Genomic DNA, 83,327 nt, shown 5'->3' on the forward strand with positions numbered 1-83,327 from the left:
TCGAGCAGGTGCTTGAGCGCATGCCCTGGCCGGCCCGACCGGCGCGACGACGACCGCGACCAGCGAAGCGGCCTTACCTCACGCTTGTGGCGGCTTAGCAACAGTGGACCAAGGGATGATCAAGGCCAAGCGGTCTCCTGCAGCGCCCGGCTGCTGAAGAAATACCCCGACTCATAAAAATCGCGCAGGATGTTCCAATCCTCGTCGCGCACCACAGGCGGAAGCTGATGCAGGTCGCCAATCATCAGCAATTGCACGCCGCCGAAAGGACGCTCGGAGCCGCGTGTCTGGCGCAACACGAAATCGACTGCATCGAGCAGGTCAGCGCGGACCATGCTGATTTCATCGATCACCAGCAGGTCCAGACTGCGAATGATGTCGCGCTTGTGCCTGCCGAAGCGGTGCTCGGCGGCGCGGCGCTCGACCTCGCTACCAGGCACGAAGGGACCGAACGGGAGCTGGAAAAAGGAGTGCAAAGTCACGCCGCGGGCCTGGATCGCGGCCACCCCGGTCGGTGCGGTGACGACCATACGCTTCGGCGGACGCTCCTTCAGCCTGTGCAAGAAGGTGGTCTTGCCCGTCCCCGCCTTTCCGGTCAGGAAGACGCTGTTGTTGGTCGCGCGGATAAACTCCTGGGCCAGTTGCATCTGCGGATTTGTCATATCCAGCTCCGAGACGATTCGAGCGGCAAGACGGGTAATGGGGGGCTTAGATCAGAGTGTTCTCCAAACCAGCCGCTCCACGCCCAAGGCGACCACGGCAAAGGCACGCAGGTCGCTCAAACCATGACGCTGGGTCAAGGTGCCGCCATAATCGCGCGCTTGGGCTTCGGCCTCGTCAAGCTTGGCCGCCACCGCCGGCAACTTGGCTAGCGCTGCACGCGATTGCTCCCGCACCTGCGCGCCGCTCAGGCCGAGGTCCTGCAGGCTCAGGTATTTGAATTCCAGCAGCAGGTCCAACGCCTGGAAGCGGCGCATGTCCGGGCGCAGGATCAGCGCGAGATCGGCATAGCCGCGCCCGGTCTCTAGCTCAGAGACGGCCATGTAGAGCCGATCGTCGAACAGCAGGGTGAGAAAGGCGAATTTCACCAGCAGCTCGTTGCTCCAGCGATAGTCGCGATTGGAAAGCGCGCTGAAGTAGCTTTGTTCGATCAGCTCGCACAGCGGTGCGAGGTCGCCTTGCAGGTAGAGCGTCTCGCTGGCTTGCCGAGCCATCTCGCGGGTCTCCGGCGCCGGCAGCCAACGCTCGCGCAGTCGCTCGACATAGAGTCCGCGCGCGACCAGATTCGGGATGCGCAGAATCAACTTGGCCAATGCCCCTTCGCCGGCCAACGTCAGGATGCCGAAGAAGTACAACAGAGATGCCATGAACGGCTGGTCCTTGACCGCCGCGAGCACATCGGCGACGCCAAAGCGCTGCACCAGCTCGGGCACCACCACTCGGTCGTCGCCGCGCAGGGCCTCGATCAGGAGCGCTTCTCCGTGCGGTAACGAGGCGATGTAGACCAGCTTGTTGCGATCCATCGCCAGGTTCTCGTCCAGCATGCGGCGGGGATAATGGCCTTGCGTGGTCAGGGCCTTGAAGAAGTACAGGCTGAGCGTCGGATTGTAGAGGCTGGTCTCGGCGTCTTCGCTGAACCGATAGCCATTGTAGAAGGTGCGCATGGTCTCCAGCGCGCGATCGGCAGACCAGTCGCTGTCCGCTGGTGGCCCTTCCCTCGCCGCATCTGCGGTCTCCTGCGCCTCACCTTCCAGTTGGCTTAGAACGGCGGCGACTTCGGCCTCGGTAAAGCCGCAGAGATCGTTGAACTGAGAGAGCAGGTAGATGTCCTCGCCGACGTTGTAGCCGCTGGTCATGTCGCTCATCACCACCGGTGAAACGCCGGTGATGAACACCCGGTCTAGCCCCAGCCCGCCAGCAGCGGCCTTGATGGATTTGAACACCGTCTTCAGAAGACCTTCGCCCTGCAGCAGCGTCTGGTAGCGGTCCTGACTACCAGGGCGCGCGGCCATCAGCACTTCATTGGCGAAGTTGTCGTATTCGTCGATCAGCAGGTAGAGCTTGTGTGGGGTCGCGTGGACCGCACCGAGCACAGACTGGAAGGATGCCAGGGCGTCCTCAGGATGGAGCTGAATCGCGCGCGTCCAGTGGCATTGATAATCGGCGACGAATTGGGTGAGGCGGCCATTCAGATGCCGATGCAGCGCCGCTTCGATGTCCCCGATCTCCCCGTGCGCGGCGACTAGAGAAAAGTCCCACTTGAGTACGAAATACTGATTGTGCAGCGGCGTCGGCTCGCGACCGATGGCCAGGTTGCCAAACAACGCTTCGAATTGCTCAGCGCGATTGAGATCGTAGTAGTGCTCCAGCATCGAGAGCAGCAGGCTTTTGCCGAAGCGGCGTGGACGCAGAAAGACCAGCTGTCGCCCAGCCTGCTCGAGAGCGGGAAGACGGTCAGTTCGATCGAGATACCAATAGCCTTCTTGCCTCAGGGTGCCAAAATCGCTCAGACCATAGGGAAACTGCATGCGCGCTCGACTCCGTGGGGGCAACTAGATGGGGGCCAACTCAATGGCAGTTAACTCTAGTGCGGTTAACGCTACGGCGGCTAACTCAATGGGCGACAACTGATCATTCAGCATAGCATCGGTGACTGTGCCTGCCTTCCGGTCGGCTGTTCGGGTCATGGTTGAGCGTCGCTCACAGCCCCAGCTCGCGCCAGCGTCGCTCGAGGCGTTTGACCGAGACCGGATAGGCGGTACCGAGCTGCTGGGCGAAGAGTGAGACGCGCAGTTCTTCGAGCATCCAGCGGATCTCGTCGAGGCGCTCGTCTTGACGCTCGGCCTCGGCGGCTGCGGCGACTCGCTCGCGCCAGCGCTCGAGCAGTGGGGCCAGCTCTTGCATCCGCTCACGGTCGCGGGTGGCGGCTTGCGGCAGTTTTTCGGCGCGTTGCTCGAGCGCGCGCAGATAGCGCGGATAGTCTTGCAGGTGCTCGAATGGGATCTGGGCTAGGAAGCCACGGTAGACCAGGCTATCCAGGTGCGCGCGCATATCCAGCACTGAGGGTATCCATTGCACCTGTGTGATGCCATCAAGACGTTTCCGCACGGCCTGATAGATGCCGAGGATATTGCTGGCCAGGCTGCAGACCTCTTGCGCGACCGGGAACAGGCGCGGCTTGTTGGTCTTCAGGCGCTGCTCGAAGCTGGTCTGATCGCGGATCGGCGGCTGACCCTCGGTCAAGGTCAGGTCGAGGATCAAGGCCAGCAGTTCGTCGGCGAGATCAGAACCGGCCGCGGCTGTCGAGGTGGCTGAGCCAGCGCCGGCGGCGCCACTGCTGGTGCTCTTTCCCATGCCCTTCGCTGCACCCTTCTTTTTCTTCTTACTGCGCTTGCCACCTTTGCTGCTAGCGCTGGCCTCGGTGGTCGCGTTCTCGCCAGACGCTATCGCACCTTGCGCCCCTAGTCCGGCGAGCTGGCCGGACAGTGCAGGGGCACTCCGCACGGGCTCGGTCTGCGGCGCCTTGGCATACTGCAGACGCAGGCGACCGAGGCCACCTGCAGTATCACAGAGACCACGGCGCAGTGTGCGCAGATCGGCGCCGAGGGCGAGCATGAACAGCCGCCGCAGTCCGCCGCGCATCGCCTCGGCGGCGCTGTGCTGAGCGTCCAGCACTCGGATCGCGACGGCGTCGCCTTGATCCACCAGCGCCGGCCAGCCGCGCAGCTTGATCCCAGCACGGTCGAGGTCGACCGACTCCGGCAGCGTGCCAAAGTCCCAGCGTGTGAGGCCATCACGCTCGATCGCATGTCCCCAAGTCGCTGCGGGGTTGGCCGAGCCCAATGCGGTAGCTCCCGATGCGGCCATGGCAGCCCGCTGCCCCCGCTGTCCTCCAGACGCAGTGCCGCCGGACCAACGAGGTCCATTCGTATTGCCTTCTAGCCCGTCGCCTTTGGACCGACTCCCTCCACGCGCAGCGCCTCCCGCCAGGTGACTTCCGGGCACGCCAGCTCTGAGCGCCTGATCTCCAGGCGCAGGCCTTCCAGACAGGTCACTTCTCGATCCAACAACCCGGGAAGCGGAGCCAGGGTCTCCAGGCGAACGACCTCCGCGCGCACGGCTTCCAGACGGATCGCGTCCTGACGCTGCCGCAAGCGGCCCTGCCGACGCGCCCTGATCGTCACCAAAGGCACCCTCAGCCAACCGGCGCTTGAGCCGAAGCAGATCGTCGTCGAGCGCCAGGGTGCGCCCCTCCAGATCGACCAGCCGCAGCTTCATGCGCAGATACGGCGGCAGCGCGGCCTCATCCCAGGCGTCTTCCGGCACCTGTACCCCGGTCAGTGCCTTCAGCTCCTCGCCCAGGGCGCGCACCAGTGGCCGATCCGAGGGCGTCAGCCGCGCCGCCACCCGCGCCGCGGTATCCGGCATCGGCACGAACGAACGGCGTAGCGTCTTCGGCAGCCCGCGCAGCATGGCGGTGATGCGCTCTTCCAGCAGCCCCGGCACCAGCCATTGCAGGCGCTCGGGCGAGACCTGATTGATCAACATCGCCGGCAGCACCAAGGTCACGCCGTCGGCCTCATGGCCAGGCTCAAAGCGGTATTCGAGCGGCAGCTCGGTGGCGCCGATCTGTAATCGATCTGGAAACTGTTCTCCAGTGATCGCGCGCGCATCGTGCTGCATCACCTGCTCCAGGTCCATGTGCAGCAGCTTCGGCTGTTTTTGCGTCGCCTTGCGCAGCCAGCGCTCGAACTGGGGCTTGGAGTAGATGCCGGAGGGCACGCGCTGCTGATAGAAGGCGTAGAGGCCCTCCTCGTCGACCAGGATATCGCGCCGGCGCGACTTGGCCTCGAGCTGATGGACGTCGTCGATCAGCTCCTGATTGTGACGCCAAAACGGCGCGCGGGTCTCGAAGTCGCCCTCGACCAGCGCCGAGCGCAGGAAGACCTCGCGCGCCTCGGCTGGGTTGATCGGCCCGTAGTTGACCCGACGCCGGCTGAACAGGGTGATGCCGTAGAGTGTGACGGTCTCGAAGGCGGCGACCTGGCCCGAGCGCGACTGCCAGTGCGGCTCTGACCAGCTGCGCTTGACCAGATGCTGGCCCGCGGCCTCAATCCAGGCCGGCTGCACGCGGCCGCAGGTGCGGCCATATTGGCGTGTGGTCTCGACCCGCTCGGCGCAGATGATCCACTTTGGCGTCGTCGCAAATAGCGTCGAGCCGGGGTGGATGTAGAAGCGGCTGCCGCGCGCACCCTGATACTCGCGCTGCTCGTCCTTGAGGCCGATGTTGCTGAGCAGACCGGTGAGCAAGGCGCGATGGACCTCCTCGTAGGTGCCCTCGGCTTGATGGTTGACCGGGCGATGACTCGGAGGGTTGTCCGCGTGCTTGCCCTGATGCTCGCCGCTGGTCTTGCCCGCATCCTTGCCTGCGGTCTCCGCATGCTTGCTGGCGGCCTGCGTATGCTTGCCGGAGGCCTGTGCCTGCTTGCCGGCGACCTGTGCATGTTTCTCGGCCTGTTTGCCCAGGCCCTGCTCCCTGTTCTCGCGATAGCCAAGCTCGGCCATCAGCTCATGCAGCTGGATCTGGGTATCGCGCCATTCCTGCACTCGGTTCCAGGACAGGAAATGCTGCTTGCACAGGCGCTGGAACTTGCGTCGGGTCAGATGCCGACGCTCCTTCTCTAGGAACTCCCAAAGATTCAGAAAACCGAGGAAATCCGAGTCGGGATGGCGGAAGGTGGCGTGGATCTCGTCGGCGGCCTGCTGCTGGTCGATGGGCCGCTCGCGCGGGTCCTGCACCGCCAGCGCGGCGGCGATGATGCTCAGCTCGCGCAGGCAATGGTGCTCGGCACCGGCGAGCAGCATGCGGCCGATACGGGGGTCCACCGGCAGCCGCGCGAGCTGCTTGCCGATCGGCGTTAGGTCGCCGTTGGCATCGATCGCAGCCAGCTCCTCCAAGGCCCGATAGCCATCCGAGATCAGCTTGGCATCGGGCGGATCGATGAACGGAAAACGCTCGATCTCGCCGAAGCCGAGCTGCTTCATCTGTAGGATGACCGCGGCCAGGTTGGAGCGACGGATTTCGGGCTCGGTGTGCTCAGCGCGGGCGGCGAAGTTGTCCTCGTCATAGAGGCGGATGCAGACGCCCGAGGCGATGCGCCCGCAGCGGCCCTTGCGCTGATCGGCCGAGGCCTGGGAGATGCGCTCCACCGGCAGGCGCTGCACCTTGCTGCGATGGCTGTAGCGGCTGATACGGGCAAAGCCGGGGTCGATCACATAGTGGATACCGGGCACGGTCAGCGAGGTCTCGGCGACATTGGTGGCCAGCACCACGCGGCGCATGCCATGCGGCTGAAACACCCGCGCCTGCTCGGCCGGCCCTTGGCGCGCATAGAGCGGCAGCACTTCGGTCGACGGCGGATGATGCTTGCGCAGGGTCTCAGCGGTCTCGCGGATCTCACGCTCGCCGGAGAGGAACACCAGTACATCGCCGGGACCCTCGCGGGCGAGCTCGGCGACAGCATCCGAGATCGCCTGCTGCATCGCATCGTCACGCTCACCGGCGTGCTCCTCCTCCGGCGGGCGATAGCGGACCTCGACCGGATAGGTGCGTCCAGAGATCTCGATGATCGGCGCGGCGCTGCCCCTGCCAGCGTTCACAGCATGGCCTTTACCATTGGCATTGGCATTGGCATTGACGACGGCGGCAGCGAAATCGGTTCTAGCGCCAGCCGAATCGGCGGTGGCGGAATCGTTGTTTGAGCCAGCGCTAGTTAGGGCCGCGGCGCTGCCTGAGCCAAAAGCATCGACATCACCAACGGCAGATGCAGCAGCAGCACCGCCTGACGAAGAGGCATCGGCAGCTGCTTCACCAGCGGCAGGAGCATCGGCAGCAGTTTCGCCAACGGCAGCAACAGAGGCATCGGCAGCAACGCTCGAGGCGGCGCCAGAGGAAGCGCCAGCAGCAGCGCCGAAGTGCTTGGCAAAGCGCTGCGGGTCAATGGTGGCCGAGGTGATGATCAGCTTCAGATCAGGCCGCTTCGGCAGCAGCTGCTTCAGATAGCCGAGCAGGAAATCGATGTTGAGGCTGCGCTCATGGGCCTCGTCGATGATCAGGGTGTCGTATTCGTTCAGATAACGATCGCGCTGGATCTCGGCGAGCAAGATGCCGTCGGTCATCAGCTTGACCGAGGTCTCTGGGCGCACCCGGTCGTGGAAGCGGACCTTGTAGCCGACCGTACTGCCGAGCTCGGTGCCCAGTTCGGCCGCGACGCGGCTCGCCAGGCTGCGCGCAGCGATGCGGCGTGGCTGGGTGTGGCCGATGCGGCCGAAGACGCCGCGGCCCAGTTCTAGGCAGATCTTTGGCAGCTGGGTCGACTTGCCGGAACCGGTCTCGCCGCAAAGCACGATGACCTGATGCTGCTCGACCAGCTTGGCGATCTCGTCGCGGCGTTCACTGACCGGCAGCTCAGGCGGAAACGGGATCTGGCTCGGGATCGCGGCTCGACGGGCGTCGACGATCCCGCGCGACTGGTCGATCGCGCGCGCGAGATCGCGCCAGTAGTCATGGTCTTCTGTCGATGCGAAACCCGGCTGCGCCCCAGTGACCGACACTGACAGCCGTTTCAGCGCACGCTTGAGCCGGCGGCGATCCTTGAGGAGGCAGTGGGCAATGGCTGCCAGCGTATCTTGGCGGCGCGTAGACAAGGCAATCTCTTACAATCTCTTAGACAGAAGACAAGGACAGGACAGAACGAGAGCAGAACGAGAGCAGGACAAGAGCAGGCAGAATATGCACAAAGGAGGACAAGAAAAACAGCACGAGCCGCATCAGGGCAGCCCGACAACGGCGCTGTGCAAGCAGGGCTCAGTGGCAACGGTGCATGATGCGCCCGCGAGGCGCTCGAGCCTAATCTGCCTCCGCCTCGGCATCGAGCCGAACGGCGAGCACATCACAGACCTCATGCTTGAGCAGCGACTGCGGCGTCGACCCTAGCAGACGACCGAGCCAGTTCCGCTCATGGACACCGACGATCACCAGATCGGCGCCAATGTCGCGCGCGACATGTTGAATGCTTCGGGCCGTTGGACCTGACTCGATGATCCGATCCTGCGCCGTCACCGACAGGCGCTCACCGAGCACATCGATCTCTTTCTGCGCAAGCTCCAGCAGTTCCCTCTCCAGGCGACCATCGTCCGGCAGGATGGGCTCGGCGACGAAGGCACCACCAGCATACTCCGTGCCAGGCGCCACGTAATCGACCACGTTGACCAGCGAAAGCCGCGCGTCGAATCGATCCCGCATCATCACGGCACGCTCGAGCACCACCTCGGACTCGGGCGCAAAGTCGACACCGACGAGGATATGCGTGTAACCATTGCTCGACATCACTCTGCACCTGTAGACAACCTGATCCTGCCCAAAGTATAGAGGTTTCGACTGTCATTGCCTGAGAAGTAGCACAACCATGATTGATCTCGACGCCCTGCTCAGCCTCAACCGCCCTGAGGACTATGCGCGTTGGCGCGATCAGAAGCTCGCGCAGGCACCCCAGCGGCTCGAGGAGCTGATCGTCGAGGTGCGCGACCCCCGGCAGCTCAGTGACGCCGAGCGCCAGGCCCTCATCGACCGTTGTCGGCGCGCCAATATGGCCATCTATGTCTCCGCGCTCGGGAGCGACCCTGACAAGCGCATCCCGCACCGGCTCGGTGAGCAGCTCGGGCTTGGCGAGCTGGATCACAACCCCGGCGCTGATGAGGATGCCATCACTGCGCTGAGCGTGCAGCCTGATGCGCTGCATCGTCGTTACATCCCCTACACCGACCGGCCCATCGCCTGGCACACCGATGGTTACTACAATACCCCGGAGCGCCAGATCAACGCCTTCATCCTCCATTGTGTCCGGCCAGCCGCCGCTGGCGGCAGAAATGGACTCATCGACCCGGAGATGCTCTACATCCGCTTGCGCGAGCGGAGCCCAGCCCACATCGCCGCACTGACGCACCCGCGCGCGATGACCATTCCACCCAACAGCGTCGATGGTGTCGAGGCGAGACCGGCCAGCATCGGGCCGGTGTTCCGCCGCGGCGAGGCCGGCCATCTCGCGCTGCGCTATACCGATCGGCGACGCACTATCCAGTGGCGGCAAGACGCGTCAACTCAGGCCGCCGTCGAGGCCATTCGCAGCCAGCTCGATGACCCGCAAACACCGCGTTTCGAGGCCCGACTCGAGCCCGGCTGGGGCCTGATCTGCAACAATGTGCTGCATCGCCGCAGCCCGTTCGAAGACAACGCAGATCAGACTCGACTGCTCTACCGTGCCCGCTATTACCGACGCATTGCTGATACCTGAGCAGTTCCGCGCCCTGCTCAGGCCGCCAGGAACGAGCAATATCTCGGTCAGCCATCCAACCTGAAACGACAAAACGCCACGATCCTGACAGTAGGATCATGGCGTTTTCGGCCCGCCTAGACGGCGGACAGCAGCGGCCTAGCCTCAGCGCGGACTCGCGACCGGGCGCGGTGGCATCGGCGAGAACTGCGGTCCCCAGGTCGGAACCGGTCGGCTCGGCATGAATTTGCGTGGCTCAACCGGAGGCGTGAAGGTGCCAGGGATCGGCGGCGGCGGCAACTGGGCAATCGGCAACGGACGCTCTTCGGCCGGAGCACTCGCCTGCGCCTCGGTATCAACGGCAGGCTCAGTGCTTGCCGTTTCAGCTGCAGCCGGTTCGGTGGGCTGCGCTGCCGCTTCGGTTTCAGCCGCCTTTGCAGCCTCTTCAGCATCGCTCACTGCAGGCACTTCCGGGGCGGCAGCAGTTGGTTCCTCAGAAGCGGTCTCTGCCTCCGCGGTTTCTGTGGATGCCGGCTCAGCTGCTGGGGCCTCTTCTGAAGCCGCAACGGTTTCAGATGCCGTCGCCTCAGTCTCCGGCTCGGCATCGCTCGACGTCGTCTCCGCATCCGCCGCTGGCGCTTCTGCCGTCTCAGCTTCAGATGCCGCTGCTGGCTCAGCGGCTGCTGTCTCGGCTTCAGGTGCCGCCGATGGCTCAGCATCGCTGGCCTCGGCTGTCACCGCCTCTGCTGTTGGCGTTTCTGCCGCCGGCTCGTCCTCAGGGGCGGCCGCTGTCGCCTCTTCTGCCGCCGGGGCAGGCTCATCAGCCGCTGGGGCAGGGGCAGGCTCAGAAGCAGCGGCTTCCGCTGGCTGCTCTGGCGGCGGTTCTGGCGTCTTTACAGCAACCCGACCGACCGGCGCGAGGTTCGCGGCGACCGTCGAGGGTGGCAGCTGGGTATCGTCATCACCACCCGCCAGAAAGACGTAGCCGCCGCCGATCACCAACAAGACAGCAACGACCTTGACCGACAGCATGCCGATATCTTTCGGGTTCAGGGTCTCGAGCATAGAACCGAGACCGGACTTATTATCACTCACTGAAATCTTCCTCTTCGCGCAAGTTCGAGCCGCACATGGGGCAGGTCAAAACCCTGTGAAGACTGCCTGATTCTGCGGCGGTGTTCAAGGCGCAAGCACATTGACAGCGATAATATTGGGTGACTGACCAATGATTCTAGGTCCCAAACGGGAATGCTGAGCCAACGCGCCACTAATGTGCCACCCATTTCGCTGGGATGAATTGGTCGCCTAAGCAGCGGCCTAAGCAGCTGCCTCAGCCCCAGTCGCAGCCCCAGCAGTCGAACCGGCCGCAGCATGCGACCCGGTCAGCGACGGCTGCAACGCAGGCGCAGCCGTGCGCCGCGTCAGCCGGCGTTGATAAACCACCTCGACCGCGGCATCGTTACCCAACAACTGGCGCAGCCGCTTCAATAAGGCATCCGTCGGCTCGATCCTCCATCTCGCACCTAGCTGCATGGTCACCGCGGCCCCGGGACAGCGATACTCGAGCAACACCGGCAATCCCGTCTCGAGCCGGCTCGCCTCGAGCTCGGCTGCCAGCGCCTGCAACGCCTCCGTGCCGCATGCGTGTGCGGCCGGGTCGCTGAGATCGAGCCGCAGCGCCAGATGGTCGGCGAGTTTGACACGTGTCTCGGCGAGGGTGCGCACCTCGGTGGCGGTGAGGGTCCAGCCATTGGTGAAATTGTCCGGCCGCAGACTACCCGTGACCGCGATGATCGCATCCGGTACCAGCAGATGCCGCACCTGCTCGAACTGCTCGGGAAACAGGGTCACCTCGATGCGGCCGGTGCGATCATCCAGCGTCACCGTGGCCATCCGCCCCCGCGCCGTCTTGTTGGCGCGAATCGCCATGATCAGGCCAACCAGAGTGCGCTGCTCGCGATCCTGCCCGCGCGGCCCAAGGTTCGCTCCCAGCCCCTGTGCCGTCTCCAGCAGCCGACCGATGCGCTGCGAGACCATGGCATTCAGCTCGGCTTCATAGCGGTTGATCGGATGCCCGGTCAGATAGAGCCCAAGCGTCTCCTTCTCGCCCAGCAAGCGCTCGTCCTCATCCCAGTCTGGCCAGGTCTGGGCCGCGATCTGCGGGTCTGGCACCACCGCCGCAGCCTTGCTGGGCGCGGCATCCAGCGCACCAAACAGGTCGCCCTGCCCGGCTGCTTCCTGCGCGTGATGCTGCTCGGCAAGCTTGAGCGCCAATGGCAATCGATTGATCAGCGTCGCACGATTCTCGCCGAGCCCATCCAGCGCGCCGGCGCGGATCAGGGCCTCGAGCACGCGCTTGTTCGCCTTCTGCAGATCGATGCGGCGGCAAAAGGCCCAGAGGTCCTCGAACGCACCGCCTTGCGCACGGGCATCGAGCATCGACGCAATCGCCGACTCGCCGACCCCTTTGATCGCACCGAGCCCATAGACCACCGTATCGTCGCCATCGATGGTAAACATCAGCTCGGAGCGGTTGATCCGCGGCGGCTCCACCTTGAGCCCCATGCTGCGACATTCGTCGATCAGCGTGACAACCTTGTCGGTGTTGTCCATATCGGCCGAGAGCACCGCGGCCATGAAGGCGGCTGGATAGTGTGCCTTGAGCCAAAGTGTCTGATAGGACACCAGCGCATAGGCGGCAGAGTGACTCTTGTTGAATCCGTAACCGGCGAATTTCTCCATCAGATCGAAGATGTAGGTCGCGATCTTCGGGTCGACCCCACGCTCGGTCGCACCCTGCTCGAAGATGGCGCGCTGCTTCTCCATCTCCTCGGCCTTCTTCTTGCCCATGGCGCGGCGTAGTAGGTCGGCGCCGCCAAGCGAGTAGCCGGCCAGGACCTGTGCGATCTGCATCACCTGCTCTTGGTAGAGGATGACGCCGTAGGTGGGCTTGAGGATCGGCTCCAGGTCCGGGTGCGGATAGGCGACATCGGCACGGCCATGCTTGCGATCACAAAAGTCGTCGACCATACCCGACTGCAGCGGGCCGGGACGAAACAGCGCCACCAGCGCGGTCATGTCCTCGAAGCTGTCGGGCTGCAGCTTGCGGATCAGCTCCTTCATGCCGCGCGACTCGAGCTGGAACACCGCCGTGGTCTGGCAAGACTTCAGCAGCTTGAAGGCGTCGATATCATGGGCGTCGATCAGGTTGATATCGAGCGGCGCCTCACCCTTGGCCTGGCGCTCGGCATTGATGGTCTTCAGCGCCCAATCGATGATGGTCAGGGTGCGCAGACCGAGGAAGTCGAACTTGACCAAGCCGGCCTGTTCGACATCGTCCTTGTCGTACTGGGTGACCAGGTTGTGGCCACCGGGCTCGCAATAGAGCGGCGCGAAGTCGGTGAGCTTGGTCGGCGCGATGACTACCCCGCCGGCGTGCTTGCCGGCATTGCGCGCGATGCCTTCGAGCTTGCGCGCCATGTCGATGATGCCGGTGACGGCCTCGTCGTCCTTGTAGGCGGCAGCGAGGTCTGGGCTCTCCTCCAGCGCCTTATCGAGCGTCATCTTCAGCTCAAAGGGCACCATCTTGGCGATCTTGTCGACAAAGCCGTAGGGCTGTCCGAGCACCCGGCCGACATCGCGCACCACGGCCTTCGCCGCCATGGTGCCGAAGGTGATGATCTGCGAGACCGACTCGCGCCCGTACTTGCCGGCGACATAGTCGATGACCTCATCGCGCCGGTCCATGCAGAAGTCGACGTCGAAGTCTGGCATCGAGACGCGCTCGGGATTGAGGAAGCGCTCGAACAGCAGCTCGTGCTCAATCGGGTCCAGATCGGTGATCTTTAGCGCATAAGCCACCAACGAGCCGGCACCGGAGCCACGCCCAGGGCCGACCGGGATGCCGTTATCTTTCGCCCAACGGATAAAATCTGCCACGATCAGGAAGTAGCCCGGAAAGCCCATCTGGCAGATCACATCGAGCTCCAGCTGCAGGCGCTCGTCGTAGATACGACGCTGCTCAGCAAATGCGGGCGCATCGCGATCGAAGGTCCGGTCGAGCCGCCATTCGAGCCCGGCGCGCGATTCAGCCGCCAGGTGCTCATCAATGGTGAGGCCCTCGGGCACCGGTGAATCGGGCAAGAAGGTCTCGCCCAGACGCAGATTCAGGTTGCAGCGCTTGGCGATCTCGACGCTGTTCTCGAGTGCCTCGGGGATGTCCGCGAACAGCTCGGCCATCTCCTCAGGCGAGCGCAGATATTGTTGCGGGCTATGGCGGTGCGGGCGGCGCGGGTCATCGAGGGTATGGCCACCGTTGATGCAGACGCGCACCTCATGGGCGTCGAAATCCTCAGCAGCGAGGAAGGCGACATCATTGGTCGCCACCACGGGCACGCCCTTGGCGAGCGCTAGCTCCACACTCAGCTCGACGCAGCGCGCCTCGTCCTCGCGACCGGTACGGATCAGCTCAAGGTAATAGCGATCGCCAAAGGCGGCTTGCCACTCGTCGAGCAGGCGCTCGGCGTCGTCCTGATGACCACTTAGTAGGGCGCGCTGGACATCGCCGCCGGCGCCCCCGGAGAGCGCAATCAGCCCATCGGCGGCCTCAAGCACCCAAGCGCGCTCGACCTGGGCGGCCATGCCATCCTGCTGGCCCTGGGTATAGGCACGCGAGATCAGCCGTGTCAGGGCCGTGTAGCCACAATCCTCATGCACCAGCAGCACTAAGCGATGCGGCTTACACGGATCAGCCGGGTTGCGCACCGCCAGCTCGCTGCCGACGATCGGCTTGATGCCGGCGGCCAGTGCCGCCTTGTAAAAGCGCACCAGGCAGAAGAGGTTGGACTGGTCAGTGACTGCAACTGCGGGCATCCCGGCCGCAACCACCGCCTTCGCCAACGGCTTGATCCGTACCAAGCCGTCGACAAGCGAGTACTCGGTATGCAGATGAAGATGGACGAAACCAGGCTCCGACGACAAGAGGCACTCCGAGCGGTGACAAGACGAGAGGGCGCCCTAGTCTAGCGATTCGCTCCGGCGATGTCGCCGACGCATCGGGCGTGCAGGCCGATCACAGTCATCAAGCCGATATTCTCCTGCGGCTCGATCAGTTTTGGCCGACCGCAGCCTCAGTCGAGCATGCAGGCACCCTCGGCACAACGACGCCGAAAGCGGCGCTCAGCAAAACGCTGATAGCCCCATTCTAGTGGCCGCGTCAGTCGCAACCTGGTCACCAATCCTGCCAGTAGATGCCAGCGCGGCAACCGCTGCCAGATCGCGATGAAAGCCTCAACGCCGCTGAGCAAACGGCCATCAGGCTCCTGGACATGCAGCCGGCGCATCGCGCTCGGCAGATCAAGGCCTGCGGTTGCCAAGGTGTCTGCTGCTTGGGTGATATCGATCGATTGAATCCGACCATCCCGGTCGATCTTGCGATAATGGGCAATCTCACGGCTACAGAGCGGACAGCCGCCGTCGAAGAACGTTTTCAGCTCGGTCATGGTTAATCAGAAGAAGCTTGGCCTTGGGTGTCCATTAAGATTGCGGCCCCTGTGTCGAGATCAACGTTAACCGCATCCCAGACCAGTCCAGCCCGGCCCTACCCAGCACAACCCAGTACCACCCAGTACCACCCAGACCAGGCCAGTTGAATAGCCTGAGCTCTGCCGCCTCGTTACCCGTCCATCAGGATTTCCTGCCGATGCGCCGCCTCTTCATCGCCTTTCTCCTTATCTTACTCAGCACCGGCTGCTCAAGCGTGCAGCTGGCCTACAACAGCGCCGATTTTTTCATCGAGTGCTATGCCGATGAGTATCTGGGCCTCGACGGCACCCAGCGGCGTGACTGGTCGCCCCAGCTGAAGGCGGCACTCGAGCGCCATCGCGCCGAGGAGCTGCCCTATCTCGCGGCCTTTTTTGAACAGGCCGCACGGGATGCGCGTGCGGGGTTTACGCGCTCCAATGTCGACTGCCTAATGGATCAGTTCGAGACGCTCTATCAGCGCCATTTCCGCCTGGCCGCCGCCTCCGCCGCGCCGCTGCTCGCCAATCTGAGCCCGGCGCAGATCGACGCGCTGGCCAAGAACTTCGCCGAGGAGCATGAAGAAGATGAGGCTGAGGCCAATGCCGAGGATGCGGCGCGGCGCGCGCGCAAACGCGCCGAGCGCTATGTCGATAACCTGCGCTGGTGGTTCGGCGACCTGAGCTCCGAGCAGCGCGCGCTTGTGCGCGACATCACCCGCCGCGTCCCGGACACCGCACCAGCCTGGTATGACTATCGGCATGCTCAGCGCGAGGCGCTGATTGCGCTACTCCGGGCGGACGCATCGGCAACTGCCATCGAGCAGTTCTTAATACAGTGGCTGGTCGACTTTCAGGGGCTGCCACCCTCATTGGCCAACGCCCAACCGGCGCTGCGCGAGGTCTTCGCCGACTTGCTCCTGCGCCTGCAGCCAACTCTGAGCAACGACCAGCGCGAGCGCTTCATCGGTCGGCTCGAGGGGCTGCAGCGGGATTTCATGCGCCTGCAGCGCAATCCAACCGTCGAGCAAATGCGCTGTGCAACCGGCTAAGTCGCAATGAAGAGCCATTCTCTATTGCTCGCGACTTGTACTCGCGACTTGCCTAACCATGCCGTGCCAAATCAAGCCTCGGCTTTTCAGAGGATAAAGATGTGAACAATCTCACGGCAATAACCCTAATAATCTTGCTATAATCCACCGGCGGCGGCGCTGCAGCTCGGCAAACAAGCTTGTCAACACAACGCCTCAGACACCTGCCCCGATCACCCGTCTAGGAAACCGCTATGGCCCTCGTCAAAAAAAATCCCGATAGCTCTTCCGCGTCCGCAAGCACTCAGGACACCCGTGCCAGCAATGCCGCTGCCACCCGTGAGGCAGAAGCCCAGCGCAAGCGCGCCCGCACCCTGGCCAAGCAGCAGCAAGCCGCCGAACGCATCGCATCGGCGACGGCGCAGCTCGCCTCCGGTATCAATGAGGCCGCCTCCGCAGCCGAAGAATTGAAGCGTGCCTCTGACCAGATCGCCTCGGGTGCCGAGGAGGCATCAGGCGCCTCACAGCAGTCGCTCACTGCATTTAAGCAGGTGACGACCGCGCTGACCCATCAGCTGCAGAATGCCGAGGGCGCGCAAACCAAGGTCGAGTCGCTGAAGGCGCTGATCATCAATGTTGGTGGCGAGATCGAGACCTTTATCGCCAACGTCGGCACCAGCGCCGATCGCCAAGGCGAGTCGGTGAAGATGGTCTCCGAGCTCGAGCAGCAGGCCTCGAACATCGGCGATATCGTCAATGCCGTGGTGCGCATTGCCGATCAGACCAATCTACTGGCGCTGAATGCCGCCATCGAGGCCGCGCGCGCGGGCAATCATGGCAAGGGCTTTGCTGTGGTCGCCGATGAGGTGCGCACCCTAGCCGAGACCTCGGAGAAGAGCGCCAAGCAGATCCAGGATCTGGTTGCTCAGATTCAAAAGGAGGTCAAGCTGATCTCCGAGGGCATCAACAACTCCGCGACCAAGGTCCGAGCCGAGGTCGAAAACGGCAAGCTGATCAACGAGCAGCTCGCCCAAATCCAGAACGACTCCGCCGAGGTCACCGCCGCGATCCAAGAGATCGCCGCCGGTGCGCAGGAGTCTGAGATGGCGACCAAGCAAGCCCTGCAGGGCACCGAAGAGATCGCCACCGCCGCTGAGGAACAGTCGTCTGCCGCGGAGGAGACCGCAAAGACCGTCGCCGAGCAGACCCAGGCCCTGGCTCAATGCGAGCAAGCCGCACAGAATCTCTCGGATCTGGCCGAGGAGCTGCGAAGCTCAACCGACATCAGCAAGAGCGCGGAGGAAGTCGCCTCAGCGGCCGAGGAGCTCTCTTCGGCCGTGCAAGAGATCAACCGCTCCAGCGCGCAGGTCTCCGAGGCCATCGATCAGATTCGTAAGAGCGCACAGTTGCAGTCCTCGGCCACAGAGGAATCCGCCACCGCGGTTTCGCAGATCGAGAAAGGGATCGAGATCGCCCAGCAACGTGCCACGGGCGCCGACGAGAAGATTCGCAGCATCAGCGAACTGCTGAAGACCAATCAGACTAGCATCGATAGCCTGATCAACGGCGTCGCCGAATCGGCCGAGGCCTCTCGCGAGAGTCTGCGTCAGATCAAGAACCTGGAACTGGTGTCGCGTAATATCGACAAGATCGTCGATGCCATCTCGACGGTCTCGATCCAGACCAACATGCTCGCGGTCAATGGCTCCATCGAGGCGGCGCGGGCCGGCGAGTTCGGCAAGGGCTTCGTCGTCGTCGCCACCGACATCCGTAACCTGGCCCACGACTCGTCCGAGAACGCCGACCGCATCAAGGATCTGGTCAAGGCCGTGCAGGATCAGATCAATACCGTCTGGCGTGACCTGGAAGAAAACATCAACGCCGCCAATGCCGAGGCGCAAAAGGCGCGCGCGATCACCACCGGTTTGGCGACGGCCGAAACCGATGTTGCCGCGGTGCAGAAGAGCACTATCGACGTGCTCGAAGCCGCCACCGAGATTGCCGCTTCGATCAGCCAGGTGAAGACCGGCGTCGAGCAGATCTCCTCCGCTGCCGAAGAGGCCGACAAGGCCGCCACTGAGGCTGCCTCCGCTGCGACCGAGCAATCACAGGGCGCCGAAGAGTTAGCGGCTGCCATCGAAGAGATTGCCTCGCTCGCCGATGAGCTGCAAAGCGCCTGAGTGCACCCACCGTCTAGCCGGAGATCCTCATGACCAACGAAACGGTCGCTGCCTCCCCGCCCGCGGTGGGCAGTGAGACTCAGTCGTCGAGCCCGGACACCGAATCCGACGTTCGCCAATTCGTCATCTTCGTTTGTGGTAGCGAGGTGTTTGGGGTCGACATGGCCCCAGTCCAGGAAATTATTCGTGTGCCCGAGGTGGTGCGCGTGCCACTTGGGCCCGACACCCTGCTCGGCCTCGCCAACCTGCGCGGCAAGGTACTGCCGATCATCAGCCTGAGGCGCCTGTTCGGTTTCGACGAGCGCGATAATGATGACGCCTCGCGCGCCCTGGTCATCGACTTGGGGCAACCGCTGGGCTTCGTCGTCGACCGCGTCAGCAGCGTGGTCGCGGTGGAGCCGGATCAGATCGAGGACGTCTCTGGCCTGAGCACCACCGTCAACACCGAGATGCTCTCGGGCCTGCTGAAGAACGTCGGCGGCTTTGAGATGGTCATGGTGATGGACTTCCAGCGCCTGATCGGGCTCGAGCTGACCGAGATCGACCAGCTCGAGGTGGCCAGCGCGGCCAGTGCAGCGAGCCTGGGCCAAGAGTCTGGGTCCGCGACCGAGGATGACGATGCAACCCAGGATGAGCTGCAGCTGGTCAGCTTCCAGGTTGCCGAGCAGGAATACGCGATCCCGATCGAGCACACCCAAGAGATTGTTCAGCTGCCCGAGCATATCGTTAAGGTGCCGCGTGCCGAATCGCATGTACTGGGCCTGATGAACCTGCGCAATCGGCTGCTGCCCTTGGTCTCGCTACGCTGCCTGCTGGAACTGCCGCCACGCACCGCTGATGAGCATAGCCGCATCGTCGTGGTGCGCCTGGGCACCGTCACCGTCGGCCTGGTGATGGACAGCGTCAATGAGGTCCTGCGGGTGCCGACCTCGGCGGTCGAGCCGATGCCAACCCTGTTGGCCGCGAGCGGCAATCTGCAGGAGATCACCGAGATCTGTCGCCTCGGCGAGGGCGGCAAACGCCTGGTCTCAGTGATCTCGATTCGCAACCTGTTCCGCCACTCATCGATCCAAGAGGCCTTGGACAGCTTGAATACGATGCAAGAGTCCGATTCCACTGAGCGCAACGGCAAGGATGGGCAGCGCGATGACGAAGAACAGGTGGTGGTGTTCCGGCTCGACAAGGAGGAGTTCGGTGTGCCGATCGCCAGCGTGCAGGAGATCGTGCGCGTGCCTGATGAGCTCACTCATGTGCCCAAGGCACCGGCCTTCGTTGAAGGGGTGATCAATCTGCGCGGCTCGGTGCTGCCGGTGATCGATCAGCGCCGGCGCTTGGGTCTGCCCACGGTCGAGCGCAATGATCGGCAACGCATCATGGTCTTCCTGCTCGACGGCGTGCGGATTGGTTTCATCGTCGATGTCGTCGCCGAGGTGCTGAAGATCCCGCATGCCGCGATCGAGCCGGCGCCGCAGTTGTCCGCGGAGCAGGCACAATTGATCACCCGCGTGGCCAACATGCAGAAGCAAAAGCGCCTGATCCAGTTGCTCGACCCGACGCACCTGATCGCCCGCGAACAGCGCCAGGAGCTGGCCAGCTTAGCCGATCGGGCCGAGGCCGCACCGCCAACAGTATGAAGGCACGGCCGTGATCAAGCTGCTGATCGTCGATGACTCGGCGCTGATGCGCCGTCAGCTCAAGAACATCTTCCAGGCCGAGGGCGACTTCCAGATCGAAGCCGCCCGCAATGGCGAGGAAGCGGTCGAGCTGAACAGCCGCTTCGAGCCGGATGTCATCACGCTCGACATCAACATGCCGCAGATGGACGGACTCACGGCGCTGTCGCTGCTGATGGCCGAGCGTCCGGTGCCGGTGGTGATGGTCTCCTCGCTGACCGAGAAAGGCGCGCTCTCGACCTTTGAGGCGCTCAATCTCGGCGCCGTCGACTACATCCCCAAGCCCGACGGCACCATCTCGCTGTCGATCGCCGAGATCGAGCGCGAGATCATCGCCAAGGTGCGCGCCGCCGCCGGTGCGCACTTGAAGAAGTCGCGCGGGTTGGCGGCCCGCATCCGCGGCGATCTGAGCGTCTCCAAGGCGACTCAGCCGGCGCCCCCGAAACGGTCACCGCTGGCGATCGATCAGGCTGCGAGCCGCGATGGGCTCGTCATCATAGGCGTCTCGACCGGTGGCCCACGCACGCTTGAGGACATCCTACCGCGATTACCAGCCAACTTTCCCTGGCCGGTCTTGGTGGCCCAGCACATGCCGCCGAGCTTCACCCGCCCGTTCGCCGATCGTATGAATGGCCTGTGCGCGCTCGAGGTGTTCGAGTTGCAGCGGCCGCAGCTGCTGGAGGCCGGACAGATCTGCATCGGCCGGGGTGGCGCGGATATGGTCGTCGTGCGCCGGGCGAACCGGCTCATGGTCAGCTCGCGCCCGGAATCCGCCGAGCATCTTTGGCATCCGTCGGTGGAATTGCTCGGCGAATCGGTGCTCCAGCATTGCGATCCGCGGCGCGTCATTGGCGTGCTGCTCACCGGCATGGGCTACGATGGGGCCGAGTCCTTCGCCGAGCTCAACCGCCGTGGTGCCCGCACCATCGCCGAATCCAAGCAATCTGCCGTGGTCTTCGGCATGCCGGCAGAACTGATCAACCGCGGTGGTGCCACCAAGGTGCTCTCGATGGAGCACGTCGCCGAACAGATCATTCAGTGGGTCAACGCCGGCTAATCACAAGAGACCAGCCAACACAGACCATGGGACTCAAAAAAGGCAAACCGACGCCGGCGACCGATGTCCCCGGCGAGCGTCAACAGGCGCGCGATCTGGACGGACTCCTGCTCGCCTTGCAAGCGGAAGATCCACTGACGCGGCGCTGGGCGGCGCGCGACCTCGAAGCCTATCCGGAGGCCGCCGCCGCCCTGCTGACCCAACTCCGCAGCGAGCGCGAGAACAGCGTTCGCCAGGTGATCCTGACCGCACTGACCGGCATCGGCAACGAGACGGCGATCCGGGGCCTGATCGATTGTCTCTATCTCGAAGATGTGATGCTGCGCAATGCCGCGATCGAGGTGTTGAAGGAATTACCCGATCAGGTTGCACCTTTCATGGGCCAGCTGTTGAAGGACTCCGACCCGGATGTGCGCATCTTTGCCGTCGATGTGCTCGAATCTCTGCGGCATCCGCGCGTCGAGGAATGGTTGATCGAGGTCATCAGCGAGGACCCCCATGTGAACGTCTGCGCCACGGCGGTCGATCTACTCGGCGAGGTCGGCAGCGATCAGGCCAAGGTCGCACTGGCATCCCTGAAGCAGCGCTTCGCCGAGGAGCCTTACATTCAGTTTGCCGCTGATCTCGCCCTCAAGCGTATCGAGGCCGACGAAGCCTGATGCTGAATCACCCGAGGATCAGCGACGAAGATTTCCAGAAGTTCAGGGAATTCTTCTATCGCAAGACGGGCATGCTGTTTGAGGACGGCAAGCGTTACTTCGTCGACAAGCGCCTGCTCGAGCGCATGGCGGCAACCGACAACGAGACCTTTCGCGGTTATTTCACCCTGCTACGCTTCCAGGCCTCTGGGGCCGAATTACAGGCCCTGATCAACCTAATGACGGTCAACGAGACCTACTTCTTTCGCGAGGAGTATCAGTTTCAATGTCTGGTCGGTTCGATGCTCACCGAGATCGTCACGCGGCGCACCTCGAACAAGCCGATTCGGATCTGGTCGGTGCCCTCGTCCTCCGGCGAGGAGCCCTATGGCATCGCCATCTACCTGCTCGAGCACTGGCCGCTGCTGCGGCAATGGGATGTCGAGATCATCTCCTCGGATATCGACACCCAAATCCTGAAACAGGCCAAGCAAGGCCTCTATAGCGATCGCGCCCTGCAGCATGTGCCGGAGCCGCTGCTGAAGAAATACTTCCAGCGCGTTGGTACCCAGTACCAGGTACGGCAAACCTTGCGCGAAGCGGTGGAATTCACCCAGGTCAACGTCAGCGATAGCGCCGACATGCGTAGCCATCGGCACTTTGATGTGATCTTCTGTCGCAATCTGCTGATCTACTTCGATGACATCTCGCGCAAGAAGACGGCGGAGTCCTTCTTTGATGCCCTGAACCCCGGCGGCTTCATCTGCCTTGGGCATTCCGAGGCGATGAGCCGGATCTCGCCGCTGTTCGACATCCGGCGGTTTCCCGAAGCGATCGTCTATCAGAAACCCCTGGAGGCGCGATGAAACGCATTCTGGTCATTGATGACGCCGCCACAGTGCGCCTCTATCACCGTGAAATCCTCGAGAAAGCGGGGTTTGTGGTCGATGAGGCGATCAATGGGCTGGAAGCCCTGGAAAAGCTCGAACAGGCGCCCTTCGATCTGTACCTGGTTGATGTCAATATGCCGAAGCTCGATGGCTACGGCTTCTTGCGCGCACTGCGCCAGTTGGATGTACCTCAGGCCCCAGCGATCATGATCTCGACCGAATCCTCTGCCAGTGATCGCCACACCGCCCTGGTTGCCGGTGCCAATCTCTACATCCTCAAGCCGATCAAGCCTGAACAGCTGCTGGCCCATGTGCAAGGCCTGCTCGGGGAGTGGCAAGACTGATGACGCCATTACTGGAACAGTTCCTCAGTGAGTCGCGTGATGCCATCCAGTCCATTGGCGAAAAGCTCATGCAACTGGAGACCAGGCCCGATGACCAGGCGCTCATGGGCGAGCTGTTCCGGCTGGTGCATACGCTCAAGGGCAACAGCGGTCTATTCGATCTGCCGGAGATGATCCGGGTACTGCATGCGGCCGAGGACCTGATGGATACGGTCCGGGCCGGACGTGCGACCTACTCGCAGGCGCTCGCCGACCAGCTGCTCGAGGCGATGGACTTCGTCTTGGCCGTGCTCGATGAGATCCAGCAGGCCGATAGCGACAACCTGCCGGCTAATGCCGACCGCTCGGCTGCGGCCGTCGATCTGGCGCGCTCATTGCAGCAGCTCAAGCCCGATGATGACCCGCCAAAAGCCGCTGCTGCCAGCCAAGCCCCGTCGACGGGCGAGTCTGCTAATGCGTCGACCAGCGACTCGACCAGCCCGTCAGGAGCTGGGGCAGCAACCGATCGAGCCACTGCTTCGGCGGCAATCCCGTCGGCAAACTCGGATCTCAGCGCCGCGCTTGCCCGGGTGTCGGAAGCCCTGCGCATGCAGCTGTATCGGCAGACGCTCGCCGGCGAGACCTTCTTCTTGATCTGCTACGAGCCCGAGGAGGAGTGTTTCTTCAAGGGCGAGGACCCCTTCTTCCAGATCATCCAGGTCGACACACCGCTGTGGCGCGCATTGAGTGCGCGTGAGCCCTGGCCAGATCCTGAGACCCTGGATGCCTACCGCTGTCTGCTGCGCTTCGAGTGCATCACCGCGATGGATCGCGACAGCCTTGCCGAGCATTTTCGTTATGTGCCCGATCAGGTCCAGGTCCGACCGATCACCCTGGCAAGCTTGCCGATCCCGACCGGCGCTGCACACGACGGTGTGCCCGTCGCCGATTATCTGCAGACTGCCAGCGAGCAGCTCGCGCACGGCGACCTGCCGAGCCTGATCCAGAGCAGCCGTGTGCTGCTGGAGCTTGCGGCACCTGGCTTGCGCATCGCCTCAGCCATGCGCTGGCTACTGCTACTGCTGGAAACGCAGCCCGAGGATCAGGCGCTGCCTGAGGCCTTGTTGGCGCGCATCCGCCAGCTGGAGGACCCGATGGCGATGGCGGCACTGCCGTCGGATTCGACGGCAGGCGCTCCGCCAGTCCAAGCGGCAACCCAGGCTGAAGCGCAACCAGAAGCGCAACCAACAGCCGATCAGCAAGAGAGCCAGATCCCAGCAGAACAGCAAACCAGACGCTTGTCGATCGGCGAACCCCTGGCCGGCATCCTGCAAACCCAGGCCGAGATCCTGGCGTTGGAAGACCAGCCTGACTGGCTTCAGGGTCGCCTGCGCGCGGTCGCCGCTTGCCTGCGTGCGGCCTTCGGCAGCCTTGGCGATCAAGCCGCGTTGACGACCCTTGAGACGGCGTTGCAGCAGGCGCTGGAGCAGGACAGCCCGCGCCCCTTACGCAACTGGATTGAGGTACAGGGCGCGCCCTACCTGGCCGCCATCGCCGAGGCTCCGGCTGCTTTCGACGCTGCCGATGCCTCCGGCCTCTCCGCTGCTTCCGCGTCGCTCGCCGACGCCGCTGCGTTCGATACTTCAGCGACTCCCGCGTCCGCTGATGCCGCCGTGCGTGCGACCGGGGACAGCAGGGGCGCTGGCGCGGCCTCAAGCGCTCCTGTTGGCGCCCAGGCCAGCAACGCTGCAGGCGCTCAGGCTGCGCCGCGCAAGTTCGGCCGCCGGCTCGAGGACAACTACGCCACCCCCAGCGCGATCAAGGTCGACCAGACCAAGATCGACACCATGATGAACCTGATCGGCGAGATGATCGTCGCCAAGAATGCCCTGCCCTATCTCGCCGCCCGTGCCGAAAAGGTGTTTGGCGTGCGTGATCTGGCGCGCGAGATCAAGGGCCAGTACAGCACCATCCATCGCATCGCCGATGAGATGCAAGACGCAATCATGCAGATCCGTCTGCTCCCGGTGTCCTTCGTCTTCCAGCGCTTCCCCCGACTAGTCCGCGATACGGCGAAGAAGCTCGGCAAGGAGGTTCACCTGGTGATGGAGGGTGAATCGACTGAAGCCGATAAGAACGTCATCGAATCCCTGGCCGATCCGCTGGTGCACATCATCCGCAACAGCTTGGATCACGGCCTGGAGACCGCCGAGGAGCGCCGCGTCGCCGGTAAGCCGCCAGCCGGGCAGTTGAGCATCCGCGCGCGCTCGGAGTCGGACCGGGTAGTGATCGAGATTGCCGATGATGGTCGCGGCATCGATCCCGAGACCATGCGGCGCAAGGCCTACGAGAAAGGCATCATCGATGAGCAGACGCTGGAACGGCTCAGCGATCAGGAGGCTGTGAACCTGGTCTTCGCGGCGGGCTTCTCGACCGCCGCCAAGGTCTCCGACCTGTCCGGGCGCGGTGTCGGTATGGACGTGGTGCGCAATGCCGTGGCCCAGGTCAACGGCAGCATCGACCTCAAGAGCGAGCCCGGCAAGGGCACGCTCCTGCGCCTTTCGCTGCCGCTGTCGATGGCGGTAAGTAATGTGATGATCATCAAATCCGCCGGGCAGCGCTTCGGTGTCGCCATGGATGCCGTCGCCGAGACCGTACGCGTGCCCGATACCAGCATTCAGACGATCAAGCAGCAAAAAACGACCGTCTTGCGCGGACGGGTCATGCCGCTGATGGCGCTCAATGACCTCTTGGGCTTGGGTGAGCCGCAGGTCGCCAATGACGACCGCGAGTTGGCGGTGCTGGTGGTGCGGATCGAGAACGATTTTCTCGGCATCATCGTTGATGATTGCTTGGAGACGGTGGATATCATCCTCAAGCCCCTCGCCGGCTTTCTCGGCAACATCAAGGGTTATGCCGGCTCCGCCCTGTTGGGCGATGGCTCGGTGCTCTTGGTCATCAACCCCAGAGGTCTACTGTGATGGGCATGGATATCCATGGAAATACCGTGGTCATTAGCGATATCCTAGGCGTCGAGGAGGCCGAGCCCTTGCTGGAGTGGCTGCTCGAACATCGCGATGGGCAGCTCGACCTCAGCGCCTGTCACCATCTACACGCCGCCAATCTGCAGGTGCTGATGGCGCTGCGGCCAACCATCACATCCTGGCCGGATGACCCTGCACTCGCGGATTGGCTCAAAACCGCATTCGATGAAATGGAGTCCAACCATGCCTAAGACCATTCTCGTGGTCGATGATGCCGCCACCATGGTCATGAGCCTGAAGGCCAGCCTGGAGATTGCCGGCTTCAAGGTCGAGACCGCCAACGATGGCGTTCAGGCCGTCGACAAGCTCAAGAGCGGCGTCAAGCCCGACCTCATCATCACCGATATCAATATGCCGAACATGGGCGGCATCGAGTTCATCGGAAAGGCACGCGCCCTGCCCGGCATGCGCTTCGTGCCGATCCTGGCGCTGACCACCGAGAGCCAACAGGCCAAGCGCGACGAGGCCAAGAAGCTCGGCGCCACCGGCTGGCTGCTCAAGCCGACCAGCGGCGCCGATCTGGTCAAGGTCATCAAGCAGGTGCTGCCGGGTGCTTGAACGGCTGTTGCGCAGGCTGCGCGACGCCGCAGCCAGTCTCCAACTCCCCGAAGAGGCGACACGCGCGGAGCGCTTGCGCCGGTTGCAGCTCATCACTGCCGCGGCCATTGGGCTTGGCACCCTGCTACTCGCCCTGTTGGTCTCTATCGGCCATGGCTGGCTTCAGCACCTGGCACGGATGCTCCCGCTCAGTGAGCCCGCGGCCCTCGCGTTGGGCATTGCCGGGCTCTTGCTCGCCACCCATGCACTCGCCGCCCTGCTGTTGTTTCGCGCCAACGCCGCGATCCTCAACCGCGAGCATGGGATGCTCGACCACCAGCTCGAGAGCACTCAGCAAGCGCTCAGCGCCAGCGCCGGCATCGACCAGGCCTTGCAAGACCATCTCGCGTTATCGGTGCGCGACAGCGAATCCTCGACCCTGACCCTGATCACCCGGGTCGACCAGTTGAATACCTCCGCGCATAAGCTGCTCGACTACCTGCAGCACTCCGACAGCAATGCCAGTGACATGGCAACGGATATTAGCGAGGGGGTGGACGAGATGAACAAGATCGCCAGTTTCGTCGAGGAGTTGCCTGACAAGATTCGCCAAAATAACCAGGCGGTCGAAAACATCTTTTCGGAGATCCAGCATCTCGAGGGACTGGCGGGATCGATCAAGGCGATCAGTCGACAGACCAACATGCTGTCGATCAATGCCGCCATCGAGGCCGCGCGGGCCGGCGAGGCGGGGCGGGGTTTTGCCGTGGTCGCCGCCGAGGTGCGCTCGCTGGCCAACCGCTCTGCGGAGGCCGCAGACACCATCCAATCTGGCCTCGATCACGCCCTAAGCTCGGTGAAGAAGAGCCTCAACGAGAGCGATCTGGCCAATGCCAGTCATGAGCTAGAACAGGCCAACCAGGTGGCCGTGGCCTTCGAGCGGCTGCAGCACAGCTATGAGGACATGCGCCAGTTCTACAAGACGCTGTTCACCGTGGTGACGCGACACAATACCGAGCTCGCCGAGCAGATCGCCGACATCCTCGGGCTATTGCAGTATCAGGATGTCGAGAGTCAACGACTCAACCGCATCAAGGATGCGCTGATGGAACGCCAAGCGCTCTATCTGGCCTTCGCCCAGCTCGCGGCCTCTGATGGCGAGATTGACGATCGGCTAGATGATCGGCTAGACGATCGACCAGACGACGTCGCCGAGGAAAAACGGCCACAGTTGTCACAAGCCTTGCAGACGTTGCTGGAGCAATACCTGACGAAAGAGTCGATGCATAGCCATCCGGATCATGCCACCGAGGACAGCGAGACCGACACGGGCCCCCGCATTGAGCTGTTCTGATAGCGTATCTCATCGCGTATCTCATCGCCTCTCCCATCGCCTCTCTCATCGCGCACCAACCTTATTGCCGTTCAACCGCCGCCACAGGACCCTCTATCATGACGCTGTCTCTCTCCCAGGTCCTAAGCAGCCATCAGGATCAGCTGCTCAATCACTGGTTGCACGATCTCTCCCAAGCCGCTGCAGACTCGGGCTTAAACCCTGCGCATCCGGAGCTGATGGAGCCGCTCCGGGCGCTGTTCTGGGCCATCATCGCGCAACTCAACCAGGAGCCTGCCCAGCAACCTAACCAGACGCCATCTCAAGCATCAGCGCATGCGCCCGACCAGCCGGCACCGCTTGCGAGCGAACGCAGCGAACAGCAGGCAGCGCTGAAGACGGAGCTGCAACAACTGATCGCCAAGCAGGCGCGCCTGCAGCGCAACTTATCCGATACCCTTGGCTTCCTGCTGCATCTCAAGCATCTAGTGCTGAAGGCGCTGCTCGCCGCCGAGGCGCATGACCCAACGGATCGCAGCATCCTCTGGCTGGACCACTGCTTCGAGCAGATCGCGCGCCAGGCCTTCGACAGCGCCCTCGCCGAGCGCGATCGCTATATCTCCGAACAAAGCCTGTCGATCATGGAGCTGTCGACGCCGGTACTGCGGCTTTGGCATCAGATCCTGCTGCTGCCACTGGTCGGCGTCATCGATACCGGTCGCGCGCGCCAGGTCACCGATCATCTGCTCGAGGCGATCGCCAAGTACGAGGCGCGGGTCACCGTGATCGACCTCACCGGCGTGCCGATCATCGACACCAGCGTTGCCCAGCACATCATGAAGACCGTGGATGCTGCGCGTCTGCTCGGCAGCCGGGTGGTGCTCACCGGCATCAGCCCGGAGGGCGCGCAGACCCTGACCAAGCTCGGCATCCGCTTCGGCGATGTGATCTCGCGCGCCAGCCTACGTGCTGGGATCGCCGAGGCGCTGCTGATCACCGGTAAGCGCATCTCGGCGATGGACGGTGGCGCACGATGAAGATCCCAATCCTGCGCCTAGGCCGCCTCCTGCTGGTCTCGATCCAGGAAGATCTCACCGATAACGAGGCCATGCAGTTCCAATCGGATCTGGTCAACAAGGTCGCCGAGATCGAGGCGCTTGGCGTCGCCGTCGACATCACCGCGCTGGATGTGGTGGACTCCTACATGGCGCGCGTCATCAACGACACCGCCAGCATGGTGCGCCTGCTCGGCGCCGAGGTGGTGATCTGCGGGGTGCAGCCCTTCGTGGCCATGACCCTGATCGAGATGGGCCGCGACCTGATCGGCGCGGACTGCACCTTCAATCTCGATCAGGGGCTCGAACAGCTGAAAACACGCATCGCCAGTCGGGGTGACATTCGCTTCGCCGGTGACGAGGATGAATGAGCCAGCGTCCATCGAGCGTCTCCCCATCCGCACCCATAACGACATCGTCACCGCGCGCCATGCCGCACGCGAGCACAGTGCCCGACTTGGCTTCGGTCGCGCCTATCAGACTCGGCTCGCCACCGCGGTCTCCGAGCTCACCCGCAATGTCATCCAGTACGTCGGCGAGGGCAGCTGCCTGATCGAGGATCAGGTCGACGCGCAGGGCTGCAGCATCCGGGTCACCGTTGAGGATCACGGCCCCGGCATCCCCGACCTAGCGCTAGCGATGGCTGATGGCTTCAGCACCAGCGGCGGGCTCGGCGCCGGTCTCCCCGGTACCCGTCGGCTAGTCGACCAGTTTCAGATCAGCTCCGAGCCAGGGCTCACCCGTATTGTCATCAGCATCCACAAGGCGCCCTGAGATGACCGGCGCACCGGACTTGAACGGAGCCCTGAACGGTGACCTGAACGGTGACCTGAACAGGGACTTGAACGGGGCCTCCAGCCGTCTCTTCTCAATCCGCACCGAGGCCGATGTGATGGAGGTCGCGCGTGGTGCCCGCCAACTCGCCGAGCGTCTCGGCTTCAGCCAGGTACACGCCTACCATCTGGCGATCGCGACCTCAGAGCTGGCAACCAACTTGGCGGTGTACGCCGGCGGCGGCACCGTGCGTCTGTGTGTCCTCGACGACACCGAGCAAAGCGCCCGCATCGGCATCGAGCTCTCTGTCGAGGATCAAGGCCCTGGCATCCCCGACCTGGCGCTCGCGATGACCGAAGGCTATAGCACCGGCGCGCGTCTAGGCTGCGGCTTGCCCGGCGCCAGTCGGCTCATGGATGAGTTCAGCATCGACTCCTCGACGCAGCAGGGCACCCGGATTCGCGCGGTGAAATGGCGCCAGCCCGCGCCTGAACGGCGATCACCCCAGGGACCGCCTCATGAGTAGCCTTGCCGCCAATCTCGGCTTCGCCCTGCGGGCGATGCCTGGCGAATCCGTCTGCGGCGATCAGATCGGCGTCTGGCCACAGGGCGAGCACCGGCTCCAGCTCGCCTTGGCCGATGGCTTGGGACATGGCCAGGGCGCCCATCAAGCCGCCTGCAACGTCATGCGGCTGCTTGGCGACCTGCAACCTCTCGCGATCAGCGCCCGCTTCCAATACTGCGATGAGCACCTGCTGCACTCTCGCGGCGTGGCCTTGGCAATGGCCGATATCGATCTGCAAGCGCACTGCCTGACGCATGCTGCGGTCGGCAACATCCGCTCCCTGTTACTGCGCCAGGGCCAGGTCAGGCGACTCGGCGCGGCGCGCGGCATCGTCGGCGCCGGCTACCGCGATCTCTATCCCGAACAGCATGACTTTCAACCCGGTGATTGGCTGGTGATGTTCTCCGATGGGATCGGCGAGGACGCGCGGATCGCCGACGCCCTCAGCGCCGCCGAGCCCAGCCAGGTCGCTGGACGGACCACTGGGCATGTCGCTGGGCGGGCCAGCGCCAAGATCAACCGGAACGCCAGCGCCCAAATCGCCGGGCAGGACACCGACGAGATCGACCAGAAGGCCAGCGCCCAGGTCGCCGGGCAGATCGCCGGGCAGATCGCCGGGCAGGTCACTACTCAGGCCACCGCCCAGGCCATCGCCCAAGCCCTGCTCGAGCGCTGGGCCAGCGCGCAGGATGATGCCTCCCTGCTCCTCTATCAGCATGTCTGACGTCTTCGATCAAGCCCCCGGTGATGGCCGCCGTAAGGCCGCGTGCCGCCGCCTCGCCCCCGATGCCTGACACCACCGCTCAAGCCCCTGCTGTGCGAGACGCGACGGACAGCATCGCCGAGCGCTACGCACGCTTACTGCATCAGGCCGTGCTCGGCGATGATCCGCTGCTGGTCGAGACCGCCCTTGCCGAGGCCGCCGAACTCGGTCGTGAGATGATGCGCGCCGAGATCCCACTGGAAGAGGTCAGCGAGATCCATCACGATGCCCTGGTCGCCCTCGCCCAAGCGCATCCGCAGCTGCTCCTGGCGAAGGTCGCCAACCGGATCACGGCGCCGCTGATGGAGGCCTACATGGCCTACAGCCTGACCTTTCGCGAACAGCTCGAGCATCGCACCAACGCCATTCTCAACGCCCGCATCGATCAGCTGCGGCGCCTGGAATCGATCGGCACCCTGGCGGCCGGCGTGGCGCATGAATTCAATAACATCCTCGGCAGCATCATCGGCTTCAGCGAGCTCCTCACCGATGAGATCGAAGCGGACAAGCCCGGTAGCCAGTACCTCAAGCACATCCTGCAAGCGAGTTTTCGGGCGCGCGACCTCACCGCCCGCCTGCTGACCTTTGCCCGGGACATGCCGGAGGTGCGTGAACCGGTTGATGTGGTGTCGGTGGCCGCCGAGACGCTCGAGCTGCTGCGCGCGACCCTGCCGGTCAGCATCCGCCTGACGCTCGAGGCCTCGGTGCCACAGGCTTGGATCATGGCCGATGCGAGTCAGATCCAGCAGATCATCATGAATCTCTGCATCAATGCCGCTGATGCGATCCAGGTTCGCGATGGCCGCATCCGCATCGGCATCGAGCCCCGACTGCACGGCGCCGCGACCGAGCCGCGCAGCGATTCACCGCTCGAGCCCGCTCAGCCCCTGCTTCGCCTCAGCGTCAGCGACAACGGCGAAGGCATGACGGCGGAGACCAGAGCCCGCATCTTCGACCCCTTCTTCACCACCAAGGCGCCGGGCAAGGGCACCGGCCTCGGCCTCTCGGTCATCCATGGCCTGGTGACCAGCATGGGCGGTACCATCAGCCTGGAGAGCACGCCCGGCCTCGGCACCCGCTTCAGTATCGATCTGCCAGCCCTGAGCGGATCACTTCAGCCGGCGGCGCGAGAACCGGCGGCGCTTGATGAGAACGCGCCCGCAGTGCGCAATAAGAACGCGTCCGCAGCGCTCGATAAGAACGCATCTGCGGCACACGACGAGAACGCGCCACGGCGCTAGCACAGCGACGGAAACCCACCACCATGACGACGATCCTGATTGTTGATGATGACGAGCTCTTCCGCACCATGCTCGAGGCCATGCTGCGCAAGGAAGGCCATCAGGTGCTCAGCGCGGTCAATGGCAGCGAGGCCTTGGCTCTGCTGGAATCCCAGTCACCCGACCTGATCATGACCGACATCCTGATGCCCGATGGCGACGGCATCGAGCTGATCACCGCCCTCAATCAGCAGCAACGCGACATCCCGATCGTCGCCATGTCCGGTGGGCGGCGCACCATCAGCCTCGAATTTAACCTGGAATCGGCGGCGCTGATGGGCGTGAAGGCAACGCTGCCGAAGCCGTTCACGCGCGATAGCCTGCGCCAGGTGCTCGCCGACGCGCTGCAGGGATGACAGCCACCAAGACGGCCGGCAACGACATGCTGCTCAACACGCCTCCCAGCGTGCTGGCGGTGACCAACCGCAAGGGCGGCACCGGTAAGACCACCACGGCCGTCAACCTGGCCGCCGCCTTCGCTGCCGCCGGCAAACGCACCTTACTGATCGATCTGGACACCCAAGGCCATTGCGCCTTCGGGCTGGGTCTGCAGCCAACGCCGGGGCAGCTCAGCGCCCATCACCTGTTTGCCGACACGCCGCCGACGCTGACCGAGCTCTGCCGCAGCACAGCCTGGGATGGTCTGGACCTGGTTCCCGCCAGCACCGACTTTCGCCACGGCAACATCCGCGATGATGACCAAATCCTCGCCCGCGCCATCGCTGAGCCAACGATCACCGAGCGCTACGATCAGATCATTATCGATTCGCCACCCTCGCTCGACCACCTGCTGTTCAACGCACTCTCAGCCGCGCACTGGGCGATCATCCCGTTCGTCCCGCATCCCTTGGCCGGCGAAGGCGTCAAGCAGCTCTCACGGGTCTTCTTCCAAGTCGCCCTGCGCACCAACACCCAACTGCGCCTGCTCGGGGTGCTGCCGGTGATGCTCGATACACGGATCGGACAGCATCGGCTGATCCGCACCCAGGTCGCGGAGCAATTCGGCGAGCAGCGCGTCTTAGGTGGCATCCGCAACGACATCAAGCTCGCCGAGGCCTTCGCCGCCGGCCAGCCGGTGCGCGTCTACGCCCCGCGCAGCCGCGGCCAGCAGGATTATCAGCAGGCGTTTGAGACGATCGAGGCCTGTCTGCGGACAGCGGTTGGATAGTCCTGGATAGTCCGGCCCGAAGCCAACGCAGCAAAGGCAAGCCATGCGCCTGACGCCGATACAAATCGAAGCCATACTGCGCATCGTCTCCGAACATGCCGGCCAGTCGGCGCGCACCTATCTGTTTGGCTCGCGCCTCGATGACCGAGCGCGTGGCGGCGACCTCGACCTGCTCGTCGAAACCGCAACGCCCATGCCATTGCTCGAGCGTGCCCGCTTGCAGCTCGACCTGGAAACCCAACTCGGACTGCCGGTGGATCTGATCGTTGACGATCATGACAGGGCGGCCTCGCCATTTCAGCAACTCGCCCGCGCTCGCGCCCAGCCCTTGAGACTGCCGACATGACCATACCACCGCTTGTCGCCGAACAGCGCCACCTCGCCGGTCTGCTGGAAGCCATTCAGCGCTGCGTCTACTTCCTGCAAGCCTCGCGCGCCAAAGCCCCCTGGCCGCTCCAACCCGAAGAGCTTGCCGCGCGTTACAAAGAGATCGCGTTATTCGAGACGCTCGCCGCGATGAATGAGCGGTTCGCGAAATTGCAGGATACCCTCGGCGCCTATCGTGCGCTTGTTCAATCGAGCGTACAGGCACCCTCGGCGCAACGACGCCGAAAGCGGCGCTCAGCGAAACGCTGATAGCCCCATTCCAGCGGCTGTGTCAGTCGCAGCCTGTTCACCAATCCTGCCAGTAGATGCCAGCGCGGCAGCCGCTGCCAGATCGCGATGAAGGCCTCAACGCCGCTGAGCAAACGGCCATCAGACTCTTGGACATGCAGCCGACGCATCGCGCTTGGCAGATCCAGCCCCGCACCTGCCAAGGCATCGGCTTCTTGGGTGATATCGATCCACTGAATCCGACCGTCACGGTCGATCTTGCGATAATGGGCGATCTCACGGCTGCACAGCGGACAGCCGCCGTCAAAGAACGTTTTCAGCTCGGTCATGGTCAATCAGTAGAGGCTTGGCTTCGGATGTCCATTGAGATTGCGGTCCCTGCGTCGAGATCAACGTTCACCGTATCTAAACCGCGTCCAGTTTGGGATGTGCAATTTTGACCGCACCCACTGCGGAAAATTGACGTTTCTGTCTCTGGAAGCGGTTTAAGACCAGACCAGCTGAACAACCTGAGCTCTGCTGCCTCGTTACCCGTCTATCAGGATGTCCTGCCGATGCGCCCTATCCTCATCGCCATTCTGTTGAGCCTACTCACCGCCGGCTGCTCCAGCGTGCAGTTGGCCTACAACAGCGCTGACTTCTTCATCGAGCGCTATGCCGATGACTACCTGGGGCTCGATGGCGCCCAGATGCAGCACTGGTCGCCGGTGCTCGAGACAGCGCTTGAGCGTCACCGCGCCGAGGAGCTGCCCTATCTTGCGAGCTTCTTCGCCCAAGCGGCACAGGATGCTCACCAGGGCTTCACCAGAGCCAAGATCGACTGCCTGTTCGATCAGTTCGAGACGATCTATCAGCGCCATTTCCGCCTCGCTTCCGCGACTGCGGCGCCGCTTCTCGCGGGCCTGTCGGCGCAGCAGATTGATCGCCTAGCGGAGACCTTTGCCGAGGAAGACAAGGATGATGCCGCCAAAGCTGGCGCCGAGGAGGCCGCGCGTCGCGCACGGAAGCGAGCCGAGCGTTACGTCGATCAGATGCGCTGGTGGTTCGGCGATCTCAGCTCAGCACAACGCGGGCTGGTGACCGATGTGACACGCCGCATCCCAGACACCGCGCCCGCTTGGTACGCCTACCGCGCGGCCAAGCGCAATGCGCTGATCGAGCTGCTCAGGGGTGGGGCCTCGCAGGCGAGCATCGAGCAATTCATGATCGATTGGCTGGTCGACTACCGCGACCTGCCGAGCACCTTGGCCACGGCACAGCCGGCGCTCCGCAATGCGTTCGCAGATCTGCTGCTGCGCCTGCAGCCAACCCTGAGCGACGCGCAACGCGAGCGCTTCATCGGCCGACTCGAGGGACTCGAGCGCGATTTCATGCGCTTACAAAAAACGCCCAGGCTAGCGCCGCTGCACTGCGGTAGCGGCTACAACGCCACCGAAGCGCATGCGCTTGAACCGCGACCATCGGCATGATCAAGTCGCCATTAACAAGTCGCCGCAGAAGCAATCGACATCTGTCTGCGGGCGCGCTTTTGCATTCAAACAGCCATGTCCGCGTTGACGAAAAATGGCCTACGGCGATGTGATTAGCTAGACTAGACCAATATCGAGACTAGACCCGTCCCAACGCATTCTCCAACAACAGCTTAAGCGGAGGACGCGAGCGAGGTTCCTCGCGTACAACTGATGCAAGCCGTCAACATGCTGCAAGCCAAATCTTCTCTGTCCCGCTTAGTGGAAGCCATTGAGCAAGGGCGGGAGCGCGAGATTATCATCGCCCGTAATGGCCACCCTGCGGCCAAGTTGGTACCGGTGGAGACGGTGCCGATCAGCCAACGTCTCGGCGTCGCCAAGGGTAAATTCGAGGTGCCTGAGAGCATTGACACCCATAACGCGGAGGTGGCACGGCTGTTCCTGGGTGGAGACCAGGTTTGAACCTGCTGCTCGACACGCACGTCGCCCTGTGGGCGATTACCGATAGTCCCAAATTGCCGCCAAAAGCTCGGGCGTTGATTCAGTCGCCCACCTCCGTTGTTTGGGTGAGTGTCGCTAGTGTGTGGGAAATTGCGATCAAGTACGCGCTTGGCCGGGGCGACATGCCTGTATCGAGTCAAGAGGCCATCGACTACTTCCGCGCGTCCGGTTATCGCTTTCTAGCAATCGAGGCAGAACATGCGGCGGCGGTCGAGGCACTGCCCGCACACCATCAAGACCCGTTCGACCGTCTGCTCGTCGCTCAGGCGCTGGTTGAGCCGATGCGGCTGATGACTCGCGACCCATCGGTGTCTTGCTACAGCGACACCATCATCAAAATCTAGAATCGGGCTGAACGACTCGATCACTCGCGCGTCATGAATCTATCACTCGCGCGTCCGCGGGGCGGCAGTCTCACCCGCCCGCGGCAGGCGCCTGAGCAGCAGCACCGCGAGCGAGATCACCACTAGGATGAGCAGGCCGATAATCGCTTCGGCTAGTTGACATCCTGCTCCCCGCCCTGAGGGGCAAGGCTTGTCGCACGCTTGGTCAATCGAGCGTGCAGGCACCATCGGCGCAGCGGCTTCGAAAGCGGCGCTCAGCAAAACGCTGATAGCCCCATACAAGCGACCGCGTCAGTCGCAGCCTGGTCACCAATGCTGCGAGGGGCTGAGGGCAGGAGGCCAAAGACGGAGAACGCGGACAGTACACCTAAGGCGAGATACTATCGGTGAGTCGCTGCAAACGCTGCCCCTCGGCGCGAGCTTCGGCAACCAACTGGTTCCAGTCGTCTGGCGGATGGCCGCTTTCCAGCATCTTGCGGAACACACGATAGGCGTCATTGCTGCTCTTGTAAGCGCGTTTCGTCTTCTCGTCATTGACCCACGCGAAGACGATCACCTTGGCTTGAGCGTGGTAACGAAAAAAGAGCCGATACTGCTGGAAGAATTTGGCCCGGAACCAATGCTTGTGCTCGTCGCCAAGCGTGCCACCTTGGCGGTACTCCGGCCCAGTTGGATCTTTCGGTATCACATCGAAGGCCAGCTTGGTGATGGCGGCCAGTCGCTTGCTGGCATTTTTCTTGTTGTATCCGGCCGGGTCTTTCTGTTTGAGCGCCTCGACTTGCTGCGCCAAGGCTTCAATTTGTGCCAAAAACAGCGGATGCGCAAAGACCGTCCAGCCGTGGATGACCAAGATCGAGGGCTGGCCCGGACTCATTCATCATCGGCCGACAGGGCCGCATCGAGTTCGATGTCGACATCGCCGGCCAGCGCCTGGAGTCGTTCGACGAGCCCGGGATCAACAGCCTGCAGGCGTTCAGGATGGCGGGCGATATCGCGCGTTAGGAAACCGAGGAACGCTCCGAGCACTGGATCATCGCCCTCAGGGATCTCGGCGCGGGTCAGAACCACCTCGCCGCTGGGGCGTATGCTGTAGCGGATCTTGTCGCGCTTGCCGAGCCGCAGAGCACGACGCACCGTTTCCGGCACCGTGGTCTGGTAACGGGCGGTCAGCGTGGATTCGGCTTCAAGGCTGGCGGGCATGGCGCACTCCGGTCAACGCGGTTGATGCGCTGCAGGGTAATGCAGACGCATTGTCATTTCAATGCTGGACCGCTCCTTATGGCGGGCAGTATTCGGTTACGGATCAGTCTAGACTGCTAGAACTCGCGTGTCCGCGGGGCGGCAGTCTCACCCGCCCGCAGCAGGCGCCGGAGCAATAGCACCGCAAGCGAGATCACCACTAGGATGAGCAGGCCGATGATCGCTTCGACCAGATTGTGCTCAAGCATGGATTCCCCGAGCAGCACGAAGCCCGCGCCATAAGCACCTGTGAGCAGCATCGAGACCCAAAAATGCAGCTTCAGTGGGATGCCGGAAAAGCCGAGCAGGTAGTTCTTGATGAACAGCGGCACACCGGGCGTGATTCGCAGCAGCATCGTGAACTGCACATGGCCATCAACAGGAAGAATGAGAGCGGATCGGCCCCGCGTTTCCAGTCGAGGATCAACTCATAGTTCCAGAACAGCCAAAGCGCGAGCAAGAGCGCGACCACCAACCTGCCGGTCAGCAACACGACGCCGAGCAGGGCGCGATCGAGGCGCCAGGGCAGGCTGGACGGGCAGCCCAGTTTCATCTCGCCGCCCGAGGGCGAGTGATTCGATGGCCACAACCCAGGCTGGCCGTTGATGACGACATCGCTAGTTGGACTTACGTCGATAAACGGATTTATCGAGCCGTTTCATCAGGTAGTAGCCGCCAAGCAGGGTCGCGAGTAGCGCCGCCATACCGATCATGTACATAGCGGGGTCGCCCTTGCCTTCGAGATCGAGCACGACGACCTTGCGCGCTAGCGCAGTGATGGCAATCAATAGCATCATTTCGACATGGACGGACTTATCGACCATGTACATGTAGATACTGGCCATCAGCTCGACGGCGATCAGCACGATCAGGAACATGCCAAAGACCTCGAACAGTTCGTCGAGGCCAAGCAGAAAGCCGTCGTTTTTGACGATCATCACGTCTTTGTAGAGGATCACGCAGAGCTCGACCAGTGCGAGCACCGAGACGCCGGCAATCAGAAGCAGCAGCACAAAGGCGAGGCTACGCTCGAAGTGGTGGAAGGCTGCGTGCATGAAGGGGTGTTTCGGCTTCGGCTTAGCGGCGCCAAAGAGATCCAGCGGCGGCAGCTCGGCAGCCGGGCGACTGCTGCCCTGCTCGCCCGATGACCGTTCGGCGTCTGCACCCGAGCCTACGCTAGTACCACCACCCGCTGGAATGATGCGCACCAGCGCCCCTGCTTGGGCAAAGGCGGCGTGGAGCCGAGACGCCAGCGCGCTATCGATACCCCGTTTGACGGTCACCGGCGTGCCACTGAAGAGCTGGGCGACGGCCTCGTCAGAAAGCTTGAACAGATCCTTGATCTTTGCCCGGGCTTGGCCAGGTTTGGTTCCAGGCGTTAGCTCACCTGCAAATTCGAGGTCAAAGCGCGTGCTACTCATGATGAATGCTCATGATGGATACCCTGCAATTGGATGCTCAGTGTTCTTCCTGCGGACGCATGTGCGGGAACAACAGCACGTCGCGAATCGAGGGCGCGTCGGTGAACAACATCACCAGGCGGTCGATGCCAATGCCCTCGCCTGCGGTCGGCGGTAGACCGTGCTCGAGGGCACAGATGTAGTCGGCATCAAAGTGCATGGCCTCGAGGTCGCCAGCGTCTTTATCCGCAACCTGTCTGCGGAAGCGCTCGGCCTGGTCCTCGGGATCATTCAGCTCGGAAAAGCCATTGGCGATCTCGCGACCACCGACGAAGAATTCGAAGCGATCGGTCACGAACGGATCATCATCGCTCTGCCGAGCCAGTGGCGAGACCTCGGTCGGATAAGCGGTGATGAAGGTCGGCTGCATCAAGCGCGACTCGACGGTTTTCTCAAAGATCTCGATCTGCAGCTTGCCAAGGCCGTAGCTGTCCTTGAGATGGATGCCAAGGCGCTCGGCCACCGCGCGCGCGCGCTCCACTGAGTCCAGATCCTCGGCGCTCAGGTCCGGATTGAACTGCAGGATCGACTCGCGCACGGTCAAGCGCGCGAACGGCTGCGCGAAGTCGTAGGTCTCGCCCTGATAGCTGATTTGGGTGGTTCCAAGCACGCGCTCGGCGAGTTCGCGCAAGAGCGTCTCGGTGAGATCCATCAGATCGCGGTAATCCGCATAGGCCTGATAGAGCTCGAGCATCGTGAATTCGGGATTGTGGCGGGTCGAGAGGCCTTCATTGCGGAAATTGCGGTTGATCTCATAGACACGCTCGAAGCCGCCGACGACTAAACGCTTGAGATAAAGCTCGGGCGCGATGCGCAGGAATAGCTGCATATCGAGCGCATTGTGATGGGTGACAAAGGGCCGCGCGACCGCGCCGCCCGGAATCGCCTGCATCATGGGCGTCTCGACCTCGAAGAAGCTGCGCTGATTGAGGAAATCGCGGATCGCCTGAACCAGCTGCGTCCGCACACGAAAGGTCTCACGCGTCGCCTCGTTCATGATTAGATCGAGATAACGCTGGCGATAGCGGCTCTCGGTATCGGCCAGCCCATGCCATTTCTCGGGTAATGGCCGCAACGACTTGGTCAGCAGCCGCAACTGCTCGACCTTGATCGACAGCTCACCGGTCTTGGTCTTGAACAGCTGGCCAGAGACGCCAACGATATCACCGATATCCAGCTCCTTCTTGAACCAGGCATACTCATCGACGCCGATCAGGTCGCGCTGCACGAACAGCTGGATACGCCCACTCATATCCTGCAGATGCGCGAAGCTCGCCTTGCCCATCACGCGCCGACTCATTAGCCGACCTGCCACCTTGGCTCGCACATTGCGCGTCTCCAGCTCAGCGTCATCCATCTCGGCATAGTGGGCATGCAGCTCGCCAGCCACCACATTGCGCCGAAAATCATTCGGGAAGGCAGGACCCAGCTCGCGAATCGCATTCAGCTTCTCACGCCGTTGAGCGATCAGCTTATTCTCATCTCGCTCCAGCTCCGGTTGCGCGGAAGGATTCATGCGGTCATTCGGCTGCGTATCGTTCATAGCTCAAAAGGTCTCTCGATAGGCAGCCAAAGCAGCCCAATCAGCGTTGATGGCGAATGCACACGTCTGATCCGCCTCTAGTGTATTTCTGGCAGGGGCCACAAGCGCAGCCGCAACCGTTACCCCACCACAGCAATCGTAACCCCCAAACTCACCACTCACCACTCACCACGCAATCAAAGCCCACTCTTCAAACTCGCCTCAATAAAGGGATCAAGCCCACCATCGAGCACAGCCTGCGTATTGCCGGTCTCAACATTGGTACGCAGATCTTTGATCCGAGATTGATCCAGCACATAGGAGCGGATCTGGCTGCCCCAGCCGATATCGGACTTGCTCTCTTCCAGTGCCTGCTGCTCGGTGCGGCGCTTCTGCATCTCCAACTCATACAGCTTGGCCTTGAGCTGCTTCATCGCCTGATCTTTATTGGCATGCTGCGAGCGGCCATTCTGGCATTGGGTCACGGTATTGGTCGGCAGATGGGTGATGCGCACCGCCGATTCGGTTCGGTTGACGTGCTGACCGCCAGCACCGGACGCACGATAGACATCGATCCGTAGATCGGCCGGATTAAGCTCGATCTCGAAGGAATCGTCGATCTCAGGGGAGACGAACACCGCTGCAAATGAGGTATGGCGTCGATTGCCGGAATCGAACGGCGACTTGCGCACCAGCCGGTGCACGCCGGTCTCGGTGCGGAGCCAGCCGAAGGCATGGTCGCCCTGCACTGACACCGTTGCCGACTTGATCCCCGCTACATCGCCCGCCGAGACCTCAGTGAGCTCGGCCTTGAAGCCGTGGGCTTCAGCCCAGCGCAGATACATGCGCAGCAGCATCTCGGCCCAGTCCTGCGCCTCGGTGCCGCCAGAGCCGGCCTGGATGTCGATAAAGGCGTTCTTGGGGTCCATCTCGCCGGAGAACATACGCCGGAACTCAAGCTCAGCGACGCGCTTCTCGTAGCCTTGCAGGTCAGCGACCACCGCCGCGACCGTCTCGACATCGTCTTCATCGGCGGCCATGGCCAATAGGTCATCGGCGTCAGCGAGGCCGTCATCGAGCTCCCGGACGGTATCGACCACGGTCTCCAGCGAGGCGCGTTCGCGGCCGAGCGTTTGTGCTCGCTCGGGGTCGGACCAGACCTCGGGCACTTCGAGCTCGCGCAGAACCTCGGTCAGGCGCTCTTGCTTGCCGGCGTAGTCAAAGATACCCCCTAAGGAGCTCTAGGCGCCCCTTGAGGTCGGCGATCTGAGCGCGAACCGGGTTGATGTCTTCCATGGGGGTCTCCGCAGGATGAAAGCCGTCGATTGTACCCCAGCCCAGGCCTCGGCCGCAGAGCAAACCGGCCATGCCCTATCGATCGTCTATACTGGGATCAGGCCCTAATGCTGAGAGGGAGTGATCGTCTCATGGCTCGTCTTCCCCGATTTGTGCTTCCTGGTTTTCCGCAGCATGTGATTCAACGTGGCAACAATCATCAAGCGATCTTGCGCGATGAGGAGGACTACTGGTTCCTCTGGGGTCGGCTCTGCGATGCCGCGGCCAAGTTCCAATGCGACATCCACGCCTATGTGCTGATGCCAGATCATTTCCATCTGCTGCTCACGCCTTGGCAAGAAGACAGCATCGGCAAGCTCATGCAGTACACGGGCCGATACTTCGTGCAGCATGTCAACGGCCGCTATCGACGCAAAGGGACCCTTTGGGAAGGCCGCTACCGAGCGACTTTGCTGGACCCTCAAGACTTCTTGTTGCCGGTCAGTCGGTACATCGAGACCAACGCGGTGCGCGCTGAGTTGGTCAACGCCGCGGAGGATTACGACTGGTCCAGCTATGCGGCCAATGCACTGGGGCTCGAGGATGAGCTGACCACACCGCATCAGGTCTACCGAGCGCTTGGCGAGAGCTTGGCGCAGCGGCAGCAGGCCTACCGCGCGTTGTTCGAGTATCCACTCAGTCAACCGCTGCTAGAGCGCATCCGGGCAGCGACCAACAAGGCCTGGGTGCTCGGCAATGAACGCTTCTGTCAAACCATTGAGGATAAGCTCAATCGCAGAGCAAAACCTCGGCCCCGCGGCGGTGACCGCCGCTCGGCTGCCTACCGCCGTGCATTAGAGCAGCCAGCGACATTACACTAGATCGTCTGGCCAGCCGTCTGAGAGAAGTCCATGTCGAACATCCACGTCGCACGACCGCATCACCTAGGGCTCGAGGCAGCGCGCGCCGAGGTTGAGCGCATCGCCGCCCGAGTCCGCGACGAGTACGGCGCGGACTATCACTGGAGCGGCGATGTGCTGTACTTCAAGCGTTCGGGCATCTCGGGACGGATCGCTGTCGCGGATGATTCCATGGATCTGACCATCAAGCTCGGCCTGCTGCTGACCGCGATGCAAGGTCAGATCGAAGCTCGGTTAACGCGCAAGATCGACGAGGCGCTCGCCCGCTACGAACCCAAACCGCCAAGGGCCGCTGACGGCTGATCAATCACCGCACGGCGCCAATTGGGCGCCAATGGGGCGCCAGTCAACCATTAGTCGCTGTCGAGAAATATTTTCGATCGCACTGACTGTACAGTCATTTTTTTCTTCGATTGTCTTGTTTTTCTGATCCGCTCAGCCTATCCTTCTTCGCAACAGGGGGATGCTGGTGCGGGGGAACGGTGCCTGCACGCAGGCGCCGGCACCAGCGCGTTTTTCATGCAGCAGGCTTAACCACGCATCGAGGCAATGCGATGAGCGGGCAACAAGATTCTGGATTTTGGGGAGCCGAGGACGCGGGACGCGGGGGACAGATTGGCCAGGGCCAGATGATCAACCGCCGCCAGTTCGTCAGCGTCTTAGGTGGCGCTTCCGCCGCCTTGCTGCTCGGCGCCTCGATGCCGAGCGCCGCTGCACGTCAATCAGCCCTGCAGAGCCAGCTGGTTCGGTTGGTGAAGCAACAGCGCGCTCAGGGGCTGATCCGTTCTGACGAAAAGACGTCCTGGTCGGTCTACGACTTTACTGGTGGCAAGAAACTGGTCTCCATCAATGAGGATGCACCGCGCCAAGCGGCCAGCATGTTGAAGCCTTTCGTGGCGCAGGCCTTTTTCTACACAATGAACGAGCGCGGCTCGAAGCTGCGTTACACCGGCTCGGTTCGTGAAAGCATGGAGGCGATGATCCGCAACAGCAGCAACACGGCAACCACCGAGCTGATGCAGATTGTGAGCCGATACAACGGCGGTAACGGGCCGAAGGATGTCGAGCACGTCCTCAAGCGCCATGCTCCAGGCGTGTTCCAACAGACCAGCATCGTCGAGTATATCCCGGCCAACGGCCGCACCTACCGAAACCTGGCCTCGGCGCACGATTACAGCCGCTTCCTATGGGCGCTCTGGAACAACCGGATGCCAAACGCCAATGAGGTCCGGAATCTGATGGGCCTGCCCAACCACGACCGCATCACCAAGCGGGTCAAGGGCATGCCGTCGAACATCAAGGTCTATGACAAGACCGGCTCAACGGCGATGCTGTGCGGCAACATGGGCATTATCGAATGCCATGATCGGCGTGGCCGACCGAGGCCCTACACCTTCATCGGCATCATCGAAAAAAGCCAGCGAACTGACTATTACGGAACCTGGATCACCAACCGCAGCAACGCGATGCGTGAGGTCTCAAGCTTGGTCTACAACTACATGCGGCAGCAGCATCAGCTAGCCTGAACACGGTTCGCTGCTTGATCCGGAGACTAAAGGCGACCTAGGCGCTAGAGTTCAGGCCGCCGATGTGTAGATCAATACGCTGGATCGCTCTAGTCCAAATCGCGCAAACCTAAGACATCCTGCATATCGAATTGTCCCCGCTCGCGCTCGGCGATCCAGCGTGCGGCACGGCAGGCGCCGCGCGCAAAGGTCATCCGGTTGGTTGCCTTGTGCGCGATCTCAACACGCTCGCCGTCAGCAGCGAACCAAACGCTGTGCTCACCAACCGTATCGCCGGCGCGGATGGTCTCGAAACCGATGGTCTGGCGCTCGCGAGGACCGGTCTGACCCTGGCGCCCGTAGACGGCCACATCGCCGAGGTCGCGCCCGAGGGCATCGGCAATCACCTCTCCCATGCGCAGTGCGGTGCCGGAAGGCGCATCGACCTTGTGCCGGTGATGGGCCTCGATGATCTCGATGTCAACATCGTCGCCCATCACCCGAGCGGCAAGATCTAACAGTTTGAAGCAAAGATTCACCCCGACGCTCATATTCGGCGCCAGCACCACCGCCGTGTCGATGGCGGCCTCGCTGATCGCCTCGCGCTGCTCAACGGTGAGTCCAGTGGTACCAATCACCATGCGGCAGCGTGCATCGCGACAGAGCTCGACGTGATGCATGGTTGCCCGCGGCGTGGTGAAGTCGATCAGGACGTCGAAATCCGCCAGCACCTCGTCGAGGTCCGGACGGATTGCGGCACCGATATGCCCGATGCCCGCCAGTTCACCGGCGTCGACACCGACCAAGGCGCTATCCGATTGCTCGGTAGCGGCGGTCACGCGGAGGCCTTCGGTCGCCTGCACCGCTGTGACCAGGGTTCGTCCCATTCGGCCGCCGGCACCAGCGACGGCTACACGAATCGATTCCATTGCTCTCCTCCCGGGCTAGAGCCCCATCTTCTCGAAAAAGTGCTTGACGCCGTCGAGCCAGGAGCTGGACTGGGGGCTGTGGTGCTTACCGCCCGCGCTCACGCTGTCTTCGAACTCACGCAGCAGCTCCTTTTGGCGCTCGGTGAGGTTGACCGGGGTCTCGACGATGACGCGGCAGAGCAGGTCGCCCACCGGACCGCCACGCACCGGCTTGACGCCCTTGCCGCGCATCCGGAACAGCTTCCCGGTCTGGGTGCCGGCGGGTACCTTGAGCACGACCTTACCGTTCAGGGTTGGCACCTCGAGTTCACCACCCAAGGCCGCGGTGACGAAACTGATCGGCACCTCGCAGAACAGATGGCTGTCTTCACGCTTGAAGATGGGATGATCTTCAACCACGACCTGCACGTACAGATCGCCCGGCACACCACCATGCTCGCTGGCCTCGCCCTCACCCGCCAGACGGATACGGTCGCCCGTGTCGACGCCAGCCGGCACCTTCACCGACAGCGTCTTCTCCTCCTTTAGCCGGCCAGCGCCACGGCAGTAGCGACAAGCCTCTTCGACCACCTTACCGGTGCCGCGACACTCCGGGCAGGTCTGCTGGATGGAAAAAAAGCCCTGCTGCATGCGCACCTGGCCGACGCCATGACAGGTCGGACATTCCTTGGGACGCGTGCCAGGCTTAGCACCGCTGCCGCCGCAGTGGTGACATTCGACGGTGGTCGGGATACGGATCTTGACGTCCTTGCCGGCAACCGCCTCTTCCAAGGTCAGCCCAAGGTCGTAGCGCAGATCCGCGCCCCGTGCGGTGCGGCGTCCGCCGCCCCGGCCCCCGAAGATGTCACCAAAGACATCGCCGAAGATGTCGGAAAACCCGCCGCCAGCGAAGTCTCCAGGGCCGCCGCCATAGCCGCCCTGACCGCTCACGCCAGCATGCCCGAACTGGTCATAGGCACTGCGCTTGCGGGCATCGGACAAGACGTCATGTGCCGCCTTCGCCTCCTTGAACTTGGCCAAGGCATCCGTGTCATCCGGATTGCGATCCGGATGATACTTCATGGCGAGACGCCGAAACGCCTTCTTGATGTCCTGCTCACTGGCATTTCGGCTCACGCCGAGGACGTCGTAATAATCGCGCTGGGACATTCGCGTAATCGGTCAGTCGTTGGGAAGAAAAAACGAAACGGCGCGTGAGCCTGCGCCCACACGCCGCAGCCCGGGCCGGGGCGCGGGCGTTCGGGACGTTGGGCGACTCAGTGCTTGTCGTCCTTGACCTCTTCGAACTCAGCGTCGACGACGTCGTCGGCATCGGCCTTGGCGCCCGCACCGGCCGAGCTACCCGCATCCCCGGCCGAGCCATCGCCGCCCGCAGCCCCCTGATCCTGGGAGTAGAGGCGCTCGGCCATCTTACCGGATGCCTCGCCGAGGGCCTTGGTCAAGGACTCGATCTTATCCTTGTCCTCCCCTTTCATCGCCTCTTCGAGCTCCTTGATGGTGCTCTCGATACGGTCCTTTTCACCGGCTTCGAGTTTGTCGTCGCCCAGCTGCTCCATCGACTTTTGCGTTGCATGGATCATCGAGTCGGCCTGGTTACGGGCGCCGACCAGCTCGTGGAACTTGCGGTCGTCCTCGGCATGCGCCTCGGCATCCTTGACCATCCGCTCGACCTCATCGTCCGAAAGGCCTGAGCTGGCCTTGATGACGATCGACTGCTCCTTGCCGGTGGCCTTATCTTTGGCATGCACATTCAGGATGCCATTGGCATCGATGTCAAACTTGACCTCGATCTGCGGCACGCCGCGCGGTGCCGGCGGGATGTCGGAGAGGTCGAACCGACCAAGCGACTTGTTATCGGCAGCACGCTCGCGCTCGCCCTGCAGCACATGCACGGTGACGGCAGTCTGATGGTCGTCGGCAGTCGAGAACACCTGATTCGCCGAGGTCGGGATGGTGGTGTTCTTCTCGATCAGCTTGGTCATGATGCCGCCGAGGGTCTCGATACCCAGCGACAGCGGCGTGACGTCGAGCAGCAGCACGTCTTTGACGCCACCACCGAGCACGCCGCCTTGGATCGCGGCGCCAACCGCAACCGCCTCATCCGGGTTGACGTCCTTGCGCGGGGCCTTGCCGAAGAACTCTTCGACCTTGGCCTGTACCTTAGGCATACGGGTCTGACCGCCGACCAGGATGACCTCGTTGATGTCGCCAGCGCTGACGCCAGCATCCTTCAGCGCCGTGCGGCAGGGACCGATCGTGCGATCGACCAGATCCTCGACCAGCGATTCAAGCTTCGACCGCGTCAACTTGACGTTGAGATGCTTCGGGCCGGTCTGATCGGCGGTGATGTAAGGCAGATTGATGTCGGTCTGCTGGCTCGACGACAACTCGATCTTGGCCTTCTCGGCAGCCTCTTTCAGGCGCTGCAGCGCGAGCGGATCATTGTGTAGATCGACGCCCTGCTCCTTCTTGAAGGTCTCAGCCAGGAAATCGATGATGCGTAGATCGAAGTCCTCACCACCAAGGAAGGTGTCACCATTGGTGGAGAGCACCTCGAACTGATGCTCGCCTTCGATCTCGGCGATCTCGATGATGGAGATATCAAAGGTGCCGCCGCCCAGGTCGTAGACCGCGAGCTTCTGATCGCCGCGCTTCTTGTCCATGCCGTAGGCGAGCGAGGCCGCCGTCGGCTCGTTGATGATGCGCTTGACATCGAGCCCAGCGATGCGACCGGCGTCCTTGGTCGCTTGGCGCTGCGAGTCGTTGAAGTAGGCCGGTACCGTGATCACCGCCTCGGTGATCTTTTCCCCGAGGTAGTCCTCGGCGGTCTTCTTCATCTTCTGCAGGATCTTCGCCGAGATCTCGGGCGGCGCCATCTTCTTGCCCTGAGCCTCGACCCAGGCATCGCCGTTGTCGGCCTTGACGATCTTGTACGGGACCATGTCCTTGTCCTTGCCGACCACCTGATCTTCGAACCGTCGCCCGATCAGGCGCTTGATCGCAAACAGGGTGTTGGCCGGGTTGGTCACGGCTTGGCGCTTGGCCGATTGACCGACCAGCACCTCACCATCGCTGTTGAAGGCAACGATACTCGGCGTGGTGCGATCGCCCTCGGCATTCTCGATGACCTTGGGCTTGTCGCCTTCCATAACGGCGACGCACGAATTGGTTGTCCCGAGATCGATACCGATGATCTTTCCCATGGTGTATCTCCAGTAGTAAATCTGTTTTGAAGTACGTAATCGGCTGGGCCGGCCCAAATCCGTTCATTGGCGCACGAATTGGGGCAAAACCCTGCAATTCTCAAGCGTTCGCGAGACTCCGGCGCCGGCCTAGCCGTCGCTTTCGAGACGCGGATTGATGTCGCGCAATCAGGCCGCCTGCGACACCATCACAAGTGCTGGGCGCATCAGTCGGCCATTGAGCAAGTAGCCGCTTTGCACCACGTTCACCACGGTATTGGGCGGCACATCAGAGCGCGGCTGCATCGCCATCGCCTGGTGATAGTCGGGATTGAACGGCTCACCCTCGGGGTCGATCCGCTCGACGCCGAATTTGGCCATCACATCGCGCAGCAGCTTCAGCGTCAGCTCGGTGCCTTCGCGGAGCTTGGAGACATCCGCATCGGGGGCATCCGCGGCGGCCTGGCCGAGTTCGAGGCTATCGCGCACCTGGAGCAGCTCCTTGACGAAGGAATCCAACGCGAACTTGTGCGCGTTCTCAAGCTCCTTGGCTTGACGCCGCGCCATATTTTCCATCTCGGCGCGGACCCGAAGGATCTGATTATGGGCATCATCGGCCCGCGCACGCGCGTCCTCAAGGAGCATTGTCAGCTCGGCGGGATCTTGCTCTGTCGCTTGCGCCTGGGCAGCGTCGAACCCCTCGTGTGGATCACTCGCTGCCGCCGACGCGGGCTCACTCGTCGCCTCGGCTGAGCGCTTGAGCCCCGACTTGGGATCAACGCCCCCGACTGACTCAGCCTCTTCAGTCTGCGCCGTCGCGCCGGGTTGCTGCTCTTCTTGCTCCGTCGTCATCTGTTCACTCTCCCCGGGCCAGTGTCAGCACATCGACTGCAGCGCAGTCTGCATCCCCAGCCTCTGCCATGTTTGGTTGATGAGTTTGTGGCGGGTCAACGGCCGCGAAGGGCTGCTGCGAGCAGCTTTGCCGTGACGTCGACCACCGGAATCACCTGCTGATAGTTCATGCGCGTCGGGCCAATCACACCGAGCACGCCGAGCACCTGATCCTCGACCCGGTAGGTGGCGGTCACCACGCTACAATCGTCGAGCAATTCGTAGCCAGATTCCTCGCCGATGAAAATCTGCACCCCTTCGGCCTCGATACAACGATCGAGCAGATCCAGGATCTGCCGCTTCTCAGTGAAGGCGTCGAACAACGCCTTGAGCCGGTCCATGCTAGAGAGTTCGGTAAACCCCATGAGATTGGTCTGGCCGGCAATCATGACGTCGTCCTTGTGCTCAGCGGCCTCGACGACACGCTGCGCCATCATCACCGCGCGCATCATCAGCTCATCCATGTGCGCATGCGTCTGTTTCAGGTCAGCCATCAGCTGGCGGCGCACTTCGCGCATCTCTTGGCCGTTGAACATCCGCGTCAAGAAGTTCGACGCCTGCTCCAACTGTGAAGCCGACAACGGCTCCCCAGTCTCGAGGATGCGGTTGTGTACCTCGCCATCGCCCGTCACCAAGATGGCCAAGACCCGCCGGCCGGAAAGCTGCACGAACTCGATCTGCCGAAACACATCGCGCTCATGCCGCGGCACCATCACCAGCCCGGCCAAGTGAGTCACCCCAGACAGCGCCTGAGATGCTGTCTGGATCAGACTAACGGTGTCTGTCGTGCGCGCGAACTGATCGCGCAACTTTGACACATCAGCCTCGGTCAGCGGCGAGACCTTGAGCAAGCTATCGATGAAGAGTCGATAACCTGATGCCGTTGGCACCCGCCCCGCCGAGGTATGTGGCGATGACACCAGCCCCATGTCCTCGAGGTCCGACATCACATTACGCACCGTCGCAGGGCTCAGATCGAGGCCCGTATCGCGGGCCAGCGTCCGCGAGCCCACGGGCTGCCCATCGCGAATGTGACGCTCGACGAGCACCTTGAGGAAGTGCAATGCCCGTTCGCTAACTTGGCCCTCAGTAAAGCGGCCACTGGCTCGAGAGTCCATTGACACGAGATTTTCACTCACTGGAGACTGAACGAGACCCAAAGGGTTTCGGACAAGAAATCGGCTGTTAGCACTCTAATCGATCGAGTGCTAACTCAGGCAATCTAAGGTGCTGGCCGAATGATGTCAAGAACCGCCGCCCAGTTCTTGCAACCGATCTTGCAAACGATGAGGCCGTTGGCGGACGCTCGTTGTGCCAATGCTAGCGAGCCCGGTAGGTCTGGTCCCTGGCAGCGATGAGCGCCGACGGATGCGCCTCTGCTCACAATTCACCGTTTTGGCTGGCGGGCGCAACGCTGCCACAGCATTGGCGTGCGCGATGCCACATGCTAACGTTGCGGCCACTGATCGCAGCGACCAGCCATGTTCGTCAGCCCGATGCTTTCATGCGGGTCTCGATCATGGCCTCTGCCAGCCGATCGCTTAGCCGGCGCCCTCAGGGCTTCCAGTCCGGGCGTCGATAGGTCACGATGACCTGACGCAGCGCCCCGCGAGCCCGAGTCGCCGGCGTGATGATCAAGACCCCCCATCGTTCTTGCCTGCCCAGGATCGCTCGCCCCCATGGCCTGGTTTCAAAACGTCGGCATCATCGCCAAACAGCATGACGATGCGCGTGTTGCCACAACAGTCGCACGCGCCGTCAGTCTGCTCAGCGCGCGAGGTGTCCGCACCCACTTCGAACAGACCACGGCTGCGTTACTGCAGCGTTCCGATGGCATCAGTATCGATGACATTGGCGAGCGCTGCGATCTGGTGCTCGTCGTCGGCGGCGACGGCACCTTCCTGCATGCTGCGCGCATGCTGGCAGAGCATGATGTCGCCTTGGTCGGTATCAATCTCGGACGTCTTGGATTTCTGGTCGATATCCTGCCCGATGAGATCGAGCTCCGCCTGGAACAGATCCTCAGCGGCGCCTATGATGCCGATACACGCATCCTGCTGGATGCCCGGATCGGCGATCAAGCGAAACCAGAGCGTGCACTGAATGATGTGGTGATCCACAAATGGAACTCGGTGCGCATGATCGAATTCGAGACCTATCTCGACGGGCAGTTCGTCAACGCCCAACGCTCCGACGGACTGATTGTCGCGACCCCGACCGGCTCCACGGCCTACGCCCTCTCGGGCGGAGGTCCACTGCTCAACCCACGCCTCGACAGCCTGCTGCTGGTGCCGATCTGCCCGCACACGCTGAGCAATCGGCCGCTCGTCGTCCCGGGTAGCAGTCGCATCGAGATCCGCATCCGCAACCTGGAGCCCGAGCAGGTGCGCCTAACCTGTGACGGCCAAGTTGACTTGCCGCTAGAATCCGACAGCAGCATCCAGATCGAGCGCAGTCGCCGCCGCGTGCGGCTGCTGCATCCGCAAGATCACAACCACTACCGCATCCTGCGCGCCAAGCTCGGCTGGGGCGGCCATACGCACTCGGATACCCTGTGCTAACCCAGATCACCGTTCAAGACCTGGTCATCGTCAGCCGGCTCGAACTCGAGCTGGCAGCGGGGATGACCGCGCTGACTGGCGAGACCGGCGCCGGCAAGTCGATCCTGATCGACGCGCTTGGGCTGACCCTGGGCGACAAGGCCGATGCGAGCCTGATCCGCAGCGGCTGCGAGCGCGCTGAGATCAGCGCCAGCTTCGATGTCACCAACAATACACCTGCTCAGGCCTGGCTCGCTGAGCAGGCGCTCGAGGATGACCACGACTGCCTGATTCGGCGCGTACTGGTGCGCAGCGGACGCGCGCGCGCCTATATCAACGGCCGCGCGGTGAGCAGTGCTCAGTTGCGCGCGCTGGGCGAACGGCTGGTCGACATCCACGGCCAGCATGCGCATCAGTCGCTGTTGCGTTCGGCGGCTCAGCGCAGCCTGCTCGATGGCTATGCCGACCATCAGCCACTCACCGCCGAGGTGGCCGAGCACTATCGCCGCTACAAAGAGTTCGACCAGCGCTGGAAGGCGCTAAATGCGGCCCGCAGCGAGCGCGAGGAGCGCCTCGAACTGCTGCGCTTTCAGCTCGAGGAGCTGGACGCGCTCGAGCTCGGCGAGCATGAGCTCGACGCGCTCGACGCCGAACAGCGCCGGCTCGCCAACCAAGGCCAGTTACAGGCGATGGCGGCGACGCTGGTCGAGCGACTCTATGAGGGTGAGCAATCGCTGCGCGACGGCCTCGGCCAGGCGAGTGCCGATCTTGCCAGCTTGAGCGGGATCGATCCGAGCTTGGTCGAGACGCGTGAGCTGATCGATGGCGCCACGGTGCAGATCGAAGAGGCCGCGGCCAATCTGCGCCACTATCTGGATGGACTCGAGATGGACCCGAGCCGCCTTGGTGTGGTTGAACAGCGCATCGGCCGCATCCATGATATCGGGCGTAAGTACCGAGTTGCACCGGAGCAGCTAATCGCCTTCACCGCTGAGCGGCATGCCGAGGTTGAGCGATTGCAGCAGGCCGACCAATCACTCGATGCGCTTTCCGCTGAGCGCGAGCAGGCGCACTCGGCCTTGCTCGAGCGCGCCGAGGCGCTGAGTGCGTCGCGGATTGAAGCCGCTGCCCGCCTGAGTCGAACCGTCACCGCAGCGATGCAGGATCTCGGGATGGCGGGCGGGGAATTTCAGATCGAGGTCAACACCGGCGGTCAGGAGGCGATCGGCAGCCAAGGGCTCGACAGCATCGCCTTCTTGGTCAGCGCCAACCCCGGCCAACCGCTGCAGCCGTTGGCCAAGGTCGCCTCCGGCGGTGAGCTCTCACGCATCAGCTTGGCGATCCAGGTCGCGACCGCTGAGATCGGCGGAATCCCGACCCTGGTCTTCGATGAGGTCGATGTCGGCATCGGCGGTGGCGTTGCCGAGATCGTCGGCCGTTTGTTACGCCGGCTTGGTGAGCGTCGACAGGTGCTCTGCGTTACCCATCTGGCGCAAGTCGCAGCGCAGGCGCATCAGCATCTGCGGGTTAAGAAGTTCGCCAAAGAAGCGCAGACCTTTACCGAGATCAGCCCGCTCGATACCGAGCAACGCATCGACGAGGTCGCGCGCATGCTCGGTGGCACCGAGATGACGACGACGACCCGAGCCCACGCCGCTGAGATGTTAGGGCTCGCGCCCTAAGCCGCTAAAATCCTCGCCCATCGCCACCCCATAGAGAATGTGCCTCGTGCGCGCCACATTCGCACTCGGAATCACTATCCCATAACCGCCGCCCAACGCGGCCACTCAGGAGTCACACATGGAACACTTCGGCTTCCCCTTGGAGGTCCTGTTCATCTTCTTCGGCGTCATCGCGCTGTCAGTCTACCTAGACCTGCGCGCCCACCGCGGGGTTGATGAGATATCACTGAAAGACGCCGGCCTCTGGTCGATGTTCTGGATCGGCCTGTCATTCGCCTTCTACGGCTATCTCTGGGTGCGCTTCGACCAGGCCTACGCCGATCTCTTCCTGGCTGGGTATGTGCTGGAGAAGACGCTGTCAGTCGACAACCTGATGGTGTTCATCGCGATCTTCTCCTCTTTTGCGATTAAGGGCGCCTTGCAGCATCGCATCCTTTACTGGGGCATCATCGGTGCACTCGTCTTTCGCGCCATCTTCGTCGTCATCGGCACGTCGCTGTTCCTGCTCAGCCCCTGGGTTGGCTTCATCTTTGCCGCCGCGGTCGCCTGGAGCGCATGGGCCATGATGACCGCAAGCGATGCCGAGGATGAAATCGAAGACTACACCGATCATTGGTCGGTGCGCATGGTCAAGCGGGTATTACCCGTCTTTCCGCGCCTGCATCACGGCAAGTTCCTGCTCTCGCGCAAGCAAGTGGAGCAACGCATAGAGGAAGATCCCTCCATCGAGCTGCAAGGCAAGGCCGGCTCCAAGGCCCTGTGGTATGCCACCCCAGCACTGCTCTGCCTGCTCGCCATCGAGACCAGCGACATCATGTTCGCTTTCGATTCGGTGCCTGCGGTCATTGCCATCACCCAAGAGCCGCTGTTGGTCTATGCAGCAATGATCTTCGCGATCCTCGGCCTACGCAGCCTGTATTTCGTGTTAGCGGCGCTGACACGCTACATGGTGCACTTAGAGAAGGCGGTCATCGTGCTGCTGTACTTCATTGCCGCCAAACTGGCGCTGCAGAGCTGGAATCACGTCTTCGGTGACACCGGCATCCATATCAGCCCATCCGCTAGCCTTTACATTGTTTTCGGCATCCTGACCCTGGGTGTGGTCGCCTCGTTGCTGTTCCCGGAACGGGACCAGCCAACAGCGGAAACCGCGACCGAAAACGAAACGACGCGATGATCGTCTAGACCATCTCTGGGAATGGTTCGAGAAAATCCGCAACCTGTATTGGCGTTGGCGTCCTCAGCCAGGGAATCACGCCAAGACAGGGCGCCGGCAGCCGCTCACGCAAGGTCGCCAGATTGTCGTCCGCGGCAGCCATGGCGGGGTCGATCCGGTTCGCGACCCAGCCGGTGAGTTGCAGACCCGAGGCTTGAATCGACTCAGCACTCAGCAGCGCATGATTGAGACAGCCAAGCCTCAGGCCGACCACCAGAACCACCGGGAGATCCAGGGCGCTAGGCAGATCAGCAAGCGTCAAACCTGGCCCGAGCGGCACCCGCCAACCGCCAGCGCCTTCGACCAAAACCCAGTCTGCCTGGGTGATTAGATGTTGGTACGCGGTCTTGATCGGCTCGATCTGCATCTCGACACCCACTTGCGCGGCAGCGATGTGTGGTGCGATCGGAGGCCCGAAGGCGTAGGGATTGATTGCTGAATAGGGGAGCGGCTTTGAGCCTTGAGCCTGAATCCGCAGCGCGTCTTCATTGCGCAGACCATCCGGCGTCAGCATACAACCGGCAGCGACCGGTTTCATCCCAAGCACGCTGAGCCCACGCCGCTGCAAGGCCGCCATCAGCCCAAGCGTCATCTCGGTCTTGCCAACCTCGGTATCGGTGCCAGTGACGAAGAGTCCCTGTGCATGAGGCGGTAACCCCCTCTTCGCCTGCGCCGATGTTGAGCTGATTCCGATCGCACCACTCATACCGTAGGTCTCGTTATCTCATGAGTTGGATCATCTACGATCTTCGAGCCAGCGCCATTTCCTGCAAGCGAGAAAGCCATCAGCGACCCGCGCTTGGGAGGAGCGGACGCAGGTCTTTGACCAGCAGGTACAGATGAAGCGGATCGGTCGGTGAGGGGGCGAAACCAAAGTGGGCGTAAAAGCCACGGGCGTCGTCGTCCTTGGCGTGGACCGCGAAGGCGCGGATACCACCAATCTCAGCGGCCTGAAGTGTGCGGCGCATGGCGTCTTTGAGCAAGCCCATGCCGATGCCACGACGCTGCCAGGTGACGGCGACGGCGAGCCGGGCGAGCAGCATGATGGGGACAGGATGGCGGGCGAGCCCCTTGGTCAGTCGCTCTGGGGCATCGTTAAATGCCACCTCCCCCACCACCAGCGTGTAGAAGCCGATCACCTCATCATCATGCAGACCGATGTAGGTCTGCGAGGCATTGGCCTGCTGATTGGTCAAGGCATGGCGCAGCAGGAAACGATCGAGTGACTCAGTTCCGCTCGAGAACCCGTCAAGCGGATGGTCGCGCCGCAGCTTCTCGATCCGAAAGCCGGCCGTCATGCCGCGTCGGGCGGATCGAAAGGCGTCGGCTCATGCAACAGGCGCTCAAGACGTGGGAGTGCGCGGGGTGGCCTCTCAAGCGCAGCCATAAAGGCGCTCCAGTGCTCGGCATCGAGCCCAAAATGCTGGCGATCAGCCAGGGTCTCGTCGGCACGCTCCAGTGCGCTGCTCAACACGAACTGGCTCACTGACTGGTGCCGCTCGCGGGCCGCGGCACTGAGCCGCGCCTTGGCCTCCGGTGTGAGCCGCAGATCGAGCTTGGAGCTTCGGGCTTGAGTGTTCGGCATAGGCGTCTCCAGTGATCAAGCCCCCATCATAGCCGCCAGACATTGTCTTGACAACGCACACTCCACTCCGCTTCAACCCCCGGTCAGTGAAGAGCGCGGACCAACTCATCGGGCCACTCACCGGGCCACTCATCGGGCCACTCGCCGCAGGATTGCCGACAGCGGGATTGCGACGCCATCGGCGGTCTGTTGCTGCGCAGGCGCTTTGGCACCCGTCGGCATCCACGCCTGACCGTAGACCACCTCCCAGGTCGAGGGCAGCCGGCCGTCGCGCCGCTCCTGCTCGTAGGCCTGCTCAAGTGCGCTGAGCCGTTGCCGCCCGGTCATCGCGCGCGGGCGATCCTGCAGGGCGTTGCGGCCGCCAATCGCCTTCAGATCACGCATCAGGGCGTGGACGTTCTCGTAGGTCATGGTGATGCGCTCGGCGTCCATCACCGGATCAGCAAAACCAGCGCGCATCAGTGCGTCGCCGATGTCGTGCATGTCGAGGAACGGGCTGACATGGGCATGGGCGCCACCGTCGGCTTCCGCCCAGGCGCGGCGAAGTTCGATCAGGGTGTCGGGACCGAAGGTGGTGAACATCAGTAGACCCTCGGGGCGCAGCACTCGACGCAGTTCGGCAAAGGTGCGCGGGAGATCACTGGCCCATTGCAGGCTGGCGTTGGAGATCACCAGATCGATCGAGTCGTCGGCCAGCGGCAGCGCTTCCAGGTCGGCACAGAGCGGCCGTGGCCGATTCAGCCAGGTACCACGACGGCGCGCACGCTGCAGCATCGATTCGGCGAGGTCGAGGGCGATGATCTTCGCCTTGCGCCAGCGCTTGGCGAGCGCATCGATGCCCTGCCCGGTGCCGCAGCCGAGATCGAGGACGGTCTGCGGCTTGAGACGCACATAGTCGAGCCGCTCGAGCATGCGGGTGCCGATCTCGCGCTGCAGCACCGCGGCTTCGTCATAGCTGGCCGCGGCGCGCTCGAAGGCGCGGCGCGCGGCGCGTTTGTCGATTGGACTGATACTCTGGCCCATGTTTTGGCCCATGTTTTGGCCCATGGTTGGCCCCATGGTTGGACTGATGATCGGACTCATAGGATCAGACTCATGACGATGATCAGACTCATACCGAAGTCCCGTAGAGAAAGTCAGCGATGGCCGCGGCAACCGCATCGCCATGCGACAGCAGCGGCGCATGGGCAGCACCCGGAATGGTCTGACAGCGGGCGTTCGGCATCAGCAGTTCGATGCGCTCGGCGACAGTGGCCGGCACCAGGGTATCGCGCTCGCCGAAGAGCCAGAGCGCGGGTTGTGGGATATCGGCGAGACGCGCGCGTAGGTCTTCTTCACGCAGTAGGTCGAGGCCGACTTGCAGGGCGTCTGGCTGTGGCTGCGGCCGCTCAGCGATGCCAGTACGCAGACGTCTGAGGGTCTCGCGGGCATCCTCGCTGCCACGCACTTGCAGCGAGAGGAAGCGCTCGAGGGTGGCGTTTGGATCATCGAGCAGCGAGGCGTGGAAGCCATCGAAGACCTCATCCGGCATGGCCGCTCGCCAGTCGGCGGCCTGGACGAAGCGCGGGTTGGCGGTGACTAGGATCAGGGCGCTGATGCGACTTGATCGCTGGTTGCTGCGGCTTGTTGGCTGACTGCGGCTTAGGTGGCTGGAGCTCGATGCCGAACTGGGGCTTCCTACTTTGTCGCTGTTTGAAGGCCAGCCGTCTCTTGTTGCGAAGCTGTAGCTGGGCTTGTCTTCCGCGGGTACCTGCTGTCCTGGTCCAAGCGGGCGGCCGGGAACGCGGGTCTGTAGCGCGGCTTGCAGGGCGACCAGGGCACCGAGCGACCAGCCGAGCCAGATCGCCTGTTCGGGGGCTTGGGCGAGCACGGCGTCGGCCCAGTCTGGGAGGTCGCGCCAGTGTGGCTCAAAGGGCGCCTGACCATGACCGGGAAGCTCAATGGGGTGCAGCTCGAAGCGATCGGTCAGGGTTGCCGGGAGCGCATCCCAGACGGCGTTGTTCATGCCCCAGCCGTGGAGGAGGACGAGATTGGGTCGGTCGTTGTGCATCGTCGATGGGATCTTTGTGCTGAGTGCTGAGTGCTGAGTGCTGAGTGCTGAGTGCTGAGTGCTGAGTGCTGAGTGCTGAGTGCTGAGCGATGAGTGATGAGTGCTTTACAGGTGGAGTCGTTCTAGCAGATCGCCCGCCTGCAGAAGCTGAAAACGGCTGTTGGTCAGCGGATCGTCATGTTTGGCTGTCAGGTGAATGACAATGATCGGTGGGGTCGTCACTGGCTCGATCGTTCGTTGGTGGACCTGGTTGCGGTCTTGGTGCGATTGCCTGACTTGGCGTTTGTGTCGGCGCCGGGTGGCGACGCGCTATGAACGTTTGGCTGACCGTTGCGCTTCATCCACAAGTGCTGCCGGCTCCCAAAAATCGCTACAGCGCAAATGTCTCCGGCTCTGTTGCTTCTTGCTCCTGTTGTTCTGCAGCTGCTACTTCTGGTTGGTGATCCTTGGCTTGCTGTTCCTTATGGCCGCTGCCACGCCGGCAGATGCTCTGGAAGCCTCGCCAAGGTCTCGAGGAGGCGATCAACATCGGTTTCTTGGTGCGCTGCCGAGAGGGTGATGCGCAAGCGCGCGGAGCCCTGCGGGACCGTTGGCGGGCGGATCGCGGTGACCAGGATTCCGTTCTCTTCAAGGTATTGGCTCCAGCGCAGGGCGGTATCGACATCGCCGGCGATCAGCGGTTGGATCGGTGTGGGCGAGTCGGCTAGGGCCAGTCCGAGGGTTTCGGCGCCAGCGCGAAAGCGGCTGATCAACTGCTGCAGGTGCTCGCGGCGCTCCGGTTCTTGCTGTGCGATCTGGAGCGCTTTGAGGGTGGCCGTGGCGAGCGCTGGCGGCAACGCGGTGGTGTAGATGTAGCTGCGCGCACGTTGGATCAGGAGTTCGATCAGCTCAGCGTTGCCAGCCACGAAGGCGCCAAAGGTGCCGATGGCCTTGCCGAGGGTGCCTACCAGGATTGGGACCGCGGCTTGGGCTTCTGGTCCATCGAGACCAAGGTGCTCGAGGCTGCCCCGGCCTTCAGCGCCGAGCACGCCGATGCCATGGGCATCATCGACCATGAGCAAGGCATTGCTGTTGCTGGCAACGCTTGCCAGGGCGGGAATCGGCGCAAGGTCGCCATCCATGCTGAAGACGCCGTCGGTTACGATCAAGCGGCGCTGCTTGCGGTCAGCGCTCACCCTGCACTGGCCGGCATGAGTAGAATGGTTGGACTTGTCGCTACTGAGACCGTTGCTGCTTCGATCGCCGCCGCTGCAGCCATTGCCGCTGCCGCCACCGCTGTCTTCACCGCAGCCGTCAGCTTGTCGATGGCCATTGCCAAGCATGCTCTGAAGCCGGTCAATGTCGGCATGGGGATAGCGGCGCAGCCGGGCTTGGCTCAACCGGGCACCATCGAGCAGCGAGGCATGGTTGAGCCGGTCGGCGAGGATCTGATCGCCACGGCCACAGAGGGCTTGGATGACGCCGAGGTTGGCCATGTAGCCAGTGGAGAATAACAGTGCTCGCTCGCGGCGCACGAAGGTGGCAAGCGTCGCTTCAAGTGCTTCGTGGGCTTCGTGGTGGCCGGTGATCAGATGCGAGGCGCCGCTGCCAACGCCGTCGCGCACAGCCCCTTCGCGCAACGCCTCGATCACCGCCGGATGGGCGGCGAGCCCGAGATAGTCATTGCTGCAGAAGGCGAGCATCTCACGGCCGTCGATACGCGGCCGCACCGCTTGCGGGCCGGCGAGCAGCCGCCGCTGGCGGTAGAGGCCAGCGTCGCGCAGGCGGTCGAGCTCAGCGGCGATCTGAATCATCCTAAGCTGTCAGGCCCTAGCCGCCTGATCGCTCGTGGTCGGGCGCAGCTGTACCGAGCGATCAATCGACTTATGACAACCGCCAGGCTGGTCGCGCCCCTCGATCTCGGCCTCCTCGGGCTGCAGGCCAAGACGGGCGAAGAGCTGCTGGTCACGCGCGGCCTCAGCGTTGTCGGTGGTGAGCAGCCGATCGCCATAGAAGACGGAGTTGGCGCCGGCGGCGAAGCAGAGCGCTTGCAGCTCGTCGGACATGCTGGCGCGGCCGGCTGACAGGCGCACGTAGGAGGCCGGCATCATGATGCGGGCGACGGCGATGGTGCGCACCAGCTCGAACGGATCGAGCGCCTCGGTGCCGAATAAGGGCGTGCCCTCCACCTGCACCAGCAGGTTGATCGGCACCGATTCGGGATGCGCCGGCAGATTGGTCAGCTGACAGAGCATCGAGGCGCGGTCGCGGCGCGATTCGCCCATGCCGAGGATGCCGCCGCTGCAGGTCTTCAGCCCGGCCTCGCGCACATGGTCTAGGGTCTGCAGCCGATCTTGGTAGGTTCGGGTGCTGATGACCTGACCGTAGAACTCGGGCGAGGTGTCGAGGTTATGGTTGTAGTAGTCGAGCCCGGCCTCACGCAGGCGCTGTGCCTGGTCCTGCTCCAGCATGCCAAGGGTGACGCAGGTCTCCATACCGAGCGCCTTGACCCCGCGGACCATAGCGATCACCTGGTCGAGATTCTTGTCGGTCGGATTGCGCCAAGCCGCCCCCATGCAGAAACGCGTGGCGCCCTCCTCGCGCGCCGCCCGAGCCGCGTCGAGCACCTCGGACACCGGCAGCAGGCGCTCGCGCTCGAGGCCGGTCTCGTGCTTGGCGCTCTGCGCGCAATAGCCGCAGTCTTCCGGGCAAGCGCCGGTCTTGATGCTGAGCAGGGTGCTGACCTGAATGCGGTTCGGATCGAAATGATGACGATGAGCCGTTTGCGCGGCGAACAGCAGGTCGTTCAGCGGCTGGTCGAGGAGCACGGCGGCCTCATCGATGGACCAGTCGTGGCGCAGTGGCGCCATGCCCTGAGAGGCAACATCAAGGTGTTTTGGCAATGGTGACATAGCAGTGTCCGACAGCGGTTTGCAGCAGTCGCGGCGCGCGAAGCAGCCGCAATCGAGGCTGTTAGCCTAACGGTCAGCTCGGCGCTGTCAACCAAATCTCGCCGTTATGGTTAACAAGTCTGTGCCGGTTTGGCTGAGCACCGACCATCGCAACCGCGACGCTGAGCATCAAAGCAGGGTGACAAGAGGGCCAAAATTCAGACGGTTGCTATACTCGAGCACGACAGGCAAAGAGGCATCGCCATGACCCTGACCCACGCCACACCGACCACTCCGTGATCTGCTCGTGCTCGACCGCCTTCGGCGTCGACAGTATCGTTGGCAGCTTGATCAAGTGCTGGCACCCTTGATTGCCGCTTTGCGCCAGCGCGATGGCCAATTTCTGCGCAGACTCGCGCACCAGGGTATTGACCTGCTCTATCCGCCCACCTGCGCCCTCTGCGGCGCTCCCGGCGATGCTGGGCGCGACCTCTGTGCCGGCTGCCACGCCGATCTCCCGTTGATCGGCGCTCATTGCGCGCGCTGTGCAAAGCCGTTCCCGGTCGCGGCCCTTGACCACGACTCCACAGCGACTTGGCCTCACGCAGCAGGTCTCTGCGGTCACTGTCAGCGCCAACCACCGCCGTTCGAACGCTGTATCGCCGCCTTTCGTTACGAAGATCCGCTGCCGATACTGGTCGGCGGCATCAAGTTTCAGTCAAAGCTCAACCTGATCCGCCTGCTCGGCGAGCTGCTTGCCGAGAAGCTCGAAGACGAGCGCCAGCGTCCCGGCTGGCAGCCACCAGAGGCCATCTTACCGGTGCCCCTGCACCCGCGGCGACTGCGCGTTCGTGGCTATAATCAGGCGCTGGAGTTGGCGCGCCTGGTCAGTCGCCGACTGGACATCCCGATCAACCACCGCTGTTGTCAACGCATGCGCTCAACCCAAGCCCAGTCAGCGCTCAACGAACAGTTGCGCTTCAGTAACATCCATGGCGCTTTTGAGGTCACCTCCACGCGGACGCTGCCGCGGCGGATCGCCATCCTCGATGATGTGGTCACCACCGGTGCCACCGTCTCTGAGCTGGCGCGGGTGCTGAAACGGGCCGGCTGCGAGCGCATCGACATCTGGGCCTTGGCACGCACCACCATGACCCGGCCGAACCCGACTCCAATCCGAGTCCAACCCGAGTACAGTAGATTTTCGCTGCAGACGCCTTGACTGTAGACTAGCGATAAAGCACAACGCGAACGCACCACCGGGTTTCGCCCAGGTATACCCACGGTGCACCCAAGTTTTCACCTACAAGTTTCACCTAACTGAGAGGAAAAGTGGCATGGCCATTAGCTTGCAAAAAGGCGGTAATGTCAGTCTCACCAAGACCGATCCAGGTCTGACCAATGTGCTCGTCGGCCTGGGCTGGGACGACCGATCTACCGATGGCGCTGCGTTCGATCTGGATGCCAGTGTCTTCATCGTCGGCGACAGTGGCAAGGTGCTGTCTGACGCCCACTTCGTCTTCTACAACCAGAAGACATCGCCGGATGGTGCCGTCGTCCACTCGGGTGATAACACCACCGGCGAGGGTGAAGGCGACGACGAGACGGTGTCGATCAATCTCCCTGGCGTCAGCGCCGACGCCAAACGGATCATCTTCGCCGTGACCATTCATGAGGCCGAGAGCCGTAAGCAGAATTTCGGCATGGTGCGCAACGCCTTCATGCGCGTTCTCAACAAGGACTCCAACACCGAGCTGGCGCGCTACGATCTTTCCGAGGACTACTCGACCGAGACCGCGATGATCTTTGGCGAGATCTATCGCCACGGCGAGGAATGGAAGTTCAAGGCGGTCGGCCAGGGCTTCGAGGGCGGATTGCCGGCACTGGCCAGGGATCACGGCGTCAACCTCGGCTGATTCAGCACTCAGTCCCACCCGCTGGAGAATACGCGCATGCCAGCCTTTACCATCACAGGTGACATCGACCCGTTCTTGCACGTCAGTCTTAGCAAGGGCGAGAAGATCTTTTGTGAATCCGACGCCATGGTGATGATGGAAGCGCCACTGCAGGTCAAGGGTCAGATGCGCGGCGGCTTCGGCAATGCCGTGATGCGGCGCTTGACCACTGGCGAGTCCTTCTTTCAGCAGGAGATCGAGGCCGTCACCGGCGACGGCGACTGCCTGCTCTCACCCGCCCTACCCGGGTCGATCGAGTTGCTCGACGTCAGCCCGAGCACCTCCTATACCCTGTCGGACGGTAGCTTTGTCGCCGCCGAGTCGGGCGTTCAGGTGCGCCCCAAGCTCAACACGGTTGGCGGCGGCTTCTTCGGCGGTACCGGCGGCTTCGTCATCATGGAGGCGGTCGGCACAGGCAAGCTTGCGGTGTCGGGCTTCGGCTCGATCTTCACGCTCGACGTCACCCCAGAGCGCGAAACGGTGATCGACAACAGCCATGCCGTGGCCTGGTCATCGAATCTCTCATTCGAGGTCGGCATGCCACAGACCGGAGGCGGCTTCTTCGGCAACATCGTCAATTCCGTGACCTCCGGCGAAGGGCTGGTGATCCGCTTCCGAGGCCAGGGCAAGGTCGTGATCTGCTCACGCAACCGCGGCCTCTTCCAACCCCAGAAAGGCAACTGAAACCTCCACATCTCGATGGCGGCGCCTTCAGTCACGACAACGACATCATTCACCCGAAACGAGGACAACCAAGATGGGCATCAACCTGCAAAAGGGTCAAAAAATCTCGTTAGAGAAGGAGGCCGGCGGCGGCTTGAGCCGGATCATCATGGGCCTCGGCTGGGACGCGGCTAACAGCAAGAAGTCAGGCATGCTCGGCGGCCTGTTCGGTGGCGGTGGTGGCGGCAGTATCGATCTGGATGCCTCCTGCTTGCTGTTCGACGAGCAAGGCAATCAGCTCGATGCGATCTGGTTCCGCCAGCTGCGCAGTAAGGACGGCAGCATCGAGCACACCGGCGACAATCGGACCGGCGCGGGCGACGGTGACGACGAGCAGATTAAGGTCGATCTCTCCGCAGTGCCGGGTAACGTCAAGAGCCTAGTCTTCACCGTCAACAACTACACCGGCCAGGATTTCTCGCAGGTCGAGAACGCCTTCTGCCGCATCGTCAATGGCGCCAACAACAGCGAGATCGCGCGCTACGACCTCTCCTGCCAGGGCGGCCACTCGGCAATGATCATGGCCAAGGTCTACCGCCACAACGGCGAGTGGAAGATGCACGCGATTGGCGAGGTGGGTCGCGGGCGCACCTTCGAGGAGCTGCTGCCGCAGATCAAGCCACATCTATAAGGCGGCTGCTGACACGGCCCCATCGCTCCGGTCGCCCTCTTGGGCGTCGATGATCACACCGTCTCCATCGGCGACCGGAAACTTCCGCATGTGCTCAGACAACCACCTGGACCCCAACCAAACCCTGCACGTCGAGCTTGCCACTGGCACGCTTAAGGTCCGGGTTAGGCGCGCGGCATTCCCGCTCGATCAACTCTGCGGTTTTGCCGCGCGCGCCAATCCCAAGCGCGGATTCCTATTCGTCAGCAAGGTGCTGGGCAAGCATTGGCCAGCTCGGCCGGCGGCGATGGAGCAGATCCATCGCCATCTTGCCCAAGCCCTCGCCCAAACCCTCATGCCAAGCTCGGGCCCCTGGCTGTTCGTAGCCATGGCGGAGACCGCTACCGGTCTAGGTCAGGGCGTGTTCGAGGCGCTGCTCGCGCAGCATCCAGATGCCAAGGCCCTGTTCTTGCACTCGACCCGTTATCGGGTGCCCGGCTGTCGCGCCCTGGATTTCCAAGAGGACCATTGCCATGCGCCGGATCAGATCCTGTACGAACCGCTCGACCCGGAGCACCAGCGGCGCTTCGCCACGGCCTCTGAACTGATCCTAATCGATGACGAGATCAGCACCGGCTCCACGCTCTGCAATCTGGCCGCCGCCTACCGGGCACGCAATCCCGGCTTAGAGCGCGTTCACTTCGTCTCCATCACCAATTTCAGCGGGGAACAGCGTGCCGCGGCCTTCAGCGACCAGCTCGGACTGCCGGTGACCCTGATCAGCGCGCTGGATGCCGAGATCGATTTCAGGCCAGCGCCTCGGCTCGCCGAGCAGCCAGCCCCAAACGCGGTCGGCGATAATCGGCGGCGCCTCGACCAGCTCGCCGCCACCGGCGGGCGTTTCGGCATCAGCCAACGCTGGCCGCTCTGCGCATTGGATGTCGCCGCGCTGGTGGACGATCTGCCGCTGGAGGCGCCGCTGCTCGTGCTCGGCACCGGCGAACTGATGCACCCGGCGTTCCGGATCGGGCGGGCCTTGGAGCTCGAGGGACGCAACGTGCGGGTGCAGTCGACGACCCGCTCGCCCATCCTCTGTGGTGCGGATATCAGCCAACGTCTGGTCTTTAAGGACAATTATGGCGAAGGCATCCCGAACTATCTGTACAATGTCGATCCCAATGCCTATGCCCGCATCATTCTTTGTCACGAGACCCCAAGCGGTAGCTTAATGGATGTGCGTGCGCAGCTCGGCGCGCGGTGCGTGTCTTACCAGACCTCGCCCGCTGGGACCTGTGCCTAGTCAAGGCTGCCTAGTCAACTGTCCCCAGGCCTAGTAGCCACCTGTCCCAGGATGTCTACCAGCGCAGCGTATCGAGCATCATCTTGGCATGTCCTCAGCCTAACCAGCATCAACCAGCAACCCCCACACTCAACCCCAAGCGGAGGCACTGATGGCAATCAGCTTGAGCAAAGGCGGTAACGTCAACCTGAGCAAGGAAGCACCCAATCTGGAGAACGTGCTCGTCGGCCTGGGCTGGGACGCGCGGGCGACCGATGGCAAGGATTTCGACCTCGACGCCAGCCTGTTCATGGTCAAGGACGATGGCAAGGTGCCAGACGACAGCCACTTCATCTTCTACAACCAGAAGACCTCACCGGATGGTTCGGTCGAGCACACTGGCGACAACCTCACCGGCGAGGGCGAAGGCGATGACGAGTCCGTCTATGTCACCCTCTCCAAGGTGCCCGCCACGATTCAGCGCCTCGTCATCGTCGTCACCATCCACGATGCCGAGGCCCGCGGCCAGAACTTCGGTCAGGTCAGCAACGCCTTCGTGCGCATCGTCAACCGCGACAACAACCAAGAAGTGGTGCGCTTCGATCTGTCCGAAGACTACTCGACCGAGACCGCGATGATCTTCGGCGAGATCTATCGCCACAGCGGCGACTGGAAGTTCAAGGCGGTTGGCCAAGGTTATGCCGGCGGACTCAAGGCACTCGCCCAGCAGCATGGCGTCAACGTCGGCTAGCCGCAGATGGACCTGACACGCGGACAACGCGCCAAGATCACGGACCTGATCGCCAACGGCGAGCGCTTTGGGCTCGGTGTCGCCATCCAGGCACCGGGCTTGAGCATCGACTTCGCCTGCTTCGGGCTGGATGCCGCCGGCAAGCTCGCCGATGAGCGTTATATGACCTTCTTCAACCAGCCGACCTCGCCCTGCGGCGGGGTACGGCTGAGCACGCCTATAAGTACCGCCGCGAGTGGCCCGTCTGCCGCACTCGCTGGAGGCCCTTCTGGTCACCCAGGCGATCAGATCCGCTTCGACATCGATCTCGGCAAGCTGCCGCCGAGCATCGAGCGGCTGACCATCACCGCGGCGATCGAAGGCGCGGGCGCGATGTCGAACATTGGTCAAGGCCATGTACGCTTCCTCGATGGCGACGGCGACGGCACCACCGAGAGCGGACGCTTTGCCTTTAGCGGAGCCGACTTCGCCGCCGAGCGGGCGCTGATGTTACTCGAGGTCTATCGCAAGGGCGGCGTCTGGCGAACCTGCGCCATCGGCCAGGGCTTTAACGGTGGGCTTGCGGCCCTGGTCGAGCATTTTGGCGGCACGGTCGCCGAGCCGACGCCGGCGGCCGCGCCCCCGCAGCCGCCACCACCAGGGCAGCCGCAGCCGCTAACCTCGCAGGGGACAAGATCGCGGGCAACAACCTCGCAGGCATCTCCACCGCCAGCATCGCAATCGCCACCCTCTCAGCCCAAATCGCCGCCAGTCAATCTCAGCAAGATCACCTTGGAGAAGAAGGGCAACCGCATCTCGCTTGAAAAGCAAGGCCATGCCGAGCATGGCGAGATCCTGATCAACCTGAGCTGGCGCCCAGCGGCAGCCGGTACCGTCAAGCGCGGCCTGTTCGGCGGCAAACGCACGAACCAAATCGATCTCGACCTCGGCTGCCTGATCGAGCTGCGCACTGGCGACAAGGGCGCGATCCAGGCGCTCGGCAACAACTTCGGTGATCTGCTCAAGCCGCCTTACATCGCGCTGGATGCCGATGATCGCAGCGGTACCAGCAGCGAAGGCGAAAACCTGCGCATCAATGGCCAGCACTGGGATGCCATCCGACGTGTCCTCATCTATGCCTTCATCTACGAGGGCGCGCCCAACTGGGCCGAGGCCAACGCCAAGATCAGTCTGAAGACGCCAGGACAGCCCGAGATCGAGGTCCAACTCGATTCGCAGAGCAACCATCAGCCCATGTGCGCCATCGCCCTACTCGAGAACGACGCCGGCGCAGTACGCATCACCAAGCTGGTGGATTATTATCGCGGCCATCGCGAAGTCGACCAGGCCCATCACTGGGGCCTGCGCTGGACCTCTGGAAGCAAGGATTAAGCAAGAACGCCAAGATCGCGTGTAAGCATTCAGCGCCCCTGCATCTTTGACCAACAACCCATCAACACCTGAGATATCACCATGAGCTTCCAAAACTTTCTCGACAACCTGAAGACCAAGGCCTCCGAGCTAAAGAACGAGGCGCTCAAGTTCAAGAACAAGGACTTCATGAACGCCGCCGTCAGCGGCTCGGTGCTGATCGCCATGGCCGACGGTCACATCTCATCGGACGAGAAGCAGAAGATGATGCGCTTCATCGAGAACTATGAGGCGCTGTCAGTCTTTTCGAGCAAGGATCTGATCGACAGCTTCCAGAACATCGTCACCCAAATCGAGTTCGACAAGGATCTCGGCGAGAGCAAGGCCTACGAGTCTGTGCGCAAGATGAAGAGCAATGATTCGGCGGCACGCCTGATCATGCGCCTGATCATCGCCATCGCGGGTGCCGACGGCGTCTTCGATGATGACGAGAAGCGGGTTGCGCGCAAGCTGGCGATGGAACTCAGCCTCAATCCCGCTGAATTCGAGCTGGCCTAACCTGATCTCAATCGCTTTGAACCACAGATGGACACAGATAAACACAGATCGAAGAAGACAGGATCTGCGTAAATCATCGTGAATCCGTGGTGAGTCATCAAGGCCTTTAGACCCAGCGTGCGCAAGCTCGTGTTTTTGGATCTGGACGACACCCTGTTCCAGAGCCATCGCAAATGCCCGCCGGACGGCGCGCTGCACCCCGTAGCCCGGCTGCGGGATGGCAGCGCGCATTCGTTCATGACCGGCAAACAGCGTGCGTTCTGGGATTGGCTCGCGGCCGACGCCACCTTGGTGCCGACCACGGCGCGCGACCTGGATGCGCTGCGCCGGGTCGATCTGCCGTTCCAGAGCTGGTCGATCCTGGTCTATGGCGGCGTTTTACTCGATCCGAGTGGATCGCCCGACCCGGAGTGGCTGGAGCGCATGCGCGGGGTGTCCAATGATGCACGCAGGGATCTCCTGGATCTGCTCGAGCAGGCGCAAGCCTCTATTCAAGCGAACGACCTCGCCGCCCGCGTCCGCCTGGTCAGCGAGTTTGAACTGCCCTTCTACTTCGTCGCCAAGTATCGCGACGGTCGTGATGAGGACCTGGCACAGCTCGACGCCGAGTTGATCCAGCCCTGGCTCGCCGCGCAGGGCGGCGCCTACCGCGTGCATCGCAACGACAACAATCTAGCCGTTATCCCGCGCGGGATCGGCAAGGAGCACGCCGTGCGCCATCTGATCGACTGCCTCAGCCACGACGGCGAAGCGCTGCTCACCATCGGCGTCGGTGACAGTCTCATCGACGGCGCCTTCATCGCCGCATGCGACTACTGCATCACCCCGCGCGATACGCAGCTCTTCGCCGCGACCTTCGGCCGCCCGCTGCTCTAGCGCACGCGGCTCGGTCTGCCCATCGCATCCCGCTCATCTTCATCGCCACGCACATCCCATGGACCGAGATCCGCTGGAACACCACCACCAGCCGCTGCAGCCGCAGCAGCAATCGCAGCCGCGGTCGCAGCAGCAGCCGCCGCCACAGTCACAGCAGCCACCATCGCAGCAATCACAGCCGCAGCAGTCCCAGCCGCAGCTGCGGTCGCAACCTAAACAGCAGCCTGCCCAGGGCGCTTGCTTTCACGGCAGCTATCGCCCTGAGGACGTGCACTTCCTGCTAACGCCGATCCAGCTCGAACCGACGCCAGTCGCCGAGAAGGAACGACTGATCCAGAGCGGACAGCGCCATTACAGCGAGATGTTGAGCCGCGAGTCCCTGCCCTCGCCGCGCTACATGACCCTCTTCGAGCAGGCCTGGGCGATGAATCGGGCGCGCATGGCGCAGGGGCTGCTCGATCTCGCCGTCATCATCGCCAACCAGCGGCCCGGCGCGATCACGCTGCTCTCACTGGCGCGCGCCGGCACGCCGGTCGGCGCGGTGCTCAAGCACACCTTAACGGACCTCTTCGCCCGCCCGACAACGCATTATTCGCTCTCGATCATTCGTGATCGCGGCATCGATCAACAGGCGCTGCGCTATGTGCTCGAGCAGGCCGGTCATGACCCGGCCAGCATCGTCTTCATCGACGGCTGGACGGGCAAAGGCGTCATCGCGCGAACATTGCGGCGCGCCATCACTGACTTCACCGAGCATCGCCGCCAGGGCGAGGAGGAAGCCGATGCCAATACCGAAGACCGGCGCCAACGCCGGTTCCCGAGCCTGTGCTTAGACCCAAACCTCTATGCCCTCACCGATCTCGCCGGGGTCGGGATTGCGCCCTCGGATGCCGACTACCTGATCCCCTCGAGCATCATGAACGCGACCCTATCAGGACTCGTCAGCCGCTCCATCCTCAACGAACAGATCGGCCCGCAGGATTTCCACGGCTGCGTCTATTACGCCGACTTCGCGCCTCAGGATCGCTCGGTCTGGTTCGTCGAGGCATTGCGCGAGGCCATTCGCGAGCAGATCGACGCTGGCTACCGGCCTAACCCCAACCCAATAGATCCCACCCCGGCGCGGACGCGCTCACAACGCCTCATCGCCGAGCTCAAAAGCCGCTTCGCCATCCGCGACGAGAACCTGATCAAGCCGGGTATAGGCGAAGCCACCCGCGTGCTGCTACGGCGCGTGCCCGAGCTGCTGATCTTGCGCGACGCTGAGCCCCCCGAGGTTGCACACTTGCGCCAGCTCGCCGACGAAAAGGGCGTGCGCTGCGAGGTCGACCCCAGCCTACCCTATCAAGCTGTTGCGTTGATTCAGGCATGCCAACCATCCTAAGAATCCAAGGCCTAAGATTCCACTTCTACTCTGACGAAGGGACTGAGCCGGCTCATATCCATATTCGCAGCGCTGAAGGTGAGTGCAAGTTTTGGTTGTCACCGATTTCACTCGCACGAAACCGGGGCATCCCCGCGCATCAACTAAGAGACATCGAGAGAATTGTCTTCGACAATCAAGCATTTCTTTTGGAGCAGTTTCATGAATACCACGGCGATTGACAATGAGCCATGCGCCCTGCGTGCTTGGGCCGAGGCGAGAATGATTTACCTCGAGCTCACGGATGGGCGCATCGTTGGTTTCCCGGCGGATCGTTTTAAGACGCTCCGAGCAGCAACTCAGGAGCAGTTAAAACAAGTGACCATTGAGGTCAATGGCTATGCGCTCCGCTGGGAAACTTTGGATGAAGACCTGACCGTTGCGGGTGTCGTTGCCGGAAGATTCCAGCTCCCTCTTCCGGAACAAGCGGCCTAGCATTTTCAGTATTCCAGAGCGGTCACCGATGCTTGAAGCCTATCGCCTAGGCGGCTCCTTATACGTCCCCGTCACGCACAAGGACTGCCTATCAATCGCCAATGGCCGCAAATGGCCTGAGCTGCGTTCGGTCATCTTCTGCACCGAAGACGCAGTCGCCGCCGAGGCCCTGGGCCCGGCGCTCGACAACCTGCGCCACTTTCTCGACAAGATGCGCCCAAGCAGTGAGACACTCCGCTTCGTGCGCGTGCGCAACCCTGAGATCCTGGGCTGGCTGCTGGATCTACCCGGCATCGACAAGCTCGACGGCTTCGTCCTACCCAAGCTCGATATGAGCAACATCGACGCCTACATGGATCAGCTCGGTGGCAGCCGGCGCCGCTACCACTGCATGCCGACGCTCGAGACCCGTGACGTCTTCGATCCCGCGCGCATGACCGAACTGCGCGACTACATCATCGAACGGGGCTATCAAGACCAGATCCTCGCGCTACGCATCGGCGGCAACGATCTCCTTGCGCTCCTTGGCATTCGACGCCCACGCGACCGCACCCTCTATCGAACCCCGCTCGGGCTAACCATCGCCAACCTAGTCACCGTCTTCAAACCCCACGGCTTCCAGCTGACCGCCCCCGTGCTCGAGCACATCGATTGCCCCGAGATCCTCGAAGAAGAGCTTGGCGAAGACCTTGCCCACGGCCTCTGCGGAAAGACCGCAATCCATCCCGATCAGCTACCCCTGATCGACAGCCGCTTTCGCGTCTCACCCAGCGACTTGGAGGCCGCACAACGCATCCTCGACGATGACCGGGCCGTGTTCAAATTCGGCGGCTCTATGTGTGAGCTGGCCACCCACAGCGCCTGGGCCGAGCACATCGTCGGGCGCGCCGCCATGGGCCGTTAATCACAGAGCCAGCTCATAGAGCCAGCGCGAGACCGCGCCGAGCGGATCGGCGCGGTGCACTGGCCTCTCGTCCTCAGCGCGCAGCCACGCGCGACAGATCCCAGACGTCCGGCGAGTGATAGAGCCGAGCCAACTGCAGCTCGCGCTCCAGCTCCATCTCGCGCGGCAGGTGATCGCCGAAACGGGTGAAGAGTTCGTCCTGCTCCACCGTCTCCTGGCGGGCGATCTCCTTGTCGATGTTCATGATGTTGAAGAACTGCTCGGGCTTGAACTCGAGCCCTTCCCAGGTCAAGTCATCCCAGGCCGGCAGCCAGCCGAGTGGGCTTTCGATGGCCGAGGCGCTGCCGTCGACACGGTCGATCACCCACTTGAGCACGCGCATGTTGTCGCCGAAGCCAGGCCAGATGAACTTGCCATGCTCGTCCTTGCGGAACCAGTTGACGCGGAAGATGCGCGGCGGTGTCGCCACATTCTTGCGGCCGATGCGCAGCCAATGCTTCCAGTACTCGGCCATGTTGTAGCCGCAGAACGGCAGCATCGCCATCGGGTCGCGGCGCATGTTGGCCTGGCCAATCGAGGCTGCGGTGCCTTCGGAGCCCATGGTTGCGGCCATGTAGACGCCGTGCTCCCAGTTGTAGCTCTGGAACGCGAGCGGGAAGTTCTTGCTGACGCGGCCGCCGAACAGGAAGGCGCTGATCGGCACACCGGCCGGATTCTCCCACTCCGGATCGATCGACGGACACTGGCTCGCCAGCGCGGTGAAGCGCGAGTTGGGATGTGCAGCCGGCCGACCACAGCCCGGAGTCCAGTCGTTGCCCTGCCAGTCGATCAGATGCTCAGGCGGCTCCTTGGTCAGCCCTTCCCACCAGACATCGCCGTCATCGGTGAGCGCGGTGTTGGTGAAGATCGCGTTGCTGCGCAGCGAGGCGATGGCATTCGGATTCGAGCTGTCGTTGGTGCCGGGGGCGACGCCGAAGAAGCCATATTCCGGATTGATCGCGTAGAAGCGGCCGTCCTCCGGGTTCGGCTTGATCCAGGCGATATCGTCACCGACCGTGGTCACCTCCCAGCCCTCGAAACCTTTTGGCGGGATCAGCATGGCGAAGTTGGTCTTGCCACAGGCGCTCGGGAAGGCACCGGCGACATAGTGCTTGCTGCCCTCCGGAGACTTCACGCCCAAGATCAGCATGTGCTCGGCGAGCCAGCCCTCATCGCGGGCCATCACCGAGGCGATGCGCAGCGCGAAGCACTTCTTGCCGAGCAGCGCGTTGCCACCATAGCCACTGCCGAACGACCAGATCTCTCGGGTCTCCGGAAAATGGGTGATGTACTTGTCCTCGACATTGGTTGCACAGGGCCAGGGCACATCCTGCTCACCCGGGGCCAAAGGCGCCCCAACCGAGTGCATGCAAGGCACGAAGTCTCCATCTGGACCCAGGGCATCCAGCGCCGCCTGTCCCATCCGCGTCATGATGCGCTGGTTGGTCACGACATAGGCGGAGTCGGTGATCTCAACGCCGATATGGGCAATCGGCGAGCCGATCGGCCCCATGCTGAATGGGATCACATACAGGGTGCGGCCCTGCATACAGCCGTCGAAACGCTCGCGCAGGGTCGCGCGCATCTGCTTGGGGTCCATCCAATTATTGGTCGGCCCGGCGTCTTCCTTCCGCTCGGAGCAGATAAAGGTGCGATCCTCAACACGCGCAACATCGCTTGGATGTGAACGTGCCAGATAGCTATTAGGACGCTTCTCTGGATTCAGCCGGGTGTAAGCGCCGCTTTGCACCATCTCCTCACACAGCCTGTCGTACTCCTCCTGGCTGCCATCGCACCAGTAGATGCGATCTGGCTTGCAGAGGCTGGCCATCTCATCGACCCAGCTCAAGAGCTTAGTGTTACTGGTTCGCGACGCGCCATCATGGGTGGTGGTCATAGTGGAGGAGGTCCTCGGTTGCTTACCTAGGTTGCTTACCTAGAAAATGCGGTGATGGTCGGCCTGCTAACGACCAAGGCTCGACCGGTTGCCTGTGTCTTAGCGAATCCGACGCAAGGTTCGCACCAGCTTTGGAACTGGCACAGTGAATGTTGGGTTATGTGAAACGCCCGACGCGGCGCTCGGATTATTTCGGCGCGATCGCCGCTGACGTCATGAGCGGACGTTGCTCGCGCAGATCGGCGAGGCAGAGCGCTAATGACTGACGCCAATCCGGAAGCGCCAGCCCAAAGGTTCGGCGAAAATGGCCCGTATCCAGCACCGAGTAGGCCGGCCGCTGCGCCGGAGCCGGGTATTCGCTGGTCGGTATCGGCAGCAACCGGCATTGACTGCCAGCCGCTTCGCGAATGGCCTCAGCAAACCCAAACCAGGAGGTCGCACCGGCCCCAGTGAGATGGTACAGCCCCTTGACCCCTTCGATGTCGAGGCCGCCATGGAACACACGATAGGCGATCTGCGCCGTCACCTCGGCCAGCATTCGGCTCCAGGTCGGGGTGCCAATCTGGTCATCGACGATGCGCAGCTCCGCCCGCTCACGAAAGAGATTCAGCATCGTCAGCAAGAAGTTGCTGCCACGCACGCCATAGACCCAAGCGGTGCGAAACACCAGCGCCGGCGCGCCGGATTCGAGCAACGCCTGCTCGCCCGCCAGCTTGGTGCGCCCGTAGACGCTCCTAGGCTCGGCAGGGTCATCCTCTCGGTAGGGATGATCGGTGATGCCGGAGAAAACGAAATCAGTCGAGTAGTGGATCACCGGGATGCGTGGCGCCGTGCACAGTTCCGCAATCAACGCCAGCGCATCGCCGTTGATCGCCTGAGCCAGCTCAGGCTGGCTTTCGGCCTTGTCGACTGCGGTGTAGGCCGCGGCATTGACCACCGCGTCCGGCGCCGTCTCGTGGAATAGCCGCCTCACCGAGGCTGGCTCGGTGAGGTCGACAGAAGGGCCGTCTTGACCGGAAAGTGAAGCGGCAATCACTTGGCCTACCGGCGCCAAGGTGCGTCGCAGCTCCCAGCCGACTTGACCATCGGAGCCTATGAGCAGGATGCGTGGGGTATCGGTCATCGTTGAGTCGTCAACCTTGTCGTCAAGCACGGGACAGCGTTGGAGCTGAGAAGCAGCTGCAGTGAGCCCACAGCCTAGCTGCAATCGGGGTGAAGCTCATTGCAAGCGTGAGCCCGCAATGCGTCGTCGGAACCGGAGCACAAAACCAGTGCACGGGAGCCAGAGCCAACATCGCAATCAGAACGGAATATCGTCGTCAAAGTCGCCCCCATCCCCGCGCATGTCCGGCGCTGGGGCCGGCGAGCCTCCATCCTCACGCATCGGTGCTGGCGCGCTACTGGACCCGCCAGTGCCTGCGGGCCGACCATAGTCGCCGTCACCTCCGCCACCAGCGCTGGCACCACCACCGCGACTATCCAACATCTGCATCGAGCCATTGATGTCGACGACGATCTCGGTCGTGTAGCGATCCTGTCCGTCCTGGCCCTGCCACTTACGCGTCCGCAGCTTACCCTCGATATACACCTTGGAGCCCTTGTGAAGGTACTGACCTGCGATCTCGGCAAGCTTGCCGAACAACGCGACACGATGCCATTCGGTCCGCTCTTGCGGTTCTCCGGTCGTCTTATCGCGCCAGGACTCGCTGGTTGCAAGACGGAGGTTGGCGACAGCGCTGCCACTCGGCAGGTAGCGCACCTCCGGATCGACGCCGAGGTTGCCGATCAAGATCACCTTATTGACGCCACTACCAGCCATCGTTTTCACTCCAAGTGTTCGATCTCGCTATCCTCCAATGGTGCACAAAGGCAGGTTGCGTTGTCCACCTCAGCTGCAGTCTGGGCCACCGGCCATCGCTTGCTCCGCGAGCGGCTCGGCAATCCGCAAGCGCGGATCTCCCCGGGAGCCGCTCGGCCCCGGCCCTTGGCTCGAGGCGCAGACGCAACTGTACGCCAGGCGCTCTGTGCTAGCATCGCGTCAATAAAATGAGTGATCCTCGGATAAACGAGTAACCATCGGAGCTCGACGTGAAGCAGTGCCTCTTCCTTTGCCTCCTCTGTGCGACCCTGCTCGCTATCGGTTGCTCATCGCAGCCCACTCGGGTCGGTGCCGTTGCCGGATCATCGGGGCCAGAGATCTTGCTTCCAGATGGCGGGGTCGAGGAGGCACAGCTGCTCGCGATGGGGATGGCGCGCAGCAAGGGCTGGAAGATCACCGAAGTCGGTGATCAACGGGTTCTGCTTGAGCGTGAACTGCCCGCAAGCTCTCCGCAGGCACAGATGTTGAGCCCAGAGGGCGTGCTCACCCGCCCAAAGCTCCAGATTGAGACTCGGCTGCGTGAGCGCGGCAACGACGTCGTCGTTGGCTTGAGTTCGTCGATCATCGTCAACCCAGGCACCGAACAAGAGCGCCGCGTCGACTACACCGCCGATTACCAAGACCAGCTAATGATCTCGCTGAATGCGTTAGCGAGCGCCTGGCTGGAAAACCGAACACGCATCGCCTCAGAGATCCCGCTACCACCCGATCCCGATCAAGTCGTTATCGCAGAGGCTGGCACAGTCAGCGACGACGGCACTGCGCCGCCCAGCAGCGACACCAACAGTTCCGCCCTGACTATGCCGGTCGAGAACACGGACGGCGCGACCATGGCCGCCGTGGCGACTCCCATCGCAACGCCAATCGCAACGTCTCCGGCGCCAACGCCGCCGCTGCAGACCGGAGACGGCGCACCACGGGAGCCCCAGCCCATCGGCTCAGGCATGAGCGCCGCGCAAGACCTCAACGCTGAAACAACGCTCAGCGAAAGCAACGAGATGCTCGTGCTCGACAGCCAGGCCCGCCGCGGGCTTTGGACCTTCTACGCCGAAGCCTCAGCGCGTGAGCGAGGCTGCGCCGTCGGTGAGCGCGGTGCGGTGCTGCTCAGCACGACAACAGCGTTTGAGCTCTATGAGGTGCAATGCGCTGGTAGCCCTAACCTCTTGCTACGCTGCCAAGGCGGTGTCTGCCGCGATATCAACTGAGCGACAAAGACCGAGCAGCCGCCTGCCGAGAGCGTCGCCGGCAATCAGCCGTTACTGTGACACAAGCGCTTCATCGTATCGGAGTGGCAACGCGCCATGAACGTTAGTTCGTGCTCAAGATTGCGCTGATGAACCGGCCAGCAATCACCTGCCGAGTCTTTGCGCCTGACCTCATCACGCTCTGGCTCGTCGCCTTCATGGCCCTCGGCCAGGCCAGCACGTCCGCTCGCGGGCAGGTCCCAGACGCCGACAGCCTCATGAGCACTCGAGCCCCGAGTATTCAGCTCCCCGATGCGACCGTCCCTCGAGCCAAGGCGCTGTCACTCGACGCGGCCCTGATCAAAGGGTGGCACCTTGTTGACAGCGGGCGCGACTATGCGATCTTTGAAACCCCTTTGGACGAGCCGGCCAGCGCCGGACCCGCCGATGCGCACAGACCGGAGAAGACCCTGCTGCGTATCCGTGCTGACTTCAGCCAGAGCAAAGGCGGAGTAACCGCGCAGTTGAGCGCTACAGAGATCTGGCGGGCCGGCACCGAGCGCTCCTGGTCAACCGATATTACCCAAACCTATCGAGCCCATCTGGAGCGAGCACTGGCATCACTGAGCGCGCAATGGCTGCAGTTCACCCGAGCCAGTGTGCGCTCGACGCCTCTGCAGACAGATCGCCGGCAGTTGCAGCTGGCCGAGCCCATCGACAACGGCGGCCCAGCCTCCCTCGATCCCGACGCAGTCAGCAAACATCGGCAAGACCCCAGGCCCTTCGTGCCTCACGCAGCACAGCCTCAGACCGCGACCGCCCTCCAGCCCGCTATCCGAATCGGTATCTGGGCCTTCGATGCCGAGCAGCTCGCGCGGCAACAAGGCTGCAGGCTTGACGAGATCGGCGCGATCCTCCTCTCCGATAAAGCTGCCGTTGAGCTGCATCGCGTTGGCTGCATCGATCGCGATGCCATGCTTGTACGCTGTAACCGACAGCGCTGTTGGATGGCTCACTAGCGCCTCGGGCTGATCGGCCTGTCCGATGCCCGGCACGATCAGCCGCGCGAATCAGGATCATCATCGTTTGCAGAACGGCTACTGCGGCCAGCCATGAACAGGGCTGCGACACCAAGGCCGACCAGCAGCAGCAACGAGATTGCGATCAGGATTCCGACAAGTTGCATTACGCCATCCTTTTTCCGGGAAATTCAGGGGGTTTTGCGGGTTGTCATGGGCATGGGTGGCAACCTCTGTAAATCATTGCCTCATGATCCGCAGGCCGCCGAGAGCGCTATCCCGATGACCATCAAGACCAGCTCAACCATCGCCGCAGTGCTGTTGCTCATTGGCTGCAGCGAGACCAGCGACCCTCAGCAGCAGGCCGAAGCACTTCTGAGCGGCGCTGAAACTGGCGATGTCTCGACCGTCGAGCGCCTACTGGGCAGCCGTGTTGATGCCAATGTGCGCAACAGCTGTCAGTGGACACCGTTGATGATGGCCGCCGTGCATGGCCATGTCGAGACGGTCGAGCGCCTGCTCGCCGCAGGTGCTGACGTCGATGCAGTCGATCAAGGCGGTTACACGGCATTGCTACTGGCGGCCTCAAACAACCATACCGCCGTGATGCAGCAGCTGCTAGCCCAGGGGGCCATGATCGACGCCAAAGAGCAGACGCAAGGCTACACGCCACTGATCTGGGCCGCGCACCGGGGTCACCAAGAGGCCGTTGCACTGCTCCTGGAGCGCGGTGCCGACACCACCTTGCCAGATTTCGAGGCGAAGACAGCCGCAGATCATGCTCGCGAACAGGGGCATGGCCAGATCCTTGAGCTGCTCAAGCCCAAGACCGCCAGCATGGAGAGCGGCCCCAGCAGCGGCCCCAGCAGTGATTCCAGCCGCAGCGCGAGCTGACCCGACCGCCATCAAGAGAGCCCTCAGAGGCTCCAGCAAGAAGGCCCCCCTGGGGTTCCATCAAAACAGGCGCCTGATCATCGGGCGCTTGGTCATCGGACGAACGACCCAACCTCTGGCGGACGATTGTTAGCTAAACGAGGCGCCGATGAGCCGTAAAGTCCGCATTCAAGAGTCACTGACCACCGCCCTCAAACCGATGCACCTGGAGGTATCAGACGAGAGCCACATGCACAACGTGCCGGAAGGTGCTGAGTCGCACTTCAAGGTGCTCGCGGTCAGCGAGGTCTTTGCCGGCGATAAGCTGATTGACCGGCACCGCCGCGTCAATGCCCTCGTGCGTGACGAGCTTGCCAGCGGCCTGCACGCGCTCGCCATTCACGCCTGGACGCCGCAAGAATGGTTCGACAAGGGCGGTGGCGAGGCGCCCACGTCGCCGGAATGTTTGGGTGGAAGCAAACAGGCCGAATAGCCCAGCAATGCGACACCTGGGCCAACTGGCCCAGAGCCAGCATTGGTTTTGGGATGATCCCGTGATCTCGAGGGCCTCAGTCCGAGCGTGCCTGATCGTTGAAAAACGCCCGAGTCACCTTAAACACCACGGGGCTTAGCAGTAGCAGAGCGATCAGATTTGGAATCGCCATCATCGCGTTGAGGGTGTCGGCCAGTAGCCAAATGAAATCCAGATGCATGATCGCGCCGAAGGGTACCGCCGCAACCCAGAGGACGCGGAACGGGATGATGGCGTGGATGCCGAATAGATATTCGACACAACGCTCGCCATAGACGCTCCAGCCCAGGATGGTCGTAAACGCAAACAGCGCGAGCCCAATCGAGACCACGTAGGCGCCACTGCCAGGCAGTTCTTCACCGAATGAAATCGCCGACAGGGCGGCCCCGGTAATATTCCGACCGTGCTCTTCAGTGGTGCCGTCTTCAGCCTCGAGCGTGCAGAGGGTGCTTGGCTTTCTGATCATCCAGGTACTCTCGACTCGTTCCTCGATGACACCGCCGCGCTCGACGCAGTCGGTGAAATCGGGGCTTTCTGCCTTCCACTGCCCTGAAACGACAATCACCAGCCCTGTGATGGTGCAGATGATGATGGTATCGATGAAGGTGCCGAGCATCGCGACAGTGCCCTGCCGAACCGGGCTATCGGTCTCCGCCGCAGCATGCGCAATCGGTGCGCTACCTAGGCCGGCCTCGTTCGAGAAGATGCCTCGCGCGACACCCATTTGGAGCGCGAGTAACACCGAGGCGCCGGCGAAGCCGCCAACACCAGCGGCGGGCGTGAAGGCGTATTCAACGATGGTTACGAACGCGCCGGGAATCTCGCTCAGGTTCAGCGCTAGTACGATCAGACCAGCAACCAAATAGGCCAGCGCCATCAGTGGCACGAGGCGGCCAGCGACCTGCGAGATCCAACGGATACCGCCGATCAGAACCAGCCCGACGAGCAGCGCCATCACCAAGCCGGTGCCGAGCTCGGGGATGCCGAACTTGGTTTGCAGCGCATGCGCAACCGAGTTGGCCTGCACCGTGTTACCAATGCCGAAGCCGGCCACAGCGCCAAAGATCGCGAATAAGGTCGCCAGCCAAAGCCACTTCGGGCCCAAGCCGTTGCGGATGTAGTACATCGGCCCGCCGACGTGGTTGTTGTTCTCGTCGACCTCGCGATAGCGCACCGCAAGCACCGCCTCAGCGTACTTGGTGGCCATGCCGACCAACGCGGTGATCCACATCCAGAACAGGGCGCCGGGTCCGCCAATCGCCAACGCCGTACCGACACCAGCAATATTGCCGGTGCCGATGGTCGCCGACAGCGAGGTCATCAAGGCATTGAACGGTGTGATGTCGCCACTGCCCTGCTCCTTGCGGCCACGCCACAGCATGCGAAACCCGAAGCCGAGCCGATGCAGCGGCATCGCCTTCAAGCCGATCGATAGGTACAGGCCCGTGCCGAGGATGAGCACGAGCATCGGCGGGCCCCAAACCCAACCGTTGATGGAGCCAATCACCGCAGAAATCTGTTCCATTGGTACCCCCTTGTTCTGGACGCTGAGACGGCATGGTCACGCCAGCGGCGTACTATACACGCCAGCGCGCGAGTCGCTCACCCCGAGCAAGTAACTCGATACGGTCTGCAGCCCGTGCTCAGACTCGGGCTCAGCGCTTGGAGCCTGCCAGTTCGGGCGTATATTGGCCGATACATTGCGACGTATGACTTCGAGAGGTCACAACCATGGCAGCACCCGACCTGACATCCATCCAACCGCTAGTCGACGAGCTCGATCAGCATCCGATCTACGCCGAGCTCAAGGATATCAACGATCTTCGGGTGTTCATGACCCATCATGCCTTTTCGGTCTGGGACTTCATGTCGCTGATCAAATACCTGCAGGGCAAGCTCGCCCCGGTGCAGGTGCCTTGGGTGCCACAGGGCAACCCGGCGGTGCGCTACTTCATCAACCAGCTGGTCTTGGAAGAAGAATCCGACACGATCGAGGGCAGCAGCGGACCAAGCTACAGCAGCCACTTCGAGTTCTACTGCCAGGCGATGCACGAGATCGGTGCCGACGGCGACAATCCGCGCCGCTTTACCGCCCTGGTGCAGGAACAGGGGCTCGACGCCGCCCTTTACTCGGAGCTGGTGCCGCTGCCGTCACGCTATTTCACCGAGACCACCTTCTGCTTCATTCGTGAAGACAAGCCCCACGCCGTCGCCGCGGCACTGGCCGTTGGCCGCGAGCGCGTGATTCCTGAGATGTTCCGATCTTTGCTCACGCGGATGGCGATCAATGAGCAGGACGCACCGGCCTTCCACTACTACCTGAAGCGCCACATCCATCTCGACGAAGACTTCCACGGGCCCTTGTCGATGTCGATGCTCGAGCAGCTCTGCGAAGATGATCCAAAACGTCTCGACGAGGCAGTCATCGCGGCCGAAGAGGCCATCTGCGCACGCATCCGCTTTTGGGATGGCGTACTCGAAGCGGTACAGAGCGCGCGCGTTGAGCGCGGCTGATCGGCCGGTCCCAGCGAGTCCCACCCGCGCAAGAGCACGGCGTCGACAAACCGCTCCTAGCCGGGTCAATCCGTGCAAGGCAGGCCCTAAACCTTACATAAAGCAAGGTAGAATCTCATCATCGCGGGGCCATCTGGTGAGGTGAGTTCATGAGATACAACACAGAAAACGACACGACGAGGTGACCCTATGGCCGTAGCAGTACCACTCGACAACGAAGGATTTTTGCTCAATCGGGACGACTGGACCGAAGAACTTGCTGTCGAACTCGCCGAGCAAGACGAGTTCGAGATGAACGAGCAGGTCATGCAGCTCATCCGCGAAGCACGCAGCATGTACGATAACGACGGCGTCGTGCCGCCCATCCGCATCTTTGCCAAGAAGCAAGGCGTCTCGACCAAAGACCTCTACAACATCTTCAAGAAAGGCCCGATGAAGCTCATCTGTAAGTGGGGCGGCCTGCCGAAGCCCACTGGCTGCGTCTGACGCCCAGGCGACGCCAAAGCATCAGAGTGGGAGCGGCTGCCTCCCGGCGGCTTGCTCCGGCTCAACCTGCAAGCCGTCAGCCCCATAACAAAGCCCGTCACGCAGGGCGATGAGATCACCCTCCCCCAGCGGCTCCCAGAGCTCATCGGTCAAGGGAACGCTAGCCACTAGCGCCACGTCCTGACGGATCGACATCAGATTGACGCCGGCATCGTGCAGTTCTGGGGCCGTTCGCCAACAATAACGCTGTAAGAAGTAGATCCCCGGAGCGCGCAGTTGCCCATCGGGCTGGGTACGTCGGTCCGCATGCACGAAGAGTGCGTCGCTATCGGCGTAGATGAAATTGGCCGGCCCCAGCGGACGGATCTCGCGCGCATAGTCGGCGATCACGGCCAGCCGAACCGCGAGGTCGGGAACCGTTCCAGGCTCGTCATCCCAAACCGGCGCCAGCGCGGTCAACAGACCACAGAATGCGCGCTCCGAATCTGAGTCACCCAGGGGCATAAACCGCGCTGGATAACGCGAGCGTAGATCGGCCAGCGATGGCATATCGCCGTTATGCGCGAAGACGTGCATCCGTCCACCCAGCTCGCGCGCAAACGGCTGGGTATTGCGCAACGCCAGCCCACCAAAGGTCGCAAGTCGGATATGGCACAGTCCGAGCTTCGTGCGCAGACCTTGCCGCTCCATGAATTGCATCAACGGACTCTCGCTCGCAGGCCGCGGCTCGCGCAGCAGCAGACAATCCGTGTCCTCGTAGAAGGCGAGGCCCCAGCCGTCGCGATGCGGGCCTTCGGCGCCGCCGTGGCGCGCCAGCCGCTCGAGCGAAAAGCCCAAGGTGGCTGGAACCCGGCTCGACATCGCAAACAATTCGCACATGGATCTAAAGTCCTCGAGTGTTCTCAGCGTCCTGGCCACGACTCAGCTTCATGACTGCCGCGAACTCGCCATCGGCGCAGGGCGAGCGCGTATAAATCCTCAGCCAAAGACGACCTTAGCGCGGTAGTCATCGTTCCACGTGGCCTTGCGGCGCTTCTTGACCATGCGTTGCTTGGAGGGTTCGCGTTCGAGCAAATTCATGCA

Annotated in this window: 82 protein-coding genes; 50 read left to right on the forward strand and 32 right to left on the reverse strand. The window is 62.7% G+C overall.

Translation table 11 applies throughout. From position 1 onward, the window contains the following. Window positions 1-119 precede the first annotated feature (119 nt). The 4 genes from CKO42_RS13665 to CKO42_RS13695 form a co-directional block, all read right to left on the reverse strand. Window positions 120-662, reverse strand: coding sequence for an AAA family ATPase (locus CKO42_RS13665; protein ID WP_242479381.1), 543 nt, complete (start codon window positions 660-662; stop codon window positions 120-122). A 51-nt stretch (window positions 663-713) separates the two neighbouring features. Next, the gene (locus CKO42_RS13670) at window positions 714-2,528 is read right to left on the reverse strand and encodes an AAA family ATPase (protein ID WP_200244908.1); all 1,815 of its coding nucleotides are present in this window, start codon (window positions 2,526-2,528) and stop codon (window positions 714-716) included. A gap of 172 nt (window positions 2,529-2,700) precedes the next feature. Next, window positions 2,701-7,179 (reverse strand): DUF3418 domain-containing protein, encoded by a 4,479-nt coding sequence (locus CKO42_RS27325; RefSeq protein ID WP_420844304.1) that lies wholly within the window; start codon window positions 7,177-7,179, stop codon window positions 2,701-2,703. Window positions 7,180-7,909: 730 nt separating this feature from the next. Next, window positions 7,910-8,389, reverse strand: a complete 480-nt coding sequence (locus CKO42_RS13695) for a universal stress protein (protein ID WP_200244911.1) — start codon at window positions 8,387-8,389, stop codon at window positions 7,910-7,912. Between the two features lie 79 nt (window positions 8,390-8,468). Between CKO42_RS13695 and CKO42_RS13700 the strand changes: the two genes are divergently transcribed. Beyond that, entirely contained in the window at window positions 8,469-9,353 is an 885-nt protein-coding gene (locus tag CKO42_RS13700; protein WP_200244913.1) for a TauD/TfdA family dioxygenase, read from the forward strand. Window positions 9,354-9,497: 144 nt separating this feature from the next. Here CKO42_RS13700 and CKO42_RS13705 read toward each other — a convergent pair whose 3' ends face one another. The 3 genes from CKO42_RS13705 to CKO42_RS13715 form a co-directional block, all read right to left on the reverse strand. Further along, entirely contained in the window at window positions 9,498-10,427 is a 930-nt protein-coding gene (locus tag CKO42_RS13705) for a hypothetical protein (protein ID WP_200244914.1), read from the reverse strand. A gap of 222 nt (window positions 10,428-10,649) precedes the next feature. Beyond that, window positions 10,650-14,312, reverse strand: a complete 3,663-nt coding sequence (gene dnaE, locus CKO42_RS13710; protein ID WP_200244915.1) for a DNA polymerase III subunit alpha — start codon at window positions 14,310-14,312, stop codon at window positions 10,650-10,652. 149 nt (window positions 14,313-14,461) lie between these two features. After that, complete coding sequence (locus tag CKO42_RS13715) at window positions 14,462-14,833, reverse strand: thiol-disulfide oxidoreductase DCC family protein (protein WP_200244916.1); 372 nt, start codon at window positions 14,831-14,833, stop codon at window positions 14,462-14,464. Window positions 14,834-15,033: 200 nt separating this feature from the next. Between CKO42_RS13715 and CKO42_RS13720 the strand changes: the two genes are divergently transcribed. The 21 genes from CKO42_RS13720 (at window position 15,034) to CKO42_RS13820 (ending at window position 33,798) form a co-directional block, all read left to right on the forward strand. After that, window positions 15,034-15,903 (forward strand): DUF6279 family lipoprotein, encoded by an 870-nt coding sequence (locus CKO42_RS13720; protein WP_200244917.1) that lies wholly within the window; start codon window positions 15,034-15,036, stop codon window positions 15,901-15,903. 233 nt (window positions 15,904-16,136) lie between these two features. After that, window positions 16,137-18,062: a methyl-accepting chemotaxis protein gene (locus CKO42_RS13725; RefSeq protein WP_200244919.1), complete on the forward strand. Its 1,926-nt coding sequence runs from the start codon at window positions 16,137-16,139 to the stop codon at window positions 18,060-18,062. A 29-nt stretch (window positions 18,063-18,091) separates the two neighbouring features. Then, on the forward strand, window positions 18,092-19,696 hold the full coding sequence (locus CKO42_RS13730) for a chemotaxis protein CheW (RefSeq protein ID WP_200244920.1): 1,605 nt from the start codon (window positions 18,092-18,094) through the stop codon (window positions 19,694-19,696). Window positions 19,697-19,706: 10 nt separating this feature from the next. Continuing rightward, window positions 19,707-20,792, forward strand: a complete 1,086-nt coding sequence (locus tag CKO42_RS13735) for a chemotaxis-specific protein-glutamate methyltransferase CheB (RefSeq protein ID WP_200244921.1) — start codon at window positions 19,707-19,709, stop codon at window positions 20,790-20,792. Window positions 20,793-20,818: 26 nt separating this feature from the next. After that, window positions 20,819-21,451, forward strand: coding sequence for a HEAT repeat domain-containing protein (locus tag CKO42_RS13740; RefSeq protein ID WP_200244922.1), 633 nt, complete (start codon window positions 20,819-20,821; stop codon window positions 21,449-21,451). After that, the gene (locus tag CKO42_RS13745; RefSeq protein WP_200244924.1) at window positions 21,451-22,296 is read left to right on the forward strand and encodes a CheR family methyltransferase; all 846 of its coding nucleotides are present in this window, start codon (window positions 21,451-21,453) and stop codon (window positions 22,294-22,296) included. Before CKO42_RS13740 ends, CKO42_RS13745 begins: the two co-directional genes overlap by 1 nt. Beyond that, entirely contained in the window at window positions 22,293-22,664 is a 372-nt protein-coding gene (locus CKO42_RS13750) for a response regulator (RefSeq protein WP_200244926.1), read from the forward strand. The genes CKO42_RS13745 and CKO42_RS13750 overlap by 4 nt, the downstream gene beginning before the upstream one ends. Then, window positions 22,664-25,624 carry a chemotaxis protein CheA gene (locus CKO42_RS13755; protein ID WP_200244928.1) on the forward strand — a complete coding sequence of 987 codons (2,961 nt, stop codon included), beginning with the start codon at window positions 22,664-22,666 and terminating at the stop codon, window positions 25,622-25,624. The genes CKO42_RS13750 and CKO42_RS13755 overlap by 1 nt, the downstream gene beginning before the upstream one ends. Further along, entirely contained in the window at window positions 25,624-25,878 is a 255-nt protein-coding gene (locus CKO42_RS13760) for a hypothetical protein (protein ID WP_200244929.1), read from the forward strand. The genes CKO42_RS13755 and CKO42_RS13760 overlap by 1 nt, the downstream gene beginning before the upstream one ends. Beyond that, window positions 25,871-26,245 carry a response regulator gene (locus CKO42_RS13765; protein ID WP_200244932.1) on the forward strand — a complete coding sequence of 125 codons (375 nt, stop codon included), beginning with the start codon at window positions 25,871-25,873 and terminating at the stop codon, window positions 26,243-26,245. Before CKO42_RS13760 ends, CKO42_RS13765 begins: the two co-directional genes overlap by 8 nt. Further along, window positions 26,238-27,578 (forward strand): methyl-accepting chemotaxis protein, encoded by a 1,341-nt coding sequence (locus CKO42_RS13770; protein WP_338034920.1) that lies wholly within the window; start codon window positions 26,238-26,240, stop codon window positions 27,576-27,578. The genes CKO42_RS13765 and CKO42_RS13770 overlap by 8 nt, the downstream gene beginning before the upstream one ends. A 98-nt stretch (window positions 27,579-27,676) precedes the next feature. Beyond that, window positions 27,677-28,594: an STAS domain-containing protein gene (locus tag CKO42_RS13775; RefSeq protein WP_200244934.1), complete on the forward strand. Its 918-nt coding sequence runs from the start codon at window positions 27,677-27,679 to the stop codon at window positions 28,592-28,594. Further along, window positions 28,591-28,983: an STAS domain-containing protein gene (locus CKO42_RS13780; RefSeq protein WP_200244935.1), complete on the forward strand. Its 393-nt coding sequence runs from the start codon at window positions 28,591-28,593 to the stop codon at window positions 28,981-28,983. Before CKO42_RS13775 ends, CKO42_RS13780 begins: the two co-directional genes overlap by 4 nt. After that, complete coding sequence (locus CKO42_RS13785; RefSeq protein ID WP_200244937.1) at window positions 28,976-29,386, forward strand: anti-sigma regulatory factor; 411 nt, start codon at window positions 28,976-28,978, stop codon at window positions 29,384-29,386. The genes CKO42_RS13780 and CKO42_RS13785 overlap by 8 nt, the downstream gene beginning before the upstream one ends. Before the next feature lies 1 nt (window position 29,387). Beyond that, window positions 29,388-29,912 (forward strand): anti-sigma regulatory factor, encoded by a 525-nt coding sequence (locus CKO42_RS13790; RefSeq protein WP_200244939.1) that lies wholly within the window; start codon window positions 29,388-29,390, stop codon window positions 29,910-29,912. Then, window positions 29,905-30,675: a SpoIIE family protein phosphatase gene (locus CKO42_RS13795; RefSeq protein ID WP_200244941.1), complete on the forward strand. Its 771-nt coding sequence runs from the start codon at window positions 29,905-29,907 to the stop codon at window positions 30,673-30,675. Before CKO42_RS13790 ends, CKO42_RS13795 begins: the two co-directional genes overlap by 8 nt. 62 nt (window positions 30,676-30,737) lie before the next feature. Then, complete coding sequence (locus CKO42_RS13800) at window positions 30,738-31,955, forward strand: sensor histidine kinase (RefSeq protein ID WP_200244943.1); 1,218 nt, start codon at window positions 30,738-30,740, stop codon at window positions 31,953-31,955. 23 nt (window positions 31,956-31,978) lie between these two features. Next, the gene (locus CKO42_RS13805; RefSeq protein WP_200244945.1) at window positions 31,979-32,350 is read left to right on the forward strand and encodes a response regulator; all 372 of its coding nucleotides are present in this window, start codon (window positions 31,979-31,981) and stop codon (window positions 32,348-32,350) included. After that, window positions 32,347-33,162 carry a ParA family protein gene (locus CKO42_RS13810; RefSeq protein WP_242479382.1) on the forward strand — a complete coding sequence of 272 codons (816 nt, stop codon included), beginning with the start codon at window positions 32,347-32,349 and terminating at the stop codon, window positions 33,160-33,162. The genes CKO42_RS13805 and CKO42_RS13810 overlap by 4 nt, the downstream gene beginning before the upstream one ends. A gap of 43 nt (window positions 33,163-33,205) precedes the next feature. Continuing rightward, window positions 33,206-33,508 (forward strand): nucleotidyltransferase domain-containing protein, encoded by a 303-nt coding sequence (locus tag CKO42_RS13815; protein ID WP_200244946.1) that lies wholly within the window; start codon window positions 33,206-33,208, stop codon window positions 33,506-33,508. Beyond that, complete coding sequence (locus CKO42_RS13820; RefSeq protein WP_200244947.1) at window positions 33,505-33,798, forward strand: hypothetical protein; 294 nt, start codon at window positions 33,505-33,507, stop codon at window positions 33,796-33,798. Before CKO42_RS13815 ends, CKO42_RS13820 begins: the two co-directional genes overlap by 4 nt. On the opposite strand, the gene CKO42_RS13825 is transcribed toward CKO42_RS13820, so the two are convergent. Beyond that, entirely contained in the window at window positions 33,735-34,106 is a 372-nt protein-coding gene (locus CKO42_RS13825; protein ID WP_200244948.1) for a thiol-disulfide oxidoreductase DCC family protein, read from the reverse strand. The two genes, CKO42_RS13820 and CKO42_RS13825, sit on opposite strands and share 64 nt — an antisense overlap. Window positions 34,107-34,331: 225 nt before the next feature. Here CKO42_RS13825 and CKO42_RS13830 point away from each other — a divergent pair, with 225 nt between their 5' ends. The 3 genes from CKO42_RS13830 to CKO42_RS13840 all read left to right on the forward strand — a co-directional run bounded on the left by CKO42_RS13830 (window position 34,332) and on the right by CKO42_RS13840 (window position 36,091). After that, complete coding sequence (locus CKO42_RS13830) at window positions 34,332-35,246, forward strand: DUF6279 family lipoprotein (RefSeq protein WP_200244949.1); 915 nt, start codon at window positions 34,332-34,334, stop codon at window positions 35,244-35,246. A gap of 213 nt (window positions 35,247-35,459) precedes the next feature. Further along, a complete protein-coding gene (locus CKO42_RS13835; RefSeq protein WP_200244954.1) occupies window positions 35,460-35,708 on the forward strand; it encodes a type II toxin-antitoxin system Phd/YefM family antitoxin in 249 nt (82 codons plus the stop codon). Further along, complete coding sequence (locus CKO42_RS13840; RefSeq protein ID WP_200244955.1) at window positions 35,705-36,091, forward strand: type II toxin-antitoxin system VapC family toxin; 387 nt, start codon at window positions 35,705-35,707, stop codon at window positions 36,089-36,091. The genes CKO42_RS13835 and CKO42_RS13840 overlap by 4 nt, the downstream gene beginning before the upstream one ends. Before the next feature lie 367 nt (window positions 36,092-36,458). Here CKO42_RS13840 and CKO42_RS13845 read toward each other — a convergent pair whose 3' ends face one another. The 6 genes from CKO42_RS13845 to prfB all read right to left on the reverse strand — a co-directional run bounded on the left by CKO42_RS13845 (window position 36,459) and on the right by prfB (window position 41,608). Beyond that, on the reverse strand, window positions 36,459-36,941 hold the full coding sequence (locus tag CKO42_RS13845; protein ID WP_242479383.1) for a type II toxin-antitoxin system YhaV family toxin: 483 nt from the start codon (window positions 36,939-36,941) through the stop codon (window positions 36,459-36,461). 20 nt (window positions 36,942-36,961) lie between these two features. Further along, complete coding sequence (locus CKO42_RS13850) at window positions 36,962-37,291, reverse strand: type II toxin-antitoxin system PrlF family antitoxin (protein ID WP_200244958.1); 330 nt, start codon at window positions 37,289-37,291, stop codon at window positions 36,962-36,964. Window positions 37,292-37,407: 116 nt separating this feature from the next. Continuing rightward, window positions 37,408-37,686: a TVP38/TMEM64 family protein gene (locus CKO42_RS13855; RefSeq protein ID WP_200244959.1), complete on the reverse strand. Its 279-nt coding sequence runs from the start codon at window positions 37,684-37,686 to the stop codon at window positions 37,408-37,410. A 261-nt stretch (window positions 37,687-37,947) separates the two neighbouring features. Next, window positions 37,948-38,751 (reverse strand): phosphate-starvation-inducible PsiE family protein, encoded by an 804-nt coding sequence (locus CKO42_RS13860; RefSeq protein ID WP_200244960.1) that lies wholly within the window; start codon window positions 38,749-38,751, stop codon window positions 37,948-37,950. A gap of 37 nt (window positions 38,752-38,788) precedes the next feature. Next, on the reverse strand, window positions 38,789-40,306 hold the full coding sequence (gene lysS, locus CKO42_RS13865) for a lysine--tRNA ligase (RefSeq protein WP_242479384.1): 1,518 nt from the start codon (window positions 40,304-40,306) through the stop codon (window positions 38,789-38,791). Between the two features lie 203 nt (window positions 40,307-40,509). Beyond that, a protein-coding gene (gene prfB / locus CKO42_RS13870; RefSeq protein ID WP_200244963.1) for a peptide chain release factor 2 occupies window positions 40,510-41,608 on the reverse strand; the annotation gives its coding sequence in 2 pieces (ribosomal slippage) (window positions 40,510-41,532 and window positions 41,534-41,608; 1,098 coding nt in all). A 131-nt stretch (window positions 41,609-41,739) separates the two neighbouring features. Here prfB and CKO42_RS13875 point away from each other — a divergent pair. From CKO42_RS13875 to CKO42_RS13885, 3 genes are all read left to right on the forward strand, one after another. Then, window positions 41,740-42,468, forward strand: a complete 729-nt coding sequence (locus tag CKO42_RS13875; protein ID WP_200244965.1) for a transposase — start codon at window positions 41,740-41,742, stop codon at window positions 42,466-42,468. Window positions 42,469-42,498: 30 nt separating this feature from the next. Beyond that, complete coding sequence (locus CKO42_RS13880; protein WP_200244967.1) at window positions 42,499-42,810, forward strand: polyhydroxyalkanoic acid system family protein; 312 nt, start codon at window positions 42,499-42,501, stop codon at window positions 42,808-42,810. 251 nt (window positions 42,811-43,061) lie between these two features. Beyond that, window positions 43,062-44,033, forward strand: a complete 972-nt coding sequence (locus CKO42_RS13885; RefSeq protein ID WP_200244970.1) for a serine hydrolase — start codon at window positions 43,062-43,064, stop codon at window positions 44,031-44,033. An 89-nt stretch (window positions 44,034-44,122) separates the two neighbouring features. Here the strand turns inward: CKO42_RS13885 and dapB are convergent, their stop codons facing one another. The 5 genes from dapB to hrcA all read right to left on the reverse strand — a co-directional run bounded on the left by dapB (window position 44,123) and on the right by hrcA (window position 50,132). After that, window positions 44,123-44,941, reverse strand: coding sequence for a 4-hydroxy-tetrahydrodipicolinate reductase (dapB, locus tag CKO42_RS13890; protein ID WP_200244974.1), 819 nt, complete (start codon window positions 44,939-44,941; stop codon window positions 44,123-44,125). Window positions 44,942-44,956: 15 nt separating this feature from the next. Then, a complete protein-coding gene (dnaJ, locus tag CKO42_RS13895) occupies window positions 44,957-46,090 on the reverse strand; it encodes a molecular chaperone DnaJ (protein WP_200244976.1) in 1,134 nt (377 codons plus the stop codon). Window positions 46,091-46,197: 107 nt separating this feature from the next. Then, window positions 46,198-48,144 (reverse strand): molecular chaperone DnaK, encoded by a 1,947-nt coding sequence (gene dnaK / locus CKO42_RS13900; protein WP_200244978.1) that lies wholly within the window; start codon window positions 48,142-48,144, stop codon window positions 46,198-46,200. A gap of 168 nt (window positions 48,145-48,312) precedes the next feature. Continuing rightward, window positions 48,313-48,975, reverse strand: a complete 663-nt coding sequence (gene grpE / locus CKO42_RS13905; protein WP_200244979.1) for a nucleotide exchange factor GrpE — start codon at window positions 48,973-48,975, stop codon at window positions 48,313-48,315. Window positions 48,976-49,070: 95 nt separating this feature from the next. Beyond that, window positions 49,071-50,132 (reverse strand): heat-inducible transcriptional repressor HrcA, encoded by a 1,062-nt coding sequence (hrcA, locus tag CKO42_RS13910; protein WP_200245043.1) that lies wholly within the window; start codon window positions 50,130-50,132, stop codon window positions 49,071-49,073. A 561-nt stretch (window positions 50,133-50,693) separates the two neighbouring features. Here hrcA and CKO42_RS13915 point away from each other — a divergent pair. The 3 genes from CKO42_RS13915 (at window position 50,694) to CKO42_RS13925 (ending at window position 54,413) form a co-directional block, all read left to right on the forward strand. Continuing rightward, complete coding sequence (locus CKO42_RS13915) at window positions 50,694-51,575, forward strand: NAD(+) kinase (protein ID WP_200244981.1); 882 nt, start codon at window positions 50,694-50,696, stop codon at window positions 51,573-51,575. Next, window positions 51,569-53,236, forward strand: coding sequence for a DNA repair protein RecN (gene recN / locus CKO42_RS13920; protein ID WP_200244983.1), 1,668 nt, complete (start codon window positions 51,569-51,571; stop codon window positions 53,234-53,236). The genes CKO42_RS13915 and recN overlap by 7 nt, the downstream gene beginning before the upstream one ends. Window positions 53,237-53,354: 118 nt before the next feature. After that, window positions 53,355-54,413 (forward strand): TerC/Alx family metal homeostasis membrane protein, encoded by a 1,059-nt coding sequence (locus tag CKO42_RS13925; protein WP_200244985.1) that lies wholly within the window; start codon window positions 53,355-53,357, stop codon window positions 54,411-54,413. Window positions 54,414-54,417: 4 nt separating this feature from the next. Here the strand turns inward: CKO42_RS13925 and bioD are convergent, their stop codons facing one another. From bioD to bioB, 7 genes are all read right to left on the reverse strand, one after another. Beyond that, window positions 54,418-55,158: a dethiobiotin synthase gene (gene bioD / locus CKO42_RS13930; RefSeq protein ID WP_200244988.1), complete on the reverse strand. Its 741-nt coding sequence runs from the start codon at window positions 55,156-55,158 to the stop codon at window positions 54,418-54,420. A gap of 79 nt (window positions 55,159-55,237) precedes the next feature. After that, on the reverse strand, window positions 55,238-55,750 hold the full coding sequence (locus CKO42_RS13935; RefSeq protein WP_200244989.1) for a GNAT family N-acetyltransferase: 513 nt from the start codon (window positions 55,748-55,750) through the stop codon (window positions 55,238-55,240). Continuing rightward, complete coding sequence (locus CKO42_RS13940; RefSeq protein WP_200244991.1) at window positions 55,747-56,037, reverse strand: type II toxin-antitoxin system TacA family antitoxin; 291 nt, start codon at window positions 56,035-56,037, stop codon at window positions 55,747-55,749. The genes CKO42_RS13935 and CKO42_RS13940 overlap by 4 nt, the downstream gene beginning before the upstream one ends. 129 nt (window positions 56,038-56,166) lie before the next feature. Further along, window positions 56,167-57,060, reverse strand: a complete 894-nt coding sequence (gene bioC / locus CKO42_RS13945) for a malonyl-ACP O-methyltransferase BioC (protein WP_200245044.1) — start codon at window positions 57,058-57,060, stop codon at window positions 56,167-56,169. Between the two features lie 88 nt (window positions 57,061-57,148). Then, window positions 57,149-58,087 carry an alpha/beta fold hydrolase gene (locus CKO42_RS13950; protein ID WP_200244992.1) on the reverse strand — a complete coding sequence of 313 codons (939 nt, stop codon included), beginning with the start codon at window positions 58,085-58,087 and terminating at the stop codon, window positions 57,149-57,151. Window positions 58,088-58,548: 461 nt separating this feature from the next. Beyond that, window positions 58,549-59,880 (reverse strand): aminotransferase class I/II-fold pyridoxal phosphate-dependent enzyme, encoded by a 1,332-nt coding sequence (locus CKO42_RS13955; protein WP_200244993.1) that lies wholly within the window; start codon window positions 59,878-59,880, stop codon window positions 58,549-58,551. A 9-nt stretch (window positions 59,881-59,889) separates the two neighbouring features. Next, the gene (gene bioB / locus CKO42_RS13960; protein WP_200245045.1) at window positions 59,890-60,936 is read right to left on the reverse strand and encodes a biotin synthase BioB; all 1,047 of its coding nucleotides are present in this window, start codon (window positions 60,934-60,936) and stop codon (window positions 59,890-59,892) included. Window positions 60,937-61,264: 328 nt separating this feature from the next. On the opposite strand from bioB, the gene CKO42_RS13965 reads away from it, so the two are divergent. From CKO42_RS13965 to CKO42_RS14025, 13 genes are all read left to right on the forward strand, one after another. Continuing rightward, the gene (locus CKO42_RS13965) at window positions 61,265-62,179 is read left to right on the forward strand and encodes a double zinc ribbon domain-containing protein (RefSeq protein WP_338034921.1); all 915 of its coding nucleotides are present in this window, start codon (window positions 61,265-61,267) and stop codon (window positions 62,177-62,179) included. Window positions 62,180-62,294: 115 nt separating this feature from the next. Continuing rightward, complete coding sequence (locus tag CKO42_RS13970; protein WP_200244994.1) at window positions 62,295-62,873, forward strand: TerD family protein; 579 nt, start codon at window positions 62,295-62,297, stop codon at window positions 62,871-62,873. Window positions 62,874-62,909: 36 nt separating this feature from the next. Beyond that, a complete protein-coding gene (locus CKO42_RS13975) occupies window positions 62,910-63,596 on the forward strand; it encodes a TIGR00266 family protein (RefSeq protein WP_200244995.1) in 687 nt (228 codons plus the stop codon). A 73-nt stretch (window positions 63,597-63,669) separates the two neighbouring features. Continuing rightward, window positions 63,670-64,266: a TerD family protein gene (locus CKO42_RS13980; RefSeq protein ID WP_200244996.1), complete on the forward strand. Its 597-nt coding sequence runs from the start codon at window positions 63,670-63,672 to the stop codon at window positions 64,264-64,266. 88 nt (window positions 64,267-64,354) lie between these two features. Further along, window positions 64,355-65,545: a phosphoribosyltransferase domain-containing protein gene (locus tag CKO42_RS13985; RefSeq protein ID WP_200244999.1), complete on the forward strand. Its 1,191-nt coding sequence runs from the start codon at window positions 64,355-64,357 to the stop codon at window positions 65,543-65,545. A 151-nt stretch (window positions 65,546-65,696) separates the two neighbouring features. Beyond that, on the forward strand, window positions 65,697-66,275 hold the full coding sequence (locus CKO42_RS13990) for a TerD family protein (RefSeq protein WP_200245000.1): 579 nt from the start codon (window positions 65,697-65,699) through the stop codon (window positions 66,273-66,275). A gap of 6 nt (window positions 66,276-66,281) precedes the next feature. Further along, window positions 66,282-67,646, forward strand: coding sequence for a TerD family protein (locus tag CKO42_RS13995; protein ID WP_200245007.1), 1,365 nt, complete (start codon window positions 66,282-66,284; stop codon window positions 67,644-67,646). Between the two features lie 81 nt (window positions 67,647-67,727). Beyond that, entirely contained in the window at window positions 67,728-68,183 is a 456-nt protein-coding gene (locus CKO42_RS14000) for a tellurite resistance TerB family protein (protein WP_200245009.1), read from the forward strand. Window positions 68,184-68,300: 117 nt separating this feature from the next. Further along, on the forward strand, window positions 68,301-69,059 hold the full coding sequence (locus tag CKO42_RS14005; RefSeq protein ID WP_200245011.1) for a haloacid dehalogenase: 759 nt from the start codon (window positions 68,301-68,303) through the stop codon (window positions 69,057-69,059). Between the two features lie 199 nt (window positions 69,060-69,258). Continuing rightward, on the forward strand, window positions 69,259-70,443 hold the full coding sequence (locus tag CKO42_RS14010) for a cysteine protease StiP family protein (protein WP_274608922.1): 1,185 nt from the start codon (window positions 69,259-69,261) through the stop codon (window positions 70,441-70,443). Further along, window positions 70,428-70,664, forward strand: coding sequence for a DUF4160 domain-containing protein (locus CKO42_RS14015; protein ID WP_200245013.1), 237 nt, complete (start codon window positions 70,428-70,430; stop codon window positions 70,662-70,664). The genes CKO42_RS14010 and CKO42_RS14015 overlap by 16 nt, the downstream gene beginning before the upstream one ends. Beyond that, the gene (locus CKO42_RS14020; RefSeq protein ID WP_200245015.1) at window positions 70,645-70,917 is read left to right on the forward strand and encodes a DUF2442 domain-containing protein; all 273 of its coding nucleotides are present in this window, start codon (window positions 70,645-70,647) and stop codon (window positions 70,915-70,917) included. Before CKO42_RS14015 ends, CKO42_RS14020 begins: the two co-directional genes overlap by 20 nt. 28 nt (window positions 70,918-70,945) lie before the next feature. Then, complete coding sequence (locus tag CKO42_RS14025; RefSeq protein ID WP_200245017.1) at window positions 70,946-71,821, forward strand: HpcH/HpaI aldolase/citrate lyase family protein; 876 nt, start codon at window positions 70,946-70,948, stop codon at window positions 71,819-71,821. A gap of 73 nt (window positions 71,822-71,894) precedes the next feature. Here the strand turns inward: CKO42_RS14025 and CKO42_RS14030 are convergent, their stop codons facing one another. The 3 genes from CKO42_RS14030 to ssb all read right to left on the reverse strand — a co-directional run bounded on the left by CKO42_RS14030 (window position 71,895) and on the right by ssb (window position 75,576). Next, window positions 71,895-73,757, reverse strand: coding sequence for a phosphoenolpyruvate carboxykinase (GTP) (locus tag CKO42_RS14030; protein ID WP_200245018.1), 1,863 nt, complete (start codon window positions 73,755-73,757; stop codon window positions 71,895-71,897). 187 nt (window positions 73,758-73,944) lie between these two features. Then, window positions 73,945-74,880, reverse strand: a complete 936-nt coding sequence (rfbD, locus tag CKO42_RS14035) for a dTDP-4-dehydrorhamnose reductase (protein WP_200245021.1) — start codon at window positions 74,878-74,880, stop codon at window positions 73,945-73,947. A gap of 177 nt (window positions 74,881-75,057) precedes the next feature. Continuing rightward, on the reverse strand, window positions 75,058-75,576 hold the full coding sequence (gene ssb, locus CKO42_RS14040; protein WP_200245023.1) for a single-stranded DNA-binding protein: 519 nt from the start codon (window positions 75,574-75,576) through the stop codon (window positions 75,058-75,060). 269 nt (window positions 75,577-75,845) lie between these two features. Here ssb and CKO42_RS14045 point away from each other — a divergent pair, with 269 nt between their 5' ends. Further along, window positions 75,846-76,841, forward strand: a complete 996-nt coding sequence (locus CKO42_RS14045) for a RodZ family helix-turn-helix domain-containing protein (protein WP_200245025.1) — start codon at window positions 75,846-75,848, stop codon at window positions 76,839-76,841. Window positions 76,842-76,969: 128 nt separating this feature from the next. Further along, entirely contained in the window at window positions 76,970-77,839 is an 870-nt protein-coding gene (locus CKO42_RS14050) for a hypothetical protein (RefSeq protein ID WP_200245028.1), read from the forward strand. Window positions 77,840-77,877: 38 nt separating this feature from the next. Here CKO42_RS14050 and CKO42_RS27965 read toward each other — a convergent pair whose 3' ends face one another. Beyond that, on the reverse strand, window positions 77,878-78,006 hold the full coding sequence (locus CKO42_RS27965; protein WP_274608919.1) for a hypothetical protein: 129 nt from the start codon (window positions 78,004-78,006) through the stop codon (window positions 77,878-77,880). Window positions 78,007-78,121: 115 nt separating this feature from the next. Here CKO42_RS27965 and CKO42_RS14055 point away from each other — a divergent pair, with 115 nt between their 5' ends. After that, entirely contained in the window at window positions 78,122-78,733 is a 612-nt protein-coding gene (locus tag CKO42_RS14055) for an ankyrin repeat domain-containing protein (RefSeq protein WP_200245030.1), read from the forward strand. Between the two features lie 148 nt (window positions 78,734-78,881). Continuing rightward, on the forward strand, window positions 78,882-79,205 hold the full coding sequence (locus CKO42_RS14060) for a BolA family protein (protein ID WP_200245032.1): 324 nt from the start codon (window positions 78,882-78,884) through the stop codon (window positions 79,203-79,205). A 76-nt stretch (window positions 79,206-79,281) separates the two neighbouring features. Here the strand turns inward: CKO42_RS14060 and CKO42_RS14065 are convergent, their stop codons facing one another. Beyond that, a complete protein-coding gene (locus tag CKO42_RS14065; protein ID WP_200245035.1) occupies window positions 79,282-80,769 on the reverse strand; it encodes an alanine/glycine:cation symporter family protein in 1,488 nt (495 codons plus the stop codon). Window positions 80,770-80,975: 206 nt separating this feature from the next. On the opposite strand from CKO42_RS14065, the gene CKO42_RS14070 reads away from it, so the two are divergent. Continuing rightward, the gene (locus CKO42_RS14070) at window positions 80,976-81,758 is read left to right on the forward strand and encodes a DUF3050 domain-containing protein (protein ID WP_200245036.1); all 783 of its coding nucleotides are present in this window, start codon (window positions 80,976-80,978) and stop codon (window positions 81,756-81,758) included. A 189-nt stretch (window positions 81,759-81,947) separates the two neighbouring features. After that, window positions 81,948-82,244, forward strand: coding sequence for a TusE/DsrC/DsvC family sulfur relay protein (locus CKO42_RS14075; protein ID WP_200245038.1), 297 nt, complete (start codon window positions 81,948-81,950; stop codon window positions 82,242-82,244). A 21-nt stretch (window positions 82,245-82,265) separates the two neighbouring features. On the opposite strand, the gene CKO42_RS14080 is transcribed toward CKO42_RS14075, so the two are convergent. Beyond that, window positions 82,266-83,123 (reverse strand): class II glutamine amidotransferase, encoded by an 858-nt coding sequence (locus CKO42_RS14080; protein ID WP_200245039.1) that lies wholly within the window; start codon window positions 83,121-83,123, stop codon window positions 82,266-82,268. Window positions 83,124-83,327: the final 204 nt, after the last annotated feature.

Source organism: Lamprobacter modestohalophilus (assembly GCF_016583905.1).
GTDB lineage: Bacteria > Pseudomonadota > Gammaproteobacteria > Chromatiales > Chromatiaceae > Lamprobacter > Lamprobacter modestohalophilus.

Excerpts from the sequence above, each read along its gene's own strand:
- CKO42_RS13665 (WP_242479381.1), bottom strand. The coding sequence starts at position 662 with ATGACAAATCCGCAGATGCAACTGGCCCAGGAGTTTATCCGCGCGACC.
- CKO42_RS13670 (WP_200244908.1), bottom strand. The coding sequence starts at position 2,528 with ATGCAGTTTCCCTATGGTCTGAGCGATTTTGGCACCCTGAGGCAAGAA.
- CKO42_RS27325 (WP_420844304.1), bottom strand. The coding sequence starts at position 7,179 with ATGACCGACGGCATCTTGCTCGCCGAGATCCAGCGCGATCGTTATCTG.
- CKO42_RS13695 (WP_200244911.1), bottom strand. The coding sequence starts at position 8,389 with ATGTCGAGCAATGGTTACACGCATATCCTCGTCGGTGTCGACTTTGCG.
- CKO42_RS13700 (WP_200244913.1), top strand. The coding sequence starts at position 8,469 with ATGATTGATCTCGACGCCCTGCTCAGCCTCAACCGCCCTGAGGACTAT.
- CKO42_RS13715 (WP_200244916.1), bottom strand. The coding sequence starts at position 14,833 with ATGACCGAGCTGAAAACGTTCTTCGACGGCGGCTGTCCGCTCTGTAGC.
- CKO42_RS13720 (WP_200244917.1), top strand. The coding sequence starts at position 15,034 with ATGCGCCGCCTCTTCATCGCCTTTCTCCTTATCTTACTCAGCACCGGC.
- CKO42_RS13725 (WP_200244919.1), top strand. The coding sequence starts at position 16,137 with ATGGCCCTCGTCAAAAAAAATCCCGATAGCTCTTCCGCGTCCGCAAGC.
- CKO42_RS13730 (WP_200244920.1), top strand. The coding sequence starts at position 18,092 with ATGACCAACGAAACGGTCGCTGCCTCCCCGCCCGCGGTGGGCAGTGAG.
- CKO42_RS13740 (WP_200244922.1), top strand. The coding sequence starts at position 20,819 with ATGGGACTCAAAAAAGGCAAACCGACGCCGGCGACCGATGTCCCCGGC.
- CKO42_RS13745 (WP_200244924.1), top strand. The coding sequence starts at position 21,451 with ATGCTGAATCACCCGAGGATCAGCGACGAAGATTTCCAGAAGTTCAGG.
- CKO42_RS13750 (WP_200244926.1), top strand. The coding sequence starts at position 22,293 with ATGAAACGCATTCTGGTCATTGATGACGCCGCCACAGTGCGCCTCTAT.
- CKO42_RS13755 (WP_200244928.1), top strand. The coding sequence starts at position 22,664 with ATGACGCCATTACTGGAACAGTTCCTCAGTGAGTCGCGTGATGCCATC.
- CKO42_RS13760 (WP_200244929.1), top strand. The coding sequence starts at position 25,624 with ATGGGCATGGATATCCATGGAAATACCGTGGTCATTAGCGATATCCTA.
- CKO42_RS13765 (WP_200244932.1), top strand. The coding sequence starts at position 25,871 with ATGCCTAAGACCATTCTCGTGGTCGATGATGCCGCCACCATGGTCATG.
- CKO42_RS13775 (WP_200244934.1), top strand. The coding sequence starts at position 27,677 with ATGACGCTGTCTCTCTCCCAGGTCCTAAGCAGCCATCAGGATCAGCTG.
- CKO42_RS13780 (WP_200244935.1), top strand. The coding sequence starts at position 28,591 with ATGAAGATCCCAATCCTGCGCCTAGGCCGCCTCCTGCTGGTCTCGATC.
- CKO42_RS13785 (WP_200244937.1), top strand. The coding sequence starts at position 28,976 with ATGAATGAGCCAGCGTCCATCGAGCGTCTCCCCATCCGCACCCATAAC.
- CKO42_RS13790 (WP_200244939.1), top strand. The coding sequence starts at position 29,388 with ATGACCGGCGCACCGGACTTGAACGGAGCCCTGAACGGTGACCTGAAC.
- CKO42_RS13795 (WP_200244941.1), top strand. The coding sequence starts at position 29,905 with ATGAGTAGCCTTGCCGCCAATCTCGGCTTCGCCCTGCGGGCGATGCCT.
- CKO42_RS13800 (WP_200244943.1), top strand. The coding sequence starts at position 30,738 with ATGCCTGACACCACCGCTCAAGCCCCTGCTGTGCGAGACGCGACGGAC.
- CKO42_RS13805 (WP_200244945.1), top strand. The coding sequence starts at position 31,979 with ATGACGACGATCCTGATTGTTGATGATGACGAGCTCTTCCGCACCATG.
- CKO42_RS13810 (WP_242479382.1), top strand. The coding sequence starts at position 32,347 with ATGACAGCCACCAAGACGGCCGGCAACGACATGCTGCTCAACACGCCT.
- CKO42_RS13815 (WP_200244946.1), top strand. The coding sequence starts at position 33,206 with ATGCGCCTGACGCCGATACAAATCGAAGCCATACTGCGCATCGTCTCC.
- CKO42_RS13820 (WP_200244947.1), top strand. The coding sequence starts at position 33,505 with ATGACCATACCACCGCTTGTCGCCGAACAGCGCCACCTCGCCGGTCTG.
- CKO42_RS13825 (WP_200244948.1), bottom strand. The coding sequence starts at position 34,106 with ATGACCGAGCTGAAAACGTTCTTTGACGGCGGCTGTCCGCTGTGCAGC.
- CKO42_RS13830 (WP_200244949.1), top strand. The coding sequence starts at position 34,332 with ATGCGCCCTATCCTCATCGCCATTCTGTTGAGCCTACTCACCGCCGGC.
- CKO42_RS13835 (WP_200244954.1), top strand. The coding sequence starts at position 35,460 with ATGCAAGCCGTCAACATGCTGCAAGCCAAATCTTCTCTGTCCCGCTTA.
- CKO42_RS13850 (WP_200244958.1), bottom strand. The coding sequence starts at position 37,291 with ATGCCCGCCAGCCTTGAAGCCGAATCCACGCTGACCGCCCGTTACCAG.
- CKO42_RS13855 (WP_200244959.1), bottom strand. The coding sequence starts at position 37,686 with ATGCTGCTGCGAATCACGCCCGGTGTGCCGCTGTTCATCAAGAACTAC.
- CKO42_RS13860 (WP_200244960.1), bottom strand. The coding sequence starts at position 38,751 with ATGAGTAGCACGCGCTTTGACCTCGAATTTGCAGGTGAGCTAACGCCT.
- lysS (WP_242479384.1), bottom strand. The coding sequence starts at position 40,306 with ATGAATCCTTCCGCGCAACCGGAGCTGGAGCGAGATGAGAATAAGCTG.
- CKO42_RS13875 (WP_200244965.1), top strand. The coding sequence starts at position 41,740 with ATGGCTCGTCTTCCCCGATTTGTGCTTCCTGGTTTTCCGCAGCATGTG.
- CKO42_RS13880 (WP_200244967.1), top strand. The coding sequence starts at position 42,499 with ATGTCGAACATCCACGTCGCACGACCGCATCACCTAGGGCTCGAGGCA.
- CKO42_RS13885 (WP_200244970.1), top strand. The coding sequence starts at position 43,062 with ATGAGCGGGCAACAAGATTCTGGATTTTGGGGAGCCGAGGACGCGGGA.
- dapB (WP_200244974.1), bottom strand. The coding sequence starts at position 44,941 with ATGGAATCGATTCGTGTAGCCGTCGCTGGTGCCGGCGGCCGAATGGGA.
- dnaJ (WP_200244976.1), bottom strand. The coding sequence starts at position 46,090 with ATGTCCCAGCGCGATTATTACGACGTCCTCGGCGTGAGCCGAAATGCC.
- dnaK (WP_200244978.1), bottom strand. The coding sequence starts at position 48,144 with ATGGGAAAGATCATCGGTATCGATCTCGGGACAACCAATTCGTGCGTC.
- grpE (WP_200244979.1), bottom strand. The coding sequence starts at position 48,975 with ATGACGACGGAGCAAGAAGAGCAGCAACCCGGCGCGACGGCGCAGACT.
- hrcA (WP_200245043.1), bottom strand. The coding sequence starts at position 50,132 with ATGGACTCTCGAGCCAGTGGCCGCTTTACTGAGGGCCAAGTTAGCGAA.
- CKO42_RS13915 (WP_200244981.1), top strand. The coding sequence starts at position 50,694 with ATGGCCTGGTTTCAAAACGTCGGCATCATCGCCAAACAGCATGACGAT.
- CKO42_RS13925 (WP_200244985.1), top strand. The coding sequence starts at position 53,355 with ATGGAACACTTCGGCTTCCCCTTGGAGGTCCTGTTCATCTTCTTCGGC.
- bioD (WP_200244988.1), bottom strand. The coding sequence starts at position 55,158 with ATGAGTGGTGCGATCGGAATCAGCTCAACATCGGCGCAGGCGAAGAGG.
- CKO42_RS13935 (WP_200244989.1), bottom strand. The coding sequence starts at position 55,750 with ATGACGGCCGGCTTTCGGATCGAGAAGCTGCGGCGCGACCATCCGCTT.
- CKO42_RS13940 (WP_200244991.1), bottom strand. The coding sequence starts at position 56,037 with ATGCCGAACACTCAAGCCCGAAGCTCCAAGCTCGATCTGCGGCTCACA.
- bioC (WP_200245044.1), bottom strand. The coding sequence starts at position 57,060 with ATGGGCCAGAGTATCAGTCCAATCGACAAACGCGCCGCGCGCCGCGCC.
- CKO42_RS13950 (WP_200244992.1), bottom strand. The coding sequence starts at position 58,087 with ATGCACAACGACCGACCCAATCTCGTCCTCCTCCACGGCTGGGGCATG.
- CKO42_RS13955 (WP_200244993.1), bottom strand. The coding sequence starts at position 59,880 with ATGATTCAGATCGCCGCTGAGCTCGACCGCCTGCGCGACGCTGGCCTC.
- bioB (WP_200245045.1), bottom strand. The coding sequence starts at position 60,936 with ATGGCGCCACTGCGCCACGACTGGTCCATCGATGAGGCCGCCGTGCTC.
- CKO42_RS13970 (WP_200244994.1), top strand. The coding sequence starts at position 62,295 with ATGGCCATTAGCTTGCAAAAAGGCGGTAATGTCAGTCTCACCAAGACC.
- CKO42_RS13975 (WP_200244995.1), top strand. The coding sequence starts at position 62,910 with ATGCCAGCCTTTACCATCACAGGTGACATCGACCCGTTCTTGCACGTC.
- CKO42_RS13980 (WP_200244996.1), top strand. The coding sequence starts at position 63,670 with ATGGGCATCAACCTGCAAAAGGGTCAAAAAATCTCGTTAGAGAAGGAG.
- CKO42_RS13985 (WP_200244999.1), top strand. The coding sequence starts at position 64,355 with ATGTGCTCAGACAACCACCTGGACCCCAACCAAACCCTGCACGTCGAG.
- CKO42_RS13990 (WP_200245000.1), top strand. The coding sequence starts at position 65,697 with ATGGCAATCAGCTTGAGCAAAGGCGGTAACGTCAACCTGAGCAAGGAA.
- CKO42_RS13995 (WP_200245007.1), top strand. The coding sequence starts at position 66,282 with ATGGACCTGACACGCGGACAACGCGCCAAGATCACGGACCTGATCGCC.
- CKO42_RS14000 (WP_200245009.1), top strand. The coding sequence starts at position 67,728 with ATGAGCTTCCAAAACTTTCTCGACAACCTGAAGACCAAGGCCTCCGAG.
- CKO42_RS14015 (WP_200245013.1), top strand. The coding sequence starts at position 70,428 with ATGCCAACCATCCTAAGAATCCAAGGCCTAAGATTCCACTTCTACTCT.
- CKO42_RS14020 (WP_200245015.1), top strand. The coding sequence starts at position 70,645 with ATGAATACCACGGCGATTGACAATGAGCCATGCGCCCTGCGTGCTTGG.
- CKO42_RS14025 (WP_200245017.1), top strand. The coding sequence starts at position 70,946 with ATGCTTGAAGCCTATCGCCTAGGCGGCTCCTTATACGTCCCCGTCACG.
- CKO42_RS14030 (WP_200245018.1), bottom strand. The coding sequence starts at position 73,757 with ATGACCACCACCCATGATGGCGCGTCGCGAACCAGTAACACTAAGCTC.
- rfbD (WP_200245021.1), bottom strand. The coding sequence starts at position 74,880 with ATGACCGATACCCCACGCATCCTGCTCATAGGCTCCGATGGTCAAGTC.
- ssb (WP_200245023.1), bottom strand. The coding sequence starts at position 75,576 with ATGGCTGGTAGTGGCGTCAATAAGGTGATCTTGATCGGCAACCTCGGC.
- CKO42_RS14050 (WP_200245028.1), top strand. The coding sequence starts at position 76,970 with ATGAACCGGCCAGCAATCACCTGCCGAGTCTTTGCGCCTGACCTCATC.
- CKO42_RS27965 (WP_274608919.1), bottom strand. The coding sequence starts at position 78,006 with ATGCAACTTGTCGGAATCCTGATCGCAATCTCGTTGCTGCTGCTGGTC.
- CKO42_RS14055 (WP_200245030.1), top strand. The coding sequence starts at position 78,122 with ATGACCATCAAGACCAGCTCAACCATCGCCGCAGTGCTGTTGCTCATT.
- CKO42_RS14060 (WP_200245032.1), top strand. The coding sequence starts at position 78,882 with ATGAGCCGTAAAGTCCGCATTCAAGAGTCACTGACCACCGCCCTCAAA.
- CKO42_RS14065 (WP_200245035.1), bottom strand. The coding sequence starts at position 80,769 with ATGGAACAGATTTCTGCGGTGATTGGCTCCATCAACGGTTGGGTTTGG.
- CKO42_RS14070 (WP_200245036.1), top strand. The coding sequence starts at position 80,976 with ATGGCAGCACCCGACCTGACATCCATCCAACCGCTAGTCGACGAGCTC.
- CKO42_RS14075 (WP_200245038.1), top strand. The coding sequence starts at position 81,948 with ATGGCCGTAGCAGTACCACTCGACAACGAAGGATTTTTGCTCAATCGG.
- CKO42_RS14080 (WP_200245039.1), bottom strand. The coding sequence starts at position 83,123 with ATGTGCGAATTGTTTGCGATGTCGAGCCGGGTTCCAGCCACCTTGGGC.